Genomic DNA, 114,645 nt, shown 5'->3' with positions numbered 1-114,645 from the left:
AGCGGTCAAAAGCGGGGTGATCTCGATCAGTGCCGCCGCTGCGGTGGCGGCCCTGCCCGAAGCGGAGCAGCGCGCCGCGGCGGTGGCCGGCAAGGACGAACTCAAGCAGGCAGCCAAGCGCGTGCGCGAGGCCAAGCGCAAGCCGCGCAAGCCGGTGCAGGAGGTGCTGCACAGCGCCGACGGCGATGCCGAGGCGGACCCCGGCCGTACCGCCGAGATCGCCGAGGCGCTCGCGTCACTGGGCGAGGGCCCGGCCGAACTGCGCCAGCGGGTGATCGCGCTGACCCTGGAAAACGACGCCCTGCGCCAGCAACTGGCCGCGTTGCGCAAGCAGGTGCAAGAGAGCGAGCTGGCCGACGCCTGATCCACCTGGCCCGGTACCACTTTCCGGAACCGACAGCCCCCTGAGTCAGGGGGCGCGCCGCCAGGCGCGGGGTGTGGGTAATGGTGAGATGGGGCCCGGGTGTCGCGGAGCGAAACCTGGGAGCGTCAGCGCGAATGCGGTGGCGTGTTCCCGGCCAGCGGCCGGCACTACCGCTGCTGCCGCCAGCACACCGCGTGCTCATGCGGCGATGGGTAGACTGCCGGCATGACACCGATATCGCCTCCCGACCCGCGCCGCGCCCAGCTGCGCCGCCTCAAGCTGATCGCGCTGGCCATGCTGCTGGCCATGCTGGCCGGCTTCGTGATCAGCCACCTGCAGGGCGAACGCGGCATCTGGGCCTGGGTCTCGGCGTTCTGCGAAGCCGCCGCGGTAGGCGCGCTGGCCGACTGGTTCGCGGTGGTGGCGCTGTTCCGCCGCCCGCTGGGCCTGCCGATCCCGCATACCGCGATCATCCCGCACAGCAAGGAACGCATCGCCGACAGCCTGGCGTTGTTCGTGCGCGACCAGTTCCTGGAACCGCAGGCATTGCTGGCACGGCTGCAGGTGTTCGACCCGGCCAGCCGCCTGGGCAGCTGGCTGGCCGATCCGGCCCGCTCCCGGCTGCTGGCCGACATGGCCCGCGGCTGGGCCCTGCAGGCGCTGGACTTCCTCGACGAAGCCGCGGTCCGGCGCAGCATCCAGGGGTTTGTGATCCAGCAGCTGCGGCAGTGGAACGCAGCGGCCACCGCCGGTGAACTGCTGGGCCTGCTCACCGCCGACAACCGCCACCAGCGCGTGCTCGACGAGGGCCTGACCCGGGTCGGCCAGTGGCTGGACAACCCTTCGGTCAAACAACGCGCCTCCGAACTGATCGTGCGCTACCTCCAGCGCGAGTGGCCCAAGCTGGCCAGCACGGTGAACTGGGTCAAGCCGATCGACGAGATCGGCGACAGCCTGGCCGAACGCATGGCGCACGCAGTGCTGGCCGAACTGCAGCAGATCCTGGCCGAGCCTGCGCACCCGCTGCGCCGCGACTACGAAACCTGGTTGGCCAACTACATCCAGCGCCTGCGCGGCGACCCGGCGCTGGCCGAAAAAATCGACCAGATCAAGCAGCAGGTGATCGACCACCCGGCCGTGCAGGAGTACGTGCAGGGCCTGTGGGAACGCATCCACGCCAGCCTGCGCGCGGACCTGTCCAGCGCCGATTCGGCACTGGCCGGCCACCTGCGCCGCAGCCTGGCCGCGGTGGGCCAGGCGCTGCAGGACGACCCCTCGCTGCGGCAAGCGCTCAACCAGCACCTGATGGACGGCGCCGAACGGCTGACCAGCCGCCTGCGCGAGGGCGTCACCACGCATATCGCGCAGACCGTCAAGGGTTGGGACGAGCGCCACCTGGTCGAACAGCTGGAACTGAGCGTGGGCCGCGACCTGCAGTTCATCCGTTTCAACGGCACCCTGGTCGGTGGTCTGATCGGCCTGCTGCTGCATGCCCTGACGGTGTGGATGCACTGGTAGCGGCCGCCGCTGCGGGGCTGCCCCGGCGCGGTGCCGCTTGACGGTTTGACCGGGTGTGTTTGCCCGGCCGCTGGCGTATTCTGCCGCCCATCCCGGGCCAAGGGGCCCACAGGGGGGATCGATGCGCAGGACCATTCTCACGCTGGCGCTCTGCGCGCTGGCCAGCCACGCCCATGCCGGGCGCGTCTACAAATGCGCCGCCGGCGGGCAGACCATCTACCAGACCGTGCCCTGCCCGCCCGGGCAGGACACCGGCATCACCCGGCCGATCACCCGGGACCCGAAGCTGAGCTGGGAGGAACGCAGCCGCACCCAGCGCGACCTGCAGGCCGCGCGCCAACGCATGCAGGCCGACGCCGGCCGTGGCCAACCGATGGTGCGCGGCACAGTGATCGACGGCTCGGTCGACCCCGAACAATGCGAGAACCTGCGGGTCCGCCGCGAACTGAGCGAAGCGTTCGGCCGTACCGCGCCGCCACATGTCGAAGCGGCGATCAAGAAGGCCTGCGCCAGGCGCTGAACCACCGGGATCGCCGCGCCCTAGCCCGCCACCGCCCGCACCGCCTGGACCAGCGCCTGCATCTGCGCGGGGGTGCTGAAAATGCCCGGCGTGGCGCGCAGGCAGGCGCCGGAGGCCAGCCCTTCGCGTGGCACCACGAACACGCCCGCGCGTTTGACCATGGCCGTGGCCGTGGCCGTATTGGCCGCCAGCGTGGTCTGCCCGCGCAGGCGGAAGCCGGCGATCGCGCTGGACAGGCGCGGGTCGGCCGAGGCCAGCAGTTGGACCCGGTCGTCGCCGCGCAGCACATCCAGCCACAGGTTGCGCAGGTACAGCAGCCGCGCGCGCTTGTTGGCCACCCCGATCCGCTGGTGCAGCTGCAACGCCAGCGGCAGCGCCATGTAGGCGGCGAAATTGACCGTGCCGGTGTGGATGCGGGTACGGATATCGTCGTGGTCGGCCTCACCCATGTACGGGTCCAGGTCGCGCACGCGGCCACGGCGCACATAGATCGCGCCGACCCCGACCGGTGCACCGATCCACTTGTGCAGGTTGATGCCGATGAAATCCACGCCCAGCGCGCGTACCGGCGTGTCGACCTGGCCGATGCCGTGGGCGGCATCGAGGATCACCTCCGCCCCGGCCGCCCGGGCCAGCGCGGCGATCTGTGCCACCGGCAACAGCATGCCGTTGCGGTGGTTGACCTGGGTGAGCAGCAGCAGGCGCGTGCGCGGATGCCGCGCCAGCGCCTGCCGGTAGGCGTCGACGATGCTGTCGTGGTCGAACGGCTCGGGCAGCACCAGGCGCTGCACGTCCACGCCGCGGCGGGCGCGCAGCCACTGCATCGCAGCGATCATGCTGTCGTAGTCGGTGTCGGCGTACAGCACGGTATCGCCCGGGCCGAGCTTGTTGTAGCCACCGATCAGGACCTGCATCGCCTCGGTCGCGCCGCGGGTCAGCGCGATTTCGTCGGTGTCCACGCCCAGCGCCTGGGCCAGTTGCACCCGCGCCTGTTCGAACAGCGGCGGGAAGGCCAGCCGCCCGAACCAGGCATTGCCGGCGTTCACCGTGGCGGTGGCCTGCTGGTAGGCCTGCAGCACCGGGCGCGCCATCGCGCCCCAGTAGCCGTTGTCGAGCATCACCACCTCATCGGTGAGGTCGTACAGTGCCCGCACCTGGCCCCACCACGCCTCATCGCCGGCCAGCTGCGCCGGCGTGCGTGCGTCGACCGGCGGCAACGCGGGCAGTTCGGCGGGCAGTTCGGCGGGCAGCTCAGCGGACATGGCCGTGCCCAGTGCCGCGCCGGCACCGGCCACGGGCAGCGCCAGCGCGCCGCGCAGCAGGTGGCGTCGTTGCCGGTCCATCAGTAACGGATCCGGTATTCGGCGTAGACGTTGCGGCCGTCGGTGTCATACGGCGCGTTGCGCGAGTAGATCAGGCCGCGGCTGGCCTGGAACGTGGCCTGGTCCGGATAGCGGTCGAACAGATTGTCCGCGCCGATGCGCAGGGTCTGCTGGTCGGTCACGCGCAAAGCGACCGCCAGGTCGAAGAACGCCATCGCACCGAAGCGCTGGAAAATATCGCCGGAGGCATTGCCGGAGGAATCGGTCCATGCCCCGTAGTATCGCAGTTTGCCGAGCAGGCTCCAGCGGCCCAGCTCGTAGCTGCTGCTCAAGGTGGCCTTGTGCTCGGGCAGGCGCTCTTCGAAGATGCGTCGCTGGCTGTCGTTGGTGGCCACGCCGGTGCGCCCGCCATCGACCCGGGTCTGGTTGTAGTTGTAGCCCAGCGTGGTGTTCAGGCGCCCTGCCCCAAGCGCGGCGGCATGGCTGGCGACCACGTCGATACCGCGCGTGGTGGTGTCGAAATCATTGGTGTAGAAGCTCACCGAGGTATAGCCCAGCGGGTTGGGCACCCCGGCCGGCACCGCGAACGAGGCCGACTGGCTGAAGCGGTCGGTGACCTTGATGTCGTAGACATCCACCGAACCGGAGAAGCCCAGCGCGGTCTTCCAGGTCAGGCCGAGCGAGGCGGTACGCGACTGTTCCGGCTTCAGCGGCTGCGCGCCAAGCTGGATCGCCAGCGGGTCGCCCGGCGACAGCCGGCCGGTGGTGAATACCTGCAGGGTCACCGTATCCAGGCCCTGCTGGGTGCTCTGGGTGAACAGCTGGCCCGGCGTGGGCGCGCGGAAGCCGGTGGATACCGAGCCGCGCACGGCCAGGCCGGGGGTGAATTCGAAGCGCGTGGACAGCTTGCCATCCACGCTTTCACCGAACGCGGAGAAATGCTCGTAGCGGGTGGCCGCGCCCACGGTCCAGCGCGCGGTCAAGGGCGCCTCCACGTCGATGTAGGCCGCGCGGCTGCGCTGGCTCCAACGCCCGGCATTGGCCGCGCTGAAGCCCGGCGCGCCATTGGCGCCACCGGCCAGGCCGGTCACCGCGCCCGGACCGATCGCATAGGAGGCCGGATCGCCGGCGTCCACGCCGTAGGTTTCCTCGCGGGTCTCGGCGCCAAAGGCGATGTTGATCGGCGCGGCCAGCGCGCTGACCGGCAGCGCGTAGACGATATCGGCGTTGAGGTTCTTCTCCTGCTGCGACAGGCGGCCCAGGTAGAACGCGGTCGGGCTGTCCGGGCCCAGCGAGGCATTGATCGAGTTGCCCAGGGTGTAGTCGATGCGGTTGCGGCCGTAGGATCCGCTCACATCCCAGCGCCAACGCTCGCCCCAAGTACCGCGCAGGCCGAGCACACCCTGCAGGTCGTCCTGCTCGTTGCCGTACTTCGGGCTGAAGCCGGTCGGGTACACGCTGCGCACGTTCCAGCCGGGGAACACCCGGCTGGGGTTGTAGACCGAGGCGGTGCCGTCGGGATTGCGCCAGTTGAAATCGCTGACCCCTTCGCTGTGGCCGTACAGGCCGAAGCTGTACAGATCGATGCGCGCGTTCAACGGCAGGTTGAGATTGAAGCCGAAATGGCGGTTTTCCAGGTCCGGCTGGCCCCAACGCTGGACCGGATCGGGCACCGCCAGGTCCGGGTGCGCCTTCTGGAAGGCGATCGCGTCGGCACGCTGGCGGCTGCGCGAGGTGGCATCGGACTTGTCCCAATCGGCAAACAGCGACAGGCTGCCGGTGTCGCCCAGGGCGAATCCGTGGCGGGCGCCGACCTTGCGGCCGCGGCCATCGCCGGCACTGTATTCGGACAGGCCCAGCGAGACCTCGCCGCCCACGCTGTCATCCAGGATGATGTTGATCACCCCGGCGATGGCATCGGAACCATACTGCGCCGAGGCACCGTCGCGCAGCACTTCGATGCGCTGGATCGCATGCAGCGGAATCTGCGCCAGGTCCGGGCCCTGTGCGCCGCGTGCGCCCAGCAATGCCGAACGGTGGAAGCGGCGGCCGTTGACCAGCACCAGGGTCTGGTCCGGCGACAAGCCGCGCAACGTGGCCGGGCGCACGAACACCAGGCCATCGTTCATCGGCATGCGCTGCACCACGAACGAGGGCACCAGCTGGGCCAGCACATCGTTGAGGTCGGACGACTCGATGGCCTGGATTTCCTCCCTGGAAAACACGTCCACCGGCGCCAGCGTGTCGAACTGCGTGCGGTTGCTGCCGCGCGTGCCGGTGACGATCATCGTGTCCAGGGTGGCGGGGGCCGCGGCAGTCCCTGCCGGGGCGGTTTCGGCGCGCCCTTGGGCGACCGCAACCAGGGAGACAACGGACACAACGGCTACCGCCAACGCACTGCGCTTCACATGCAACTCCAGGGACTGCTCGAAGGGATCGCCGCAGGCGCCATTGGCCGGCAGCGCGTGCGCATTCTGTGGGGGCGACATGTACAACCGGTGACATCCTCACGCAGTCTTCATGACCGCCGCGCCATGTGGGCGTGGCGCAGTTGCCTCTTGAGTGCAGCCGCGGCGGGCGCGACGCTGTAGCCCTGCTCCGGAGCATGCCCATGCCGATCGATCCGCCGCCGCTGAACCTTCTGCAGGACCTTCCCCCTTCCAGCACGGACGAAGTCTTCCAGACGCTCCTGGAACAGGGGCCGCTGCGCATCGAACGCATCCTCTCGCGCGGCCACGCCAGCCCCCCGGGCTTCTGGTACGACCAGGACGAGGCAGAATGGGTGCTGCTGCTGCAGGGCGAAGCGCAGCTGCGTTTCGAAGACGAGGCACAGCCGCGCGCACTGGTGGCCGGGGACGCGCTGTACATCGGCGCACACCGCCGGCACCGCGTCGAGGCCACCGCCGCCGGCATGACGAGCATCTGGCTGGCAATCTTCCTGCCTGCGGCGGGCTGACATCGCTTGTATCAATCAATGCGAATGACTATCATTAACTGATTCACCGTACGCCCAGCCAGTCGGCAAGGCCGCGCAATGCGCGGACCGGTCCCAGCCCCGTGTACTTCCCCTGATATCCGCTTGCGCACCTGCATGCCGCCAATGGCGGTGCGGTCATGCGCGAAGCCAATCCGACGGGAGACGCAGGCCTGCCTGCTTCACCACGGTTGCATTGGTGGCGCCGCCCTCCGCGCGGCCCGCAATGGATTGCATGTCGCCGCCCTACCACCCTGGAACCTTTGCCATGTCCGCTGTCCTGCTCAACCCGCTGTCGCGACCTTCCCTGCTCTCCGCCGCGCTGCTGCTGGCCCTCGCCGGCCACGCACCGCAGGCCCGGGCCGCTGCGGATCCGGGCGATGCGACCACGCTGGACACGGTCAAGGTCACCGCAGAAGGCGACATCCCCAACAGCTACACGGTCAAGCAGGCGCGTACCGCGACCCGGCTGGACCTGTCGCTGCGGCATACCCCGCAATCGGTCACCGTGATCACCCGCCAGCGGCTGGACGACATGGGCCTGTATGCGCTGTCGGACGTGATGGGCCAGGTCACCGGCGTGCATGTGGCCGTCACCGACAGCGAGCGCATCAACTATGTATCGCGCGGCTACAACATCACCAACTTCCAGGTCGATGGGATGCTCAATACCTTCGGTGGCTACGTCAAGACCAACACCGACAGCGTGATCTACGATCGCATCGAAGTGGTGCGCGGCGCCACCGGCCTGACCACCGGCGCCGGCGATCCGTCGGGCACCATCAACTTCGTGCGCAAGCGCCCGACCGCGGACGTGGCGATGAGCGCCAACCTGATGCTCGGCCGCTGGGGCAACCAGCGCCTGGAAGTGGACCTGGGCGGCCCGATCGCGCTGGACGGCCGCGTACGCGCCCGCGTGGTCGCCGCCAAGCAGCAGAGCGATTCCTTCCGCGATGTATACCGGCTGGACAAGGACGTGTTCTACGCCATCGTGCAGGCCGACCTGACCGACAGCACCCTGCTCGAAGCCGGCTATGAATACCAGTCGCCACGCACCACCGGGGTCACCTGGGGCGTGCTGCCGTACTGGGGCGCGGACGGCCAGCCGGCCAACCTGCCGCGCTCGACCAATCTGTCGGCTAGCTGGAGCAGCTGGCCGATCGTGGAAAAAACCGCCTTCGCCCGCCTGGAACAGCAGCTGGGCAACGGCTGGGCGATCAAGGGCAGCTACACCCGCTCCAAGCGCGATACCGAAGGCAGCGTCTGGTACGGCGCCTCCGGTTACCCGCGCGCGGACGGCAGCGGGGTGGAAGCCTTCCTCGGTGCCTTTGCCGAGCGCGGCGACATGCAGGTATTCGATGTCAACGCCGGCGGACCGTTCCGCCTGTTCGGGCGCGAACACGAACTGGTGGTCGGGCTTGGCCAATCGGTACGCAAGGGCGAAGTACCCGCTCTGTCCGACATCGTCTATGGCCCCGGTTACGACCAAGTGCCCGACTGGCACCACTGGAGCGGCGATGTCGCCCCGCTGGGCGTCACCCGCTACGGCTGGCTGCAATCGCGCGACGAGCTCAAGCAGCGCGCCGCCTACGTGGCCGCGCGCCTGCAACTGGCCGATCCGCTGCTGGCGGTGGTCGGTGCGCGCTACGGCAGCTGGGAAACCCGCAGCTGGAGCTACGACCACGACGCCAACGGCACCCTGCTGCGCACCACCCGCGGCGGCTACAAGCCCGACGACGCGCTCACCCCCTATGTCGGCCTGGTCTACGACTTCGGCGGCCACTTCAGCGCCTATGCCAGCTACACCGACATCTTCCAGCCGCAGAACTACCGCGACCGCAGCAACAATTACCTCGAACCGGTGGTCGGCGACATGTGGGAAGCCGGGGTCAAGGGCGAGTTCTTCGGCGGCCGCCTGAACACCTCCGCGGCGGTGTTCAAAGGCCTGAAGGACAACGTGGCCGAAGTCGACGATTCGGTCCCGGAAGGCTCGCTGCCCGACGGCAGCACCGCCTACCGCTCCACCGGCAAGGGCAACAAGGTCAAGGGCTGGGAACTGGAAGCCCAGGGCAGCATCACCGAGCACTGGAACCTGTCGGCCGGCTACGCCCACACCACCATCCGCAACCAGCTCGGCGTGCGCCAGAACACCACCACCCCGGTGGACACCTTCCGGCTCAACACCGGCTGGCGTCCCGGTGGTGCCTGGAACCGGCTGTCGCTGGGCGGCGGGGTGACCTGGCAGAGCGGCATCTGGCGGATGAGCAACCGCCCGGCGGCCGACTTCGCCAGCAGCGGCAAGACCTACAAGTCGCCGATCACCCAAGACGCGTTGTTGCTGGTCAACGCCTTCGCCGGCTACCAGTTCAGCGACAACTTCTCGGCCCAGCTCAACATCAACAACCTGCTCGACAAGAAGTACTACAGCAACGTCGGTTTCTATGACGGCGTGTACTGGGGTGAACCGCGCAATGTGCGGCTGAACCTGCGCTGGAAGCTGTAACCGCCCTTCAAGGGAACCGCAGCCCCACGCTGCGACACGGCCAGGGACGGCCACCTTTCCCTGCAGCACCGGCCGTGGCCGGGGCTGCCCATTGTTGGACATGACATTGCAGGTTTCCGTGGACAGCACGCCCTCCGCCAGCTGGTACAACCGCATCGCCCCCTGGTTCGCCCGCCCCTGGCTGGGCGTGTTGTCGCGCACGCTGGCCGCCATCTTCGGCGGCTACGCGCTGGCCGCGGCCTGCTCGATGTTCTTCGCCGTCGCCCTGCCGATCGCGCGCGGCCAGGCGGTACTGACCGGCATGCTGGTGGCCATCGTGCTGTGCGCGTGCGCAGCGCTGTGGGCCTTTGCCACCCGCACCGCGCTGCGCGCGTGGGTCGGCATCCTGATTCCCACCGCGCTGTTCTGGGTGGGTACCGAAATGCTGAGGGCTGGCGCATGAAGAACGGATTCCGCCAGTCGATGGCCTGGCTGCACACCTGGACCGGCCTGCTGGTCGGCTGGCTGCTGCTGTTGATCTTCATGGCCGGCACCGCCAGCTACTACCGCGAGGAAATCAGCCGCTGGATGCGCCCGGAACTGCCGCGCAACACGGTCAGCAGCGACGTCGCCGCCGAGCGCGCGCTGAGCTTCCTGCAGCACAAGGCGCCGCAGGCCGAAAGCTGGAATGTCAGCCTGCCCGACCCGCGCACCCCGGCGCTGCGGATGTTCTGGCGCAACCCCGAATCGATGGTCAAGCCACCGGCCGAGGGCGAGAAGCGCCGGCGTCGCGGCGGCGGCCGCTTCGGCGACGCCACCGTGGACCCGGGCACGGGCCAGGAAGTGGCCGCGCGCGAAACCCGCGGCGGCGATTTCTTCTACCGGTTGCACTTCGACCTGCACTACCTCCCGGTGCTCTGGGCGCGTTACCTGGTCGGCTTCTGCGCGATGTTCATGCTGGTGGCGATCATCACCGGGGTGATCACCCACAAGAAGATCTTCAAGGACTTCTTCACCTTCCGCCGCGACAAGGGCCTGCGCTCGTGGCTGGATTTCCACAACGTCAGCGCGGTGATGGCCCTGCCCTACCACGCGATGATCACCTATACCGGCATCGTCACGCTGATGTTCATGTACCTGCCCTGGGGCGTGGGCGTGGCCTACCCCAAGGATGAGGACGCGTTCTTCAGCGAGGCGTTCGCGCGCCTGGCCGAAATCCAGACGCCCGCCGAAGGCCGCGCGGTGGCGCTGCCGATCCAGCAGTTGCTCGATGGCGCGCGCCGCCAGTGGAAGGGCGCCGACGTCGCCGGCTTCACCGTGTACCACCCCGGCGCGGCCAATGCGGTGATCGACATCCAGCAGCGCGACGGCAAGCGGCTGTCGGTGGACACCCCGTCGCTGCGCTACAACGCGGTGACCGGCGCGCTGATCCAGGCCAGCCCGGCCTCCGGCGGCGCCACCCAGACCCGCGGGGTGATGTACGGGCTGCACCTGGCCCGCTTCGCCGACTGGGGGCTGCGTGCGCTGTTCTTCCTGTCCGGGCTGGTCGGCTGCCTGATGGTGGCCAGCGGCGTGGTGCTGTGGGCGGTCAAGGAGCGCCCCAAGCACGCCAAGTCCGGCCGGATCGGCTTCGGCCTGCGCCTGGTCGATGCACTCAACATCGGCGCGGTGGCCGGCCTGCCGATCGCGTTTGCCGCCTATTTCCTGGGTAACCGGCTGCTGCCGCTGCAGTTGGCCGAACGCGCCGATGCCGAGGTCAACCTGTTCTTCTATGCCTGGGGCGCGGCGCTGCTGGCCGCCTTCGCCTGGCCCAAGCGGCGGATGTGGGCCTGGCAGCTGTACCTGGGCGCGGCGCTGTTCGCGCTGATCCCGCTGGTCAATGTATTCACCACCCACGCACACCTGGGCGTGACCCTGCGCAACGGCGACTGGGTACTGGCCGGCTTCGACCTGGTGATGCTCGCCTTCGGCGCGATGCTGGCCTACTGCGGCCTGCGCATGCAGCGTTGGCAGCCGGCGCTGAGTGCGGCGGAAAAGAAGAAGCGGCAGGTCGCTGCGGCGGCGGCCAAGGCGCAGGAAGGCGCGAACGTGGAGGCCAACGCGTGATGCTGTTGGCCCTCGCCGTGAGCTTCTCTGCCTTTACCGCGCTGTCGCTGGCCATGGACAAGCACCAGCTGGAGCTGCACGGCAAGACCCCGGCCAGCCCGGCACGGATGCGGCGGTGGCGCTGGCTGGGCTGGGCGCTGCTGACCCTGTCGTTTGCGCTGTGCGTGTGGGACCACGGCTGGGCCGCCGGTCCGGTGCTGTGGCTGGGTGCGATGACGGTCAGCGGCATGCTGATCGCCTTCGGCCTGTACCCGTTCCGGCCCCGCTGGATCGCTCCCTTGGCCTGGGCCCTGCCGGTGATCGGGCTGGCGGTGGCGCTGTTCGGACGCTGAAGGAGCTTGCCGCGCGTGGAGGTCGCCAGGCAGGGACCGCGGTGGCCCAGCCACGCATGGCGTGGCTCTACCGGAGCAGCGGTCAGGGAACCAGGGAGAACAGGTGCGCCGGCACGGGACGGTCGTCGATGACCAGGCGGTTGCGGGCCACGCCCTCGCGCAGCGCGCCGGACTTCACCGCCACCCGTTCGCTGGCCAGGTTGCCCACCGCCACCACGATCTCCACCCGCTGCAGGCGCAGCGGCCCGAACGCCTGGGCCGCCAGGGCGTGCACGACCCGGGTGGCGATGCCCTGGCCCTGCCGCGACTGCCGCACCCAGTAGCCCAGGTTGCAGAACCGGTGATCGTGCCGGATCTCGTTCAGCCCGGCCCCGCCCACGAACACGCCCGTGTCCTGTTCGAACACGCCGTACTCGTACGCCGTATCGCCGGCCCGACCGGCGCGGCACGCCTGGAACCACTGCAGTGCCTGCTCGACGCCGTAGTCGTCCGAGCACCACGGCATCCAGCGCCGCATGCCCGCGGCCGACTCGCGCACGGCCGCAGCGAACGGGGCGGCATCGGCGTCCTCGAAGGGACGCAGCAGCAGCCCGTCGGCGTGGATGGGGCTATCGTCCATGTCGGCTCCCGGCGGTCACGCGCCGTAGCGGCGCAGTTCCCAGGCGCGATGAATGCGCGGGTTGCGTTCGAAGTCCTCGCCGATGGTCTCGGCGGAAATCTCCTTGCACTGCGCAAACTCCTTGATCGCCTCCTCGTCCAGCTTGAAGCGGCGGAAGTTGTTGGAGAAGTACAGCACGCCTTCCGGGCTCAAGCGCCCGACCGCCGCACGCAGCAGGCGCACGTGTTCGCGCTGCACGTCGAAGTCTTCGGCGCGCGCGGAATTGGAGAAGGTCGGTGGATCGCAGAAGATCACATCGAAGCGGTGCCGCTCGGCCTCCAGCCAGGCCAGCGCATCGGCCTGGATCAACTGGTGGGCGCTGCCGCCCTTGCCGTTCAGGGCCAGGTTGTCGGCGCACCACTGCAGGTAGGTACCGGACAGGTCCACGCTGGTGGTGGAGGCCGCACCGGCTACCGCCGCCTGCACCGTGGCCACGCCGGTATAGCAGAACAGGTTGAGGAAGCGCTTGCCGACCGCTTCCTGGGCCATGTGCCAGCGCAGCGGGCGATGGTCCAGGAACAGGCCGGTGTCGAGGTAGTCGAACAGGTTCACCCGCAGCAGCGCATCGTTCTCGCGCACCAGCACGAACTCGCCACGCTGCTCGAAGCGGCCGTACTTGCTGCCGCCCTTGCCACGCTCGCGCGACTTCAGCGCGACCTGCTCGGCCGGCACCTGGAACACCTCGCGTGCGGCCGACAGCAACTCGTTGCGGCGGCGGCGCACGTCCACGTCCGGGATGGTCGCCGGGGCGGCATACTCCTGCACGTGCAGGAAAGTGCGCCGGGCGCCGCCATCTTCCTCGTACACATCGATCGCCGCGGCGTACTCGGGCAGGTCGGCGTCGTAGACGCGGTAGCAGGTGATCGCTTCGCGCGCGCGCCAGTTCTTGAACTTCTTGATGTTCTTGCGCAGGCGGTTGGCCACCATCTGCGCGCCTTCGCTGAGCTCGCGCGGCTGGCCGGCATTGTCGCGCTGCGGCACCGCGATCGGGTCGCAGACGATCAACGCGCACTCGATCGCGCCATTGAACAGCTGGTATTTCTTGCCGGCACGCAGGCCGGTGGCGAAGGCCAGCTCGGCATTGCCGCACAACAGGCTGGCGCGCCACTGCGGCACCGCGCGCTTGAGTGCATCGCCGAGCCGGCGGTACAGCACCGCATCGGCGGCCAGGCGCTCGTCGTAGGGGGGATTGCACACCACGCAGCCGGTTTCCTGCGGCGGCACCTGCAGGTCGGCCACGTCGCGCACGCCGAACCAGATCGCCTGCGAGACGCCGGCGGTTTCCGCGTTTTCCTTGGCCGCGCGGATCGCATGCGGGTCGACGTCGCTGCCGTGGATGACCTGCTTGAGCGCGGCACGGCCGGCGGTTTCGCGGATGCGCGCCTGCTCCATCAGGCTGTTCCAGGCATCGCGGTCGAAGCCCAGCCAGCGGCTCGGCGGAATGCTGCCGTGGCGCTGCAGGCCCGGGGCGACATCGGCGGCCATCAGCGCGCCTTCGATCAGCAGCGTGCCGCTGCCGCACATCGGATCGAGCAGGCCACCGCCCTCGCGGTGGATCTTCGGCCAGTTGGCACGCAGCAGCACGGCCGCGGCCAGGTTTTCCTTCAGCGGCGCCTCGTTCTGCGCCATGCGCCAGCCGCGGCGATGCATCGGGCCACCGCCCAGGTCGATGGAGATGGTGGCCCGGCCCTTGCGCAGCGACAGGTTGATGCGCACATCCGGGAACTCGGTGTTCACCGACGGCCGCTCCAGGCCCTGCGAACGCAGGCTGTCGACCACGCCGTCCTTGACCCGCTGCGCGGCGAAGCGCGCGTGGGTGATTTCGGTACCGGACACATGCGCATCCACCGACAGGGTCAGCTCGGGGCTGATGTGCTTTTCCCACGCCATCGCCGCCACGCCCTGGTACAGCGAGCCTTCGTCGGGGCAGTCGAACTCGGTCAGCGGCCACAGCACCCGGCTGGCCAGGCGCGACCACAGCACCACCTGCAGTGCCTGCGGCAGTTCGCCCTCGGCATTCACCCCGGAAATGGTGGCGGTGGCCTTGTCCAGGCCAAGCGCCAACAGTTCGTCGGCAAGCAGGTACTCCAGGCCCTTGGCGCAGGAAACAAAGAATTTCACGGAATCGGTATCGCAGGTCAGCGGAGAAGGGGTGCCCTCGGGCACGGCAGGCAGCCCGGCGCAGGGCCGGGACGGCCATTGTACGTGACGTGGGTTGGGCCCATGGGCTGCGGCTGTACCGGCCAACCGCCGGTGCGACCTGCGCCTCGGCGGTAGGTACCGACCGTTGGTCGGTACGGCCGTGACCAGGGCCGTTGGTCGCCCTCCCTTACAGCGACAGCAGCAGTTCCTCGAACGCCTTGGCCGAAGCCTCCACGTGGTTGTTCAGCCGGTGCCCGTCATCAACCAGGACGCGCCATCGCATTCGCGCTGGCGCCCCACGGTTTGCCCTGCAAACCGCGGGCCCCGTCCATTTCTCCCACATCCCCGCGCCTGCCGGCGCGCCCCCTTGAACGCCAAGGGGGCTGTTGCCCCAGACCTCAAGCGAGCGACAGCAGCAGCTCCTCGAACGCCTTGGCCGAAGCCTCCACGTGGTTGTTCAGCCGGTGCCCGTCATCGACCAACAGTAGTCTGGCCGAGCGGGCCTGGGCCCAGGCGATGACCTGGGCGGCCGGGATCAGTTCGTCGTGCCAGGCGTGGACCACGCTGATCGGCACCTTGGCCGCATCCAGTGCCGGCATCGGGCCCATCGTGGTCGGCGGCACCATCAGGAACAGGCCGCCGGTGGGCACCTGCAACGAGGCGATCGCCGAGATGTAGGCGCCCAGGCTGGACCCGGCCAGCACCACCGGGCCCTGCGCCGCGGCCGCGCTGGCACGGCCGAGCAGTCGCTGCAGGCGGGCGCGCACGTCGCCCACGCTGCTCACCTGGCGCATCGCGTCCAGGTCGGTGTAGTCGGGGCGTTCATGGGTCCAGCCCAGGCGCTGGGCGACCTCAGCCAGCGCGGTCACCTTGGTGGCGTCCGGGCCGCTTTCAAAACCATGGGAAAGAATGCAGTGGCCGCGGCTCATGCACGCACCACGCCGGAATCAATATGAGCGTTCATGCCGGAATGCTAGCATCGCCCCATGCCCGGCCGCGCCCCGCCCCCGATCGATCTGCAGCCCCTGCCCTATGCCGGGCAGTTGGAGCAGCGCGCCGCCGCGGCCATCGACCTGGCCGTGATCCACTGCACCGAACTGCCGGACCTGGCGATGGCCCGCCAGTACGGCGAACGCGTGCTCTACCCCAGCGGCAGCGGCAACAGCGGGCATTACTACATCGACCGCGACGGCCGCATCGTCCAGTACGTCGATGTGGAGCGCATCGCCCACCATGTCAGCGGCTACAACCCGCGCTCGGTCGGCATCGAACTGGTCAACACCGGCCGCTACCCGCACTGGCTGGACTCGCGCCACCAGGCCATGGACGAGCCCTACCCGGATGCGCAGATCGCCGCGCTGATCGACCTGCTGCAGAACCTGTGCGAACGCCTGCCGGGGCTGGTGCATATTGCCGGCCACGAATGGCTGGACACCCGCCAGGAGGTGGCCAGCGACGATCCGGAACGGCGCGTGCCGCGCAAGCGCGACCCCGGCCCGCTGTTCCCCTGGCCGCGGGTACTGGCGGCGGTGCCGCTGCGCGAATGGCGCGGTTGATCCGGCCGTACCGGCCGCCGGTTGGTATCTATCCAGAGCTGCACCGACCAACGGTCGGTACCTACCCGGCACCGTGCGGCACCTACTGCGGTTATGGGCCGGTGGCGACCGGACGCGAGGAATCGCTGACCCAGCCGCTCCACGAATCGGCATAGATCCGCGCGCCGGACAGGCCGGCCACTTCCAGTGCCAACAGCAGGTGGCAGGCGGTCACGCCCGAACCGCACATCAGCACCACCTGCTCGGGGGCATGGCTGCCGAGCAGCGGCTGCAGCGCCGCGCGCAGGTCCGCGGCCGGGCGCAGCCGCCCGTCATGCACGTTCAATGCGAACGGCCGGTTGACCGCCCCGGGCACGTGCCCGGCAACCGGATCCAGCGGCTCCACCTCACCACGGAAACGTTCGCCGGCGCGGGCGTCGAGCAACCAGCCCGGCGCGTGCTTGAGGCGGGCGGCGACCTCCTCGGCCGAGGCGATCTGGCGCGCATCGAAGCGGCCCGGGTAAGGCGGCAGCGCCGTCACCTGCGGCAGCGCGGTGGTCAGCGGCAGGCCGGCAGCCTGCCATGCCGCCAGCCCGCCATCGAGCACCGCCACGCGGGCATGCCCGATCAGGCGCAGCAGCCACCACAGGCGCGCCGCGGCCATGCTGCCATCGGCGGCGTCGTAGACCACCACCTGCGTGTCCGGGCCTATCCCCCATTGCCCCAACCGGGCAGCGAACACATCGCTGTCCGGCAGCGGGTGGCGGCCATGGCCGGGCTTGCCCATGTCGGCCAGATCGCCGTTGAGATCGGCATGCAGCGCGCCTTCGATATGGCCCTGTGCGTAGGCCCGCGCCCCGGTATCGGGGTCGGCCAGCGCAAAACGCGCATCGACCACCCGCAGCGCGGTGCTGGCCACGGCCCGCGCATCCAGCACGCGCGCATCGCCCTGCCCCAGGGCAGCGGCCAGGGCCGGCACATCGATCACGGTGGTCCAGGCGGAGGGGGCGGTGGTCATTGAATCTGCTCCAGGCGGCGTCGCAGGTTGTAGAGGATGGCAGCGGTGGCGCCCCAGATGCGTTGTCCGGGCCAGCCGTATTCCAGCACATGGCGGATGCGGCCGCGGTGTTCGATTTCGATCTGGTGCAGGTTGCCCGGGTCCATCAGATAGGCCAGCGGCACTTCGAAGACTTCGGCCACCTCCTCCGGCTGCGGCACCGGCACAAAACGCGGGTCGATCACCGCCACCACCGGCATCACCCGATAGCCGGTGATGGTCACGAACGGATCCAGGTAGCCCAGCACCTGCACCTGGCTGGCCGGCAGCGCGATTTCTTCCTCGCTTTCGCGCAATGCCGCGGCCACCGCATCGCGGTCGTCCGGCTCGGTGCGCCCGCCGGGAAAACCGACCTGGCCGCCATGCTGGCGCAGGGTTTCGGTGCGCCGGGTCAGGATCACCTGGGCGCCGTCGGCACGCGGCACGATCCCGGCCAGTACCGCCGCCTCCACCGGTGGGCCCGGCGGCAGCAGGTCGATCAGTTCACTGCGGTTCCAGCCATCGCCGGTTGGCGGCGCGTCCAGCGGGTGCAGCGCGCGCAGCAGGCGCTCATGTTCGGCCAGTGACCCACGCAGCGACTGCCGCAGCTGCTCGCGCAGCGGCAGGGTCTGTTGCATGAAGTGGTGCTGCTGGTGTCGGCTCATGCTCGGCCAGCGGGCGATTTCATCCACGCTGCGCAGGCAGCCCCCGCAGTACCCGGCGCGGTCCAGCGCGCAGATGCCGATGCAGGGAGTGGGTATGGCATGGGGGGGATGTTCCGTGGATTTCACCGCACAACAGTAGCGCGATTGGGCCGCGGTTTGTGCAGGATCCTGTCCGGCGACGCGATACCCGGGCATGGCTTGGGGCCGCCGGTTTCGTTTTGTCCGAGCGTGGCCCGGACCTACCGCTTTCGTTTGTCCAGGCGTGGCCCGGATTACCGGTTGCGCCAAACAAAAACGCGCCGGTAGAAACTACCGGCGCGTCGTTGCAATCTGATTTATTACTTGACGCTGATCAGCTTGATTTCAAACTGGACCGCAACGTTCGGCGGGAACGGCGTGCGCGGGTCGGCGCCATAAGCCTGTTCCGGCGGCAGCGTCACTTCCCACTTCGAACCGGCCGGCATCTGCAGCAGCACTTCGCGCATGGCCTTCATTTCGACTTCGCTGACCTTGATCGACGGGATCTGCTGCGCCGGGCGGGCTTCGGCCGGACGGGTGCCGTACGGGTACGGGCCGGCCACTTCCAGCTGCACGGTGCTGGCCTGGGTCGGCTTGGCGCCCTTGCCCGCTTCGACCACGCGGTACTGCACGCCGCTCGGCAGCGCCTGCACGCCGGCCTTGGCCTTGTTGGTGGCCAGGAACTGGGTGCTCTTGGTCTTGTTCTCGGCAGCGGCCTTGTCGTATTCGGCCTTGGCGGCCTGCGCACGACCCTGCTCGCGCTTCTGGAAGGCTTCGACGGCCGGCTTCAACTGGTCAGCCGTGATCGCCGGCTGCTTCTTGGCGTAGGCATCCTGCAGGCCCTTGACCACCGAGTTGATGTCCAGCTGCTCGCCGCGTGCGGTGAGTTCAGCCAGGTTGTTGCCGTAGTCGTAACCGAAGTAATAGCTCAGCTTGCCCTTTTCGGACGAGGTGTCCTGGGCGAAGGCATTGCCCGTCAGGGCCAGGGCCGCGACGGCGACCGCGATAGAACGCAACTTCATCAAACATTTCTCCAGGGGTGGTAACTCAGGACGCGTTGGGCCGCCCTGAGGCGACGGGTTAGGATAGCCGCCGCAACGTGGATCCGCCACTAACGACGCAGGCTATGACCTGACTTCGTTTCAAGAGTTCAACATCACTTTTTTTTAACCTTATTCAGGAGCCCCGCCGTGGCCGACGCCCCCCTCGCCCCCGCCCCGATCCTGGTCGGGGATGACGCTGCCATCCGCACCATCACCGTAAACCGCCCCGACAAGCTCAACGCGCTCGACCGGGCCACCCTGGAAGCGCTGGATGCGGCCTTTGCCGAGGCTGCGGCCGACCCGCAGGTGCGCGTGGTGGTGCTGACCGGGGCCGGCCCGAAGGCCTTCGTGGCCGGCGCCGATATCGCCGAAATGAACGGATTGAGCGCGGTTCAGGGACGTGATTTCTCGTTGCTCGGCCAAACCTTGATGCGCCGCATCGAGCGCATGCCCAAGCCGGTGGTCGCCCGGATCAATGGATTTGCGCTGGGCGGTGGGCTGGAGCTGGCCATGGCCTGCCACCTGCGCATCGCCGCCGACAGCGCCAGGGTCGGCCAGCCGGAGGTCAATCTGGGCCTGATCCCCGGTTTCGGCGGCAGCCAGCGGCTGCTGCGCCTGTGCGGCCGCGCCGCCGCGCTGGAACTGTGCCTGCTGGGCGCCCCGATCAGCGCCCAGCGCGCCCTGCAGCTGGGTATCGTCAATGAGGTGGTCGGCGCCGACGCGCTGGATGCGCGCGTGGCCGACCTGGCCGCGCAACTGGCCCGCGCCGCGCCGCTGGCCCTGCGCGGCATTCTCGATGCGATCCATGTCGGCGGGGAATGCGCGCTGGGCGAGGGCCTGGAATATGAAAGTGCCCAGTTCGGCCTGATGTTCGCCACCGAGGACATGCGCGAAGGCACCGCCGCCTTCCTGGCACGGCGTCCGCCGGTCTTCCAGAACCGCTGAACCATGCCCGATACCCACACCGCCCTGCCGGCACGGCTGTTGCTGCTGGTCCTGGACGACGACCTGGACGCCGCCCTGGCGGCCGGGCTGATGGACTACGTGCCCGGCCCCGGCGACGCCGCCCTGCTGCCGGGCCACCCGGAACTGCCGGCCCGGCTGTTGCAGGCCCAGCAGCAGTTGCAGCGCGCCTGGGCGGCGCGCGCGCGCCACCAGCAGCGCGCGCAGCGGCTTGCCCGCCGCGCCGCCGAGCGTGACGCGCGCCGTGCCCCGCCCGCCCCCACCCCCGAACTGAAACCGACCTTGCCACCCGCGGCCGCGGCGATCCTCGCCCGCGCCCGGGCCAAGGCTGCAGGAAAACCGCCCCGATGAGCACCGCTGCAAAGAACGCCACCCCCAGGCCCGCCCCGCGCAGCGCGCGCATGCCCAAGGCCGACGTGGTCGAGATGTTCACCCGCCTGCGCGAACTCAACCCGCACCCGAAGACCGAACTGGAGTACAGCTCGCCGTTCGAACTGCTGGTGGCGGTCACCCTGTCCGCGCAGGCCACCGACGTCGGCGTCAACAAGGCCACGCGCAAGCTGTTCCCGGTGGCCAACACCCCGCAGGCGATCCTGGCCCTGGGCGAGGAAGGCCTGAAGAAATACATCGCCACCATCGGCCTGTACAACGCCAAGGCCAAGAACGTGATCGCCGCCTGCGCCATGCTGGTGCAGCTCCACGGCGGCCAGGTCCCGCGCGATCGTGCCGCCCTCGAAGCCCTGCCCGGGGTCGGCCGCAAGACCGCCAACGTAGTGCTCAACACCGCCTTCGGCGAGCCGGTGATGGCGGTGGACACCCACATCTTCCGCGTCGCCAACCGCACCGGGCTGGCACCGGGCAAGGACGTACGGGCGGTGGAGGACCTGCTGGTCAAGGTCATCCCCGCGCAGTTCCTGCTCGATGCCCACCACTGGCTGATCCTGCACGGCCGTTATGTGTGCAAGGCGCGCAAGCCGGACTGCCCGCAATGCGTGATCCGCGACCTGTGCCGGTACAAGCAGAAGACCGCCGCCTGAATCGCGGCGGCGACTGCCATCTGCACGCAACCGGGCGGTCATCTGCGACAGGCATCAATGGCACCCCCTGACGGCCCTAGGGGTGGCCGGGGCGACGGTTTGTCCGAAACTGTCATATTTACGCAATCTTCACTACTTAGCCTGCGCAGCAACTTCCCACCTGCCTGCAAGGCTGACTCTCCATGAAACTGCATCGCCAACTTCTCACTGCGGCCGTGGCGGCTGCGCTGTTCGTTCCGGCCGCTCACGCAGAAGTGGCCATCGATGTGATCGGCGGTTCGGAGATCACCTTCGAAGGCCTGGTCCAGGCCGACGGCAACTGGTTCGACAACGATCTGACCGACCTCAACGGTGGCGATGCCGCCAACGGCAAGAACAGCGAATTCGAACTGCGCCGCGCCGAGCTGGTGCTCAAGGGCAAGGGCCCGGGCAACATCGAGTGGGTGGTCGGCTACGACGCCAAGGCCGACAAGTTCCTGGACACCAACCTGAAGTACAAGCTGGCCGGCAACGCCAACCACTTCGTGCAGTTCGGCCAGTTCAAGCAGCCCAACAGCCTGGAAGAACTGTCCAGCACCAAGAACAACGACTTCATCTCCAAGGCCACGGTCACCAATACCTATGCCGTGGCCCGCCGCCTCGGCGCGGCCTACAGCGTCGGCGATGCGAACTGGTCGGTCACCGCCAGCGCCTTCGGCCGCGAGCTGACCCGCAACCTGGCCCACGGCAGCGGCTACGGCGCGCGCGGCACCTGGGCGCCGATCAACGACAAGGGCCAGGTGCTGCATTTCGGCCTGAGCTATGTCGACTACGACACCGATGCGGACACCCTGCGCGTGCGCGCCCGTCCCAACGCCGACCTGGCCACCGCGCGCCTGGTCGACAGCGGCAACCTGGTCGACACCGACCGGGTCAGCACGATCGGTGCCGAAGCGATGTACATCGGCGGCCCGTTCAAGGCCCAGGCCGAGTACTACACCAGCAAGGCCAAGCGTTACACCCGCGACAACTACACCAGCGACGGCTACTACGTCAGCGGCCTGTGGAACATCACCGGCGAAACCTGGGGCTACAAGGGCGGCACCCCGACCACCGGCCTGCCGGACGAGCCGGGCCGCGGCATGTGGCAGCTGGGCGCGCGTTACGACCACATGGACCTCAACGACGGCAACGTCAACGCCAACCCGGTTGCCGGTCGCCCGCCGATCGTCGATGGCGTGCTCGGCGGCAAGATGGACATCTGGACGGTGGGCGTGAACTACTACTGGCGCTCCAACACCAAGTTCGCCCTGAACTACGTGATGGTGGACAGCAAGAAGTACAGCTCCAGCGCGCGCACCTTCGTCAACGACGACCCGAACATCCTCGAAGCGCGCCTGCAGTTCTTCTGGTAAGCGGCGGTTCCAGGCACGTATTGCCTGGGGCGCACAGCAAAGGCACGGCTTCGGCCGTGCCTTTTCGTTTTGCGCCCAGCACCTGGATGCAGCGCAGCACGGACTGACCGGAACGCTGGATATGGTGCTATTTATCGATTGCCAACGGTGGATTCATGGCCGCGATCAACGCGCAGGCCGACCATATGCACCGGTTATTCTGTACGGCCCCGATCCCGGAACGATGCCATGCGCGCTGCGCTGTTGAACCTGCTGCTGCCGGCCTTGTGCGCGCTGGCCCCGCTGGCGCACGCGCAGGACTGCGCCGGGCCCATCGCCGCGCTGGCCGAACGCGCCTATGCGCAGCGGCCCGGCACTGCCCTGCCCGACCGCGCCGGCTGGGTGCGTGAGCCGCTGGAAGGCGCCTGCCGGGCCTGGCCGGCGCGCCCGGAGCTGACCCTGCTGGCCGTTCCGGTGTGGCGCCAGGGCGCCGAGCCGGACCTGCGCGACGGCGACCTGGAGGTGATGGTGCTGGATACCGCCAGCGCGCGCCCGCAGGCCTGGCTGCGGGTGCCCCATGCGCTGGACAGCGATGCAATCCGGGTCACCGGCCTGCAGCTGGATACGGCCGCCTATCAGCTCGATGCCGCCACCCGCGCCTTCGGCGTGCGGGTGGATCGCAGTGGTTCATCCATGCCCAACCCCTTCGGCGAAACCAGTCTGCGCCTGTTCGTGTACCAGCCCGGTGCGCTGCGCGCGGTATCCGCGCCGCTGGTGGTGGAGCGGATGAACGGGGAATGGGATACGCGCTGCGCCGGGGACTTCGTCCAGATCGAACGCAGCGTGGCGATCGGGCCGGCACGGGCCGGCGGCTATGCCGATCTGGTGGTGCGGCAGCGCGGCACCCAGCGCAGCAGTCGCGACGTGGACGGCCAATGCGAGGAGACCACCACGCCCACGGCCACGGTCCGCTACGTGCTGCGCCATGACGGCCGCCGCTATCCGGTGCCGGCGGCACTGGCGCCGTTGTAACGTCGGGCAGCGCAATCCAGGCGCGGCGGGTCACCGGGGCGTGGCGAGGCGCCCTTCCAATGCGGGTTTGATTGTTACCAAAGCGCGGCCAGTCCACCCTGTCACGCATGCGTCACATGACAGACGTCGCACTGTCATCGAACCGTTATGGAATGAGCGCCGGGCGGGAAACCCCGCACCGTCATCCATCCCAGGAGCCACCCCGTGATCCACGCCTTCAAGTCGCGCGCCGCCGTTGCCGTCCTCGCCGCGTCGTCCGTGTTCGCCGCCAACGCCGCCGATGTGACCGGCGCGGGCGCCTCGTTCATCTACCCGGTCATGTCCAAGTGGTCGGCCGACTACAGCACCGCCACCGGCAAGAAGGTCAACTACCAGTCGATCGGCTCCGGCGGCGGCATCGCCCAGATCAAGGCGGCCACCGTCGACTTCGGCTCCTCCGATGCGCCGCTCAAGCCCGAAGAACTGGCGGCCGCCGGCCTGGCCCAGTTCCCGTCGGTGATTGGCGGCGTGGTCCCGGTGATCAACGTGGCCGGCATCGCGCCGGGTGCGCTGAAGCTGGATGGCCCGACCCTGGCCAACGTCTTCCTGGGCAAGATCAAGACCTGGAACGACCCGGCGATCGCCGCGCTGAACCCGGGCGTCAAGCTGCCCGACGGCAAGATCACCGTCGTGCACCGCTCCGATGGTTCGGGCACCACCTTCAACTTCGTCAACTACCTGTCCAAGGTCAACCCGGAGTGGAAGAGCAAGGTCGGCGAAGGCACCTCGGTGCAGTGGCCGGTCGGCATCGGTGGCAAGGGCAATGAAGGCGTTGCCGCCTACGTGAAGCAGATCAAGGGCGGCATCGGCTATGTCGAACTGTCCTACGCGCTGCAGAACAAGATGTCCTACGCCGCGATGAAGAACGCCGCGGGCAAGATCGTGCTGCCCAGCGACACCTCCTTCGCCGCCGCGGCGGCCAGCGCCGACTGGGCCAGCGCCAAGGACTTCTACCTGGTCATGACCAACGCCCCGGGCGCCGAAGCCTGGCCGATCACCGCCACCAACTTCATCCTGGTCCGCAAGCAGCCCAAGAACGTGGCCAACGCCAAGGCCACCCAGGAGTTCTTCCGCTGGGTCTACAAGAGCGGCGATGCCCAGGCCAAGCAGCTGGACTACGTGCCGCTGCCGGACACCCTGGTCAAGCAGATCGAAACCTACTGGACCCAGAACCTGAAATATTGATCGGCCGTCACCACCAACGGTGGTGGCCCACCGGCAACGGCGTCACGACCATCGTAGTGACCCAGCGGTAGGTACCGACCGTTGGTCGGTACCGGCAACAGGCAATGGCGGCGGCAGGACCTCTCTCCCCTGCCGCCGCCGGGGCGCGGATCGCAAGATCCGCGCCTTCTGTTTTGGCCACCGCGCCACCCCCGAGCCCCGCCCTGCGGGGCTTTTGCGTGCTGCCGGTCACGCCGTCATACGGCTGTAACAAAAACATCATTTCATAGTCGCGTCGCCGGAAAGACCGGCCCCTACCCCGCTACGGAGTGACGCATGAAACTGCACACGGCTGGCTTGACCGCCCTTTCCCTGGCCATCGCGCTGGGTCTTTCCGCCTGCAAGCCGGGCGCCGAAGGCCAGGCCACCGCGCCGGCCGCCGATGCCCCCGCTGCCGCCCCGGCCGCTGGCGACCGCCTGACCGCCGAGATCTCCGGCGCCGGCGCTTCCTTCATCTTCCCGCTGGTCTCCAAGTGGTCGGCCGACTACAACACCGCCACCGGCGCGAAGATCAACTACCAGTCGATCGGTTCCGGTGGCGGCATCGCCCAGATCAAGGCCGGCACCGTCGATTTCGGTTCCTCGGACAAGCCGCTGAGCAGCGAAGAGCTGGCCCAGGCCGGCCTGGGCCAGTTCCCGTCGGCGATCGGCGGCGTGGTCCCGGTGGTCAACATCGAGGGCCTGGAAGCGGGCAAGCTGCGCCTGAGCGGCGCGCTGCTGGCCGATATCTTCCTGGGCAAGGTCAAGACCTGGAACGACCCGGCGATCGTGGCCGCCAACCCCGGCGTCAAGCTGCCCGACGGCAAGATCACCCTGGTCCACCGTTCGGACGGCTCGGGCACCACCTTCAACTTCTCCAACTACCTGTCCAAGGTCAGCCCGGACTGGAAGGCCAAGGTCGGCGAAGGCACCTCGGTGCAGTGGCCCGACGGCGTCGGTGGCAAGGGCAACGAAGGCGTGGCCTCGTACGTGAAGCAGATCAAGGGCTCCATCGGCTACGTCGAACTGGCCTACGCGCTGCAGAACGGCATGCCGTATGCGGCCATGCAGAACGCCGCCGGCAACTGGGTGCAGCCCACCGCCGAGACCTTCGCCGCCGCCGCGGCCAGCGCCGACTGGACCAGCGCCAAGGACTTCAACCTGGTCATCACCAATGCCCCGGGCGACCAGGCATGGCCGATCACCGCCACCAATTTCATGCTGATGCACAAGCAGCCCAAGGATGCCCAGCGCAGCAAGGACACCCTGGCCTTCTTCAAGTGGGCCTTCGAAAAGGGCCAGCCGCAGGCCAACGAACTGCACTACGTGCCGCTGCCGGCGCCGCTGGTGACCCAGATCGAAGCCTACTGGGCCGCCGAGTTCAAGTGATTCATAGCGGACCCGCGCACTGCGCGGGTCCGCTGCTTCGCCCCGTGACACCGTTCTGCCAGGCATGGCCTGGCACTACCTCACCTAATCTTGGGCCCCTGCCTTTCCCATGAATGCCATCGCCCAGCCTGTACCCGCACCGTCCACGCGCGACCTGCGTGACGCCCGCAACGACCGACTGTTCCGCTGGGTGCTGATCGCCACCGTGTTCCTGGTGCTGATCGCCCTGGCCTGCGCCGCGCTCTCGATGCTGTGGGGCGGCCGCCATGCCCTGCAGGAGCAGGGTCTGAGCTTCTTCTACTCCTCCGAATGGAATCCGGTGGAAAACAAGTTCGGTGCGCTGGCGCCGATCTACGGCACCCTGGTCACCGCGCTGATCGCGATGGTCATCGCCGTGCCGGTCAGCTTCGGCATCGCCTTCTTCCTGACCGAAGTGGCACCGCGCTGGCTGCGTGGCCCGGTCGGTACCGCGATCGAACTGCTGGCCGGCATTCCCTCGATCATCTACGGCATGTGGGGCCTGTTCGTGCTGGTGCCGGTGATGACCGAATACATCACCCCGTTCCTCAACGACCACCTGGGCACCCTGCCGGTCATCGGCGTGTTGTTCCAGGGCCCGCCGCTGGGCATCGGCGTGCTTACCGCCGGCTTCGTGCTGGCGATCATGGTGATCCCGTTCATTTCCTCGGTGATGCGCGAAGTGTTCCTGACCGTGCCGACCCGCCTGAAGGAATCGGCCTACGCGCTGGGCTCGACCAAGTGGGAAGTAAGCTGGGACATCGTGCTGCCCTATACCCGCTCGGCGGTGATCGGCGGCATCTTCCTCGGCCTGGGCCGCGCCCTGGGCGAAACCATGGCGGTGGCCTTCGTGATCGGCAACAGCGTGCGCCTGTCGCCGTCGCTGCTGGAACCGGGCACCACCATCGCCGCGCTGATCGCCAACGACTTCGGCGAGGCTACCGAAACCTACCGCTCGGCGCTGCTGCTGCTCGGCTTCGTGCTGTTCATCGTGACCTTCGTGGTGCTGGCGATCGCCCGCCTGATGCTGATGCGCCTGGCCCGCAAGGAGGGCAACTGATGTCCACCGCCAACGCCCAACCACTGTACCTGCGCCGCCGCATCGTCAACGTGGTGGCCCTGGGGCTGTCCTGTCTGACCGCGCTGTTCGGCCTGTTCTTCCTGGGCTGGATCCTGCTCACGCTGGCCTCCAAGGGGCTGGCCGGCATCAACCTGGACCTGTTCACCCAGATGACCCCGCCACCGATGCAGGACGGCGGCCTGGCCAACGCCTTCTTCGGCAGCGCGGTGATGTGCGGCCTGGCCATCGCCATCGGTACACCGCTGGGGGTGCTGGCCGGCACCTGGCTGGCCGAGTACGGCAATTTCCGCAAGGCCGGCACGGTGGTCCGCTTCGTCAACGACATCCTGCTCTCGGCACCGTCGATCGTGCTGGGCCTGTTCGTCTACACCCTGTATGTGATGCAGACCGGCGGGCAGTTCTCGGCGTTCGCCGGCGCCCTGTCGCTGGCCTTCATCGTGCTGCCGGTGGTGGTGCGCACCACCGACGAGATGCTGCGCCTGGTGCCTTCGCAGATGCGTGAAGCGGCGCTGTCGCTGGGCATCCCACAGTGGAAGGTGACCGTACAGGTGCTGTACCGCAGCGCGGCTGCCGGCATCGTCACCGGCATCCTGCTGGCGCTGGCGCGCATCTCCGGCGAAACCGCCCCGCTGCTGTTCACCGCCTTCGGCAACCAGTACTGGAACAGCAATGTATTCCAGCCGATGGCCTCGGTGCCGGTGGTGATGAACCAGTTCGCCGGCAGCCCGTACGAATCCTGGCAGACGCTGGCCTGGGCCGGCGCGCTGGTGCTGACCGTGTTCGTGCTGCTGGTCAGCCTCTCCGCGCGCGGCATCCTGCTGCGCAACCGTATCTCCCATGACTGACCTTTCCGCGGACATCGCCATGAACGATCTTTCCAATGCCGTGCCGATGCAGCGCATCGTGGTCCCGGCCTCGCATGAGAGCCTGCACACCCCCGCGCCGATCAAGCTGGCCGCGCGCGGGCTGGACTTCTACTACGACAAATTCCACGCACTGAAGAACATCGCGCTGGAAATCCCCGAAAAGCGCGTCACCGCGCTGATCGGGCCGTCCGGCTGCGGCAAGTCCACCCTGCTGCGCATCTTCAACCGCATCTACGCGCTGTACCCCAAGCTGGAAGCGCGCGGTGAAGTACTGCTGGACGGCGAGAACATCCTCTCGCCGAAGTACCCGATGAACCGCCTGCGCAGCAAGGTGGGCATGGTGTTCCAGAAGCCGGTGCCGTTCCCGATGACCATCTTCGAGAACGTCGCCTACGGCATCCGCCACCACGAAAAGCTGTCCAAGGCCGAGATGACCGACCGGGTCGAGCAGGCGCTGCGCCAGGGCGCGTTGTGGGACGAGGTCAAGGACAAGCTCAACCAGAGCGCGCTGGGCCTGTCCGGCGGCCAGCAGCAGCGTCTGTGCATCGCCCGCGCCGTTGCCCTGCGCCCGGACGTGCTGCTGCTGGACGAACCGACCTCGGCACTGGACCCGATTTCCACCAGCCGCATCGAGCAGCTGGTCGAAGAGCTCAAGCACGACTACACCATCGTGATCGTCACCCACAACATGCAGCAGGCCGCGCGCGTGTCCGACTACACCGCCTTCATGTACCTGGGCGACCTGATCGAACACGACCGCACCGAAGTGATCTTCTCCCAGCCCAACAAGCAGCAGACCGAAGACTACATCACCGGCCGGTTCGGCTGATCCAGGCCGGCCTGCGCGGCGCAACAGCCGGGCGGTGATGGCCGGGCTGGACCACCCGCAGCGAGGCCGATGGCATCGCAGGCGCTCGAACCTCCGCGTTGTTCCCACCGCAGTTCAAACGATTCAGCGAGAACACCATGAATATTCCCAACGACCACATCGTCAAAAGCTACGACGAAGAACAGCAGCGGCTGGTGGCCGAAATCGTGCGGATGGGCGAGATGGCCGTCGCCCAGCTCGAAGCATCGATGGACGTCATCGAGAAGCGCGACGAGAACGCCGCCCAGCGCATCATCGCCAACGATGAAGCCATCGACAGCCTGGAACAGCAGATCAGCCACGATGTCATGCGCCTGGCGCTGCGTGGCCCGATGGCGCGCGACCTGCGCGAAATCCTGGCCGGGCTGCGCATTCCGGCCGACATCGAACGCATCGGCGACTACGCGGCCAACGTGGCCAAACGGTCAATCGCGCTGAACAAGGTTCCGCCGCTGCCGCAGATCCAGGGCCTGCGTTCGCTGGGCCGGCTGGCCGCCCAGCAGGTGCGCCGTGCCATCGACGCCTACCGCGACAACGATGCCGCCGCCGCGCTGGCACTGCGCGACGACGATGCCCGGCTGGATGCGCAGTACACCGCGCTGTTCCGCGAGCTGCTCACCTACATGATGGAAGACCCGCGCAACATCACCCCGTGCACCCATCTGCTGTTCATGGCCAAGAACCTGGAGCGGGTCGGCGACCACGCCACCAACATCGCCGAGAACGTCTGGTTCCTGGTGCATGGCGAACAGGCGCTGCCGCCGCGCGAGAAGCGCGACGAAACCAGCAGCGAACAGCTGTAAGCCACCCGCCGGGCACTGCTGGATGCTCAAGGCCGATACCGAGGTATCGGCCTTTCTTTGGTTCTTCGCCTATGTGCGGGACTACAGCCGGCCATTGTCCGGATGCATTGGCATTGGCATTGGCATTGCTGTTTCCGCTTCGCGGACAACCTCAAAAGCGTTTCGTGCCCCTGCGGGGCGCGAGTCACTTTCTGATGGCGCACATCCCTGTGCGCCCCCCTACGGGCCAGCTACGCTGTTCCACGCCGCTCCTGCTCGTGCAAGAAAGTAACCAAAGAACACGCCCCCGTCCGCTCGCCGTCGGGCTACGCCCGCCGGTGCCCTGCGCTTCTCGCGTCGGCAAGGGACGGTGCGGAACTCGCTGCGCTCGCGCCCCCAGACCAGCGGGCGCCGGTCGCTCCAACGCGTCGCCACGCGCCCATGTGTTGCCGCACATCCCTCAGCACGCTTCATGCTTGGCCCGCGCCTCTTCGCCCCCGCTGCCGCTGCGATGCTCGGCTCGCTCCAAGGGGGAGGTAGATCAAGATCAAAATCACGGGCAACAGCAACAGCTGCCCGACCACGGTCTGAGGTTGCTCCAGCTCCTGGCAACCCCATCACAGGTAGGTCCGACCCATGGTCGGACACGCATCGTCTCGGCATCACGCTGTTCGAGCGTGACTCGGACCTACGCTTTTCCATGCGTGCCAGCCATGTGTGAAGGGTTGGCGTGGGTGGGTTGGCGGGACTGTCGAAAACATGGATGTTTTCGCCAAGCCCCCAAGGATGGGTTCACGGCGTGTCCCGCCAACCCACCCGCGCCAGCCCAATCAGCGCATACGTCGGTCATTGCCTTTGATCTGAGGCTTTAGCGCGCAACTTACTCCCCCGCAAATCGGTGAAGAACCTTTTTTGGGCCTTCGCCGATTTGCAAGGGAGGCCAGCTACGGTGAAGCGCCATGGTCCGGATATGCGCTGATTGGGTGGGGCGTGGGGGCTCCCGAGACCCTCAGCGCCATGGATGGCGCTGCGGAGCCTAAGGGGGTGAAGGCGCGACGCAAACGGCCCGCCGGACGCAATCGGCCCGGTGGCACTGAATCGCAGCTGTCTCTGTCCGTCACCCCGCGCATCCTCCGCGCCCCCTGCCCGCTCTTATCCTGTGACCACGCCCGACAGGATCCCGGAGCACCCGATGCAGACCCTCTGCCAGCACGAACTTGACGCCGCCCACCGCGGCGACCGCGACGCGCTGGAACGCGTGCTGCGGCATTCGCGCCAGCACCTGCGCCGCTATGCCGAATACCACTGCGTGATCAACGATGTCGAAGACGCGGTGCAGGAAAGCCTGATCACCGTGTCGCGACGGCTGGCCGACCTGCGCCTGCTGGAATGCTTCACCTCCTGGGCGTTCCGCATCGTCAAGCGCGAGTGCAACCGGCTCAAGCGCGCCCGCTGCCACTGGCGGCACGAGGAGCTGCGTGAAGAGATCCTGCCGGCGGCCCAGCGCGAGGACCTGGACCTGCGCCGCGACTGCGCGGCCGCGCTGGAGTCGCTGCCGGCCCACTACCGCGAGGTGATCCTGCTGCGCGACCTGGAAGGCCAGTCGATCGCCGAAATGGCGCAGCAGCTGTCCACCACCCCCGAAACCATCAAGGCCAGGCTGCACCGCGCCCGTGTCATGGCACGCGAATACCTCGCCTGATGTTCCCCGCATGCCCGGCATTCGGGCATGCTCCGCTGGCACGATCCCTGGCCCACGGGCCTTTCCAAGGAGTTTCTGCATGAACAAGACCAACAAGCGCGTTTCCCTGCTGACCTGTGCCGCCCTGGCCGGCGGCCTGGGCATGGCCGGCACCGCCTCGGCGCTGTCGATGACCGATCTGGTGCAGGGCTATGCCCTGGCCGCGCAGGCCGCCCCCAAGACCGAGGCCAAGGCCGCCGAAGGCAAGTGCGGTGAAGGCAAGTGCGGCGCCGAAAAGGCCAAGGCCGGCGACACGAAGGGCGCCGAAGGCAAGTGCGGCGAAGGCAAGTGCGGTGCCGACAAGGACAAGGCCAAGACCAAGGCCGGCGACAAGAAGGGCGCCGAGGGCAAGTGCGGCGAAGGCAAGTGCGGTGCCAAGCACTGACCCGGGCGGCCGCGTGAGCGCCCCACCGCCGCTGCCTGCGGCGGCGGTGGGGCTTGGCCTGCGCCGTGCCCTGCTCGACGATCTGGAGGCCGCGCCGGCCGGCGATTTCGACTTCCTCGAATGCGCGCCGGAAAACTGGATCGGGCTGGGCGGGGCATGGGGCGAGCGGCTGCATGCATTGTCCGCACGGTATCCGCTCAGCTGCCACGGGCTGTCGCTGTCGCTGGGCGGCAGCGCCCCGCTGGACCTGGCCTTCATCGACCAGGTCGGCCGCTTCCTGCAGCAGCACCAGGTGCGGCTGTACAGCGAACACCTGAGCTACTGCAGCGACGACGGGCATCTGTACGACCTGCTGCCGCTGCCGTTCACCGACGAAGCGGTGCACCACACCGCCACCCGCATCGCCCAGGTGCAGGACCGGCTGGGGCGGCGCATCGCGGTGGAGAACGTGTCCACCTACCTGACCCCGCACCAGGCCATGAGCGAGCTGGACTTCACCTGCGCGGTGCTGGCCGAGGCCGACTGCGACCTGCTGCTGGACGTCAACAATGTCTACGTCAATGCCATCAACCACGGCTACGATCCGCAGGCTTTCATCGACGGCCTGCCGGCCGGCCGGGTCGTGTGCATGCACGTGGCCGGCCATTACGATGAGGCCGACGACCTGAAGATCGACACCCATGGCAGCCCGGTGATCGACCCGGTATGGGCGCTGCTGCGCCGCGCCTGCGCCCGCTTCGGCCCGCGCCCGACCCTGCTCGAACGCGACTTCAATTTCCCGCCCTATGCCGAACTGTGCCAGGAACTGCAGCAGGCCCGGCGCATTGTCGATGCCGCTGCGCGCGGCCAGGCGGCGGCATGAGCACGGCCCTGCAGCAGCAACAATGGGCGCTGACCCGGCATCTGCGCGATCCGCAGCACCAGCCGGCACCGCCCGGGTTGGAGCAGCGCCGCCTGCAGGTCTACCGCGAGCTGCTGTTCAACAACCTGCAGGCCCTGCTGGCCGCCACCTTCCCGGTGCTGCTGCAGGTGCTGGACCAGGACGAGTGGGACGCGCTGTGCCGGCGCTATTTCGTCCAATACCGCTGCGCCAGCCCACTGTTCACCGAGGTGGCCGGCGAATTCGTGCAGTGGCTGCAGGACCTGGACGGACTGCCGCGGCCGTTCCTGGCCGAGCTGGCGCACTACGAATGGGTGGAACAGGCCCTGCAGGGCCTGGATGCCCCCGCATTGGCCGCCCCCGCGCCCGGCGGCGATCCGTGGCGCGATACGCTGCAGCGCTCGCCGTTGGCCTGGCCGCTGGCCTACCGCTGGCCGGTGCAGCAACTGGGCCGCCAGTACCAGCCCGACAGCGCTCCGGCACAGCCGACCTTCCTGCTGGCACGGCGCGAACCGGGAGGCCACGTGGTGTTTTCCCAACTCAGCGCATTGGCCTGGCAACTGCTGGAACAGTTCGAGGAAATGCCGCCGTGCAGCGGCCACGGGCACCTGCAGCGGCTGGCCGAGCAGAACCAGCTGGACCCGCCCGCGCTGGAAGCCCCCGGCCGGGCATTGCTGGCGCAGCTGCTGGACGCTGGCGTGATTGGACCGGTTTCACCGACTGCGGCCTGAACCGGCAACCGCACCGGCGCATCCATCGGCGCCCGCGCCGGCTCTTGTCAGCACACTCCATCCGACGGTGACTCCGATGACCTTGCTGCATACCGCTGTTCCCGCCGTGCGCACCCGCCTGGACGGGCTCGGCCAGTGGCTGGCGCCACTGGGCCTGCGCCTGCTGCTGGCCTGGGAGTTCTTTGAATCGGGCCTGGAAAAATGGCGCGGCGAGAACTGGTTCGGCAGCATCCAGGACACCTTCCCGCTGCCGCTGCGTTGGTTGTCGGCCGAGGTCAACTGGCAGGCGGCCACCTGGCTGGAACTGGTGGGCGCGGTCTGCCTGCTGCTGGGCGTGGCCACCCGGGCCAGCGCGGCGATGCTGATCGGCGTGACCGTGGTGGCCACCGCCGCCGTGCATTGGCCGGCGGACTGGGCGTCGCTGGCCGGCCTGGCCGAAGGCTATGCGATCACCGACAGCGGCCAGGGCAACTTCAAGCTGCCGCTGCTGTTCATCGCGATGCTGCTGCCGTTGCTGTTCCACGGCGCCGGCCGCTGCAGCGTGGACGCGCTGTTGGCCGGACGCCGGCAGGCGCACGGCGAGCGCAGCGATCCGCTCGGCTGGGGCCTGCTGGGCCTGTTGGCGGCCGGGCCGGTGAGCTGGCTCCTGCCCGGCGCCGGGCTGGCCCTGCTGCTGCTCGGTGCGGCCCTGCTGGCCTGGGCCTGGCGCAGCGCACGCCACGCCGTGTAACCGGGCCGGGCGGGCCGCTCTGCTAAACTGCAGCGATGACTGAACCCCTCCCCCTGTCCGCCGGCATCCCGGCGGACGCCGCAGACGTGCCCTCTGCCGCCCAACGCCTGATGGCGACCCGCTTCCGCGGCTTCCTGCCGGTCGTTGTCGACGTGGAGACCGGTGGCTTCGACTGCAACCGCAACGCGCTGCTGGAAATCGCCGCGGTGCCGATCGAAATGGACGACAACGGCCTGCTCTACCCGGGCAAGACCACCAGTGCCCATGTGATCCCGGCCGAAGGCCTGGAGATCGACCCGAAGTCGCTGGAGATCACCGGCATCATCCTGGACCATCCGTTCCGTCTGGCCAAGGCCGAGAAGGACGCGCTGGACCACATCTTCGCGCCGGTGCGCGCGGCGGTGAAGAAGTACGGTTGCCAGCGCGCGATCCTGGTCGGCCACAACGCGCACTTCGACCTGGGATTCGTCAACGCCGCGGTCAACCGCGTCGGCCACAAACGCAACCCGTTCCATCCGTTCAGCGTGTTCGACACGGTCACCATGGCCGGCATCGCCTATGGCCAGACCGTGCTGGCACGCGCAGCGGCGGCCGCCGGCCTGGGCTGGGACGCGGACGAGGCGCACAGCGCGGTGTATGACACCGAGCAGACCGCCAAGCTGTTCTGCACCATCGCAAACGCATGGCCGCGGTAGGCACTTCGCCCCTACCGCCCCACATTTTGCTGCGCAAAACGCGGGCCCCGGCGCCTTACTTCCACATCCCCTGCGCCTGTCGGCGCGCCCCCCCTTGACTCAAGGGGGGCTCCTGCTCGGCTAGATCCCTCGCGCCGCATGCCACATCGTCGGCCACGGTGAACGCTCTTCGGTCCCCTGGCAGCCCTGCGCAGCCAGATTGATTGAACCCGTCGGGTTCAACCAATGCTGGTCCTGTCGCGGCCGTCGCTCTTGGCCCGGTACAGCGCCCGGTCGGCACGCTGGTAGAGCAGCATCGGGGTGCGGTCGTCGGCATCCAGTTCGACCAGGCCGGCGCTGAAGGTGACCTTCAGGCCCGGCACGCCGGCCCAGTCGGGGTGGTCGTGGAACAGGCCGCGCAGCCGCGCACAGACCTGCGCGGCCTCGTCCAGGCGGGTGTCGTTGAGCAGCAGGGTGAACTCTTCGCCGCCGGTGCGCGCCGGCATGTCCGAATCGCGGCACGCCGAGGCGATCACCCGTGCCACTTCGATCAGCACCACATCGCCGACGCTGTGGCTGTGGCAGTCGTTGACTTCTTTGAAGTGGTCGATGTCCAGCACCACCAGGCACAGCGGGTGGCCGCTGCGCTGGGAGCGGGCGAAATCGCGCGCCAGCGTTTCATCGAACGCGCGCCGGTTGGGTAACCCGGTCAAGGCATCCTCGCGCGCCTGCCGTTCGAACTGTTCGGCCTGCACCGCCAGGCGATCGGCCAGTTCGGTCTTTTCCTGGTTCAACGCCTGCAGGTTCACCGTCTGCGCCTGCAGGTCGCGGGTGGCCGCATCCACCAGCCGCGCCAGGCGGATGTTGCTGGCCTTGTAGCGATTGATCAGATAGCGGTACAGCGCGATCAGCCCGGCCAGCAACAACAGTGCCGCCACCGCCTGTACGCTGCGGCGCTGCCACAGGAACGGTTCGACGGTGAAGGACCACACCGCTTCGCTGCCGCTCCAGGTACCGCCGGGGTGCGCGGCCGAGACATGCAGGGTGTAGTCGCCCGGCGGCAGCCCGATGAACTCCACGCTGCGCTGCTGGCCGCGCTCGATCCAGCCCCGGTCCAGCCCGGCCAGCCGGGTGCGGTAGCGGATCCGCTCGGACATCAGATAGCTCAGGCCCACGTAGCTGACACTGAGCCGGCGCCCGCCGGGGATGGTGTTGTGGTTGCTGCCCTGCCAGTGCAGCGGCTTGCCGTCCACCTGCACGCTCTCGATCACCGCCGGCGGCGCCAGGCGCTCACGGAAGCGTTGCAGGCGCAGCGGGTCGACCGTGCTCAGGCCACCGGCGGTGACCACCCAGAAGGTACCGTCGTGGCGCAGGATCGCCGACGGCCCGGAACTGCCGTTGGCCTGCGAATTGGCCATGCCGTCGATTTCGTTGTAATGCTCCACTTCCACCCGCGCCCGGCGGCCATCGGCCACCTGGTCGAGCATGGCCATGTCGGTGCGCAGCACGCCGCGGTTGCTGCTGATCCAGACATTGCCGACCCGGTCGGGCACCAGCTGGAACACCGTATCCACCGGCATGCCCTGCTCCAGCCCGACCCGCGCCAGCCGGCCTTCCTCCCAGCGGTACAGGCCGCGGTCGCTGCTGACCCACATCGCATCGCCGATCTGCTGGAAGCCGAAGACACTGCGCCCGCCGCCGAGCGGGGCCAGGTCGATGGCCTGCACCCGGTCGCCGCGCAGCACCCGGATGCCTTCGATGGTGCCGATCCACAGCGCGCCCTCGGCGTCATGCGCCAGCGCGGTGATCAGCCCCCCGGGCATGCCGGCAATGGCCGGCACTTCCACCCCGTGGGCATCGATGCGGACCACGCCCTTCTGGGTGCCGGCCCAGACCGCGCCCTGGCGGTCCACGCTCATCGCGCGGATGTTGCCCCCGGGCAGGCCGTCGGACGTATCGTAGCGGCGCAGGGTGCGCCCATCCGGGGCCAGGCGGAAGATGCCGTCGCCAAAGGTGCCCACCCACATGTCGTCCTGGTGGTCCTGGGCCAGGCTCAGCACCGAGGGCGCCTTGCCGCCGCTGTTGCGCAGGACAACCGGGGTGAAGCGGCCGTCGGCGCCGCGCCGGTCCAGTCCGCTGGCACTGCCGATCCACAGCTGCCGCTGCTGGTCCTCGAACACGGTGCGGATGTAATCGCCGCTGAGGCCGTCGCGCTCGGTGTAGCTGCTGAACAGCGTTTCGCGCAGCCGGTACAGGCCGCCGTTGGCGCCGGCCCAGATGCTGCCCTCGGCATCCTCGCGCAGGCTGACCACGCGCCCGCCGGGCAGCGACAGCCCGGCCGGCAGCCGTTCCAGCCCGTGCCGCGACAGGCGCAGCAGGCCCTGGTTCTCGGTACCCAGCCACAGGTCGCCATGCCGGTCCTGCAGCATCGCGGTGATGTGCATCACCCCGGGCAGGCGGTGCTGCAGTTGCGGCACGCCATCGACCATGCGGTAGATGCGCTCGCCGGCGACGATCCACACCACCCCATCCGGGGCACGATACGGCCACACCAGGCCGCGGCCCAGGCCAAAGCTTTCCGGGGCGCGGCGCAGCACGCCATCGTTGTCGCGCAGCACCAAGCCATCCAGGGTGCCGACCCAGACCCGGTCCTGCGCATCGACCACCAGCTTGGTGAAACTCATCGCCATCGGTACGTCGGCCGGCGGCGGCAGGTAGGTGAAACGACCGTCCACGTCCAGGCTGCCGATGCCCTTGCCTTCATACAACAGCCACAGCCGGCCGTGGCTGTCCATCTGCATGGCCTGGATCAGCACCTGCGGATTGTCCGGCTGGTGCCCGAACACCTTCCACACCCCATCCGGCCCGCGCCGGGTCACATTGCCGCGCGAATCGCTGATCCACAACGCGCCGTCGCGGTCCACCAGCAGCGCGCCCACGCCGTTGTCGCGCAGGCCCGGCCGGGTACCGCGGTCGTAGACGGTGAAATCCAGCCCGTTGTAGCGCACCAGCCCTTCCCAGGTGGCAAACCACAGGTGGCCTTCCGGGGTCTGGGCGATGTCGCGCAGCGAGTTGTGCGGCAGGCCATTGCGCGAGGTCCACACGTCGATGGCGTAGTCGCGCAGCGGCGGCGGGCCGTCGTGGGCCCAGACCGGCCACGGCAGCGCGCACAGCAGGCACGCCCACAGCCACAGCGCGCCAAGGCGCTGGATGCTGTACCGCGCTGCCGGCCGCCACCGGATGCCGCGCCCCCCAGGACTCATCCGTCCGGACCTGCCGCAGAAGGCACGCGGCAGCGCGCGATGGGCGGCGCGGCAGCAGGGGGGCGGGCGACGAACAGGGGCGAGCTCATGCAGAAAAAAGCTGGCGAAGTTGCCCATAGTAGGCAAATCCGCATGCGCTGTGTCGTGAAAACTCAGCCCGGGCGGCTGCCCGGCGCGCGCAACGTGGCCGGCCAGCGCACCACCGCTTCCAGCCCGCCCAGCGGATGGTTGCGCAGCTGCAGCCGCGCCCCATCCTTCTCGGCCAGGGCGCGGGCGATGGTCAGCCCCAGTCCGGCGCCGCCGGTATCGCGCGAACGCGAACCCTCCAGCCGCACGAACGGATCGAACACCGCCTCCAGCTCGTCCTCGGCCAGCCCCGGCCCCTTGTCGCGGATGCGCACCACCACCTCCTCGGCGGTCTGGTCCACGCTGACCCGCGCCGCGCGGCCATAGCTGACCGCATTGTCGACCAGATTGGAGAACAGGCGGTGCATGGCCAGCGGGCGCAGCATCAGCACCGCCCCGCTGGGCTGGTCGAAGCGTACGTCGGCGCCGGCTTCGGCGGCATCTTCGACGATGCTCTCCAACAACGAATCCAGGTCCAGCGCGGCGCGCTGTTCGGCGCTCTCGGCGCTGCGAGCCAGTTCCAGGCCCTCGCGGATCAGCGCCTGCATCGCGCCCAGGTCGCCGACCAGGCGCTCGCGCAGGGCTTCGTCGGCGACGTTTTCCAGGCGCAGGCGCAGCCGGGTCACCGGGGTCTGCAGGTCGTGGGTGATCGCCGCCAGCATCTGGGTGCGTTCGCCCAGGTGCCGCTGCAGGCGCTTCTGCATGGCATTGAACGCTTCGGCGGCGCGCTGCACTTCCAGCGGGCCGGTCACCGGCATCGGCGCGCCCTGCAGGTCATCGCCCAGCGCGGCGGCGGCCGCGGCCAGCCGCTGCAGCGGCGCGCTGGCCATGCGCGCCACCACATAGGCCAGCACCGCGATGGCCAGCACCAGCAGGGTCAGGAACAGCGGGTCCACCGCCAGCACGCCGTTGTGCGCCACCGCCGGCGAATCCAGCGCCAGCTGCAGCGCGGTGCCGTCGCTGAGCTGCACGCTGACCATGCGGCACTTGGGCGGGATGAAGGCCGGGTCGCGCTCGCGCGGCGGGCCGTTGCGCGGTTTGTCGCGGTGCGGGAACTCGGGCAACCGCGGCAGGCAGGAACGGAACGAGGTGAAAGCCACCCTGCTGCGCGCCACCGGGCCGGGACGGTCGTCCAGGACTTCCATCAAGGCCAGGTCGGCGCGGCCCACGCGGGCGCCTTCGGGCAGCCGGCGCACGCTGGGGCCGCCGCTGTCGAGCAGGCGCTCGCGCAGTTCCGGGTTGCCGTCGAGCATGTTGACGAACCCTTGCAGGCGGTCGGCGATGCGGTTGAGGTTCTGCCGTTCGAACTCCTGCTGGCGCTTGGCGCTGGCCAGCATGGTCGCGCCGATCGCCGCCACGCTCATGCCCAGCAGCAGGATCACGAACAGCCGCCCCACCATCGAGGCGAAGAACCGCTGCAGCCGCTTCATTCCAGGGTCACCGCGGTGGCCAGCACATAGCCTTCGTTGCGCACGGTCTTGATCAGGCCGTCGCTGCCGCCGTCGTCGGCCAGCTTGTTGCGCAGCCGGCTGACCTGCAGGTCGATGGCGCGGTCCTGCGATTCATAGCTGCGGCCGCTGCTCAGCGCCACCAGCTGTTCGCGCGAGAGCACCTTGTTGGCGTGCCCGACGAACACCCGCAGCAGCCGGAACTCGGCGCCGGACAACACCACCACGCGGCCATCGGGATCGAGCAGGTGGCGGTGTTCCAGGTCGAAGATCCAGTGCGAGAAGCGCGCCCGGCGGATCGCCAGCGGTTCCAGGTTGGCCGGCAGCGCCTCGGTCCGGCGCAGCACGTTGCGGATCCGCGCCAGCAGTTCGCGTGGCTCGAACGGCTTGCCCAGGTAATCGTCGGCGCCCATTTCCAGGCCCAGCACGCGGTCGATCGGCTCGCTGCGCGCGGTCAGCATGATCACCGGCGTGCTTGAGCGCGCGCGCAGGTCGCGGCACAGGGTCAGGCCATCTTCGCGCGGCAGGTTGAGGTCGAGCACGATCAGGTCCACATGTTCGCGCTCCAGCAGCTGGCGCATGCCGGTGCCGTCGCTGGCGGTGCTGACCTGGTAACCGGCGCGGCCGAGTTGTTCGGCCAGCAGCTGGCGGATGTCATGGTCGTCGTCGACGATCAGCAATCGATGCATCGGGGTGTTGGTCTCCATGCGGTGATGATCCCTTGTCCGGACCTGAACCGCATCCTCTGGTTTGCGTACGCATGTTTCAGAATCAGCGCCGGATACGTGGTGAAACGTGGTGCAGTGCACAGGGTTACAACTTGATACAGAGCAAGCGTTGAGTGACTAGCCGGCGGTCTTCACAATGCTGACAACGCCGTACCCGCGGCCCGCCGAGTAGACGATCATCGTGAAGCCCCGCCTGCCTACCACCCGCCGCGGCCGTGTGCTGCTGTTGATCGCCGTGTTCGTGGTGCTGGCCGCGATTGTCGCATGGTCCCTGCGCAAGCCGGCCGCCCCGGCCCTGGCCACCAGCCCGGTCAGCCGCGGCGACATCGCCCAGACCGTGGAGGCCACCGGGGTGATCGACGCCTACAAACTGGTCAGCGTGGGCGCGCAGGCCTCCGGCCAGGTCAAGTCGCTGAAGGTGCAGCTGGGCGATACCGTCAAGGAAGGCGACCTGATCGCCGAGATCGATGCCACCACCCAGCGCAACCAGGTGCTCAACGCCGAGGCCGCGCTGGACAACATCCGCGCCCAGCGCGCGGTGCAGCAGGCCAGTCTGCGCGAGGCCGAACTGGAATTCGCCCGCCAGCAGCAGATGCTGGCCGCCGAGGCCACCTCACGCGCGGAGTACGACGCCGCCGATGCCAGGTTGAAGACCGCCCGCGCCCAGATCCAGTCCTATGAAGCGCAGATCAAGGGCCGCCAGACCGAACTGGACACCGCCCGCGCCAACCTGGCCTATACCCGCATCACCGCGCCGATGGACGGCACCGTGGTGGCGGTGGTGACCGAGGAAGGCCGCACCGTCAACGCCAACCAGACCGCCCCGACCATCGTGATGCTGGCGCGGCTGGACCTGGTCACGGTCAACGCCGAAGTCTCCGAAGCGGACGTCAGCAAGATCAGGGCCGGCATGCCGGTGTACTTCACCACCCTGGGCGACCCGGACCGCAAATATCACGCCACCCTGCGCCAGATCAATCCGGCGCCGGCGTCGATCACCAAGAAGGACTCCAGCTCCGACGATTCCAGCAGCACCACCGCGATCTACTACAACGCGCTGTTCGATGTGGAAAACCCCGACGGCAGCCTGCGCATCGACATGACCGCCCAGGTCTCGGTGCTGCTCAGGCAGGCCAAGGGCGTGCTGACCATCCCGGCGGTGGCGCTGGGGCCCAGGACCGGAGATGGCCGGTACATGGTGCGGGTGGCCGACAAGGACGGCATGCCGGTGCCGCGCAAGGTGAAGGTGGGGATCAACAACGGCGCCAGCGCCGAGGTGCTCGACGGCTTGCAGGAGGGCGACAAGGTGGTGGTCGGCGAGGGCGGCGCGGCAACCACGACCGGTGGCGGCCGCGGCGGTACGCAGATCCGCATGGGCGGCGCGGGCATGGCGACGCGTCGATGAACCCGACCTCGCCCTCCGCAGGCGCGCCGCTGCTGCGATTGCGCGACCTGCGCCGCGAATTCCCGGCCGGCGAGGACACCATCGCGGTGCTGCGCGATATCAACCTGGACATCGCCGCCGGCGAGATCGTGGCCATCGTCGGCCAGTCCGGGTCGGGCAAGTCGACCCTGATGAACATCCTCGGCTGCCTGGACCGGCCCACCCGCGGCAGTTACCAGGTCGCCGGCCGCGAGACCGGCAGCATGCTGCCCGACCAGCTGGCCGAGCTGCGCCGCGAGCATTTCGGCTTCATCTTCCAGCGTTACCACCTGCTTGGCGACCTGGACGCGCGCGGCAACGTGGAAGTGCCGGCGGTCTACGCCGGCAGCCCCGGGCCGGTGCGCAGCGCGCGCGCGACGCAGCTGCTGCAGCGGCTGGGCCTGGGCGACCGCCTGCAGCACAAGCCCGGCCAGCTCTCCGGTGGCCAGCAGCAGCGCGTGTCGATCGCCCGTGCACTGATGAACGGTGGCGAAGTGATCCTGGCCGACGAGCCCACCGGCGCGCTGGATACCAAGTCCGGCGAAGAGGTGATGGGCATCCTCGGCGAGCTGCATGCCGAAGGCCACACCATCATCATCGTCACCCACGACATGTCCGTGGCCAGCCACGCCCAGCGCATCATCGAAATCCGCGACGGGGAGATCATCGCCGACCGCGCCAACCCCGATGCACCGCACTACCGCGCCCAGCGCCAGCCCAGCGTGGCCGCCGGCAAGGGCCACAGTTGGCGGGCCGCGCGCGACCGCTTCACCGAAGCGTTCCGGATGGCGCTGCTGGCGATGAACGCACACCGCCTGCGCACCTTCCTGACCATGCTCGGCATCATCATCGGCATCGCCTCGGTGGTGTCGGTGGTGGCGATGGGCAACGGATCCCAGCAGCAGATCCTGCAGAACATCAGCGCGCTGGGCACCAACACCATCGATGTGTATCCCGGCCGGGGCTTCGGCGACATGCGCTCGGCCCGCGTGCAGACGCTCAAGGCCAGCGACGCCGATGCGTTGGGCCGGCAGAGCTATGTGGACAGCGCCACCCCCAGCGTGTCCTCCTCGGTGACCGCCCGCTACCGCAACCAGTCGGCCACCGCCCAGGTCAGCGGCGTGGGCGAGCAGTTCTTCCGGGTCAAGGGCGTTACCCTCAGCGCCGGCAGCTTCTTCGACCGCGACGCGGTCAAGGGCCTGGCCCAGGTGGCGGTGATCGATGAGAACACCCGCAGCCAGTTCTTCCCCAACGGCGACAACCCGATCGGCCAGGTGATCCTGCTCGGCAACGTGCCGCTGCGGGTGATCGGCGTCGCGCAGCGGCAGAGCTTTGGTTTCGGTGGCAGCACCAACCTGAGCGTGTGGGTGCCCTACACCACGGTGATGTCGCGCATGCTCGGCCAGAGCCACGTGTCCAGCATCACCGTGCGGGTGGACGACCACACGCCGATGGACGCCGCCCAGGCGGCGATTTCCAGGCTGCTGGTCATGCGCCACGGCAGCGAGGACTTCTTCCTCAGCAACAGTGCCGAGATCCGCCAGACCATCGAGCAGACCACGCGCACCATGACCCTGCTGATCAGTGCGATCGCCGCGATCGCCCTGCTGGTCGGCGGCATCGGGGTGATGAACATCATGCTGGTGTCGGTGACCGAACGTACCCGCGAGATCGGCGTGCGCATGGCCGTCGGCGCGCGCCAGAGCGACATCCGCCAGCAGTTCCTGATCGAAGCGGTGCTGGTCTGCCTGCTCGGTGGTTTGCTCGGCGTGGGCCTGTCGCTGGTGGTGGGCTGGCTGTTCGGCAAGTTCGCGCCCGACTTCACCCTGCTGTTCTCCACCGCCTCGATCGTGGCGGCCTTCGCCTGCTCCAGCCTGATCGGCGTGGCGTTCGGCTTTCTTCCGGCACGCAACGCCGCCCAACTTGATCCCGTGGAGGCGCTGGCGCGCGAATGATGAACCGTATGTCCCCGATCACCCGTTTGCTCCTGCAGGCCCGTCCCCTGGCCCTGGCCTGCACCACCGCCCTGGCCCTGTCGGCCTGCGTCAGCGCCGGCGGTTACGCGGTGGATGCACCGGCCGTGCCGGCCAGCTACGGCCGTGGCGATGCGGCGCGCAATGTCCCCACCGACGCCGTGGACACCCTGCCGCATGCCGGCGCCGCCGACGTGCGCGACGACCGCTGGTGGACCCGGTTCGGCGACCCCGGCCTGGACCGGGTCATCGACCGTGCACTGGCCGCCAACACCGACTTGGCCTCGGCAGGCCTGGCCGTGCAGCGCGCGCGCCTGCAGGCCGGGCTGGCCGGCAACGCGCTGTGGCCGCAGCCCTCCGGCAGCGTCGGCGGCGGTGCCAGCCGCCCGCTCGATCACGGCGCGGACTGGAACCGCAACAGTTCGGCCGGCGTATCGCTGCAGTGGGAAATCGACCTGTGGGGCCGGCTGCGCACCCAGCGCGACATCGCCGGCTGGGAAGCCCTGGCACGCACCGAAGACCTGCAGAACACCGCATTGCTGGTGATCGGCGATGTCGCCACGCAGTACTGGACGCTGGCCTTCCTCAACCAGTCCATCGCCGCCGGGCAAGCCAACCTGGACCGCCTGCAGCGCACCCGGCAGCTGGTGCAGGCGCGCTTCGATGCCGGCGCGGTATCGCGGCTGGACGTGCGCCAGGCCACGCAGAGCCTGGAGGCGCAGCGGGCAGCGCAGAGTGCGCTGGAACAGCAGCGCGTGGCCAGCCGCAACGCGCTGACCGTATTGCTGGACGGGGTGCCGCTGGCGCTGGCCGACGAACCCCAACAGTTGCGCGGCAATGCCCCGCCGGCGATCGCCGAAGGCCTGCCGGCCGACCTGCTCGGGCGTCGCCCGGACCTGCGCGCGGCCGAACTGCGGTTGCGCAACAGCCTCAAGAGCATCCAGGTCACCGCGCGCCAGTATTACCCGGCACTGAGCCTGACCGGAGGCGTCGGCACCGGCGCCACATCGCTGTCGGAGGTGCTGAAGAACCCGGTCGCCACGCTGGGGGCCGGGTTGTCGCTGCCGTTCCTCAACATCGCCCAGGCCCGGTTGAACACCCGCCTGGCCGGCACCGATTACCAGATCGCCGCCAACGACTTCCGCCGCACGTTGTACACCGCGCTGTCGGAAGTGGACAACGCGCTGTCGGCGCGCACCCAGTTCATCGCCCAGGTGGCGGCCTCGCAGGCGTCCTATGAGCAGGCGGTGGAGATCGAACGGATGTACGAAGTGCGCTACCGGGTCGGCGCCACCGACCTGCGCACCTGGCTGGAAGCGCAGCAGACCCGCCGCGACGCCGAACTGGCGCTGGCGTCGGTGAAACAGAGGCAGCTGATCAACGATGTGACGTTGTTCAAGGCGTTGGGGGGGAACGCGGGCTGATCTCGCTCCCGACGCAGGTAGAGCCACGCCATGCGTGGCTGCTTCTGGATCTCCGGCGCCGCTCAGCCACGCGTGGCGTGGCTCTACCCCGGGCCTGTGCGCGGCTTACAGCCCGCGCTGACGCACCGCTTCAAACAAGCTCACGCCGGTGGCGACCGAGACGTTCAGGCTCTCGATATCGCCCGGCATCGGAATCTTGACCAGGCCGTCGCAGTTTTCGCGGGTCAGCCGGCGCAGGCCGTCGGCTTCGCCACCCAGCACCAGCGCCACGTTGCCCTTCAGGTCGATCGCATACAGCGATTCGGTCGCTTCGCCGGCCAGGCCGTAGATCCACACGCCCAGCTTCTGCAGGTCCTTCAGGCAGCGCGACAGGTTGGTCACCGCCACCACCGGAATCCGGTCGGCCGCACCGGCCGAGGTCTTGCGCACGGTGGCGTTCACCGTGGCCGACTTGTCCTTGGGAATGATCACCGCCGTGGCCCCGGCCGCGGCCGCGCTGCGCAGGCAGGCACCGAGGTTGTGCGGATCCTGCACTTCGTCCAGGACCAGCAGCAGGGCCTTGCCTTCGGCGGCCTCGACCAGGCCTTCCAGTTCATTCTCGCTGTAGGTGCGCGCGGCCTGGTAGCGCGCAGCCACGCCTTGGTGCCGCACCGAACCGCCCACGCCGTCCAGCGCCTGGGTGTTCACCTTGCGCACGTCGATGCCCTTGCGCCGCGCCTGCTCCTCGATCTCGGTCAGACGCGGATTCTTGGCGCCGGCCTCGATCAGGACCTCGCGGACGTTCTCGGCATCGTTCTCGATCGAAGAGGCGACGGCGTTGACGCCGACGATCCACTGGCTTTGCTTGCTCATTGCGGGGGCACGACCGGTACAGGGGGTGGTAATGGTAGAGCATCAAGGCCCGCCCCGCCCCGCCGGGCGTTCACGCCCTGCCCTGCAGCACTGCCAGCGGCAGGATCGGGCCTGGTCCACGGCCATTGCCACGCCCGGCAACCCATTGCCCCGGCAGCGGCCGATACCGGTAGGGTCGGATCCCAATCGACTGCTGTTGCCGCTGCCGCGCCCGGTAACGCATTGTCCCGGCCGAAGACGGCCTTGCATTGCAGCGGCTGCAGCAACCCGCAGCGTCGACCAGGGCCATGCCCCATCGCACCGATCACCGTCCACGGCAGTCGACCGGGGGCGACCCTAGCGGGGCGGCCAGTGTTCGGTGTCGTGGTCGGGGTGCTGGTACGACACCAGGCCCTGCAGCAAGGCCATCTCCGGGTCGTCGGCGTCGTCGATTACCTGCAATGCGCCCAAGGCGTCGACGAACGGCAGTTTGGTCCGGGTGCCGTACTGCACGGTGGGCGGCAGGCGCACCGGTTGATCGAAGGCACCGGCCGCCACCGCCATCCCGTCGGGCGCCTCATAGGTCAACGGGGTGCCGCAGTCGGCGCAGAAACCGCGTTGGACCAAGTTGGAGGAGGCGAACCGACGCGGCTGGCCGCGGGTCCAGGTGAATTCAACCTGGCGCACCGAGACCAGGGGCGCGTAATAGGCGCCGAAGGCCTTCTGGCACATCCGGCAATGGCAGATCGAGCAGTCGGTGAGTTCGCCGCGGACGTGGAAACGCACCGCGCCGCATTGGCAACCGCCGCTGTATTCGGGGATGAGGCTCATGTGTCGGTCCTCACGTGGAGTACCGACCAACGGTCGGTACCTACCGAAGGAAGGCGGCCTGCGGCCGCCCGCGATCAATATTTCTGCTTCTGGCGCTTGGCCGGCTGGCCGCGCGGCGGCAGTTCGACCTCACCGTCGTCCTTTTCTTCGACCAGGCGGAAGTCGATCTTGCGCTCTTCCATGCTGGCCTTGAGCACCAGGATGCGCACCCGGTCGCCCAGCCGGTAGGCCTTGCCACGGCGTTCGCCGCTGAGCGTCTTGCGGGTCGCATCGAACTGGTAATAGTCGTGCGGCAGCTGGGTCACATGGACCAGGCCGTTGACCTTGGACTCGTCCAGCTCGACGAACAGGCCGAAGCTGGTCACCCCGCTGATCACGCCATCGAACTGGCCGCCGACGTGCTTTTCCATCCATGCCGCGCGGTACCGCTCGTCGACCTCGCGCTCGGCCTCGTCGGCACGGCGCTCGCGCTCGGAGCACTGCAGCGCCAGCGCGGCCATCTCACGCGGTGAATAGGTGAACTTGTCCACGGCCGCGCCACTGAGCGCATGCTTGATCGCACGGTGCACCAGCAGGTCCGGGTAGCGGCGGATCGGCGAGGTGAAATGCGCATACGCATCCAGCGACAGGCCGAAGTGACCCTGGTTGTCCGGCGAATACACCGCCAGGCTCTGGCTGCGCAGCAGCACCGATTCCAGCAGCGCCGCGTCGGGGCGCTCGCGCACCTTCTTGAGCAGCTTGGTGTAATCGCCCGGCTGCACCTTGGACCACGGCGGCAGGCTCAGCTTGAATTCCTTGAGGAACTCCAGCAGGTCGTCGTACTTGGCTTCCGGCGGCTTGGCGTGGTCGCGGAACGGCGCCGGCACCTGCTTGTGCAGCAGGTACCGGGCAGCCTGCACGTTGGCGGCGATCATGCATTCCTCGATCAGCTTGTGCGCATCGTTGCGCACCAGCATGCCGGCCTGGGTGACCTCGCCGGTGTTGTCCAGCACGAAGCGCACTTCGGAGGATTCAAATTCGATCGCACCGCGCCGGGTGCGCGCCTTGGCCAGTACCTTGTACAGCTGGTGCAGGCGCTCGACCTGGGGCAGCACCGCGGCGATCTGGTTGCGCACGGCCACGTCGTTCTCGCCCACCGCCTGCCAGACCTGGGTATAGGTCAGGCGCGCGTGCGAGTTCATCACCGCTTCGTAGAAGCGCGAGTGGATCACCTCGCCATCGCGGTTGACCTGCATGTCGCAGACAAAGCACATGCGGTCGACCTTGGGCATCAGCGAGCAGATGCCGTTGGACAGGGTCTCCGGCAGCATCGGCACCACAAAGCCCGGGAAGTACACCGAGGTGGCGCGCTTCTGCGCTTCATCGTCCAGCGGGGTGCCCGGACGCACGTAGTTGGACACGTCGGCGATGGCCACCACCAGGCGGAAGCCTTCGGCGTTGGGTTCGCAGTAGACCGCGTCGTCGAAGTCCTTGGCATCCTCGCCATCGATGGTGACCAGCGGCGTGCTGCGCAGGTCGACGCGGCCGCCGATCATGTCCGGCTCGACCACCAGCGGCACCGCCGAGGCTTCGTTGAGCACCTCCTGCGGGAACTCGAACGGCAGCTCATGGCCATGGATGGCGGTTTCCACGATCAGCGAGGCGGTCAGCTTGTCGCCGAGCACCGCGATGATGCGGCCGATCGGCGGACGCCGGGTATCGGGGGCCTGGGTCAGCTCGCAGACCACCAGCTGGCCGTCGCGGGCATCGCCGGTCTGGTCCGGCGGGATCTGCACGTTGCGCTGCACGCGCTTGTCGTCGGGCACCACGTAGTTGATGCCGAACTCGACGCTGAAACGGCCGATCAGGCGGGTCATGCCGCGTTCGAGCACGCGCGCGATGCTGCCTTCGCGGCGGCCGCGGCGGTCGATGCCGGTGACGTTGGCCAGCACCCGGTCGCCGTGCATCACCTTGCGCATTTCATACGGCGGCAGGAACAGGTCGTCGCCGCCTTCCACCGGGCGCAGGAAGCCGAAGCCTTCCGGGTTGGCGATGACCACGCCGGTGATCAGGTTGGTCGCCTGCACCGGGGCGAAGCCGCCGCGGCGGTTCTGCACCAGCTGGCCGTCGCGCACCATCGCGCCCAGGCGCTTGCCCAGCGCATCGGCGCGGTCGGGTTCGGTCAGGCCCAGGTGGACGCCGATTTCCTCGGCGGTCTGCGGGCCGTCGCAACGCTCCAGCAACTGCAGGATGGCCTCGCGGCTGGCGATCGGCTGCGCGTAACGTTCAGCTTCGCGGGCGGCATGCGGATCGATCAGTTCGCCATCGGCCAGCGTCGGATGCGGGCGGCGGCGGGTCGGGACGGGGGCAGCGGCGTCCGGCCTGGGGCCGGATCGCTTGCCGCCACGCGGTGCGACGGGTTGGGTCATGGATTCGGGCATCCAGGGCGGCAGCTTGCCAGGCTTGGCAGCAGCGCGGGGCTTGCCCGACGGACCGGCTGCCTGGGGCGCCGGGGACTTGGGGGCTTTCGCGCCCCGGGTCGGTTTCTTTGTTTTCATCGACCCCCATGGTAACCGCTGAAGGTGTGCAGAGTGGGTCAGCGCGCGTGCACATGCAGGTTTGTGAAAATTTTTCGGAAAAGCGTTGACAAGTGCCCGGCACATGCCCAGAATCCCCCTCCTGAGTCGCCCAGGTGGCGGAATTGGTAGACGCACTAGCTTCAGGTGCTAGCGGGGGCAACTTCGTGGAGGTTCGAGTCCTCTCCTGGGCACCACGACTCGGTAAATGATCAAACCCGCGCAAGCGGGTTTTTTCGTTTCCGGCGCGGCCGCACGGCTAGGCATCCGGATCGTAGTAGCAACGCGCCAGCCCCGCCCGGCCCGGGAAGTACTTGAACCAGGGCCGCGCCGCCTCGACCACCGCCACCACCGCGTCGTGCGCCATCAGGCGCTGCAGGTACGCCGCCAGCGCCGCATGCGCGTCGGGCAGCGCCACATAGGTCACCGCGTAGAACAACGCCGGCGCGGCGGCGCAATCGGCCAGGCTGAACCCATCACCGGCCAACCAGCGCCGCCCCTCCAGCCGCTGGTCCAGCAGCGCATAGCTTTTCAGCAATGTCGCGCGCGCGGCGTCGGCCGCTTCGGGCGGCGCGTCGGGCTGCAGCAGCGCTGCGGTCAGCGCCTGCATTGGCGTCATCACGTACAGGTCCGAAAACCGGTCCCAGAACCGCACCTCCAGCGCCTGCGCCGGATCTTGGGGAATCAACCGCGCCTCCCCGTGGGCGTGGTGCAGCTGCAGGTACTCGATGATGATGCTGGTCTCGGCGACCGGCCGGCCCTGATCCACCAGCAGCGGCATCTTACCGACCGGCCACAGCGCCAGGAAGGCCGCGCGTTGCGCAGGATCGCCCAGGTCCAGGAGCTGCTCGTCCAGCGCCACGCCCAGCACGCGGGCGGCGATCAACACCTTGTGGCAACACGAAGACAGCGGGTGGAAGTGCAGGATCGGAAGGGCCATGCGAACGCCTTGCTGCGAGGTCCAGGGAGTATTCTCAGCCGGCGCCGGCCCGGTCAAGGGCCACCGCCTGCGGTCGATGCCGCTGCCCGGCAGCCGATTGTTTCACCCTGCGTTGACAGCCCTCGCATGCTTCCGCATAATTCTCCTCCTGAGTCGCCCAGGTGGCGGAATTGGTAGACGCACTAGCTTCAGGTGCTAGCGGGGGCAACTTCGTGGAGGTTCGAGTCCTCTCCTGGGCACCACGACTCGGTAAATGATCAAACCCGCGCAAGCGGGTTTTTTCGTTTCTGCGGTTCCCTGCCATGCACCTGGCAGGGCGCACGATTCACGCGACAGGGAGAGCGATGCCGCGGCAGCGCGCGAACATCGAAATTTCCCGCGACATCGTGTTGACACATTCCTGGTTCTCCCGCAGAATTCGTCTCCTGAGTCGCCCAGGTGGCGGAATTGGTAGACGCACTAGCTTCAGGTGCTAGCGGGGGCAACTTCGTGGAGGTTCGAGTCCTCTCCTGGGCACCACGACTCAGCAAATGATCAAACCCGCGCAAGCGGGTTTTTTCATGTCTGGGGTTTGGGATTTTTCTTTTTAGAAGCCAGAACCAGAGCGTTGCTTCTGCGCCTGCGACGGGCTGGTCGGGGGTGTGTGGGTTCGCGGGACACGCCGTGAATCCATCCCTGGAGGCTCGTGAGCGCCATCCATGGCGCCCAACGGTCCCGCGAACCCACACCCCCCCGCCCCAGACAGTGGGCCGGTGACCATGGAACAGCAACGCAACCCGGTGCCGCCAGGGGCTGGGCCGGGCCGCGGAGCGGGACTTGCGGCGTGTCCTGCATGGAGCTGCCCGTCCTCCTCCCACAGGGAAAGGCAAGACGCTGCTCTTCACCATGGAGGTATGAGGAGCCGGCCAGCGGCCGGCACTACCGTGCGTGGCGCCAACGAAAAACCCGCCTTTCGGCGGGTTTTTCGCTTCAGCTCAACACCGCCTCAATGCCCACCGGCCGAAGCCGCACCCGCCCCCGCACCGAACGGCGGCTTGGCCAGCCACAGGAAGGTGATGATGGCCAGGAAGATCCAGCCCAACAGGAAGAAGATGTCGTTGAAACCCATCTGCGAGGCCTGGTGGTTGATCATGTTGTTCAGCGCCGCCGCCCCATGCTGCAGGTCGCCCTGCCCCATCGCGGCCACCTGGTCCTGCATCCCCGGGGTGTAGCCGGAAATGTGTTCGGTTAGGTGCGCGTGGTGTTCCTGGCTGCGCCGTGCCCACAGCCAGGTGGTCAGCGACGCCGCGAAGCTGCCGCCCAGGGTGCGCAGGAACGTGGCCAGGCCCGAACCGGCCGCGATCTCGCGCCCGTCCAGGTCCGACAGCAGGATCTGCAGCACCGGCATGAAGAACAATGCCACGCCGATGCCCATGATCAGCTGGATGCCGGCCACGTGGCCGAAGTTCACCTGCAGGTTGAAACCCGAGCGCAGGAAGCTGGTGAAGGACAGGAACACGAAGGCGATGGTGGCCAGCATGCGCATGTCGAAGCGCGAGGCATACTTGCCCACGAACGGGGTCATGATCACCGGCAATACGCCGATCGGCGCGGTGGCCAGGCCGGCCCAGATCGCGGTATAGCCCATGTCGCGCTGCAGCCACTGCGGAATCAGCAGGGCCACGGCGAAGAACGCTGCATAGGCCACCACCATCGCCAGCGTACCGGCGCGGAAATTGCGGTGGCGGAACAGCCGCAGGTCCACGATCGGATCCTTGTCGGTCAGCTCCCAGATCAGGAACACCGCCAGCGCCACCACCGACACGCAGGCCAGCACCACGATCTTGGCCGAACTGAACCAGTCTTCGTCGTTGCCCAGGTCCAGCACCAGCTGCAGCGCGCCCACGCCGATCACCAGGGTGATCAGGCCGACGTAGTCCATCTTCGGCTTTTCGATATGCTCCGGGCGGCCCTTGAGCTGGTTGCCCACCACCAGCGCGGCGAAGATGCCCAGCGGCACGTTGATCAGGAAGATCCATTCCCAACTGTAGTTGTCGGTGATCCACCCGCCCAGGATCGGGCCGGCGATCGGCGCCACCACGGTGATCATCGCCAGCAGCGCCAGCGCCTGCCCGCGTTTCTCGCGCGGGTACAGCGACACCAGCAGGCTCTGGGTGATCGGGTACATCGGCCCGGCCACGAACCCCTGGATCGCGCGCGATACCACCAGCATGCCCATGCTCTGCGCCAGCCCGCACAGCAGCGAGGCCATGGTGAAGGCCAGCGTGGCCCACACGAACAGCTTGGTCTCGCCGAAGCGGCGGCTGAGGTAGCCGGTCAGCGGCAGCGCGATGGCCGTGCTGACCGCAAACGAGGTGATGACCCAGGTGGCCTGCTGCGAACTGGCGCCGAGGTTGCCGGCGATGGTGGGCAGCGACACGTTGGCGATGGTGGTGTCGAGCACCTGCATGAACGAGGCCATCGCAAGGCCGGCGGTGCACAGGGCGACATTGGCCGGCGTGAAGCCGACCGCCGAACCTGGCGCGCCCGGTGTGCCGGGCGCGGCGGGAGCTTGTGCGGACATGGTGGCCTCAGCTCGCCTTGGCCTGCTGCGGCAGGTTGCCCTGGATGATTTTGTGGATCACATCGTCGGCGCTGTGCAGCTGCTTGGCATAGACATCGGTGTCGAACACCTGGCCCTTGGCGGTTTCGGTCGGCAGCACGGTGCCCTTCTGGTCGCGCAGGCTGACTTCAGCCTTGATCGACAGGCCGATGCGCAGCGGATGTTCGGCCAGCTGCTTGGCATCGATGGCGATGCGCACCGGAACGCGCTGCACGATCTTGATCCAGTTGCCGCTGGCGTTCTGCGCCGGCAGCAGCGAGAACGCCGAGCCGGTGCCCAGCCCCAGGCTGTCGATGCGGCCCTTGTAGGTGACATCGCCACCGTACAGGTCCGAGCGCAGCTCCACTTCCTGGCCCAGGCGCATGTGGCGCAGCTGGGTTTCCTTGAAGTTGGCTTCCACCCACATCTGTTCGGTCGGCACCACCGCCATCAGCGCATTGCCCGGCTGCACGCGCTGGCCCACCTGCACCGAACGACGGGCCACATACCCGGCCACCGGCGCGACGATGCCCGCGCGGGCGTTGTTGAGGTAGGCCTGGCGCAGCTGCGCAGCGGCGGCCTGCACGTCCGGCTGGGTGGCGATCACGGTGTCATCGACCAGCGCGTTGTTGCGCTCGAAGGTTTCGCGCGACCCGGCCACGGCTGCTTCGGCGGCGGCCAGTTCGTCACGGGCGTGGGCCAGTTCTTCGTTGGAGATCGCGCCGGTGGCGGCCAGCCCCTTGCGCCGGTTGAAATCCTCACGCACGCGCTTGAGGGTGACCTGGCGCGCGTTCAATTCGGCCTGGGCACCTTCCACGCTGCGGTACAGGCCGCGGGTCTGGCGCACGGTCTTGGCCAGGTTGGCTTCGGCCTGCTGCAGGGCCACTTCGGTGTCGGCCGGGTCCAGCTGCACCAGCAGCTGGCCGCGCGCCACGCGCATGCCGTCATCGGCGTTGATCGACACCACGGTACCGCTCACCAGCGGGGTGATCTGTACCTGGTTGCCCTGCACATAGGCATCGTCGGTTTCTTCGAACCAGCGGCCGAACATGAAGTACCACAGGGCCAGCGCGGCCAGCAGCAGCACCACGATGACCAACAGGCCGCGCAGCAGCTTGCCGCGACGGGAGGGAGCTGCCGGGGCGGCAGCGGGAGCGGATGTCTGGCTCATGGAAGGCGTCTCAGGAATGCGTGGAATCAGGGGCGGTGGCGCGCGTGGCGGTATCGCCGGACGGGGTGAAACCACCGCCCAGCGACTGGCTCAGCCGCACCGAAACAAGGATCTGCCGGGACTGCAGGTCGGCCAGCCGCTGCTGCGACGCCAGCAGCTGCTCTTCGACCGCCAGGACCTCCAGGTAGCTGCCGATCCCGGCGCGGTACCGCTGCCCGGCCAGGTCGTGCGCGGCGCGGGCGGTGTCCAGCGCCTGTTGCTGGGCGGCGGCCTGGCTGGCCAGCGAACGCACGGCGTTGACCTGGTCGGCCACATCGCGCAGCGCGTTGAGCACCGACTGGTTGTAGTCGGCCACGGCCAGGTCGTACTGCGCGTCGGTCTTGTCCAGGTTGGCGCGCAGGCGGCCGCCGTCGAAGATCGGCAGGCTCAGTGCCGGGCCGAGGAAGGCGAAGGTGGAACCGCTCTTGAGCAGCTGGTCCACTTCACTGGACACCACCCCGCCCAGCGCGGTCAGGTTGAGGCTGGGGTAGAACTGCGCCTTGGCCGCGTGGATCTGGCGGTTGGCCGCCTCCACCCGCCAGCGCGCGGCCACGATGTCCGGACGGCGGCCGAGCAGTTCGCTGGGCAGCACGCCGGGCAACTGCAGGGCCAGCGGGTTGAGCGGTCGCGGGCGTTCGATCTGCAGGCCGCGGTCCGGGCCCTGCCCGACCAGCGCGGCCAGCGCCGTGCGGGCCTCGTCGATCTGCTGCTGGGCGGCCTGTTGCTGCTGCTGCGCGGCGGGAATGCGCGCTTCGGCCTGGCGGGTCTGCAGGTCGCTGTCGATCCCGGCACGGCGGCGCTGGGCGGTCAGCTCCAGGGTCTTCTGCGCGCGCGCCAGTTCTTCGCCGGCCACATCGTGCAGCGCCCAGGCATAGCCCAGTTGCGCGTAGGCCTCGGCGATGGCCGCCGACAGGTTCAGGCGCGCGGCCTGGGCGTCCACTTCGGCGGCATGGCCGCTGTCCACGGCCGCTTCCCAGGCGGCACGCTTGCCGCCCCACAGATCGATGCCGTAGCTGAAGCTCAGGTAGGCCTGGCCGCTGCCGGCATAGCTGCCGCCAAGCTCGTCGCCGACCATCGATTCGGGCAGGCGCACCCCCGTATAGCCACCGGAAGCGGACACGCTGGGCAGGCGCTCGGCATGGGCGGTGCCGATCTGCGCGCGGGCCTGGCGCAGGCGCGCATCGGCTGCGTCCAGGCTCGGGTTGCGCTGCAGGCCTTCGGCGATCAACGCGTCCAGCTGTGGGTCGCCCAGCGCGCGCCACCAGTCGGTGGCCGGCCAGCCGGGCTGGCTCAGGCCATCGGCGGCCAGGGTGCGCTGGGTCTGCAGGCGGTCGACATCGAGCAACCGGCCGCTGGGCTCGAGCCCGCCGCTGCTGGCACAGGCGGCCAGGGCCAACGCCAGCGCGGAGACCAGCAGCGGGCGTAACGAAGTAATGCGATCGGGGAAGGTGGTCATGGCGTAATCAGGGAGTCGCGTACACGGGTCATGAGGGAAAGCAGCTGCGCGCGCTCGTCGGTGGACAAATCGCGCATGGCGTCGTTCATCGTCTGGTCGCCGCGCTGCTTCAGCCGGGCCCACAACTGGCGGCCCTCGTCGGTCAGCACGATCTGCAGTGCCCGCCGGTCCTGGGCATGTGGCTCGCGCCGCACACAGCCCATCGCTTCGAGCTTGTCCAGCAGCCGGGTCACCGCGCTGGGCACCTGGTCCAGGGCCTGGGCCAACTCGTTGGCGGTGCACGGGGCCTTGGCCGAGAGCACCTTCAAACCGAGGTAGTGGGTGAAACCAATGCCGAGGTTTTCCTCGGCCATCGTCGTGTCGAGCTGACGGACCAGGCCGTCGCGCACCTGGCGCAACAGCAGACCGAAGCTGGGAGGCGTGGTTTCAGGACAGATCATCATGGGGCGGCACTTTACTTCCAAAAAATATATTTCTCAATGGAAATATTAAATCTGGAACAAAATGCTGTGTTGCAGCAAGCAGAACAATGCAGGGGCGCCCACCTTAATGGTCTGTTCCAGTGGCCCGGTATTACAATCTGGACAATGAATAACGTTTTCAGGCCAGAACAGGCCGTTGCCCTCCCGCCCGCCCAGGTGCGGCATGACGTGCTGGACTGGCTCGAACGCGACGATGGCCAGGCCGTGCTCGGTTTCCAGATCGAGAGCGCGCGCGGGCTGGACCGGGAAATCGACTGGCACCAACATCGCCGCGCCCAGCTGATCAGCGTCGAGGCCGGCCTGCTGAACATCCGTACCCGCCACGGCAACTGGTCGCTGCCGCCGGGCTGCGCCGGCTGGATGCCGCCCGGCGAGCCCCACACCGTGGGCATTTCCGGGCCGTTGCGGGGCTGGGGCCTGATCGTCACCGCAGCGGCCGCCCACGACCTGCCCGAGCAACCGTGCGTGGTGGCCATCTCCGACCTGCTGCAGGCCCTGGCGGCGCGGGTAACGCGCTGGGTGCCCGGCGCCGGCACCGACCTGCGCCAGCAGCACATGATCGAGGTGCTGCTCGACGAGATCCGCAACGCCCCCCGCCAGCGCATGCACCTGCCGATGCCGCAGGACCGGCGCCTGCTGCGGATCGCCTCGCAGCTGATCGCCGCGCCGGCCGACGGCCGCAGCCTGGAACAATGGGCGCACTGGGCCGGGCTGTCGCCGCGTACACTGACCCGGCACTTCCGCGACGAAACCACGCTCAGCTTCGCCCAGTGGCGCCAGCAGGCCCGTCTGGCCGAAGGCCTGCGCCGGTTGTCGGACGGCCGCAGCGTGTCCGACATCGCCCACGAACTGGGGTTCAGCAGCCCCAGCGCCTTCGTCACCGTGTTCCGCCGCCACTTCGGCTGCCCTCCGGGGCGCTACCTGGCACGCAGCGGACACCCCCTGAATCCATCACGCGGCTTGGCATCCCCGGCCGCATCCGGATAATCGACCGCTGCGAGGGCGACAGCCGTCGCCGTCCCTTGCCACAGGTAACAATCCCGCATGACCGATCTTGCCCGCCCCGCCTTCCACGGCTTTGAACAGCTGCCCCTGCGCGAGTACGCCGAACGGGCGTACCTGGACTATTCGATGTACGTGGTGCTCGATCGCGCACTGCCGTTCATCGGCGACGGCCTCAAGCCGGTGCAGCGCCGCATCATCTATGCGATGAGCGAGCTGGGCCTCAATGCCGCCTCCAAGCCGAAGAAGTCCGCGCGCACCGTGGGCGATGTGATCGGCAAGTACCACCCGCACGGCGACAGCGCGTGCTACGAGGCGCTGGTGCTGATGGCCCAGCCGTTCTCCTACCGCTATCCGCTGATCGAAGGCCAGGGCAACTTCGGTTCCACCGACGATCCCAAGTCGTTCGCGGCGATGCGTTACACCGAATCCAAGCTGACCCCGATCGCCGAAGTGCTGCTGGGCGAGATCAACCAGGGCACCACCGACTGGACCCCGAACTTCGACGGCACCCTGGAAGAACCGACCTGGATGCCGGCGCGCCTGCCGCACCTGCTGCTCAACGGCACCACCGGCATCGCGGTGGGCATGGCCACCGATGTGCCGCCGCACAACCTCAACGAGATCGTCAGCGCGCTGCTGCACCTGCTGGACGACCCCGACGCGAGCATCGCCGCGCTGTGCGAACACGTGAAGGGCCCCGACTACCCCAGCCACGCCGAGATCATCACCCCGATCGCCGACCTGCGCACCATGTACGAGACCGGCTACGGCAGCGTTCGCGCGCGTTCGACGTTCTTCAAGGAACACGCCAACATCGTGGTCAACGCGCTGCCGTTCCAGGTATCGCCGTCGAAGGTGATCGAGCAGATCGCCGCGCAGATGCGGGCCAAGAAGCTGCCGTGGCTGGAAGACATCCGCGATGAATCCGACCACGCCAACCCGGTGCGGGTGGTGCTGGTGCCGCGCTCCAACCGCGTCGATGCCGACCAGCTGATGGGCCACCTGTTCGCCACCACCGACCTGGAGCGCAGCTACCGGGTCAACCTCAACGTGATCGGGCTGGACGGGCGTCCGCAGGTGAAGAACCTGAAGATGCTGCTCAGCGAATGGCTGCAGTTCCGCGCCACCACCGTCACCCGCCGCCTCAACCACCGCCTGCAGAAGGTCGAGCGCCGCCTGCACATGTTGGACGGCCTGCTGGTGGCCTTCCTCAACCTGGATGAAGTGATCCGCATCATCCGCACCGAGGATGAAGCCAAGCCGGCGTTGATCGCGCGTTTCGCGCTGAGCGAGGACCAGGCCGAGTACATCCTGGAAACCAAGCTCAAGCAGCTGGCCCGCCTGGAGGAAATGAAGATCCGTGGCGAGCAGGACGAACTGGCCAGGGAGCGCGACAAGATCCTGGCGATCCTGGACAGCAAGGCCAAGCTGAAGAAGCTGATCCGCGACGAGCTCACCGCCGATGCCAAGAAGTTCGGCGACGCGCGCCGCTCGCCACTGGTGCAGCGCGGTGCGGCCCAGGCGATCGACGAAACCGAACTGGTACCCAGCGAGCCGATGACCGTGGTGCTGTCGGAAAAGGGCTGGATCCGTGCGGCCAAGGGCCACGACATGGACCCCTCCACCCTGTCCTACCGCGATGGCGATGCCCTGCTGGGTTCGGTGCGCGCACGCAGTACCCAGCAGGTGGCGTTCCTGGACAGCGAGGGCCGCGCCTATTCGACCCTGATCCACACCCTGCCCTCGGCGCGCGGCAACGGCGAACCGCTGACCGGCCGCTTCTCGCCGGCGCCGGGCAGCCAGTTCATCACCCTGGCCAGTGGCGAGAACACCACCCGCTTCGTGCTGGCCTCCACCCACGGCTATGGCTTTGTGACCCGCTTCGAGAACCTGACCGGGCGCAACAAGGCCGGCAAGGCGATGCTCAACCTGACCTCCGGGTCCAAGGTGCTGACCCCGGCGGTGGTCGTCAATCCGGATACCGACCGCATCGTGGCGGTGACCAGCTCGGGCAACCTGCTGGCGATCGCAGCCAGCGACCTGCCGGAACTGGACAAGGGCAAGGGCAACAAGATCATCGACATCCCCAAGGCCAAGCTCGCCACCGAGCGCGTGGTGGCGGTGGTCTCGGTGTCGCCGGGCAACACCCTGCTGGTCCGCAGCGGGGCGCGCACCATGAACCTGTCGTTCAAGGACCTGGACACCTACCTGGGCACGCGCGCCACCCGTGGCCATCTGCTGCCGCGCGGCTGGCAGAAGGTGGAAGGCTTGGCGGTGGAATAGCGGTCCAGCGTCGACGTGGATCGAAACGGCCGGGGAAACCTGGCCGTTTTTTGTTCTTCTCCCAACGAAGGGAGCGCCTCTGGTGCATGTTGGATCTGGCTATGCCTCCGCTCGGGCCTCCCGTGAGCGTGAGGGGCCCCGTAGCGACCGGCAGGCCCCCCCGGCAAATGTCCCCCGGCCGCCGCCTGACGGCGACGGCCTCCTCCTTGATTTTGCCCAGGAGCCTGCCGGCCGCTACGGGGCTCGGCTCGCGGTACGCAGGCCGAAAACCAGGCTCTCCTTGCTGCCGTTGATGGTTCTCACGTAGGCCGCTCCTGACCAGCTAGGAGCGCGCTTCATGCTTGCCACGCGGATGGGAGAAGAACCTTCTATTCCTGTCAATCCCAGCTAGCAGGCGAACCAAGCTGTCTTTACATGCTGGCAGGACGTTTCGCGTCCCCGACATAGCCAAATTTAGAAGTGCGAGGCCTCAACCTCGACAAGTCATCTGAAGATGAAGGGTTTAACCATTGAACTGTAAGCCGACCCACCCTCTAGACCACACTTAATCAAATGCTATGTCTGCTTTGTAATTCTCTGAACTTCCGAAAGGATCTTCAGGAGCTTCTCAGCCCCATCAAATTCACCTATTTTATCTCGCGCGACATCAGCCTTGCCCTGCGCCCTAAGCGGATTCGTATGAATCTCCGCCAGAACCGTCCTGATGTAGTGCGAATGATCGCTCTCAGAATCATTATCCCTAGACATCTGCCCAGAGAATCCGACAATGGATTTCGACAGCACACTTTTGTATGCGTACTCTTCTGAAATGTTCGCCAGCTTTACGTACTGATGGGCGCAGAACCAAGCACCCGCAATAAGAATAGGAATTAAAGAAACTCGACCCGCCACCACTGCAATTGTCACACTGGTATCCCATGTGATCCAGATGCCAAGCGCAACTGCCAAGACGACCAGCACCCCGGCCACGATTATCCAGATCTTTCGTTGCGAGTCACTCTTCGTTTCATTGTACCGCTCGCTAAAAGCAGCACTGAGGCCTTCGGCAGTCTTGTAAGACAGTGCTGTTCTAGCCGACTCAATAATTCCGCGAGCATCCTCCTCAATTGCGCTCATCGCAGCTCGATGCTTCGTTAGCTCTTCCGTAAAAGCATCGGTCTTCACCTGCTGGTCAAGAAGCTGTGACTCTCTAACCGATACTTTTTTCAAGAACTCGTCTATCAGCTCTTTGTTCGAATTCGCACTGGCCTGAGACTCTTCCGCTGCGCTAGACGCCAACGATGCTGCCTCCTTGAACTGAGTAATCTCAGCTTCGCTGGCCGAAGCAGAGGACAAAACATCACCCAAAGATGTGCTCGCCGCGTCAATGTCATTCAACCGCGCCCCACACTCGTCGAGCTTGACGGAGACGGCCGAGGACAATTCGAGCAATCTTGCCTGCTCATCGGCGATTTTCCTTCGCTCATCTTTGATGGCTGCAACCTGCAAGTGGAGAGCTTCCACTGCCACCTCAAGTTGCTCTCTGGTTTCTGGAGAGCCACGAAGGTGGAAAGGCCTTAGAGTTACCTTCAGTTCTTGGAGCACTACAGCAGCAGCCGACAGTTGCTGTTCATGCAATGAAGATCTCAGCACATTCAGATTAGCCGCAATCGACCGCCTTTCTGTCATTGTCAAAAGCTTCAAGAGTCGCCCAGGCTTTTCGATCTGCCCGCGAATGTCAGTGACCAGAGCCCTGGATCCAACAACCAGAGACTTCGCAGTGAACTCGTGCTCCTCTCCGAATTTCTGTCCTTTGAACTTGGAGAGATCAACTGACTCTAGGACCTCTTCGAAGCCTGCCAAAGTGCCTTTGATGTCCTCGATGGTTTGCGCCTGCATGCCCCCCCCTCCCTGTATTTGACCCAGCGAGACTCTCAAAAGCTCGCGAGTTGGTCAACGGAGCCGATTTCCATATCAATTGAGAATGCCCTATATGGCGTGAAACCAAAGAGCTGTCCTATCCAGAAAAACGAAAAAGCCGGGGATTTCCCGGCTTTTCCCTCGACCGCTGGCTGGCACAAGCTGGCGGGCGGACGGGGGTTCAGCAGCTGGCTGGCGAAGGCTGGCTGGCGCGCGGAACCCGATGCCGCACTCAATGCGCGGCCGTGCCCTTCGCATCCATCTTGCTGGTCTGGTACAGCGCCAGCCCGATCCGCTTGATCAGGCCCAGCTGCTGTTCCAGCCACCAGGCATGGTCTTCTTCGGTGTCCTTCAACTGCACCAGCAGCATGTCGCGGCTGACATAGTCCTGGTGCTGTTCGCACAGTTTCATGCCGGCGGCCAGGTTGTGGCGCACGCTGTATTCGGTATCCAGGTCCTTCTGCAGCATCTCTTCCACGGTCTTGCCGGGCTCGAAGGCATGCGGGCGCATGTCCGGGTCGCCACCCAGGAACAGGATGCGGCGCAGCAGCGCATCGGCGTGCTGGGTCTCTTCTTCCATTTCGTGGTTGAGGCGCTCATAGAGCGCGAACAGACCCTGGTCTTCGTAGCGGCGCGAATGGATGAAGTACTGGTCGCGCGCGGCCAACTCGCCGCGCAGCAGTTCCTTCAGGCAGGCGATGACGTCCGGGTTGCCTTTCATGGGGGTGCTCCTGATGAATCGATGGGCGCCATGGTGCCCCATCCGAAATTCCAATGATCTAATCGGAATCAGTTGCAGTTGCGCTTGGCTCGGTATCCACATGTCCTTCACATCCGCGCCGCTGGCCCGTGGGCACCGCACCTGTACCGGGCGGGATGCAGGGCTTCGGTGATGGCCCTGCGTTTCCCTGCCGATCAGCGTTATCGGCAGTCGTTCGGGAACCGACCCTACCGGCGGTGCCTGCAGGTCGCGTTGCCGATCATCCCGGTTGACAGTCGTTTGCGAGCCAGCCCTGCCGCGAGTTTCCGTTGCGCCCGGCCGCCCAACGCCGGGCGCAGGTCGGCTACCGGCGCTTCCACCGCTCCATTCCGTTCAACAGCGGCCCGGTCATCGCGGTGGTCACCAGCGCCATGATCACCAGCACCGCGAACAGGCGGTCGCCCAGGAAGCCCAGCTCGTAGCCCAGGTTGAGCACGATCAACTCCATCAACCCGCGCGTATTCATCAGCGCGCCCAGCTTCCATGCTTCCGCGCTGCCCATTCCGGCACTGCGCGCCGCGCTCCAGGTTCCCAGCAGCTTGCCCAGGGTGGCCACTGCAATCACCACCACGCACAACAGCGCATCGCTGGCCTGCAGCGCATCGGCGCGAAGGCGCAATCCGGTCATCGCGAAGAACAGCGGCAGCAGCAGGGTCACCGCGAACGGCTCGACCCTGCTGGCCACCGTATGCCGCAACGTCGCATTGCCCGACACCGCCACGCCGGCGGCAAACGCACCGAACAAGGCATGGATGCCCAGCATCTCGGTCACCAGCGCACAGCCCAGCGCCATCAGCAGCATGATCAGCAACCAGCGGCCTTCCTGCCCGGCCGCGATCACCCGCCGCGAAAACCACGGCCGTACCAGGCCCAGCATCAGCGCAACGAAGGCGACCACGCAGACCAGGTTGATCGTCGCCGGTACCCAGCCCTGCGCCTGCGCGGCAGCCACGATCAATGCCAGCAGGCACCAGGCCGTGGCATCGCCCAAGGCCGCACAGGCGATCGCGGTCTGGCCCAGCGGCGTGCCGGTCATACCGCGGTCGGCCAGGATGCGCAGCAGTACCGGGAAGGCGGTGATGCTCAATGAAATGCCCACGAACAGCGCAAAGCCGGTGAACCCCACCCCGCTGGGCGCATGCGCGCCGTACAGCCAGATCGCCAGCGCCACACCGAGCACGAACGGCACCGCGATGCCGGCATGGCTGACCACGAACGCGAAACGGCGACGCCCGCGCAAGCCGCCCAGGTCCAGTTCGGCACCGGCGACCAGCAGGAACATCAGCACCCCCAGCTGGCTGAGCAGGCCCAGCGACCCCAGCGAAGCGGCCGGAAACAGCGTGCCGTGCACCTGCGGCAACAGCGCGCCCAGCACCAGTGGGCCCATCATCAGGCCGGCGGCCATCTCACCGATCACACCCGGTTGGCCCAGACGCCGGAACAGCCAGCCGGCGGCCTTGGCCACCAGCAGCAGGACCAGCAACTGCATCAGGAACAGGCCCAGCGGCGCATGCAGGTGCGCGGCCCAGTCCGCCCCCAGCGACGATTCGGCGCGCGCCACCTGGGTGGCCGCGCTGGGGCCGGCGTAGCGCGCCAGGCCCAGGCCCACCAGCAACGGCACCGCCACCCAGCCCAGGTAGCGCCATGCCAGCCCGCTGCGGCGCATGCCGCCGGTGGTTCCTGCTTCCATTACCGATCCCCATCGATTGACGGAGCGATTCTACGGGCTGGCGGCATTCCCGCCAGTGGCGCGGTGCCGTTGCACCGCGCCACCGCCGCCAGGCTCAGGCCAGGGCCTGTTCGTGCACCCCCGCCACCGCACGGCCGGACGGGTCGGCCATCGCCGCGAAGCTGGCATCCCAGGCGATCGCCGCCGGCGAGGAGCAGGCGATCGACTTGCCGCCCGGCACCGTTTCGGCCGCCGCCTGGGTCGGGAAGTACTGCTCGAACACATGGCGGTAGTAATACGCTTCCTTGGTCTGCGGCGGGTTGTGCACGAAACGCTTGTCGGCCGCGGCCATCACCCGGTCGCTGATCTGTTGTTCGGCGTGCGCCTTGAGCCCGTCGATCCAGCCGTAGCCGACGCCATCGCTGAACTGCTCCTTCTGCCGCCACAGGATCGACTCGGGCAGATAGCCTTCAAAGGCTTCGCGCAGCACCGCCTTCTCGATCCGGCGTGCGCCGTCGCCGCCCTGCCCGACCATCTTGTGCCGGGCGTCGATGCGCATGGCCACGTCGAGGAACTCACGGTCCAGGAACGGCACGCGCGGCTCCACGCCCCAGGCCATCATCGACTTGTTGGCGCGCAGGCAGTCGTAGTTGTTGAGCGCATCGAGCTTGCGCACCAGTTCGTCGTGGAATTCGCGCGCGTTGGGCGCCTTGTGGAAGTACAGGTAGCCGCCGAAGATCTCGTCGCTGCCCTCGCCGGACAGCACCATCTTCACCCCCATCGCCTTGATCCGGCGTGCCAGCAGGAACATCGGGGTGGACGCGCGGATGGTGGTGACATCGTAGGTCTCCACGTGGCGGATCACTTCCGGCAACGCATCCAGGCCTTCCTCGAAGGTGTACTCGAAGCCGTGGTGGACCGTGCCCAGGGCCTGCGCGGCGATTTCCGCGGCGGCCAGGTCGGGCGAACCCTTCAACCCGATCGCGAAGGAATGCAGGCGCGGCCACCAGGCCTCGCTCTGGTCCCCGTCCTCGATGCGGTGGCGTGCATAGCGCGCAGCCACGGCGGCCACCAGCGAGGAATCCAGGCCGCCGGACAACAGCACCCCATACGGCACGTCGGTCATCAGCTGGCGGTGCACGGCGCGTTCGAATGCCTCGCGCAGCGCGGCACGGTCGGCTTCCACGCCTTCGACCGCGTCGTAGTCGCGCCACGGGCGCTGGTAGTAGCGGGTCAGGGTGCCGGTGGCGCTGTCGTACCAATGGCCCGGCGGGAACTGGGCGGCGTCGGCGCAGATGTCCACCAGCGACTTCAGTTCGGAGGCCACCACCAGCCGGCCGGCGCTGTCATGGCCCCAGTACAGCGGCACCACCCCGATCGGGTCGCGGGCGATCAGCACCCGCTGGGCGTCGCGGTCCCACAGCGCGAAGGCGAAGATGCCGTTGAGGCGGTTCAACCACGAGGCCGGCGCATCTTCACGGTGCAGCGCGTTGATCACCTCGCAGTCCGAACCGGTCTGGAACGCATAAGGCTGGGCCAGTTCGGCCTTCAGTTCGCGGTGGTTGTAGATCTCGCCGTTGACCGCCAGCGCCAGCTGGCCGTCCTCGGACAGCAACGGCTGCGAGCCGCCGGCCGGGTCGACGATGGCCAGCCGTTCGTGGACCAGGATGGCGCCGGCATCGGCATACACCCCGCTCCAGTCCGGGCCACGGTGGCGCTGGCGCTGCGACAGGTCCAGCGCGTGGCGGCGCAGGGCCGGGAGGTCATCGCCTGCCTGCAGGCCGAAAATACCGAAGATCGAACACATGGGAACAACTCCTGATGATGGGGGATACACGTAGTGCATGCGTTCGAGCGGCCACAAAAAAACCCGCATCGGCCGATGCGGGTTTTCTGGGGTCCGGGCGTGTCGCTTGTACTAGCCCTGGTCGCAGTCCCGCATCGGCCGCGCACGATTGTTCGCGCGCAGATTATTGCGGTTGGTATTGGTGACGGCGGTGGCCGGGAGCGAGGACATGCACCGACCGTACCCGGCTTTGGGACGCCGTGCAACTGTTGCGATGGCAACCGATTCAGTGGGCGCGCTGGCAGCGGCGCGGATAATGGCCGTCCCCACTGCAGGACGCCATGGATGCCCCCTTTCTCCCTCCGCCCCTTGCTGCCGGCGCTGATGCTGCTGGCCCTGGCCGGCTGCGCCAGCGCCCCGCGGCGGCCGGTCAGCGACAGCGAACGCCAGGCACTGGCCGCTGCCGCCGATGGCAGTTTCGATTCGGCCATGCGCGTGGCCAGGATGTACCAGGGCTGGAACGACGTACGTGCGCTGGACTGGTACGCCCGCGCGGCGGCCACCACGCCGCGTACGTTCCGCCACACCGGCGCCGAGGAACAGCTCGGCACCATCCTCGAACGCGGCCGGCTGGACAGCGCCGACACCCCGCAGAAACCCGAGGCGGTGGTGCTCAAGCCTTCTGCGCGCAAGGCCTTCCACTGGTACCAGCGCGCGGCCTACCACGGCTCGCCGTATGCGATGGACGACCTGGAAAAATGGTACGAGCGCCGCGGCGACCTGGACGGCGCGCTGCGCTGGCGGCTGCGTTCGGCGGTGTACATGCGCGAGCTGTACAAGCTGCAGCCCCTGCGCGTGGCCACCAGCGGTTCGGCCAAACATGGCAGCCCGATCCAGGCCGGGCCGGCACCGAACCCGCTGGTCGCACGCATCCAGCGCCGCGCGCAACGCGGCAATGCCGAAGCCCAGGTCGACCTGGGCACGCTGTACGAAGCCGGCATCGGCGTGGTGCAGGACAAGGCCGAAGCGCTGCGCTGGTATGAGCGCGCCGGCGCGCAGGGCAATGTATACGGCCAGTACCTTGCCGGGCTGGCCCTGGGCCGTGGCGGCGATGGACTGGACAAGGACGTGGACGCGGCCGCGGCCTGGTTCGCCAAGGCCCAGGCGCAGGACTTCTACATGGCCGAGGAGTCCTACTGGCGGCGGGCGATCGCCCCGCCGTTCTGGACATTCGAATGACAACGCGACACTGAAGCCGGTAGTGCCGGCCGTTGGCCGGCTGCTCCTGGCTCGGGGCAATCAGCGGAGCCGGCCAGCGGCCGGCACTACCCTGCTCTGGCTGCGCTGTACACACATCGCCCACGTCGACAAGCCTGCATCGGCGCCGGGATCTGGCCCAGAATGGCGGCATGAACAGCGCTACTTTCCGTGACCAGCCCATCCCCCGCGAGCGCATGCAGGCGATCATCGCCGCGCACCCGCGCGCGGCCGTATTCGAGGGCTGCAGCTTCGATGGTGGCGACTACTCGCGGCTGGACATGGACGGTTTCCAGTTCAACCAGTGCTCGGCGGCCGGGGCCAGCTGGCTGGCCGCCTCGCTGGAGGAAAGCCGGTGGGTCAAATGCCGCGGCGGCCAATGCGATTTCAGTTCCGCGCTGCTGGGCGATGCCCGTTTCTCGCATTGCGATCTGAACAACAGTCACTGGCGCCGCGCCACGCTGTCTTCGGTGCAGTTCCACGACTGCAAGCTCACCGGCGCCCATCTGCAGGAAGTCACCGGCTGGGCGCTGGAGTTCCGCGATTGCCTGCTGGTCAGCGCCGATCTGCGCGGGCTGTCGTTCCGCAAGGCGCAGCTGGAGGGCCTGGATTTTTCCGAGGCCGAACTGTCCGGCTGCGACTTCCGCGATGCGGTGTTCAACGGTGGCAGCCTGCGCAATGCGCAGACCCGGCTGACCCGTTTCGAAGGGGCCGACCTGCGCGGCACCGATATCAGCGGGCTCAACGTGATGGATGCCAAGCTGTTCAGGAAGGCGGTGATTTCGCAGCGACAGGCCGCCGCCGCATTGGCCGCGTTCGGGTTGATCGTGGCGTAACGGCAAACCGACCAACGGTCGGTTCCTACCTGACATGGCAGGTGCCGACCGTTGGTCGGCGCAGCACGCCCCTCCGGTAGTGCCGGCCGCTGGCCGGCTCCTCCTTCGGTCTGGCAATCACGAGAGCCGGCCAGCGGCCGGCACTACCGCAATCGAACGACGGTTAGCTCCATCCCTGGATTCAGGCCAAGAGCCGCTCGATCAAGCGCTGATACAGCGCCGGCAAGGCTTCCAGATCCGCCACCCGGACGTTCTCGTCGACCTGGTGGATGCTCGCATTGACCGGCCCCACTTCAATGCACTGCGCGCCCAACGGGGCGATGAAGCGGGCATCGGAGGTACCACCACCGGTGCTTTCCTCCGGCGGCGCGCCGGCAAACTCACCCAGCACCTCGCGCGCCACCTGGCGCAACCTGCCTTCCGGGGTATGGAACGGCTCGCCGCTGCGATGCCACCGCAGCGTGTAGTCCAGCGCGTGCCGGTCCAGCAGCGCGGCGATCTCCTGCTCCAGCGCCGGGGCATTCCAGTGTGGGTTGTAGCGCAGGTTGAACAGCACCTGCAGCTGGCCGGGGATCACATTGTTGGCACCGGTTCCGGCGTGGATGTTGGAAATCTGCAGGCTGGTCGGCGGGAAGCTCTCGAAGCCATCGTCCCACTGCCGCGCGGTCAGTTCGGCCAGCGCCGCAGCGGCCAGGTGGATGGGGTTGCGCGCCTTGTCCGGATAGGCGACGTGCCCCTGTACGCCGGTCACCGTCAAGGTCGCCGACAGGCTGCCGCGACGGCCGACGCGCAGCAGGTCGCCGAGCACGGCAGTGGAGGACGGTTCGCCGGTGATGCACCAGTCGATCGCCTGCCCGCGTTCGCGGAAGATATCGGCCACCCGGCGCACGCCGTCGATGGCGTCGCCTTCCTCGTCGCTGGTCAGCAGCACCGCCAGGGTGCCCCGATGCCCGGGATGGGCGGCGACGAACTGTTCGGCCGCCACCACGAACGCGGCCACGCTGCCCTTCATGTCCGCCGCGCCGCGCCCGTACAGCACGCCGTCACGGATCTGCGGATCGAACGGGGCGCTGGTCCAGGCCGAGATCGGCCCGGTCGGCACCACGTCGGTATGTCCGAGCAGCACCAGTACCGGCCCGCCCTGCCCGTGGGTCGCCCACAGGTTGTCGACCTCGCCCAGGCGAAGGTGTTCGCAGTGGAAGCCCGCGCGCTCGAGGCGGCCAGCCAGCAGTGCCTGGCAGCCGGCGTCCTCGGGGGTGACCGAGGCGCGCGCGATCAGCTCGCAGGTCAAGCCGACGACATCGCTCACGCGCCCACTCCGAACCGCTGCTTGAAGCCGTTGTCCGAGAAACCCTGGGTCATCGCGCCATCGGCGCTGACCACCACCGGGCGCTTGATCAGTTGCGGGTACTCGCGCAGCAGCAGCTTCCACTCCGCGTCCGAATCGGCCGCCTTGCGGTTGTCCGGCAGCTGCCGCCAGGTGGTGGAGGACTTGTTGATCAACGCGGCAAAGCCACCGGCCTGGGCGGCCCAGTCGACCAGGGTCTCCGGCGTGGGCTTGTGGTCGCGATAGTCGACGAAGGTATAGGCCACCTGGAAGCGGTCCAGCCACTTGACGGCCTTTTTGCAGGTATCGCAGTTCTTCAATCCGTAGACGGTCGTGGTCATCGCAGCACTCAGTCGGCCAGGCCGCGCAGCAGGTCGTTGACGCTGGTCTTGCTGCGGGTCTTGGCGTCGACCTGCTTGACGATTACCGCGCAGTAAAGCGAGTGCGAGCCGTCCTTGGACGGCAGCTGGCCGGACACCACCACGCTGTAGGGTGGCACCGAGCCGTAGCTGACCTCGCCGGTGGCGCGGTTGTACACGCGGGTGCTCTGGCCGAGGAACACACCCATGCCGATCACGCTGTGGTGGCCGACCACGAAGCCTTCCACCACCTCCGAACGGGCGCCGATGAAGCAATGGTCTTCGATGATGGTCGGGCTGGCCTGCAGCGGCTCGAGCACGCCGCCGATGCCGGCGCCGCCGGACAGGTGGCAATGCTTGCCGATCTGCGCGCACGAACCCACCGTGGCCCAGGTGTCGACCATGGTGCCTTCGCCGACGTAGGCGCCGATGTTGGTGAAGCTGGGCATCAGCACCACGTCCTTGCCGAAGTAGCTGCCGCGGCGCGCGATCGCACCGGGCACCACGCGCACGCCGGCGCGGCGGAACTTGGCTTCATCGAAGCCGGCAAAGCGCGATTCGACCTTGTCCCAGAACGGCGCCGGGCGCGCATCGACCACGGCCATGTCGTTGACCCGGAAGTACAGCAACACGGCCTTCTTCAACCATTCGTTGACCTTCCAGCCGCCGTGCCCATCCGGCTCGGCGACGCGGAATTCACCGGTTTCCAGGCCGTCGATGACGCGCCCGACCAGCGGCTTGGTCGAGCCTTCCAGTTCGTGCAGGGTCAGCATCGCCCGGCGCTCGAACGCGCTTTCGATGCCGAACTTCAGTTCCTCCACGCCCGGGCTGGCCGGCTTGCGCAGCGATTTGCGCGCGATGGTGGCATCGCGGCTGGCGCTGCGCCTGGCGGCAGCCTCGGCCGGCGTGGCGAGCGGCTTGGCAGCGGCCGTCTTCTTCGGCGCCGCCTTTTTCGCGGCGGCCTTCTTCACCGCAACCGGCCTGGTGGCGGGCGCGGCCTTGGCAGCGGCGGTCTTTTTGGCCGGCGCGGGCTTGGCGGCGGTCTTCTTGGCGGGCTTGGTAGCCATCAGTGGGGGTCTCCGGCGTTTCGATCAGGGTCCAGGCAGGCCAGCATTGCATCGTGCAGTTGCTGCCTGGCGGATTCGGCAAGGGGGTGGTCGTGCTCATCGCTGATCACGAACATGTCTTCGGCGCGTTCGCCGAACGTTGCGATGCGTGCGTCGTGCACGCGCAGGCGCTGGTTGCGCAGCACGAACGCCACGTCGGCCAGCAGGCCGGGGCGGTCGGGCGCGATCAGGCTGAAACGGGTGCCCTGGCTGCCGCCGTCGCTGGCCTCGCGGAACTCGATGCGCGGGGCGAAGCGGAAATGCCGCAGCTGGCGCGGGATCACCCGGCGCGACGGGCGCAGCCGGGTCAGGTCGCCGGCCAGCGCCTCGCGCAGCGCGGCCTGCAGGCGCAGCGCGTCGCCGTCGGCAAAGCTGTCGGCCGGGGTGACTTCGAAGGTATCGAAGATGGTGTCGGCCGGGCCGTCCAGAACCCGCGCGCGATGGATGCCGTAGCCCTTGCGATCCAGGGTCATCACGATCGCGGCGAACAGGCCGTCGCGGTCGGGGGAATGCACGAAGACTTCCAGCGCATCGTCGTCGGCGGTGATCCGGCGCACCTTGACCAGGGTCTGGCCCTGCCTGAGCGGCACCAGCGCGGCGGCCTGCCAGGCCAGTTGCTCCGGGCGCAGGCGGATGAAGCTCTCATCGGGCATCACCGCGAACTGGCGTTCGATGGTGGCATCGTCGTAGCCGCGCTCGCGCACCAGCGCGCGCACCGATTCGCGCGCCTCGGCCACGCGTTCGGCCGCGGGCATCTGGTTCTCCAGGCCCTCGCGCAGCGCGCGCCGCGCGGCGAAGTACAGGTCGGCCAGCAGCCGGTCCTTCCAGGCGTTCCACAGTTTCGGGCTGGTCCCGGCGATGTCGGCGCAGGTCAGCAGGTACAGGTAGTCCAGGCGGTCGCGGCTGGCCACCAGGGTGGCAAAACGGTGGATCACCTCCGGGTCGGAGATGTCCTGCTTCTGCGCGGTCACCGACATGCGCAGGTGCTGTTCGACCAGCCACGCCACCAGTTCGGTGTCCGAACCGCTCAGCGCATGCGCCTGGCAGAAGGCGCGCGCATCCACCGCGCCCAGTTCGGAATGGTCGCCGCCGCGGCCCTTGGCGATATCGTGGAACAGCCCGGCCAGCAGCAGCAGCTCGGGCTTGCGCAGGCGCGGCCATACTTCGTGGGCAATCGAGAAACGCTCGTCGGCGCGGCTGCTGGCGAACAGGCCGATGTTGCGCAACACCATCAGGGTGTGCTGGTCGACGGTGTAGACATGGAACAGGTCGAACTGCATGCGCCCGGACACCTGCGCGAACGCGGGGATCCACTGGCCAAGCACGCCCAGCCGCGCCATCCGGCCCAGCGTATCGACCGCCCGCGGGCTGCGCAGCAGCGTCATGAACTGCTCGCGCGCGGCCACGCTGGCCTCGGTATAGGGCGGCAGGCCGGCCAGGGCTTCGGCCAGCGCGCGCGCGGTCAGCGAATGCAGGCCGCGTACATCGGGGTTGTAGGCCCAGCTGGAGAACAGCGCGAACACCTGCTCGATGTCGCCCTGTGGCCACGCGGCATCATTGGCGGCCAGGTAGCCGCGGCGCAGCGAGAAACCGACGCTGACCGGCTGCGGCACCGCTTCGCCGTCGAACTGTTCCTCGAAGCGTTGCAGCAGGCGGTCGCTGATCCGCCGCACCACGGTGGCGCTGCGGTAGAAGCCCTGCATCATCTTTTCCACGCCCAGGCTTTCCGGGTCGTCGGCAAAGCCCAGCCGCGCGGCCAGGGTCTTCTGGTAATCAAAGCGCAGGCGTTCTTCGGGGCGGTTGGCGACCAGATGCAGGCCAAAGCGCAACCGCGCCAGCGCGCAGCGTTCGCGCTTGAGCGCGGCCGCTTCGTCCGGGCCCAGGTGGCCCAACCCGACCAGGGCTTCAAGGTCGCGCACGCCGAAGGCGCGCAACGCCATCCAGCCCAGGGTGTTGAGGTCGCGCAGGCCGCCGGGGCCGTCCTTGATGTCCGGCTCCAGGTTGTCGGCGGTGTCGCCGAACCGCTGGTGGCGGGCCAGCAGTTCCTCGCGCTTGGCCAGGAAGAACTCGCGCGGCGGCCACAGGCCGGCCACGTTCACTGCCGCCTTCAAGGCCTGGCGCGCAGCCTCGTCGGCCAGCACCGGGCGCGATTCGATCAGCGCGGTGAGCACGGTCTGGTCGGCGCTGGCCTGGCTGCACTCCTCGGCCGAACGCACCGCATGGCTGACCGGCAGCCCACAGTCCCAGAGCAGCGCGAACAGCCGCGCCAGCTGCGCTTCGTGCAGGCGCTGCTGCCCGGGCGGGCCCAGCACCAGCAGGTCGATGTCCGAGCGCGGGAACAGCTCGCCGCGCCCATAGCCGCCCACCGCAAACAGCGCCAGGCCGCTGGCGGCCGGCAGGCAACGCTGCCAGGCCAGCCGGATCAGATGGTCGGCCGCGCGTGCGCGCAATGCCAGCAGGCGTTCGATGTTGTCGCCCTGGTCGAAGCGGCGGTACAGGCGCGCATCGGTCTGTTGCAGCGATTGCCGCGCCAGCGCCGCCCAGTCGGGGTCGGCAACCGCATCGGCCGGCGCGTCCAGCATCGGGCTCGCCGGCAGCATGTTCAGACCTGCGATTCGCCGGGCGACAGGGTCAGCACGTCCACGCCGGTCTCGGTGACCGCGATCATGTGCTCCCATTGCGCCGACAGCTTGCGGTCCTTGGTCACCACGGTCCAGCCATCGGGCAGCACCTTGTTGTAGCGGGTGCCCTCGTTGATCATCGGCTCGATGGTGAAGGTCATGCCCGGCTGCAGCACCAGGCCCTGGCCTGGGCGGCCGTAATGCACCACCTGCGGTTCGTCGTGGTAGACCTTGCCGATGCCATGGCCGCAGTACTCGCGCACCACGCTGAAGCGTTCGCCCTCGGCGTAGCTCTGGATCGCATGGCCGATGTCGCCCAGCGTGGCGCCCGGCCTGACCGCGCGGATGCCGCGCCACATCGCCTCATAGGTCGCCTCGACCAGGCGCTTGGCCATCACCGAGGGCGTACCGACGTAGTACATGCGGCTGGTATCGCCGTGCCAGCCATCCTTGATCACGGTGACATCGATGTTGACGATGTCACCGTCCTTGAGGACCTTGGCTTCGCTGGGGATGCCATGGCAGATCACGTTGTTGACCGACGTGCATACCGTCTTGGGGAAGCCACGGTAGCCGACGTTGGCCGGCGTGGCCTTCTGCACGTTGATGATGTGGTCGTGGCAGATGCGGTCCAGCTCTTCGGTGGTCACGCCCGGTTTTACATGCGGGGTGACCACGTCGAGCACTTCGCTGGCCAGGCGGCCGGCGATGCGCATCAGTTCGATTTCCTCGGGGGTTTTAAGATTCACGCTCATGGCACCCATTATCGCCGATCCGGAGCCAGTCTGAACGGGCACGGGCGGAATGCTGACAGCGCAGGGGTCGGGGCGGGGGCGCCCGACGGCGGGCCTTGCGGGGTGGACCGGCGCGGCACCGCTGCGTAAACCGCCAGGAAACGGCCAGCCCCCTCACGCGCCCCCGACAGCGGCGGCCCTATAAGCAGAGGTAAGTGCGGCCCGGCGCCCGCCCCGCAGCACCGCGGTATCGACTTGTTCATCCAGGACTCAGTCCAAGGAGCATGCCCGTGCGATCCCTGCATCCCCTGCTGTTCAGCCTCGGCCTGCTGGCCACGGCCGCCCCGGCCCTGGCCGCCGACACCACCACCTTCAACGTCAGGATCATCATCACCAAGGCCTGCACGATCACCGCGGCCGCGGCCACCGACGTGGATTTCGGCTCGGCGCTGTCCACCGCCACCACGCCTACCACCGCCCAGGGCACGATCACCGCCCAGTGCTCGGCGCTGACCCCCTACACCATCGCGCTCAATGCCGGCGCCAACGCGGGCACCGCCAACGACGTGACCACGCGACGCATGCAGAACACCGACGTCGCGGTGACCACCAACAATTTCATCGGCTACCAGCTGTACCAGGATGTGGGGCACAACACCGTCTGGGGCGCCACTACCGGCACCGACACCGTGGCCGGGATCGGCACGGGCCTGGCCGTGCCCTACAACGTCTATGGACAGATCGCCAATCTCAGCGTGAACAACGCGGCTACCGGCAACTACCAGGACACCGTCACCGCCACCATCTCCTATTGAGGGGCCGCCATGCTCGTCTTCGCACGGGTGCGCCGCGCGCGCGCCAGGCGGCAGTGGCATGCGCCTGCCCTGGCCTGGTTGCTGGGCATGGCCGGCGGCACGCAGGCAGCCAGCCTGCAGGTAGCCCCGACCTCCCTGCAGCTGACACCCCGGCAGAACGCCGATGCGCTGTGGATCAGCAACAGCGGCACCGCGCCGGTCAGCGTGCAGGCCCGGGTCTACCGCTGGACCCAGCGCGACGGCCGCGACAGCCTGGAACCCACCACCGACCTGACGGTCAGCCCGCCGATGCAATCGCTGGCAGCCGGCCAGCAGCAGCTGCTCCGGGTGGTGCGCGCGCAGCCGGAGGCCCCGGCCATGCAGCTGTCCTACCGGGTAATCGTGGACGAAGTGCCTACCCTGGACCCGGAGCGGCGCGGCATGCAGTTCGTACTGCGCTACTCGCTGCCAGTATTCGTGCAGCCCGCCGGCGGGCAGCCGCTCCGCCATGACCTGCAGGCCGGCGTGACCGCGCAGGCCGACGGCAGCCTTGTACTGGAGGTACACAACCGCGGCAACAGCTATGCCCAGCTCGCCGACCTGGCGGTAGGCCCGTCGGAGCGCCCGCAGGTGTTCCAGCCCGGGCTGGTCGGCTACGTGCTCAGCGGGCAGAGCATGCGCTGGCCGCTGAAGATCGACCCGGCGCGGATGGCCGGCGCCACCCTTTGGGCAAAGATCAATGGCGAGTCGGAACCGACGCCGCTGTCCCCCACGCCACCGGCTCGCTGAGGCCTGCATGCAGATGGCGCTGGCCGCTGGCGGGCTTTCGGGGGGCATGCTGACGGCGGGGGTCGCCACGGCGGCGACGCCAGCGGCCGCGGGCGCGGCCGACCTGGGCGTGCTGGAGCCGTCCAGCGAGGCGATGCTGCCACCGCCGACGCCACTGACCGCGCCGCAGACCCTGTACCTGGAGGTCACCCTCAACCAGGCCCCGCGTGGACTGCTGCCTTTCACATTGTCCGGCGGTCGGCTGCTGGCATCGGCCGCCACCCTGCGCCAGCTGGGCTTCGCCGCGCGCGGCGAGGCGCCGGTCGCGCTGGACCAGCTCAGCGGGGTAGTGGTGCGCTACGACGCGGCGATGCAGACGCTGGCGCTGGAGGTGCCCCTTGGCCAGCTCAGCTTGCCGACCACGCAGATCGGCCGGCCCGTCGAGGCCGCCCCTGTCGCCAGCGCCTCGCCGGGCGCGCTGCTCAACTACGACCTGTACGCCAGCCACAACCAGTCCCTGGGCAACCTGGCCCTGACCACCGAATGGCGGCTGTTCGGGCTGGGCCGCGGGGTGCTGGAAAGCAGCCAGCTGCTGCGCAGCTACCAGGGAGGCGCCGAAGGCGACTGGCACGGCGAAAGCGTGCGGCTGGACAGCCGCTGGCAACTGGATCTCCCCGACAGCGCGGTGACCCTGACCGTTGGCGATTTCTTCAGCGGCTTCGTCGACTGGAGCCGGCCGGTGCGCATGGGCGGCATCCAGGTCGGCCGCAACTACGGCCTGCAGCCATACCGCGTGCTGACCCCCACCCCCAGCTTCCTGGGCGAAGCGGTGGTGCCGTCCAACGTCGAGCTGTATGTGGACGGCCTGCGCCAGTACAACGGCGAGGTGCCGGTGGGCCCGTTCCAGCTGGCCGCACAGCCGGGCATCAACGGCACCGGCAACGCGCAGGTGGTGATCACCGACGCCTACGGTCGCATGCGCACCCTGGATTTCGCCTTCTACGGCACCCGGCAGCTGTTGGCCAAGGGCTTGTCGGACTGGTCGCTGGGCGTGGGCCGGATGCGCCGCGGGTACGGCATCCGCTCGTTCGCCTACGAAACGCCGACGATCGCCAGCGGCACCTGGCGCTACGGGGCCAGCAACCGCTTCACCGCCGAACTGCACGCCGAAGCCGGCGGCGGGGTCGGCAACGTCGGCGCCGGCGGCTGGTGGCTGCTGGGCCAGGCCGGGGTGGTCAATGCGTCCTACGCGCGCAGCCGCCTGCACAACCTGGACGGGGGCCAATGGGCGCTGGGCTACAGCTGGAACAACCGTCGCGTCAACGTCAACGCCTCCACCCGGCGCACCCACGGCCACTACCGCGACCTGGGCGCCCTGCAGAACGCATTGGCTCCCGATGTCACCGACCAGCTGACCGTGGGGGTGGACCTGCAGCGGGCCGGGTCGTTCAGCGCCAGCTACCTGCGGCTGTCCTACCCCGATGGCGAAGACAACCGCTACGCCAGCCTGTTCTGGAACAAGCGCTTTTCCGACCGTGTCTCCTCGTACCTGTCATTCAACCAGAACCTGTCACGGCGCGAGGACCGCAGCATCTACCTGTCGGTGTCGATCAGCCTGGGCAGCACCCGCCAGGCCGGCGTATCGGCGCAGCGCAACGGCGACCGCAACCTGTATGCGGTGGACCTGTCCCAGCCGGTGCCCGGCGATGGCAGCCAGGGCGGTTACGGCTGGCGCCTGCAGGCACGCGACGGTGATGGCGGCGCCGGCGGGCTGGCCGAAGTGGGCTGGTTGAACCGGGTCGGCCGCTATTCGCTGGGGCTGGCACGCCAGGGCGATGCCAGCTTCGGTTATGCCAATGCCGGTGGCAGCCTGGTGTGGATGGACGGGCATTTGTTCGCCGCGCGCGAGGTTCCCGATGCCTTCGCCGTGGTATCCACCGACGGATTTGCCGGCATCCCGGTGCGGCTGGAAAACCGCCCGATCGGCGTCACCGACCGCAACGGCCTGCTGCTGGTCACCCCGCTGCAGTCCTGGCAGCGCAACCGGCTGTCGATCGACACCCTGGACCTGCCCGCGAACATGCGCGCCGAGCGCGTGGATGCCTGGGTGACGCCGCGCCAGAACGCCGGAACGGGGGTCAGCTTCGGGCTGCGCCGCACGCGCGCGCTGACCGTGGTACTGCACGATGCGGCCGACCGACCGCTGGCGCCGGGCAGCCAGGTGCGCCTGCCCGATGGCCGGGCCGCCACGGTGGGCTATGACGGTGAAACCTACCTGGAAGACGTACCGGCGCAGACCCGGCTGCAGGTGGACACCCCGCAAGGCCGCTGCAGCGTCGTCCTGAGCATGCGCCGCGCCGACGACACCCGGGCCGGCCCGTTGCGCTGCCGGCGCCGGACCGCGCCATGAGCATGCGCCGCCTGCTCCTGCTGTGCCTGGTGCTGGCCGGCCTGCCCGGCAGCCCGGCCGCGCGCGCGGAGACCACCTGCACCGCACTGGCGCCCACCGCCCTGCCGTTCGGCACGATCACCAACGGCGCGGCCGGCGCGACCGATGCGAACTTCAGCATCACCATCAATTGCAGTACCTTCGCACTGAGCCTGGTGGCCACCGCGTCGGTACGCATGTGCATCGGCCTGGGCCCGGGCAGCACCGGCGCCACCCTGCTGCCCAACCGCAGCATGGCGATCAATGCGACCCCACCGCTGGGCAGCGGCGACACCCTGGCCTACCAGCTGTACAGCGATGCGTCGCGCACCACGATCTGGGGCCAGGTTCCCGGCGGGTCGCCGGCCGCGGCCGCGCTCGACCTCACCTACGCAGTACCGCTGGTTGGCGGCAGCGGCACCACCAGCATCACCCTGTACGGGCGCGTCCCGGCCGGGCAGACGCTGTCGGCCGGCACCTTTTCCAGCGTCTTCTCGGCCGCCAACGTGACCCTGCAGTACGCCTACAACGAACGCCTGCTGCTGGCCGCGCCGATGCCGGCCGCCTGCAACACGCTCAGCGGCGTGACCGGCAACAAGACCGCCAGCAATGCCTTCACCTTCACTACCAGCGCCACCGTGCTGCCCCAGTGCAGCACCTATGTCACCACCGACATGGATTTCGGCAGCAACGCCGGCGCGGTGGCCAGCAACATCGACCAGACCTCGACGATCCGCCTGACCTGCATCAACCGCACCGCCTACACGATCGGGCTGGACAACGGCCAGAACGCGCTCGGCAACGTGCGGCGCATGCGCATGACACCGCCCGGCGGCGGGGCCAGCCATTACCTCCCCTATGAGCTGTACCGCGACACCGCGCGCAGCCTGCGCTGGGGCAACACGATCAACACCGACACCGTCGCAGGCACCGGCAGCGGCGCGGCGCAGACCCTGACGGTGTTCGGGCGCACCCCGCCCACCACCGGCGCGATCCCGGCACAGGGCAGCTACAGCGATGTGATCCAGGTGAACATCACCTACTAGGCGCCCACGGCCGGGCAGCGGCGCCACTCAAGCACCGCCGGGGCGCGCCGATAACGGCCTGTACCTCCTGCCGCCGAACCGGATGAACCGTTGCCTGACCCGCGCCCTGCTGGCCGCGACCCTGCTGCCGTGCCTGACCGCCACCGCGACGCCCGGCGCGCCGCTGCGGATCAACCTGCGCGTGGTCGAAGGCTGCCGACTCGACCGCGCCCCGCGCGCAGGCGTATGCGCGGTGGCGCACCAGCGCAGCGATGCCCAGGCACCACCCCCGCCCCAGGTGCAGGCACTGACGCCCCCACCGCTCCCCACGGGCGGCACGGTCGAGGAGCGGCGATGGCTCACCATCACGTTCTGACCGGCGGCCGCGCGCTGCTGCTGGCCCTGCTGGCCTGCGCACCGGCGGTGCGCGCGCTGGAAGTCTCGCCGCTGCAGCTGCGGATCACGGCCGACACGGCGCAGGGCGAACTGTGGCTGCACAACCCCGACGACCGCGCGTGGGCCGGCCAGGCCCGGCTGTACCGCTGGGAGCAGACCGAGGACAGCGAGGTACTGGTAGCGGCCGACGACCTGGCGGTCAGCCCGGCAGACCTGCACATCGCAGCGAGGGCCGGCCAGCGCCTGCGCGTGGTGCGCCTGGGCCCGGCCCCGGTCGACCACGAGCGCGGCTACCGACTGGTCCTGCAGGCCGGCGCGGACAGCCCGGCGCTGCGGATCTCGCTGCCGGTGTTCCTGGCCCCGGCCGTGGAGCCGCCCGCCGCACCGGCCCTGACCGCGCAGGTACAGGCCGACGCCGCAGGCCAGGCCACCCTGCTGCTGCATAATGCCGGCGCGCGGCACGCCCGCCTGGCCGACCTGGTGTTTGTCGATGCCACGGGCCGGCGCCACCCGCTGGCGCCAGGCCTGGCCGGCTACGTGCTGGCGCACCGATTCCGGCGCTGGTCCCTCCCGGGCCCGGCGCAGGCTTATGCCGGCGGGGAATTCCGCGCCCGCCGGGGCGATGCGGCCGAAGCCACCCTGGCCGCCCCAGGCCCCGGGATTGCACCGGCGCCGGGCACCGGGCTATAATCGACCGGATCTCATGCCTCATTCGATGCAGGAAACCGTCAACACCGGACGTCACCGGTGAATCCACACCTGCCGCCCATATCCGTGCCGGGGTGCTCCGCAAGGAGTTCGGTCACGGAAGCGACAGGGAAGCCAAACCCCGGAACCACCCGCCTTGCGGCGGACCGCCCATCTATTACCCGTGGCGGCCGGTTCCCTATCAGGAGTTACTGCAATGCCCCAGGTCACCATGCGTCAGATGCTGGAAGCCGGCGTCCATTTCGGCCACCAGACCCGTTACTGGAACCCCAAGATGGGCCAGTACATCTTCGGCGCCCGCGGCAAGATCCACATCATCAACCTGGAAAAGACCGTTCCGCTCTTCAATGACGCGATGAACTTCATTTCCAGCGTTGCGCAGAAGCGCGGCACCATCCTGTTCCTGGGCACCAAGCGCAGCGCCCGCGAATCGATCCGCGAAGAAGCCGAGCGTTGCGGCATGCCCTTCATGAACCAGCGTTGGCTGGGCGGCACCCTGACCAACTTCCGTACCGTCAAGCAGTCCGTTGCCCGCCTGAAGGAACTGGAAGCCGGCGAAAGCGACGGCACCTTCGAGAAGCTGGTCAAGCACGAAGTGCTGGGCCTGCGTCGCGAGCGCGACAAGCTGGAAGCCTCGCTGGGCGGCATCAAGGACATGAACCGCCTGCCGGACGCGATCTTCGTGATCGATATCGGCCATGAAGACATCGCCATCAAGGAAGCCAAGAAGCTCGGCATCCCGGTGATCGCCGTGGTCGATACCAACTACAACCCGGAACTGGTCGATTACGCGATCCCGGGCAACGACGACGCCATCCGCGCTGTGCAGCTGTACGCCCGCGCCGCTGCCGACGCCGTGCTGGAAGGCAAGGCCGCCGCACCGCACGCCGCCACCGTCCGTGAAGAAGAGTTCGCCGACGCGCCGGCCACCGAAGAAGCCAAGCCGGCCCGCCGCGCTCCGGCCAAGAAGGCCGCTGCTGCTCCGGCCGCTGCTGCTCCGGCCGCTGCTGCCCCGGCTGCTGCCGACGCCGCTCCGGCTGCCGACGCCGCTGGCGAAGCCCAGGCCTGATCCAGGCCCGCGGTGGGCGCCAGGCGCCCACCGCTCCTGCCCGCTGCCGATGGCGCGAGGACAGGACACTGTCACACGGGCCGGCCACCATGCCGGCCCAACCCCTTTCTTTCGTGAGGAAATCCCGTGGAAATCACTGCTTCCCTGGTCAAGGAACTGCGCGAGCGCACTGGCGCCGGCATGATGGAGTGCAAGAAGGCACTCGTCGAAAACGGCGGCAACATCGACGCCTCGGCCGAATGGCTGCGCAAGTCCGGCCTGGCCAAGGCCGACAAGAAGGCTGACCGCGTGGCTGCCGAAGGCATCATCGTGGCGGCCCAGGACGGCGGCAAGGCCGTGCTGGTCGAAGTCAATTCGGAAACCGACTTCGTCGCCAAGGACAGCAACTTCCTGGACTTCACCAAGGCCGTCGCCGCGGTGGCCCTGAGCTCGGGCGCTGCCGACATCGACGCGCTGAAGGCAGCCAAGCTGCCGTCCGGTGAGTCGGTCGAAGAATCCCGCGCTGCGGTGATCGCCAAGGTCGGCGAGAAGGTCGACGTGCGTCGCATCGTGCGCCTGGAATCGACCAACAACGTCGCGGCCTACGTGCACGGCGGCCGCATCGGCGTGCTGGTCGAGCTGGCCGGCGGCAACGAAGAGCTGGCCCGTGGCCTGGCCATGCACGTGGCTGCGATGAACCCGCCGCACAACAAGGCCGCCGACGTGCCGGCCGAGTTCGTTGCCAAGGAAAAGGAAATCGAGCTGGCCAAGATGTCCGACAAGGAAAAGGCCAAGCCGGCCGACATCCTTGAGAAGATCATCAGCGGCAAGATCGCCAAGATCGTCAACGAAGTGACCCTGTACGGCCAGCCGTACGTGCTGGACACCAACCAGTCGGTCGAGCAGGTGCTCAAGGCTGCCGGCGCCGAAGTGATCGGCTTCCAGCGCCTGGCCGTCGGCGAAGGCATCGAGAAGGTGGTGGAAGACTACGCCGCCGAAGTGATGAAGCAGGCCGGTCTGGCCTGATGCATCCAGCCAGTGCTTCGGCGCTGGCGCGATGACGAAAAAACCCGGCTTCGGCCGGGTTTTTTTGTGTGTGGTCTTTTAATGCCTTTTGCGAAGAGCGGCGCCTTGATCTTCCGCGCGTGAGGAGGACGCGACGTCCGAGCATGGCTCGGACCTACCGCTGTTTCTCTGCGCACCGGCAATGTGTGGAGGGTTGGCGTGGGTGGGTTGGCGGGACTGTCGAAAACATGGGTCCGGCGTATACGCCGGACGGGTTGGGCAGGACGCCCAACCCCGGCCTTGCCGCATGCGCAGGAAAGCGCATGCGAGCAAGTTTTCGCCAAGCCCCCACGGATGGGTTTACGGCGTGTCCCGCAAACCCACCCGCGCCAACCCAAGCCAGACTGCAGTGACTTACCGCCGTTGCCGTTGCCGTTGCCGTTGCTACCGCAACCGCACAACCGACCAACGGTCGGTTGCCACCCGCCTCAGCCCTTGGACTGGAAGCTCACTTCCTCGTACGGCTGCACCACCACCCAGCCTTCGCCGGCGAACTTCATCTGCAGGGTCTCGCCCGACCCACGGCCAACCAGCGTGCCCAGCGAAATGTCGGCCACGATCTCCGGCACCAGCGAACCGGACCAGGCCACCGTCGCGTTCGGGTCGGTGAACACCGGCCCGCCCTGGGCGGTCACCGGCAGCGTCATCGGCTCGTAGTGCGAGGTGATCGCCACGATCCCGCTGCCGCTGAGCTTGATGTTGAACAGCCCGCCGGACAGCATCCCGGCCACCTTCTTCATCATCGTGATCTTCGACTCGATACCCTGCTCGAAAGCCAGCACATCGTTGCCGTTGACGAAGATCGACTCGCCCGCCAGCCGCAGCAGCGTGACCTGCTTGCCGGCATCGGCCAGGTAGACCCGGCCCTGGCCCTCGGCCTTCATCAGCTGCAGCCCCTCGCCGCTGACCATCTTCTTCAGCAGCGTACCCAGCCCCTGCTCGAGCAGGCCCTGACGGGTGAACTTGACCCCACCCTTGCGCGCCACCATCGACCCGGCCTTGGCCCAGATCATCCCATCAACGCGCACCTCGAGCATATGCAGGCTTTCCAGCTCGAACGCATCGGCACTGACATCCTTTTCCTGGGTAGTGGACAGGAATTCCTGGAGCGACTTCACGGCCATGGGGTACAGCTTCCTTGTTGAGAGAGCGCGCATGGTAGCGCCCGGCGCCATTCCGCGCAGCCGTGGCCTGCCGCCATCGGCGCTCCGGGGCATACCCGACAGCGGCCCATTCCCCCCATCGCCCGGCGGATGTGCTACCAAAGACCCTGGCCGCGCCATCCCCGTCACCGCCCGGCCGTTTTGCCTTGCGTGGCGCAAGGCGCCCGACCGCCCACGCAACGACCGTGTCGAGCGCAAGCCCCCACACTCAAATCTGTGACGCACTCCATGTATTCTTGCCACAACACACCAATAGCCCCGCCATGCCTCCCGAGCTGACAGCCGCCCTGGCGCTCTGCCGCAACCTGCCCTCGCCGCCCGGTATTGCCCTGCGCATCATCGAACTGGCCCAGGATCCGGAAGCGGACATCACCACCGCCGCCGACATCATCGCCATCGACATGGCCTTGAGCGCGCGCATGCTGCGCATCGCCAATTCGCCGCTGTATGCCAGCCGCCGCCGGATCGAGAACCTCGGCCAGGCGCTGACCATGCTCGGCCTCAACGCCACCGTCAGCCTCGCGCTGGGCTTCACCGTCGCCCAGGACCTGACCGGCGCCGGTGCCGGCCAGGACCTGCGCGAACGCGCCTGGCGGCGCAGCATCCTCAGCGCCCTGGCCGCCAGCCTGCTCGGCCAGGCCCGCGGCCTGCGCAAGGCCGAAGAACTGATGCTGGCCGGCCTGCTGCAGGACATCGGCGTGCTGGTGCTGGCCCAGTCGCAGCCCGAGCAGTACCTGCCGCTGCTGCGCCAGGCCCGGGACAACGAGGCGCTGGTGGCGCTGGAACGCGAGCACCTGCAGTGCAGCCATGCCGAGGTCGGCGCGTGGATGGCCGAACAGTGGGACCTGCCGCGCTACCTGGTGGATGCCATCGCCCGCAGCGAAACGCCGGCCCAGGCCGAAGACACCTTCCAGACCTGCGTGGCCCTGTCCGGCGCGGTGGCCGACATCTGGCTGGCGGCCGATGCCGATGCCGCGCGCGAACACGCCCTGCAGCAGGTCAATGAAACCCTGCAGCTGGACAGCGCCCAGTTCGACCAGGTGCTGGCCCGCATCGGCGAAGCCCTGCCCGATATCAGCGCCCTGTTCGAGACCACCGTGCTCGCCCCGGCCCGCGTCCAGGAGCTGATCGACCACGCCCAGGAGCTGGCCACCCTGCGCAACCTGCGCGAACTGCAGGATGCCGCCCTGGCCCGCCAGCGCGCCGACGAGTTCGAAGCACGCGCCAACCGCCTGGCCGAACAGGCCCACCGCGACGCCCTCACCGGCGTGCTCAACCGGCGCCAGCTCGAAGCGGTGCTGGAACAGGAATTCGTGCGCGCCACCCGCCACGGCTGGCCGCTGTCGGTGGCCTTCATCGACCTGGACGATTTCAAGAAGATCAACGACGCCCACGGCCACCTGATGGGCGATGAGGTGCTGCGCATGTTCGCCAGCAAGCTGCAGGAGCAGCTGCGCACCAGCGACACGGTGGCCCGCTTCGGCGGCGAGGAGTTCATCGCCCTGCTGCCCAATACCACCGAACCGGTGGCGCTGGAAGTGGTACGCCGGGTGCTGGCCACCATCGTCGCCACCCCGATGGCCGAACTGGCCGAAGGCCCGCTGTTTGTGACCTTCTCGGCCGGCGTGGCCACCCAGGGCGGCTATGAACGTTTCGCCGATGTCCAGGACCTGCTCAAGGCCGCCGACGATGTGCTGTACCGCTCCAAGAACCTGGGTCGCAACCGGGTGATCGCCCGTTCGCCGGGAACCGCCCCGGCCTGAACGGCGGCCCCGGCCGGCGCGCGTCGCCATGCCGCATCGCAGCAAAATAAAGCTGCCGTGCGGCCCGGCTTCCAGTAGAATTTGCGCGTTTTCCACGCATCCAGAGGTCACCATGTCCAATCTCGCCTATCGCCGCATTCTTCTGAAGGTTTCCGGGGAGGCGTTGATGGGAGACGAGGACTACGGCATCGACCCCAAGGTCATCAACCGCCTGGCGCGTGAGGTGATCGAAGCCCAGCAGGCCGGCGCGGAAGTGGCGCTGGTGATCGGCGGCGGCAACATCTTCCGCGGCGCCGGCCTGGCCGCCGGCGGCATGGACCGGGTCACCGGCGACCAGATGGGCATGCTGGCCACCGTGATCAACGCCCTGGCCATGCAGGACGCGCTGGAAAAGCTCGGCGCCAAGGCACGGGTGATGAGCGCGATCAAGATCAACGACGTGTGCGAGGACTACATCCGCCGCCGCGCCATCCGGCACCTGGAAAAAGGCCGCCTGGTGATCTTCGCCGCCGGCGTCGGCAGCCCGTTCTTCACCACCGATTCGGGCGCGGCGCTGCGTGCGATCGAGATCGGCGCGGACCTGCTGCTGAAGGCCACCAAGGTCGATGGCGTGTACGACAAGGACCCCAACAAGTACAGCGACGCGGTCCGTTTCGACAGCCTGACCTATGACGAGGTGATCCGCCGCGGCCTGGAAGTGATGGACACCGCCGCCTTCGCCCTGGCCCGCGACAGCGACCTGCCGCTGCGCGTGTTCGACATGGGCCAGCCGGGCGAACTGCTGAAGATCCTGCACGGCGAGAACATCGGCACCCTGGTCCGCGGTCGCGACCAGGCTGCCTGAACCGAAGCTCATCCACGACCGCAGCAGCCACCACCGCTGATCGGGGGCACAGCCCCCTGAGTCAGGGGGCAACCGCGAAGCGGTGGGGGTTTGGGAGGGGGTAAAAGGGGCCCGCAGTTGCACCGCAACCGTGGGTGCGACAGCGCGAATGCGATGCCGCCGCCCCGTATTCGCCTATAATCGCCCGATTCCCAGTGACATCCAGGATTCGGGCGATGCTCAACGATATCAAGCAGGACGCGCAGACGCGCATGGCAAAGAGCATCGATGCTCTGAAGCACACCCTGACCTCCATCCGCACCGGCCGCGCCTCGCCGGCGCTGCTGGACCGGATCACGGTCAAGGCCTACGGCACCGACACGCCCCTGAACCAGGTCGCCTCGATCAGCGTGTCCGAAGGCCACTCGCTGGTCATCACCCTGTTCGACAAGGGCATGATCAAGGACGTCGAAAAGGCCATCTACGCCTCCGACCTCGGCCTGACCCCGAACGTGGCCGGTACCGTGATCCGCCTGAACCTGCCGCCGCCGACCGAAGAGCGCCGCAGGGAGCTGGGCAAGCAGGTGCAGAAGGAAGGCGAAGGCGCCAAGATCGCCATCCGCAACATCCGCCAGGACGCCAACAAGGCCATCGCCACCCTGCTCAAGGACAAGGCGATCAGCGAAGACGACAAGAAGCGCGGCGAAGACGACATCCAGAAGCTCACCGACAAGTCCATCAAGGACGTCGAGAGTGTGGTTGCCGAAAAGGAAAAGGAACTGATGGCGGTCTGAGCCCATGACCCAGGCCCCGACCACCGGTTCCACCGCGCCGATTCCGCGCCACGTCGCCATCATCATGGATGGCAACGGGCGTTGGGCGCAGAAGCGTCGTCGCCCGCGCGTGATCGGCCACCGTGCCGGCGCGCGCGCGGTCAACCGCACCATCGATTTCTGCCTGGAACGCGGCGTCGCCGCGTTGACCCTGTTCGCCTTCTCCAGTGAAAACTGGGGGCGGCCGAGCGAGGAAGTCGACGCGCTGATGAAGCTGTTCCTCAATGCGCTCGACCGCGAAGTGGACGAACTGCACCGCCGTGGCGTGCGCGTGCGCTTCATCGGCGAGCGCGAGCGTTTCGGCGCCGGGCTGGTCAGCCGCATGCAGCTGGCCGAACAGCGCACCGCCGACAACCGCGCCATGACCCTGAACATCGCCGCCAGCTACGGCGGCCGCCAGGACATCGCCCGCGCCGCGCGCGACCTGGCCATCGAGGTCGCCGCCGGTCGGCTGCTCCCCGAGCAGATCGACGAAGCGATGCTCGGCAGCCGGGTCGCACTGGCCGACCTGCCGCCACCGGATCTGTTCATCCGTACCGGTGGCGACACCCGCATCAGCAATTTCCTGCTGTGGCAGCTGGCCTATACCGAACTGTGGTTCACCGACGTGCTGTGGCCCGAGTTCGATGCCGACGTCCTGCAGCAGGCGCTGGACGCCTATGCCGCCCGTGAACGCCGTTTCGGCCTGACCAGTGCCCAGATCGCCGCCTTGGCCACCGAGACCTCTTCCCCATGACCAAGACCCGAGTCATCGCCGCGCTGATCATGGCGCCGGTTGCCATCCTGGCGATCCTGCTGCTGCCCACCCAGTGGCTGGCCGCCGCCGCCGCCGCCGTGTTCCTGATCGGCCTGTGGGAGTGGCTGAAGCTGGCCGACGTCGAGGACACCCTGGCCCGCACCGTCCTGCTGGTGCTGAACCTGGTGCTGATGGTGCTGATGGTGTGGGCCGACGCCGGCACCCTGGTGCTGTACCAGATCGCCGCCCTGGTCGGCATCGGCTGGTGGTTGCTGGCCCTGCTGTGGCTGCGCTTCTTCACCTTCGGCGCCAGCCCGAGCAGCCCGGCGCGCACGCTCAAGCTGCTCGCCGGCACCCTGGCGATCGTGCCGGCCTGGGCCTCGCTGGTGCTGATCCATGCCAGCGGCGACAACGGCCACCTGTGGCTGCTGACCGCCCTGGCGGTGGTCTGGGCCGCCGATTCTGGCGCCTATTTCGCTGGCCGCACCTTCGGGCGGACTAAGCTGGCCCCGCGCATCAGCCCCAACAAGACCTGGGAAGGCCTCGGCGGCGGCATGCTGGCCGGCCTGCTGGTGGCGCTGGGCTTTGGCTGGATGGCCGGGGTCGACACCGCGCAACTCCCCGGGCTGGTGATCACCGCGGTGGTCACCGTGTTCGCCTCGGTGCTAGGCGACCTGTACGAGAGCCTGATTAAGCGCCATGCCGGTGCCAAGGATTCGGGCCACATCATCCCCGGCCACGGCGGCGTGCTCGATCGCATCGACGGCGTGCTTGCCGCCCTGCCGGTGTTCGCGCTGGGCAAGGAAATCTTCGGGTTCTGAGCCATGCATAGCCTTTCTGCTCCCCGCCAGGTGGCCGTGTTCGGCGCCACCGGCTCGGTCGGCGCCTCGGCGCTGGACGTGATCGCCCGCCACCCGGACCGCTATCGGGTCAGCGTGCTGGCGGCCGGCCGCCAGGTGCAGGCCCTGGTGGCGCTGTGCCTGGCCCATCGCCCCGCCCATGCGGTGATCGCCGACCCGGCCCTGTATGGCGCGCTGCGCGATGGCCTGCGCGAGGCCGGGCTGGACACCCAGCCGCATGCCGGCGCGACGGCCCTGGACGAACTGGCCGCCAGTGCCGCCTGCGACACCCTGGTGGCGGCGATCGTCGGCGCCGCCGGGCTGTCCTCGACCCTGGCCGCGGCCGCCGCCGGCAAGCGCATCCTGCTGGCCAACAAGGAATCGCTGGTGCTGGCCGGGGAACTGTTGATGCGCCAGGCCACCCTGGGCGGCGCCGAGATCATCCCGATCGACAGCGAGCACAGCGCGATCTTCCAGTGCCTGCGCTCGCGCGATGCCAGCTTCGACGGTGCCGGCGTGCGCCGGATCCTGCTCACCGCCTCCGGCGGCCCGTTCCGCGGGCGCAGTCGCGCGCAGCTGGAACAGGTCACCCCGGCCCAGGCCGTGGCCCACCCCAAATGGTCGATGGGGCCGAAGATCTCGGTCGATTCGGCGACGTTGATGAACAAGGGGCTGGAAGTCATCGAAGCCCACCACCTGTTCGGCCTGCCCGGCGAACGCATCGAGGTGCTGGTCCACCCGCAGAGCCTGGTGCACTCGCTGGTCGAGTTCGTCGACGGCTCCACCCTGGCCCAGCTGGGCCTGCCGGACATGCGCACCACCCTGGCCGTTGGCCTGGGCTGGCCGCAGCGGATCGACGCCGGCGTGGCCGGGCTGGACCTGCTGGCCCAGGGCCGGCTGGATTTCGAGGCCCCCGACAGCGATGCGTTCCCGTGCCTGGGCCTGGCCTGGCAGGCGATGGCCGCCGGCGGCACCGCCCCGGCCATCCTCAACGCGGCCAATGAAGTGGCCGTTTCAGCCTTTCTTCAGGGACAGATCGCTTTCCTTGCCATTCCGGCGCTGGTGGCTAACGCTCTGTCAACACTGTCGGTGGACTCCGCCGATACACTGGAGGCCCTGCTGACTGCCGATCAGCGCGCCCGCCAGCTCACCCAAGACGCCATCGACCACGCCTGAATGCCCCACGCCCTTTCCTACCGCACCGCCCCCCATGGCTGATTTCTTCGGTTCCGTGTGGTGGATGATCGTCAGCCTCGGCCTGTTGGTGACCTTCCACGAGTTCGGTCATTACTGGGTGGCGCGCCGTTGTGGGATCAAGGTGCTGCGCTTCTCGGTCGGCTTCGGCCGCCCGCTGTGGATGCGCCGCAACCGCGACGGCACCGAATTTGCGATCGCCGCCATTCCGCTGGGCGGTTACGTGAAGATGCTCGACGAGCGCGAGGTCGACGTGCCGGCCGCCGAGCGCCACCAGGCGTTCAACCACAAGACCGTCTGGCAGCGCATCGCCGTGGTCGGCGCCGGCCCGGCCGCCAACCTGCTGCTGTGCATTGCGCTGCTGTGGGCGATGTTCGTGCTGGGCAAACAGGATTACTCGGCCACCATCGGCCGCACCACCGGCATGGCCCAGGCCGCCGGGCTGCAGGCCGGCGACCGCGTGCTGGCCGTGGACGGGCGCCGGGTGGCCACCGCCGCCCAGGCCAGCATGGCGCTGACCACCGCGGCGATGGACGGCCACGACGCCCGGCTGGAGGTGCTCGACAGCCTCGACCAGGCCCGCACCCGCTCCCTGCCGCTGTCGCAGCTGCCGGCCGGCTTCGATGAACGCCGGGTCACCCCGCTGGCCGGCCTGGCCTGGCAGTTCTGGCTGCAGCCGGCCGAAGTGGACACGATCCAGCCCGGTGCGGCCGCCCAGGGCGTGCTGCTGCCCGGCGACCTGATCGTGGCCGTGGACGGCCAGCGCATCGACGGCGCTGACCAGGTCGCCACACAGATCCAGGCCCTGGGCCAGCGCGGCGGGCCGGGCATGGTCGAGGTATTGCGCGCCGGCGAGCGCCTGGCGCTGGAAATCACCCCCCACCAGGGCCGCGATGGCCGCGGCCAGCCAACCTGGCAGATCGGGGTGGGCTTTCCCGAGCAGCATGCGCCGGCCTACGATACCCAGCTCAAGTTCGGCCCGCTGGCGGCGATTCCGGCCGCGCTGGGCGAAACGGCCCGGATGGCGGGCGATTCGCTGGGCATGATGCGCCGCATCGTGACCGGCAATGCCTCGCTGCAGAACATTTCCGGCCCGGTCACCATCGCCAGGGTGGCCAATATCTCGGCCAAGCGCGGCCTGGACTGGTTCCTGTATTTCCTGGCCCTGCTGTCGCTGAGCCTGTGCATCATCAACCTGTTGCCCATCCCCATCTTGGACGGCGGGCACCTGCTGTATTACCTTATCGAGTTGGTCAAGGGCAGCCCGCTGAGCGAGCGTGCCATGGCTGCCGGGCAGTACGTGGGCCTGGCGCTGCTGGCCGGGCTGATGGGATTGGCGTTCTACAACGACATCCTCGGCCTGGTCCCGCGATGAACTTTTTCCCTTTTGTCGTCGTCATACACGCCGGCATCCCGCTCAAATGCAATCGACTCCAACCGGACGTGACATGACGCGACTCCCCAATCGCCGCCTGCTGGCCCTCGCACTCGCCGCCGGTTTCGGCGCGCCCGCCCTGGCGCAGGCAGCCGAGCCCTTCACCGTCAGCGACATCCGCGTGGATGGTCTGCAGCGCATCACCTCCGGTACCGTGTTCACCTACCTGCCGGTGGAACGTGGCGATACCCTGACCGACAACAAGGTCGGCGAGAGCATCCGCGCCCTGTACAAGACCGGGTTTTTCGAGGACGTGCAGCTGGACCGCCAGGGCAACATCCTGGTGGTCACGGTCAAGGAGCGCCCGGCGATCAACAAGTTGACCGTCACCGGCAACAAGGACATCAAGAGCGACCAGCTGCTCAAGGGCCTGAGCGACATCGGCCTGACCGAGGGCGGTACCTTCGACCGCCTGAGCCTGGACCGGGTCACCCAGGAACTGCGCCGCCAGTACAACGACCGTGGCAAATACAACGTCGAGATCACCCCGACCGTGAGCCCGCTGGACCGCAACCGGGTGGACATCGCCATTGCGATCAAGGAAGGCAAGGCCGCCAAGATCCAGCACGTGAACCTGGTGGGCACCGAGAAGTTCGCCTCCGAGGACATCCTGGAAACCTGGGAATCCAAGGAGCACAACTGGGCCTCGTGGTACCGCCGCGATGACCAGTACTCCAAGGAAAAGCTGTCCGGCGACCTGGAAAAGCTCAACGCCTGGTACCTGGACCGCGGCTATGTCGACTTCAGCATCGATTCCACCCAGGTCTCGATCAGCCCGGACAAGCGCGACATGTTCCTCACCGCCGGCGTGACCGAGGGTGAGCAGTACAAGATTTCCGAGATCAAGGTCACCGGCGACACCATCCTGCCGCAGGCCGATGTCGAGCGCATGGTGATCCAGAAGTCCGGCGACACCTTCTCGCGTGCGCTGCTGGAATTCAGCTCGGACGCCATCACCAATTCGCTGTCCAACATCGGCTACGCCTTCGCCAAGGTCAACCCGATCCCGACCAGCAACCGCGCCGACCGCACCGTGGCGATCAACATGCAGGTCGTGCCGGGCCCGCGCGTGCAGGTGCGCCGCATCACCTTCCGCGGCAATACCCGCACCTCCGACGAAGTGTTGCGTCGTGAAATGCGCCAGTTCGAGAACAGCTGGTACTCGCAGGCAGCGATCGACCGTTCCAAGATCCGCCTGCAGCGCCTGGGCTATTTCGAATCGGTCGACGTGGAAACCCCGGCGGTCAGCGGCAGCAACGACCAAGTCGACGTGGTCTACAACGTCAAGGAAACCACCTCGGGCAGCTTCGTGTTCGGCCTGGGCTATTCGCAGTCCTACGGCATGACCACCTCGGTGCAGCTGTCGCAGAACAACTTCCTCGGCGGCGGCAACCGCGTGTCGGTCGAAGCCTCGCGCAGCAGCTACCTGCAGCGTTACGGCTTCTCCTACACCAACCCCTACTTCACCGATGACGGCGTCTCGCTGGGCTACAACCTGTCCTGGCGCGAACTGGACTACTCCGACTTCAACACCGCCCAGTACAACAGCACCAACGGTGCCGCGCAGGTGGTGTTCGGCGTGCCGATCACCGAGAACGACACCGTCTCGCTGATGGTGGGCATCGACAGCAACCAGATCACCACCTACGCAGGCTCCACCCCGCAGGCGATCATCGACTACATCAACGCGATCGGTCAGCGCACCTTCCACTCCTGGCGCACCGAGCTGGGCTGGGCGCGCGACACCCGCAACGACTACTTCATGCCCACCCGCGGCATGTACCAGCGCGTGGGCCTGGAAACCACCCTGCCCGGTTCGACGGTGGAGTACTACAAGCTCAACTACCAGGTCTCCAAGTACTGGCCGATCATCCCGCAGCTGGTCATCAACACCCGCGCCGAAATCGGCTACGGCGACAGCTACGGCAACGACACCTCGCGCGTGATCACCAACGCCGACGGCACCACCCGCACGGTGACCGCCTCGGGCCTGCCGTTCTTCGAGAACTTCTACGCCGGCGGCACCAACTCGGTGCGCGGCTTCGAGGACAACACCCTCGGCCCGCGTTCGGAAGCCACCGCCAGCTACTACCGCGGCCAGCCGCTGGGTGGTTCGCTGAAGACCGTCGGTTCGGTCGAAGCCTACTTCCCGCGCCTGTTCGACAGCCCGTCGGCCCGCGTCTCGGCGTTCTTCGACGTCGGCAACGTGTACACCGGCATCGACAACTTCAAGGCCAACGAACTGCGCGCCTCGGCCGGTGTCGCCCTGCTGTGGCGCGCCCCGGTCGGCCCGATCTCGATCAGCTATGCCTTCCCGTTGAAGAAGGAAGATGGCGATGAGATCGAGCGCCTGCAATTTACGTTTGGCGGCCAGTTCTGACCGCCAAACGTAACCCAAGGTTTGCGTAGCAAACCTTGGGCCCCGCCCTGCTTCCTATCCCCCGCGCCTGTCGGCGCAGCCCCCTTAACAAAGGGGGCTTCTCCACCAGACGCATTACGAGACGCCGGGCTTTGCCCGGCGTTTTCGTTTGAGATGCCCGGTAGTGCCGGCCGCTGGCCGGCTCCAGGCCACGCCTGGCATCCGTGCCGACCAACGGTCGGCACCTACCGCTGCGTGGGCTCGCGTTTCCTTGAGGAGCCGGCCAGCGGCCGGCACTACCTGTCCGCGCTCGCGACCAACCCTGCCGGGTCATGGCGGGCAGCCCCCCACCCCGCATGACCGAACCTGCGCCACACGGTAAACTTCCGCCGTGAATACTCCTACCTACACCGCCCAGCAACTCGCCGAGCAGTTTGGCCTGCAGGTCCATGGCGATGGCGGCACCGCCATCCATGGCGTGGCCACCCTTGCCCATGCCGGCCCCGGCCAGCTCACCTTCCTGGCCAACCCGCGCTACCGTGCCCAGCTCACCGACAGCCAGGCCGGCATCGTGGTGCTGCGCGCCGAGGACGCCGATGCCGCGCCCGGCACCGCGTTGATCGCCAAGGATCCCTACACCACCTTCGCCAAGATCGGCGCCCTGTTCGACATCGCCCCAGCCCGCCCGCCCGGCATCCACCCCAGTGCGGTCATCGATCCCAGCGCCCAGGTCGCCGCCAGCGCCCATATCGGCCCGTTCGTCAGCATCGGCGCCGGCAGCGTCGTCGGCGAAAGCTGCATCATCGGCGCCGGCAGCATCATCGGCGAGAACTGCCGCCTGGATGCCGGCTGCGAACTGATCGCCCGGGTCACCCTGGTCACCCGGGTCACGCTCGGCAAGCGCGTGCGCATCCACCCCGGCGCGGTGCTCGGCGCCGACGGCTTCGGCCTGGCCATGGATGCCGGCAAATGGATCAAGGTGCCCCAGCTGGGCGGCGTACGCATCGGCGACGACTGCGAAATCGGCGCCAATACCTGCGTCGACCGCGGCGCGCTGGAAGACACCATCCTCGCCGAGGACGTCCGCCTGGACAACCTGGTGCAGATCGCCCACAACGTCCAGATCGGCGCCCATTCGGCCATCGCCGGCTGCACCGGCATCGCCGGCAGCGCCAAGATCGGCCGCTATTGCCTGCTCGGCGGGCATGTCGGCGTGGTCGGCCACCTGGAAATCTGCGACAAGGTCGTGATCACCGGCAAATCGGTGGTGCGCAACTCCATCCACGAGCCGGGTGAATATTCCTCCGGCACCCCATTGACCGACAACCGCACGTGGCGCAAGAACGCCGCGCGCTTCAAGCAGCTGGACGCGCTCGCACGCCGCGTCCTGGCCGCTGGCAAGGAGAAAGAATGAACGACACGCTGCAGCTCCCGATCGATATCTGCCAGATCCAGGAGTTGATCCCCCACCGCTATCCGTTCCTGCTGGTCGACCGCGTCGTCGAACTGGACGTGGCCACCAAGCAGATCGTGTGCCAGAAGAACGTCAGCTACAACGAACCCTATTTCCAGGGCCATTTCCCCGGCCGCCCGATCATGCCCGGCGTGCTGATCATCGAAGCCCTGGCGCAGGCCGGCGGGGTGATGACCCAGCTCACCCTCGGCCGCGATGCGCAGTCCAAGCTGTTCTACATGGTCAAGGTGGAAAACGCCCGCTTCAACAAGCAGGTGGTTCCCGGCGACGTGCTGATGCTGCACGTGCAGATGAAGCGCCTGATCCGCAACATGGGCTGGTACTACGGCGAAGCCAAGGTCAACGGCGAAGTGGTGGCCAGCGCGGAAGTCATGTGCGCCGGTGCCAAGGGTTGAGCCACCACGGAGGCAGCAATGACTGACAACACACCCCGCATCCATCCCAGCGCCGTGGTCGACCCGGCTGCACGCCTGGCCGACGACGTCCAGGTCGGCGCCTTCACCCTGATCGGCGCCGACGTGGAGATCGGGGCCGGCACCGTGGTCGGTCCGCACTGCTCGATCCATGGCCCGACCCGGATCGGCCGCAACAACCGCATCATCGGCCACGCCGCGATCGGCGGCGAGCCGCAGGACAAGAAGTACCAGGGCGAGCGCACCGCGCTGGTGATCGGCGATGACAATGTGTTCCGCGAGTTCGTCACCATCAACCGCGGCACTGCCGGTGGCGGTGGCATCACCACGGTCGGCAACGGCAACTGGATGCTGGCCTACACCCATGTCGCGCACGACTGCCACGTCGGCGACCACTGCGTGTTCTCCAACAACACCACCCTGGCCGGCCACGTCAGCGTCGGCGACTACGTGATCATCAGCGGCTTCGCCGGTGCCCACCAGTTCTGCCGGATCGGCGCGCACGCCTTCCTCGGCATGGGCGCGTTGACCAATGGCGACGTCCCGCCGTTCACCATGGTCGGCAGCGATTCGCTGGGGCGCCCGCGCGGCATCAACAGCGAAGGCCTCAAGCGCCGCGGTTTCGACGCCGAACGCATCGCCAACATCAAGCGCGCCTACCGCACGCTGTACGTGGCCGGGCTGCCGCTGGCCGAAGCCAAGCTGCAGCTGGCCGAACAGGCCGCGCACAGTGCCGACGTCAAGGACCTGCTGGACTTCATCGAGCACGCCGAAAGGCCGTTGCTGCGATGACTTCCACAGGCGGGCAGCGCGCAACCGGCAGCAGCGCCGAGATCATCCAGCTCGCGGCGGTCGCCACCGCCGTCGGGCAGGTGACCCTGGCCCATGCCTCGGACCGGCCGGTGCGGATCGCCCTGGTCGCCGGTGAAGCTTCCGGCGACCTGCTCGGGGCCGGCCTGGTGCGCGAGCTGAAGGCACGCTTCCCGCATGCCGAGTTCGCCGGCATCGGTGGCGATGCGATGCGCAGCGCCGGCTGCCAGACCTGGTTCGACGCCAGCGAGCTGGCGGTGATGGGCCTGACCGAAATCCTGCGCCACCTGCCGCGGCTGCTGAAGCTGCGCGGCCAGTTCCGTACGCGGGCGCTGGAATGGCAGCCGGATGTGTTCATCGGCATCGACGCCCCCGATTTCAACCTGGGCGTGGAACGCTGGCTGAAACAGCGCGGCGTCACCACGGTGCACTATGTCAGCCCGTCGGTCTGGGCCTGGCGCGAGAAGCGCGCCGAGAAGATCGGCGCCAGCGCCGACCTGGTGCTGTGCCTGTTCCCGATGGAGCCGCCGATCTACGCCAAGCACGGCATCGATGCGCGCTTTGTCGGCCACCCGATGGCCGACGATATTCCGCTGCACAGCGACCGCGAGCAGGCGCGGGTGGCGCTGGGGCTGCCATCCAACGCCAAGGTGCTGGCGGTGCTGCCGGGCAGCCGGCTGGGCGAGATCGGCAAGCTGGGCGAGGCCTTCTTCGAGGCCGCCTGGCAGGTCTCCGAGCGCATTCCGGGCCTGCACGTGGTGGTTCCGGCCGCCAACCCGGCCTGCCGCCGGCTGATCGGCGAACAGCTGTCGCGTTCGGCGCTGCCGGTGGCCTATTCGCACCTGCTCGATGGCGATGCCCGCAACGCGATGATCGCCGCCGACGTAGTGGTGCTGGCCTCGGGCACGGCCACGCTGGAAACCATGCTGGTCAAGCGGCCGATGGTGGTGGGCTACCGGGTGGCCGAACTGACCTACCGCATCGTCAAGGCGCTGGGGCTGATCAAGGTGAACCGTTTCGCGCTGCCCAACATCCTGGCCGGCAAGGACTTGGCTCCGGAGCTGATCCAGCACGACTGCATTCCCGACAAGCTGGCCGCGGCGATCCTGCAATGGTTCGACCATCCCCAGCGCGTGGCCGACCTGCAGGGCACCTACCAGCAGCTGCACCTGCAGTTGCGCCAGGATGCGTCGGCACGGGCCGCCGATGCGGTGGCCGAACTGCTGGCGCGCCGTAGCTGCGGCGCCGAACCGGCATGAGCCGGCGCCACGCCGCGGCGGCCTCGCTGGCGCTGTTCGACGGCACGGCGCTGGCCACGGTGGCGCCACGCTACGTGGCCGGCGTGGATGAGGCCGGCCGCGGTCCGCTGGCCGGGCCGGTGGCGGTGGCGGCGGTGGTGTTCGACCCCGATCGCCCGCGCCTGAACGGGTTGGACGACTCCAAACAGCTGACCGCACTGCGCCGGGAGCAGTTGTTCGACCGCATCCTGGAGCGGGCGCTGGCCTTCCATGTGGTGATGGTGGAGGTGGGCGAGATCGATGCGCTCAACATCTACCAGGCCACGATGCTGGGCATGCGCCGTGCGGTGGAGGGCGTGGCGCACGTGGCGCAGTTCGCGCGCATCGACGGCAACGTGGTGCCCAAGGGCCTGCCCTGCCCAGCGCAGGCGCTGGTGGGCGGCGACGGGCTGGACCGGGCGATCATGGCCGCCTCGATCCTGGCCAAGGTCACCCGCGACCGTTTCATGCTGGCGCTGCACGCCCAGCACCCCGAGTACGGCTTCGACCAGCACAAGGGCTACGGCACCCCGGCGCACCTGGCCGCGCTGCGCACGCACGGCCCCTGCCCGCAGCACCGACGCAGTTTCGCCCCGGTTCGGGCGAGTGAGCTGGCTGTTTCTGGTTGAGTTTTTTTTGCGTTGGTTTTTTGTTTTTTAAAGCCTAAAGCCAAGGCCAATGCAGCGCATCTGCGCCCCCTCCCTGGATCGGGTAGCGGGTATGGGGTTGCAGGACACGCCGTAAATACGTCCTTGTAGGCTTGGCGAAACCTTGCTCGCATGCGCTGTCCTGCGCATCCGGCAAGACCGGGGCTGGGCGTCCTGCCCAACCCGTCCGGCGCATGCGCCGGACCCATGTTTTCGACAGTCCTGCAACCCCATACCCGCCACCCTCCGACAGTGTGCTGGTACGCAAAGGACGTCAAAATCAGGTTCCTGTTCTCGCTGGGCTGACATCCATTGAGATGTTGGATGTAGCTGCCGAGCATGCTCGGCACTCCTCCCCTCTCCCCCGCGGCGGCCACAACTCCTCCAACACCCGACAAACTTCGCCGGCCAGCCGTTGCCATTGCTTGCCCATGGGCGCCAGCCAACTGTGCGAGGGGTGGCGGGGACAGGGGGGCGGGACTGTCGAAAACATGGATGTTTTCGCCAAGCCTACACGGACGTATTTACGGCGTGTCCCGCCCCCCTGTCCCCGTCACCCCTATCCCGGCACCATCGGCCTACGCTCTTGCCAGCTGTAACTGTAGCCATCTACCCCCAAACCACCCCACCAACCTGAACCCCACCGCCCACACCGTCGCCCCCACCCGACCTGTCAAGCCTTGTTCGGTCAGGCCCGCGCCGCTACCCTGACCGGGCATCATATTGGCCCGGCATGTCCACTTCCCGTTTCGTACATCTCCACGTCCACACCGAGTTTTCGCTGGCGGATTCGACCATCCGTGTCCCGGCGAAGCCGGATCAGGCCGACCCGAAAAAGGCCAAGCAGGCCAACCTGCTCAGCCGCGCGGTTGAACTGAAGCTGCCCTCGCTGGCAGTGACCGACCTGAACAACCTGTTCGCCCTGGTCAAGTTCTACAAGGCCGCCGAAACCGTCGGCATCAAGCCCATCGCCGGCGCCGACATCATGATCGCCGAAGAGGGCATGACCCCTTGGCGCATGACCCTGCTGTGCCGCGACCGCGAGGGCTACCTCAGCCTGTCGCGCCTGCTTACCCGCGCCTGGATGGAAGGCCACCGCCCCGAAGGCGGCGTTGCCGTCCATCCGGACTGGCTCAAGGCCGGCTGCCACAACCTGTTTGCCCTGGCCGGACGCGACAGCCTGGCCGGGCGCCTGGCCGGTGAAGGCCGCCACGACCTGGCCGAACAGCAGCTTGCCGACTGGCAGCGCGTGTTTGGCGATGGCCTGCATCTGGAACTGACCCGCACCGGCCGCGACGGCGAAGAAGCCTTCAACCAGTTCGCCCTGCTCGCCGCCGGCCAACGTGGCCTGCCGGTGGTCGCCAGCAACGATGTGCGCTTCCTGCAGCCGGATGACTTCAACGCGCACGAAGCGCGCGTGTGCATTTCCTCCGGCCGCGTCCTGGACGACCCCAAGCGCCCGCGCGAGTACAGCGACCAGCAGTACCTCAAGTCCGCCGAAGACATGTGCGCGTTGTTTGCCGACATCCCCGACGCGATCGACAACACCATCGCGCTGGCCGAACGCTGCAACATCGAAATGCGCCTGGGCACCTACTTCCTGCCCAACTACCCGGTGCCCGCGGAGGAAACCCTCGACAGCTGGATCTGCAGCGAATCGCGCAAGGGCCTGGAAGCGCGCCTGGAAAAGAACCCGCTGGCCGAAGGCAAGACCCGCGAGGACTATTTCGAACGCCTCGAATTCGAACTGGCCACCATCATCAAGATGGGTTTCCCCGGCTACTTCCTGATCGTGGCCGACTTCATCCAGTGGGGGAAAAGCCAGGGCATCCCGATCGGCCCCGGCCGCGGTTCCGGCGCCGGCTCGCTGGTGGCCTGGGCGCTGCAGATCACCGACCTGGACCCGATCCCGTACAACCTGCTGTTCGAGCGGTTCCTCAACCCCGAACGCGTGTCGATGCCCGACTTCGACATCGACTTCTGCATGGACCGCCGCGACGAAGTCATCGACTACGTCGCGCGCAAGTACGGCCGCGACCGGGTCAGCCAGATCATCACCTACGGCACCATGGCCGCCAAGGCGGTGGTGCGCGACTCCGGGCGCGTGCTCGGCTTCCCGTACGGCCTGGTCGACGGCGTCTCCAAGCTGATCCCCAACATCCTGGGCATCTCGCTCAAGGACGCCATGGGCGAAGGCAAGGATGCGGAAATGGCCTCGCCGGAGCTGATCCAGCGTTACCAGAACGAAGACGACGTCCGCGACCTGATCGACCTGGCCCGCCAGCTCGAAGACCTCACCCGCAACGCCGGCAAGCATGCCGGCGGCGTGGTGATCGCGCCCGAACCGCTGGCCGAATTCTGCCCGCTGTTCGCCGAACATGACGAAGGCGGCCGCGGCCGCAACCCGGTCACCCAGTTCGACAAGAACGACGTCGAAGAAATCGGCCTGGTCAAGTTCGACTTCCTCGGCCTGCGCACGCTGACCATCATCGACTGGGCGGTAAAGGCGATCAACAAGCGCCACGCGCGCGCCGGCATCCCGCCGGTGGACATCACCGCGCTGCCGCTGGACGACGTGGTCACCTACAAGGACATCTTCGCCAACGGCAATACCGGCGCGGTGTTCCAGTTCGAATCCTCGGGCATGCGCCGCCTGCTCAAAGACGCGCGCCCTGACCGCTTCGAAGACCTGATCGCGCTGGTGTCGCTGTACCGACCCGGCCCGATGGACCTGATTCCGTCCTTCAACGCGCGAAAGCACGGCCAGGAAGAAATCATCTATCCCGATCCGCGCACCGAAGCGATCCTGAAAGACACCTACGGCATCATGGTGTACCAGGAGCAGGTGATGCAGATGGCGCAGATCGTCGGCGGCTACTCGCTGGGCGGCGCCGATCTGCTGCGCCGCGCGATGGGCAAGAAGGTGCCGGCCGAAATGGCCAAGCACCGCGAGATCTTCCGCGAAGGCGCGGCCAAGGACGGGGTCGGCGAGGCCAAGGCCGATGCGATCTTCGACCTGATGGAGAAGTTCGCCGGCTACGGCTTCAACAAGTCCCACGCCGCCGCCTACGCGCTGGTCAGCTACCAGACCGCCTGGCTCAAACGCCACTACCCGGCCGAGTTCATGGCCGCCACGCTGTCGTCTGACATGGACAACACCGACAAGGTGGTCGGCTTCCTGGCCGAGGTGCGCAACCTTGGCCTGACCGTGCAGCCGCCGCGGGTCAACGAATCGGCGTACATGTTCGAAGCCTCCAGCGCCGATACCATCGTGTATGGCCTGGGCGCGATCAAGGGCGTCGGCCAGGGCGCCTGCGAAGCGATCGTGGACGAACGCCTGCGCGGCGGCCGCTACGAATCGCTGCTGGATTTCTGCATGCGCGCCGAGTCGGGCAAGCTCAACCGGCGCACGCTCGAAGCGATGATCAACTGCGGGGCGATGGACGGGCTGGGCAAGAACCGCGCCTCGCTGATGCTGCAGCTGCCCGAAGTGCTCAAGGCCACCGACCAGATCACCCGCGAGAAGGCCGCCGGGCAGAACTCGCTGTTCGGCGCGCCCGACCCGGTCAGCACCGCGCTGCAGCTGGACCTGCCCGAAGCCAAGGAATGGGGCCTGGGCCAGCTGCTCGACGGCGAGCGCGAAACCCTGGGCTTCTACCTCAGCGGCCATCCGTTCGATCCCTACGCCGAGGACGTCAAGGAACTGGTCGGCACCGACCTGGGCATGCTGGAACGGTTGATTCCGCCGGCGCGCCCGGGCAAGGACGGCGAGAAGCGCGCCTGGCGCCAGGAAACCCCGGTGATCCTGGCCGGGCTGGTGGTCGGCGTGCGCCGCAAGGGCGAAAGCCAGGTGTTCATGCAGCTGGAAGACAGCAGGGGCCGGGTCGAATGCAGCGCCTTCACCGATGGCCTGGCCGAGTTCGGCCACCTGATGACCAAGGACCGCATCCTGATCGTCAAGGGCGGCCTGCGCGAAGACGAGTTCAACGGCGGCTATGCGCTGCGCATCCGCCAGTGCTGGGACTACAACGAAGTCTGCGCCAACTACGCCACCCGCCTGTCGCTGCGCCTGGACCTGCGCCAGGGGGGCAGTGAAGCCGTATGGTCGCGCATCAACGCGCTGCTGGACCGCCACCGTCCCGGCCGCACACCGCTGCGGCTGGACCTGTTGCTCGGCTCCGAACACGGGCCGGTGGCCGGCATGCTCGACGTGGCCGGCGACACCGCCGTGCGCGTGGACAGCCACCTGGTCGACGCCCTGCGCGCCGACCCTGCCGTACGCACGCTGAAGGTGCGCTACAGCCCGCCGTGGTCGAACTGACCGCCTTCCTCCGCTACACAGGTAATTGTTTTGATCAAGCGTTTGACCGTGCTGCTGTTGGCAGCCGTAGCCGTCACCGGCTGTTCCAGCCCCGCCCAGACCTTCGAGATCGACAACCCGACCGACGCACCGCTGATCGTGCGCGTGGACGGCAACGAACTGCCGATCGCCGCGCACGCCTCGCGCCCGGTCAAGCTGCAGCCCGGTGAACACCACCTGCGCACCCCGGCACTGGGCGATGTGCGTTTCATCGTCTACGCACGTGGCAAGGGCGGCCTGATCAACCCGACCCTGGGCGAGTACGTGATCGCCAGCACGATCTACGTCACCGACCCGGACCAGCTCCAGCACTTCGGCACGCCCAGGCACCGGATCGACCTCGGCGGGGTAAGCTTCGAGGGCCCCTACCGCAAGACCCACGCCCTGTTCATCGACCGGGCCTGGACATTCGGCGTGCGCGAGTCCTTCCCTGACCAGCAGACCGTGGCCCACGTCGATGACAGCGGCGGCCGGATCGACAGCAAGATCTTCACCGCCCCCGATTTCATCGATTACCTGGAAAGCAGCACCGGCCAGCGCGGCGCCTACCGCCGCCAGCAGCCGGCCGGCTACCGGGCCCCGGTCCACGCGCTGCAGGCGGCCCCGGCCGGCCTGCCGGCGCTGGATCCGGCCTTCGAGGCGCATGCCGGCCCGTTGCGCCAGCTGTATGCGCGCTATCTGCGCGCCACCACCGCCGATGCCCAGCTGCAGCTGCAGCAGGAAGATTTCCAGGCGCAGATGGCCTTCACCGCGGCCACCGCCGCGCTGGGCGCCACCCTGCCGGCGGCGGCCAACGAGGGCTACAACACCTTCGTGCGCACCCACAGCGAGCTGATGGGCAGCGCTGCCCTGGTCGTGCCCTGAGCCGACTGGCGCGCCTGGCCGCGCTGCGCTACCGTCGACTTCCAGACGACAGCGTACGGGGCTTTTCGGCGCATTCGGCTACACTTTCCCCCTTCTCTTCACGACGGTTTCCGATGAATCCGAACTACCTCGACTTCGAGCAACCCATCGCTGATCTGGAGGCCAAGATCCAGGAACTGCGCAGTGCCAGCGCCGGTCCGGCGGTCAATGTCGAGGCCGAGGTGCGTACCCTGCAGGACAAGCTGCGCGTGCGTACCGCGCAGATCTTCCGCAACCTGTCCTCCTGGCAGGTGCTGCAGCTGGCCCGCCACCCCTCGCGCCCGTACACCGCCGACTACATCCGCATCTTCTGCGATGAGTTCCAGGAACTGGCCGGCGACCGCGCCTTTGCCGACGACAAGGCGATCATCGGCGGCCTGGCCCGCATCGGCGGCCGCCCGGTCATGCTGATCGGGCACCAGAAGGGCCGCGATACCAAGGAAAAAATCAAGCGCAACTTCGGCATGCCCAAGCCGGAGGGCTACCGCAAGGCGCTGCGCCTGATGAAGATGGCCGAGCGCTTCGGCCTGCCGGTGTTGACCCTGATCGACACCGCCGGCGCCTGGCCGGGCATCGACGCCGAATCGCGCGGCCAGTCCGAGGCGATCGCGCGCAACCTGATGGAAATGGCCGAACTGAAGGTGCCGGTGATCTGCACGGTGATCGGTGAAGGCGGCTCCGGCGGCGCGCTGGCGCTGGGCGTGGGCGACCGTACCGTGATGCTGGAATACAGCGTGTATTCCACCATCAGCCCGGAAGGCTGCGCCTCGATCCTGTGGAAGGATGCCGGCAAGGCCAAGGACGCGGCCGAACAGCTGGGCCTGACCGCCCCGCGCCTGAAGGGCCTGGGCCTGGTCGACAAGGTGGTGCGCGAGCCCACCGGCGGCGCGCACCGCAACCCGGGGCAGATGGCCAAGCGCCTCAAGGCGGTACTGCTCAACGAGCTGGACGCACTGGAAAAGCTGTCCACCGACGAGCTGCTGCAGAAGCGTTACCAGCGCCTGCGCAGCTACGGCGCGTACGAAGCGGCCTGATCGATCGGGGCGCGATGGAAACGCGGTAGTGCCGGCCGCTGGCCGGCTCCCGATAATGCCGGATTCACCGCGTAATGCCGGCTGGCCGGCCGCGCCGCAATGGCAAGGGCATCAACAGCCGGGCAGAGCCCGGCGCTACGGTGATGCCGGGACGAAACGCGTCCGACCACGGGTCGGACCTACCCGCTCAGAACGGCTTGGCCAGCACCAGCCACACCACCCCGATGAACAGCACCAGCGGCAGTTCGTTGAACCAGCGCAGCGCGCGCGAGGACGGCAGCTGCCGGCCGCGTACGCTGCCCTTCAACAAGCGCCCGGTCCAGCTGTAATACACCAGCAGCAGCACCACCAGGCCCAGCTTGGCATGCAACCAGCCGGCCGCGCCGGACGCGACCATGGTCGGGAAATCGGGGATGACCTTGTAGCCCAGCCACAGCACCAGGCCCAGGATCAGCGCGAAGCCGAACATCATGTGGCCGAACTTGTACAGGCGCAGGCCCATCAGCTGCAGCCGCTCGGTCACCGGCAGCTGGCCGGCGGTCTCGCTGAGGTTGACCAGGATCCGCGGCAGGTAGAACACCGCCGCCATCCATGCCACCACGAACAGCAGGTGGAAGGTTTTTACCCAGTAGTAGGACTGCATGTGCTTGCTCCGGCGGCTGGCGTGGATGTCGTTCATTCTGGCCGATTCGCCCGCACAGCGCATGCGCGACGGTTTGACGCAGTACGATGGCGGCCGCTTTCCCTCCTACCCGGCGCCTCCATGACCAAGACCTACGACCAGGCCTACTTCCAGCGCTGGTACCAGCCCGACCAGACCGGCGGCGCGGCGCGCCTGGCGCGCAAAGTCGCGCTGGCCGTGGCCAGCGCCGAGTACTACCTGGAGCGGCCGATCCGCAGCGTGCTCGACATCGGCTGCGGCGAAGGCGCCTGGCGCGCGCCGCTGCTCAAGCTGCGCCCGCGCGTGCAGTACCTCGGCTTTGACAGCAGCGACTACGCCGTGCACCGCTATGGCCGCAGCCGCAACCTGCACCCGGCCCGGGTCGGCGACTTCGCCTGGCTGCGCCCGTGCGCGCCGGTGGACCTGCTGGTGTGTTCGGATGTGATGCACTACGTGCCCAGCCGCGAGCTGCGGCCGGCACTGGAGGGCTTTGCCGAACTCACCGCCGGGGTGGCCTTCCTGGAAGCCTTCGCGACCGAGGACGACTTCGATGGCGACCACGAGGGCTTCCAGCCGCGTCCGGCGCGCTGGTACCGCAACCAGCTCAAGGCGGTCGGCTTCACCGCGCTGGGCTCGCACTGCTGGCTGGCCCCGGCCCTGGCCGGCCAGGCGGCCGCGCTGGAACGCGCCGACCGCTGATTCTCACCCGAGATGAGACGCCACCCGGCTTAACGCGCCCCGCCCCGGGGTGCGCTATGCTGCGCGGCAACATAAGACCATACATATTCGGACGCCATGCTCTATCAGCTGCATGAGTTGACCCGCAACCTGCTCGCCCCGTGGGTGCACCAGGCCCAGGCCAATGCGAAGTTCTTCGCCAACCAGGGCCACTGGTGGTCGCAGATGCCGGGCGCGGACCGTCTGTCGGCGGTGAACGAGCTGTTCCACCGCATCGGCAAGGATTACGAGAAGCCCGAGTGGGGCATCAACGAAATCGACGTCGATGGCGAACGCGTGCCGATCGTGGTCCACGAAGAAATCAGCAAGCCGTTCTGCAAGCTGCTGCGCTTCAAGCGCCACAGCAACGAAGCCGAACAGCTGCACACCATGCTCAACCAGCCGTTCGTGCTGGTGGTGGCGCCGTTGTCGGGCCACCACGCCACCCTGCTGCGCGATACCGTGCGCACCCTGCTGCGCGACCATCGCGTGTACGTCACCGACTGGGTGGACGCGCGCATGGTGCCCGGCAGCGACGGCGAGTTCGGGCTGGACGATTACATCGCCTACGTGCAGGAGTTCATCGGCCACCTCGGTGCCGAAAAGCTGCACGTGGTGAGCGTGTGCCAGCCGACCGTGCCGGTGCTGGCCGCCGTCTCGCTGATGGCCAGCCGCGGTGAAACCACGCCACGCACGCTGGTGATGATGGGCGGCCCGATCGATGCGCGCTGCAGCCCCACCGCGGTCAACAACCTGGCCACGCAGAACCCGTTGTCGTGGTTCGAGAACAACCTCATCCACACCGTCCCGGCCACCTACCCCGGTGCCGGCCGGCGCGTCTACCCCGGCTTCCTGCAGCACGCCGGCTTCCTGTCGATGAACCCCAGCCGGCATTTCAGCTCGCACTGGGATTTCTATGCCGACCTGGTCAAGGGCGACATGGAAGACGCCGACGCGCACCGGCAGTTCTACGATGAATACAACGCGGTGCTGGACATGCCGGCCAAGTACTACCTGGACACCATCGAGGTGGTGTTCCAGCAGTTCCTGCTGCCGCGCGGGGAATGGTATGTGCACGGCGAGCGGGTCGACCCCGGCGCGATCACCGGCACCGCCCTGCTGAGCATCGAAGGCGAGCTGGACGATATCGCCGGGCTGGGCCAGACCGAAGCGGCGCAGCAGCTGTGCACCGGGATCCCGGCCGAACACCGCGAGCATTTCATCGTCGAGGGCGCCGGCCACTATGGCATCTTCAGCGGCCGCCGCTGGCGCGAAACGGTGTACCCGAAGGTGCGTGATTTCTTCGCCGCCCATGCGCAGAGCACCGCGGCCAAACCGAAGAAAGCGGCCAAGATCGCCAGCAACGTCACCCCGTTGCGCCGCAAGGCGGGGTAACGCCATCGCATGCGCGCTGTCGCTCCCACGATGCGCTGCGCGCATCGCGGGCCCCCGCCGCACCCTTCACCCAATCCCCCACCGCTGCGCGGCCGCCCCCTGACTCAGGAGGCACAGCTCGGCCCGGTTGTCGGTAGTGCCGGCCAGCGGCCGGCACTACCTGTTTTCGCATACCGACCAACGGTCGGTATCTACAGCCGCACCAGCAGGTGCTTTGCGATCATCCCGTGCAGGCGGCCGATGCCGCGGGCCAGGTGCAGGGTGGCGAACAGCAGCAGCACACCGGCCAGCGCCAGCAACGGCGTGGCCCACAGCGACAGCACCTGGTCGCCGTTGAGGTAGATGCCCGACACCTCGCCGGTGAACAGAACCGCCACCGGCGCCCAGATGAAGGCCAGCGACAGCGACAGCAGCGTGGTGGCGATGGTGAAGTACACGATGCCCAGCGGCAGCATCAGCACGAAGTACAGCAGGGTCAGCCAGGTGCGGCCATCGGTGAACATGTCCCCGATCCGCTGCAGCCAACTGCGGCTGCGGTCGGCATAGGTCGGCCGGCGCGGCATGCGCTCGCCCAGCAGGGCTTCCACCAGCCGGCCTTCCAGCAGCGCCAGGCCGCGCACCGAGCCGAAGAACAGCACGGCGACCGGGATACCGATGATCAGGATCATCAGGCCCAGCGACAACGACAGGCCGGTGACCACCCAGGTGAAGAAGAACGTGCCGGTGGCCAGCGACAGCAGCATGTAGAACAGCGCGCCATAGGTGCGCGCCTCCAGCGCCACGCCGAAGAAGCGGGCCAAGACCGGGCGCGGTCTGGGCGCGGCCTGGGCCTGTGCCGGCGCGGCGGCGGCAACACCGGGGGCAACGTGGCGCTGCGGCGCGGCACCGGGCGTGCGCAGCGCGCGGTTCACCGTGATCTCGGTTTCGCGGTAGATCTCGGCCACTTCGTCGGGCGCACCGTAGCTGCCGGCCACCCCGGCAATCACCTCGGCTTCGCTGCGACCGGGCTGGGCGGCCAGTTCCGCACGCAGGTATTCCTCGGCGTCGTACAGGGCGTCCTGCACCATCGCCGGATCGGCGTCGTGCAGGGCCGCGCGCAGCTGCGCCAGGTACTCGGGAATGGTGGTCGGCAAGGCCCGACCGGCCGCGGACGCGATGTTCATTCAATTACCCCTTGCAGAACGGAATCGACGGAATCACGGGTGGCGCGCCAGGCGGCAGTCCACTGCCTGAGCACCTCATGGCCCGTGTCATTGATGCGGTAGTAACGTCGCGGCGGACCGGCCATCGACGGTTCGACATGGCTCTCCAGCAACCCGGCCCCCTCCAGGTTGCGCAGCACCGGGTACAGCGCGCTCTGCTTGCCGCTCAGCACGCCCTCGCCAACCCGCTCCAGCTCCTTGGCGATCAGGTACCCGTACAGCGGCTCGCCGGCCCTGGCCAACACCGCCAGCAAGGCCAGCGACACAGTGCCGGAGCTGAGTTCTTTCTGGAACTTCTTCAGATGGGCTTCGAGGTCGCTCATCGCGTTCTCCAACTAGCGTGGAGTCAACACTAGTGTGAAGTAAGCTATAGCGAACGTGCCGTTAGTCACCCTGCCGCAGGGCATGGCCCGCTGGCGGTGGCTGGCACGATGCGGGCACAATCGGTCGATACCTTCCTGAACGGGTCTGCCATGTCGCCATCTCGTCCCGCCCTGCTCGCCCTCGCCCTGGCCTGCCTGCTGCCCTCCCTGGCCAACGCGGCCACGCCCTACCGCAGCCCGCAGCAGATCCTGGACGCCTCGCCGGCCAGCGACTGGCGCACGCCGGACCCGGCCAACCTGTTGTATCTGAACCTGGACGGTGGGCGGGTCACCATCGAGCTGGCGCCGGCGTTCGCGCCGCGCCACGTGGCCAACATCAAGACGCTGGCTGGCGAACATTTCTGGGACGGGGAGAGCATCTACCGGGCGCAGGACAACTTCGTGGTGCAGTTCGGCGATGCCGATGCCGACGATGCAGCCAAGGCCAAACCGCTGGGCAGTGCCCAGCGCAAGCTGCCGGCCGAGTTCGAGCGCGACAGCAAGGGGCTGAAGATCAGCCTGCTGCCCGACCGCGATGGCTGGGCCGACCAGACCGGGTTCGTCGACGGCTTCCCGGTCGGGCAGGACCGACAGGCCGGCAAGGCCTGGCTGGCGCATTGCTACGGCATGCTCGGCGCCGGCCGCAACAACGAGGAAGACAGCAGCATCGGCGCCGAGCTGTATGTGGTCACCGGGCAGTCGCCGCGCCAGCTGGACCGCAACATCACCGTGGTCGGCCGGGTGCTGCAGGGCATGGAACTGTTGAGTGCGCTGCCGCGCGGGCCGGCCCCGATGGGTTTCTACGCCGATGCCGCGCAGCGCACGCCGATCCGCTCGATCCAGCGTGCCAGCGATGTGCCAGCCAGCGAGCGGCCGCCGCTACAGGTGCTGCGCACCGATTCGAAGACCTTCGCCGATACGGTGGAAGCGCGCCGCAACCGCGTCGACGATTTCTACAAGCGCCCGGCCGGGCATATCGACCTGTGCAATATTCCGGTGCCGGTACGGTGAGAGGTTTGGCGCGGGTTGAGCGCCTCCATCCAACGATGGGATGAGGCTGCCCCCTTGGAGTACAAGGGGGCGCGCCGAGAGGCGCGGGGATGCGGGTGATGGTAAGCGGGGCCCGCGGTTTGCGAAGCAAATCGTGGGGCGTAGCCACGCATGCGGCTATCGCTGCGACGCCGCTACGCTGCCCAGGATCAAGGCGCCGGCCACAAGCATCGGCCCGGTCACCGGTTCGCCCAGGAACAGCCAGGCAAACAGCGCGCCGAACATCGGCACCAGATAGGTGACGGTGGAGGCGCGGGCCGGGCCGACGCGGGCGATCAGGCGGTAGAACATCAGGAACGCCAGCCCGGTGCAGATCACGCCCAGGGCGATCGCGCAGATCCACGACAGCGTCGGGATCGGTGCGCTCGGCCAGTGGGTGAGTGCCATCGGCAGCAGGACCAGGGCCGCGCAGCCCAGGGTGGCGCCGGCCGACGCCGCCGGCGGCAGCCCGGTCATATGGCGCTTGACCAGGTTCACCCCCAGTCCGTACAGCAAGGCCGCCATGGCACCGGCGATGACCGCCGTGCCGATGCTCAGGCCCGACACCTTGGCAGTGGCCAGCACCACCACGCCGGCAAAGCCGACCAGCAGGGCGATGGCGCGGCGCATGCCGATCTTCTCACCGAAGAACAGGAAGGCCATCAGCGCGGCAAACAGCACCGTCATCGCATTGCAGATCGCACCGATCGCCGCCGGTGCGCGCTGCGCCGCCCAGGCGAACAGCACGAACGGAATGGCCGAATTGATGATGCCGATCGGCGCCAGCCACAGCCAGCGCCGCGCCGGGAACTGCGCGCGGGCCTGCCACAGGAACGGCAGCAGCACCAACGCGCCCAGCAGCAGCCGTATTTCCACCAGCGCATACGGGCCGAACGCGGGCACGGCCACGCGCATGAACAGGAACGAGCAGCCCCAGATCGCGCCGAGCACGGTCAGCTCCAACGGGGTGCGCCAATCGCGCTCGACCAGCGCGCCGGCCAGTGGCGCCCCGCTCATGACTGCCCCCCGGACAAGCGGCAGATGCGTGGCTGGAGGGCATGGGCGGACGGCAACATGGGAAAGCTCCGGGGGACAGGGACACAGCATCCGCCTACCGATGCGGCCCCACAAGCGCGTAGTATCCGGGCAAGCCACAAATATGATTTTTGTCTTGCCTATGATTCTGCGCCCTGCCCTGCTGCCCGCGCTGGGGGTGTTCGCGGTCGCCGCGCGCCACCAGAATTTCGCCCACGCCGCCGAGGAGTTGCACCTAACCGCCAGTGCGGTCAGCCACCATGTGCGCAAGCTGGAGAACCTGCTGGGCACGATGCTGTTCCAGCGCCACGCGCGCGGGGTGCGGCTGACCGCCGAAGGCCGCCAGTTGGCCGATGCGGCCGCCGCAGCGCTGAGCGATCTCAACGCGGTGGCCGGCAACCTGCACCCGCAGGCCGATATCGTGCCCCTGCGGATCACCACCATCCGTTCGCTGTCGTATTGCTGGCTGGTGCCGCGGCTGGCGCGTTTCACCAGCGCGCACCCGCAGGTCCGCATCGAACTGCAGACCAGCACCGAGCTGGTGCGCTTCGACGAGAACGGGCCGGAGCTGGGCATCCGTTATGGCCTGGGGCAATGGCCGGGGCTGCGCGCCCATCCGCTGATGGACGACGAGCTGTGCCCGGTGGCGTCCCCGGCACTACCCGGCGTGGCCGCGCTGCGCGAACCGGCGCAGATCGCCACGCTGCCGCTGATCAGCGACATGTCACCGCAGGGCTGGCGCGACTGGTTCCGCGCCGCCGGGGTGCGCAGCCTGGAACTGCCGTCGCTGCATTCCTTCAGCGACAGCACCGATGCGATGCGCGCGGCCGTGTACGGGATCGGCGCGGTACTGGCGCGCAAGCACATCGCCCAGCCCTACCTGCAACGCTATGAGCTGGTGCGCCTGCCCGGGCCGGCGCTGAAGTCCCGCTACAGCTACTACGTGGTGCACGCCGAGCACCGTCCGCTCAGCCCGACCGCGCTGGCCTTCATGGACTGGCTCAAGCGCGAGGCGCTGGACGAGCGCACGCCGATCCCGGCACTGCCGGAGGAACTGCTGGGCCGGTGAACGGGATCCGTCGCGTGTTCGTCACCCGCCGTTGTCCGGGCACTGGCTAGGCTGAAGCTTCCTTCCCCACAGGGCGCATGCCATGGCCATGTTGCGACTCCGAATCACCGGCAGCGAAGACGATGCGCGTGCCATCACCGACCTGCTGCAAGGCATCGAGGGCATCGAGCACATCGAGGAAACCGATGACCTGATGCCGCACATGGACGACGACGACTCCAGTTCGGCCGGCCTGTCCGACGACATCGGCCCGGGCATCCACGAACTGGAAGTGGAAGTGGGCAACGCCCATACCGCCCAGCGCGTGCGCGATGCGGTGCAGGAACTGGCGCTGGAGCTGGATGTGTTCGTCGAGTACGAGCACGACGAAGGCTGACCGTTGCGCGGTGCCGGCAGACCCGGCACCGCGCAACGGGCTCAATCGCGCTGCGCGGCCCGCGCGCGCCGGCGGCGGCGCAGCTTCAGTGCGATCCAGACCACCGCGGCCAGCACCACCACCGCCGGCAGCAGCGCCGACACCGCGCGGATCAGGAAGGCCACGCTGGACGACAGGATCCCGCCGGAATCGCGCAGGGCCTCGCCAATTTCGCTGCGGCTGCGCTGCCCGCTGGAGGTCTCGAACTGCAGCGTCAGCAGCTGGGTATCGATGCGCCGGCGCTGCTGGGCAGCATCGCGGGTGGCCTGCTCGACCCCTGCTTCGATTTCCGACAACCGCTGGGTGATGGTCAGCAGGTCGGCCACGGCCAAGCCGCCGCGGTCCTGGTAGGCCAGCAACCGCTCGTGCTCCTTCTGCAGGCGCGCCTTGGTCAATGCGGTGTCGGCCACCTGCTGGGCCAGGTCTTCGGCCTGGGTATTGCGCGAAGCCAGTTCGCCGCCCTGCCCGGCCAGGCCGATCAGCGGCTCCACGCCCTTGGGTGCGATCCGCACCCGGATCGAGCCGCTGGGGTACTCGCCGCCCTCCTGGCTGACCTGCAGCACGGCGCAGTCGCCAAAGCGGCTGGACTGGCAGGCATCGGCCAACTGCTTGACGCGCCCGGCGATTTTTCCCGCGTCAACCCGAATCCGCACATCGTGCTCATAGGCCAGCGCCGCCCCTTCCGGCGACGCCACCGCGCCGGCGGCATCGGCCGCCGCTTCTCCGGCGCCCTCGTGCTTGCTGCAACCGGCCAGTACCAGGACCAGCGTCCCTGCCAGGGCGGCGCCCAGGCGCCATGTCGTCCTTGTCATTACCGGCTTGCTCCGTCGTAGTGGGTGATATTCAACCCGCCCAGGTCCAGCCCGGGCAGGCAACGTACATTGACCGCCACCATCGCCTGGCCGCTGCGCGGGTCCACGCCCTCGCTGAACGGGGCAGTGCCGCAGCTGCGGCAATAGTGGTGTTCCAGGTGGTGCTGGTTGAACTGGTAGGTGGCCAGGTCGGCCGGGTCGGTCTGCAGCTGCAGTGCCGCGCGCGGGGCGAACCACAGCAGGCCGCCGCGCCGGCGGCACAACGAACAGTTGCAGTCGATCACCTCGGCGATCGGGTCGGTGGCCTCGACCACGAACGCAATCTGCCCGCAATGGCAGCTTCCTTCGTACTGCATGGCGCACCCTCCGGCTGGAAAGCGCCATGGTAATCCAATGGCACGGGCGCCAGCGGCCCGGCCGGCCTATGCTCGGGGATTGACCACTGCACAGGATCGCCGATGCGCCAGCATCTCCTCGCCCTCGCCCTGATCGCCGCCCTGGGCGGTTGCCAGCCGGCCGACGCCCCGTCCGCCACCGGCACTCCGGCCGCGGCCACTGCCGGCGATGCCGCGGTGGACGCCGCCTTCGCCGACCTGTCCAAGCGCGCCCTGGACACCTGGATGCAGCTGTCGCCGATCAGCGCCACCCAGATCGGCGACCACCGCTACGACAGCGAGATCGACGACCTCAGCGCCGCCGGCCAGCAGAAGGTACTGGCCGCCTACAAGGGTCTGGTCGCCGACCTGGACCGCATCGATGTAAGCAAGCTCTCGCGCGAAAACCAGGTGGACGCGGCGATCCTGCGCAACCAGCTGCAGTCGGAGATCTGGAGCGCCGAGGTACTGCAGGCATCGCGCTGGGATCCGCAGATCTACAACGGCCTGGCCGGCAGTGCCCTGTATGGCCTGATGGCACGTGAGTTCGCGCCGCTGCCCGAGCGCCTGAAGGCAGCCACCGCGCGCATGGAGAAGCTGCCGCAGATCTTCGCCCAGGCCCGCGCCAACCTGGATCCGGCGCGCGTGCCGAAGATCCACGCCGAGACCGTGGCCAAGCAGAACCGCGGCATCCTCAGCATCGTCGATACCTTCATCACCCCGCACATCGGTGAACTGCCGGCCGAAGATGGCAAGCGCCTGCAGGCGGCAATCGACGGGCTGAAGAAGGCGGTCGACGAACAGCAGACCTGGCTGGACAAGACCCTGGTGCCCAACGCCAAGGGCGATTTCCGCATTGGTGCCGAGCTGTACGACCAGAAGCTGAAGTTCGCGCTGAACTCCTCGCTGTCGCGCGCCCAGATCGGCGAACGCGCACGGGCCGAGCTCAAGCGCGTGCGCCAGGACATGTACGGCATCGCCCAGACCGTGCTGAAGGACAAGCCCGGCGCCCCGGCGCTGCCGGCCAACCCCAGCGACGCCCAGCAGCAGGCGGCGATCGAAGCGGCGCTGGAACTGGCCTATGCCGACAAGCCCGCCCGCGACAAGGTGGTCGATGACGCCAAGGCGGCGCTGGCCCAGTCCACCGAGTTCGTGCGCAAGCACGACCTGATGACCCTGCCCGATTCGCCGGTGGACATCATCCTGATGCCCGAATTCCAGCGCGGCGTGGCCGTGGCCTACTGCGATTCGCCGGGCCCGCTGGACAAGAACCTGAAGACCTTCTACGCGGTCTCGCCGATTCCCGACGACTGGAGCGACAAGCAGGTCGATTCGTTCCTGCGCGAATACAACAGCCGCATGATCCACCTGCTGAGCATCCACGAAGGCACCCCGGGCCACTACCTGGAAGGCTGGCATTCGGGCAAGTTCCCCTCCACGCTGCGCGCGGTGCTGCGTTCGGGCCTGTTCGCCGAGGGTTGGGCGGTCTACACCGAGCGGATGATGCAGGAGCAGGGCTACCTGGACAACGATCCGCTGTTCCATCTGGTGCAGTTGAAGTTCTACCTGCGCACCATCTCCAACGCGATCCTGGACCAGGGCGTGCACGTGGACAACTGGACACGTGAGCAGGCCATGCAGCTGATGACCCACGATGCGTTCCAGCAGGAAAGCGAAGCCTCGGGCAAATGGGTGCGCGCGCAGCTGACCTCGGCGCAGCTGCCGACCTACTTCGTCGGCGCGCAGGAGCACTTCGACACGCGCAAGGCCGTGCAGGACAAGCAGGGCGCCAAGTTCAACCTGAAGGCCTACCACGACCAGATGCTGTCCTACGGCGCCCCGCCGGTGCGTTTCGCGCG

Annotated in this window: 98 protein-coding genes and 3 tRNA genes (2 of these 101 running past the window's edge); 66 read left to right on the top strand and 35 right to left on the bottom strand. The window is 68.0% G+C overall.

Translation table 11 applies throughout. The features are described 5' to 3' along the window. From AC3ITM_RS06840 to AC3ITM_RS06830, 3 genes are all read left to right on the top strand, one after another. Positions 1-364 carry the final stretch of a plasmid replication/partition related protein gene (locus tag AC3ITM_RS06840; protein ID WP_489269361.1) on the top strand. 527 nt of this gene lie to the left of the window's left edge, so only the last 364 of its 891 coding nucleotides appear in the window; the start codon falls outside the window, past its left edge; the stop codon is at positions 362-364. A 225-nt stretch (positions 365-589) separates the two neighbouring features. Beyond that, entirely contained in the window at positions 590-1,882 is a 1,293-nt protein-coding gene (locus AC3ITM_RS06835) for a DUF445 domain-containing protein (protein WP_489269359.1), read from the top strand. Between the two features lie 121 nt (positions 1,883-2,003). Next, positions 2,004-2,402 carry a DUF4124 domain-containing protein gene (locus tag AC3ITM_RS06830; RefSeq protein ID WP_489269357.1) on the top strand — a complete coding sequence of 133 codons (399 nt, stop codon included), beginning with the start codon at positions 2,004-2,006 and terminating at the stop codon, positions 2,400-2,402. A 20-nt stretch (positions 2,403-2,422) separates the two neighbouring features. Here AC3ITM_RS06830 and AC3ITM_RS06825 read toward each other — a convergent pair whose 3' ends face one another. After that, on the bottom strand, positions 2,423-3,745 hold the full coding sequence (locus tag AC3ITM_RS06825) for an aminotransferase class V-fold PLP-dependent enzyme (protein ID WP_489269355.1): 1,323 nt from the start codon (positions 3,743-3,745) through the stop codon (positions 2,423-2,425). Then, a complete protein-coding gene (locus AC3ITM_RS06820) occupies positions 3,745-6,132 on the bottom strand; it encodes a TonB-dependent receptor plug domain-containing protein (RefSeq protein WP_489270048.1) in 2,388 nt (795 codons plus the stop codon). Before AC3ITM_RS06820 ends, AC3ITM_RS06825 begins: the two co-directional genes overlap by 1 nt. A gap of 203 nt (positions 6,133-6,335) precedes the next feature. On the opposite strand from AC3ITM_RS06820, the gene AC3ITM_RS06815 reads away from it, so the two are divergent. The 5 genes from AC3ITM_RS06815 (at position 6,336) to AC3ITM_RS06795 (ending at position 11,618) form a co-directional block, all read left to right on the top strand. Next, positions 6,336-6,680 carry a cupin domain-containing protein gene (locus AC3ITM_RS06815; RefSeq protein WP_489269353.1) on the top strand — a complete coding sequence of 115 codons (345 nt, stop codon included), beginning with the start codon at positions 6,336-6,338 and terminating at the stop codon, positions 6,678-6,680. A 286-nt stretch (positions 6,681-6,966) separates the two neighbouring features. After that, a complete protein-coding gene (locus tag AC3ITM_RS06810) occupies positions 6,967-9,201 on the top strand; it encodes a TonB-dependent siderophore receptor (protein ID WP_489269350.1) in 2,235 nt (744 codons plus the stop codon). 100 nt (positions 9,202-9,301) lie between these two features. Continuing rightward, positions 9,302-9,643, top strand: coding sequence for a DUF3649 domain-containing protein (locus tag AC3ITM_RS06805; RefSeq protein ID WP_489269348.1), 342 nt, complete (start codon positions 9,302-9,304; stop codon positions 9,641-9,643). Continuing rightward, the gene (locus AC3ITM_RS06800) at positions 9,640-11,286 is read left to right on the top strand and encodes a PepSY-associated TM helix domain-containing protein (RefSeq protein ID WP_489269346.1); all 1,647 of its coding nucleotides are present in this window, start codon (positions 9,640-9,642) and stop codon (positions 11,284-11,286) included. Before AC3ITM_RS06805 ends, AC3ITM_RS06800 begins: the two co-directional genes overlap by 4 nt. Then, positions 11,283-11,618: a DUF3325 domain-containing protein gene (locus AC3ITM_RS06795; protein WP_489269344.1), complete on the top strand. Its 336-nt coding sequence runs from the start codon at positions 11,283-11,285 to the stop codon at positions 11,616-11,618. The genes AC3ITM_RS06800 and AC3ITM_RS06795 overlap by 4 nt, the downstream gene beginning before the upstream one ends. A gap of 82 nt (positions 11,619-11,700) precedes the next feature. Here the strand turns inward: AC3ITM_RS06795 and AC3ITM_RS06790 are convergent, their stop codons facing one another. From AC3ITM_RS06790 to AC3ITM_RS06780, 3 genes are all read right to left on the bottom strand, one after another. Then, positions 11,701-12,237, bottom strand: a complete 537-nt coding sequence (locus tag AC3ITM_RS06790) for a GNAT family N-acetyltransferase (protein WP_489269342.1) — start codon at positions 12,235-12,237, stop codon at positions 11,701-11,703. Between the two features lie 15 nt (positions 12,238-12,252). Further along, the gene (rlmKL, locus tag AC3ITM_RS06785) at positions 12,253-14,397 is read right to left on the bottom strand and encodes a bifunctional 23S rRNA (guanine(2069)-N(7))-methyltransferase RlmK/23S rRNA (guanine(2445)-N(2))-methyltransferase RlmL (RefSeq protein WP_228886575.1); all 2,145 of its coding nucleotides are present in this window, start codon (positions 14,395-14,397) and stop codon (positions 12,253-12,255) included. Positions 14,398-14,816: 419 nt separating this feature from the next. Further along, positions 14,817-15,347, bottom strand: coding sequence for an alpha/beta hydrolase (locus AC3ITM_RS06780; RefSeq protein ID WP_489269340.1), 531 nt, complete (start codon positions 15,345-15,347; stop codon positions 14,817-14,819). A 57-nt stretch (positions 15,348-15,404) separates the two neighbouring features. Here AC3ITM_RS06780 and AC3ITM_RS06775 point away from each other — a divergent pair, with 57 nt between their 5' ends. Beyond that, a complete protein-coding gene (locus tag AC3ITM_RS06775) occupies positions 15,405-15,974 on the top strand; it encodes an N-acetylmuramoyl-L-alanine amidase (protein WP_489269338.1) in 570 nt (189 codons plus the stop codon). 91 nt (positions 15,975-16,065) lie between these two features. Here AC3ITM_RS06775 and AC3ITM_RS06770 read toward each other — a convergent pair whose 3' ends face one another. From AC3ITM_RS06770 to AC3ITM_RS06760, 3 genes are all read right to left on the bottom strand, one after another. Then, positions 16,066-16,971: a sulfurtransferase gene (locus tag AC3ITM_RS06770; protein WP_489269336.1), complete on the bottom strand. Its 906-nt coding sequence runs from the start codon at positions 16,969-16,971 to the stop codon at positions 16,066-16,068. Further along, positions 16,968-17,780 (bottom strand): CoA pyrophosphatase, encoded by an 813-nt coding sequence (locus AC3ITM_RS06765; RefSeq protein WP_489269334.1) that lies wholly within the window; start codon positions 17,778-17,780, stop codon positions 16,968-16,970. Before AC3ITM_RS06765 ends, AC3ITM_RS06770 begins: the two co-directional genes overlap by 4 nt. Positions 17,781-17,992: 212 nt before the next feature. Beyond that, a complete protein-coding gene (locus tag AC3ITM_RS06760; RefSeq protein ID WP_489269332.1) occupies positions 17,993-18,694 on the bottom strand; it encodes an FKBP-type peptidyl-prolyl cis-trans isomerase in 702 nt (233 codons plus the stop codon). Between the two features lie 168 nt (positions 18,695-18,862). Between AC3ITM_RS06760 and AC3ITM_RS06755 the strand changes: the two genes are divergently transcribed. The 17 genes from AC3ITM_RS06755 (at position 18,863) to rnt (ending at position 34,528) form a co-directional block, all read left to right on the top strand. Further along, positions 18,863-19,660 (top strand): enoyl-CoA hydratase/isomerase family protein, encoded by a 798-nt coding sequence (locus AC3ITM_RS06755; RefSeq protein ID WP_489269330.1) that lies wholly within the window; start codon positions 18,863-18,865, stop codon positions 19,658-19,660. 3 nt (positions 19,661-19,663) lie between these two features. Beyond that, positions 19,664-20,029 (top strand): hypothetical protein, encoded by a 366-nt coding sequence (locus tag AC3ITM_RS06750; protein WP_228886569.1) that lies wholly within the window; start codon positions 19,664-19,666, stop codon positions 20,027-20,029. Beyond that, the gene (gene nth, locus AC3ITM_RS06745; RefSeq protein WP_228886568.1) at positions 20,026-20,715 is read left to right on the top strand and encodes an endonuclease III; all 690 of its coding nucleotides are present in this window, start codon (positions 20,026-20,028) and stop codon (positions 20,713-20,715) included. Before AC3ITM_RS06750 ends, nth begins: the two co-directional genes overlap by 4 nt. A gap of 182 nt (positions 20,716-20,897) precedes the next feature. Then, complete coding sequence (locus AC3ITM_RS06740) at positions 20,898-22,109, top strand: OprO/OprP family phosphate-selective porin (protein WP_489269327.1); 1,212 nt, start codon at positions 20,898-20,900, stop codon at positions 22,107-22,109. Positions 22,110-22,337: 228 nt separating this feature from the next. Continuing rightward, positions 22,338-23,120, top strand: coding sequence for a PA3715 family protein (locus tag AC3ITM_RS06735; protein ID WP_489269325.1), 783 nt, complete (start codon positions 22,338-22,340; stop codon positions 23,118-23,120). Positions 23,121-23,324: 204 nt separating this feature from the next. Beyond that, positions 23,325-24,344 carry a phosphate ABC transporter substrate-binding protein PstS gene (pstS, locus tag AC3ITM_RS06730; protein ID WP_489269323.1) on the top strand — a complete coding sequence of 340 codons (1,020 nt, stop codon included), beginning with the start codon at positions 23,325-23,327 and terminating at the stop codon, positions 24,342-24,344. Positions 24,345-24,659: 315 nt separating this feature from the next. Continuing rightward, entirely contained in the window at positions 24,660-25,751 is a 1,092-nt protein-coding gene (gene pstS / locus AC3ITM_RS06725) for a phosphate ABC transporter substrate-binding protein PstS (protein WP_489269321.1), read from the top strand. A 109-nt stretch (positions 25,752-25,860) separates the two neighbouring features. Next, the gene (gene pstC, locus AC3ITM_RS06720) at positions 25,861-26,829 is read left to right on the top strand and encodes a phosphate ABC transporter permease subunit PstC (RefSeq protein ID WP_489269319.1); all 969 of its coding nucleotides are present in this window, start codon (positions 25,861-25,863) and stop codon (positions 26,827-26,829) included. Further along, on the top strand, positions 26,829-27,695 hold the full coding sequence (gene pstA, locus AC3ITM_RS06715) for a phosphate ABC transporter permease PstA (RefSeq protein WP_228886558.1): 867 nt from the start codon (positions 26,829-26,831) through the stop codon (positions 27,693-27,695). Before pstC ends, pstA begins: the two co-directional genes overlap by 1 nt. A gap of 19 nt (positions 27,696-27,714) precedes the next feature. Beyond that, a complete protein-coding gene (pstB, locus tag AC3ITM_RS06710) occupies positions 27,715-28,545 on the top strand; it encodes a phosphate ABC transporter ATP-binding protein PstB (protein ID WP_489270047.1) in 831 nt (276 codons plus the stop codon). A 137-nt stretch (positions 28,546-28,682) separates the two neighbouring features. Next, a complete protein-coding gene (phoU, locus tag AC3ITM_RS06705; RefSeq protein ID WP_489269317.1) occupies positions 28,683-29,387 on the top strand; it encodes a phosphate signaling complex protein PhoU in 705 nt (234 codons plus the stop codon). 1,171 nt (positions 29,388-30,558) lie between these two features. Then, positions 30,559-31,068 carry an RNA polymerase sigma factor gene (locus AC3ITM_RS06700; protein WP_489269315.1) on the top strand — a complete coding sequence of 170 codons (510 nt, stop codon included), beginning with the start codon at positions 30,559-30,561 and terminating at the stop codon, positions 31,066-31,068. Positions 31,069-31,147: 79 nt separating this feature from the next. After that, positions 31,148-31,492: an HvfA family oxazolone/thioamide-modified RiPP metallophore gene (locus tag AC3ITM_RS06695; RefSeq protein WP_489269313.1), complete on the top strand. Its 345-nt coding sequence runs from the start codon at positions 31,148-31,150 to the stop codon at positions 31,490-31,492. After that, positions 31,479-32,354, top strand: a complete 876-nt coding sequence (locus AC3ITM_RS06690; protein WP_489269311.1) for an HvfB family MNIO-type RiPP peptide maturase — start codon at positions 31,479-31,481, stop codon at positions 32,352-32,354. Before AC3ITM_RS06695 ends, AC3ITM_RS06690 begins: the two co-directional genes overlap by 14 nt. Beyond that, on the top strand, positions 32,351-33,103 hold the full coding sequence (locus AC3ITM_RS06685) for an HvfC family RiPP maturation protein (protein WP_489269309.1): 753 nt from the start codon (positions 32,351-32,353) through the stop codon (positions 33,101-33,103). Before AC3ITM_RS06690 ends, AC3ITM_RS06685 begins: the two co-directional genes overlap by 4 nt. A gap of 76 nt (positions 33,104-33,179) precedes the next feature. Continuing rightward, positions 33,180-33,833, top strand: coding sequence for an HvfX family Cu-binding RiPP maturation protein (locus tag AC3ITM_RS06680; RefSeq protein WP_489269307.1), 654 nt, complete (start codon positions 33,180-33,182; stop codon positions 33,831-33,833). Positions 33,834-33,943: 110 nt separating this feature from the next. Then, entirely contained in the window at positions 33,944-34,528 is a 585-nt protein-coding gene (gene rnt / locus AC3ITM_RS06675) for a ribonuclease T (RefSeq protein ID WP_228886610.1), read from the top strand. Positions 34,529-34,746: 218 nt separating this feature from the next. Here the strand turns inward: rnt and AC3ITM_RS06670 are convergent, their stop codons facing one another. The 3 genes from AC3ITM_RS06670 to AC3ITM_RS06660 all read right to left on the bottom strand — a co-directional run bounded on the left by AC3ITM_RS06670 (position 34,747) and on the right by AC3ITM_RS06660 (position 40,051). Then, complete coding sequence (locus tag AC3ITM_RS06670; protein WP_489269305.1) at positions 34,747-37,770, bottom strand: two-component regulator propeller domain-containing protein; 3,024 nt, start codon at positions 37,768-37,770, stop codon at positions 34,747-34,749. 152 nt (positions 37,771-37,922) lie between these two features. After that, on the bottom strand, positions 37,923-39,326 hold the full coding sequence (locus tag AC3ITM_RS06665; protein ID WP_489269303.1) for an ATP-binding protein: 1,404 nt from the start codon (positions 39,324-39,326) through the stop codon (positions 37,923-37,925). Then, positions 39,323-40,051, bottom strand: a complete 729-nt coding sequence (locus AC3ITM_RS06660; RefSeq protein ID WP_489269301.1) for a response regulator — start codon at positions 40,049-40,051, stop codon at positions 39,323-39,325. The genes AC3ITM_RS06665 and AC3ITM_RS06660 overlap by 4 nt, the downstream gene beginning before the upstream one ends. Before the next feature lie 202 nt (positions 40,052-40,253). Here AC3ITM_RS06660 and AC3ITM_RS06655 point away from each other — a divergent pair, with 202 nt between their 5' ends. From AC3ITM_RS06655 to AC3ITM_RS06645, 3 genes are read left to right on the top strand one after another with little or no spacing between them, the layout of a single operon-like run. Further along, positions 40,254-41,477, top strand: a complete 1,224-nt coding sequence (locus AC3ITM_RS06655) for an efflux RND transporter periplasmic adaptor subunit (protein WP_489269299.1) — start codon at positions 40,254-40,256, stop codon at positions 41,475-41,477. Further along, entirely contained in the window at positions 41,474-43,450 is a 1,977-nt protein-coding gene (locus AC3ITM_RS06650; protein ID WP_489269297.1) for a MacB family efflux pump subunit, read from the top strand. Before AC3ITM_RS06655 ends, AC3ITM_RS06650 begins: the two co-directional genes overlap by 4 nt. A gap of 8 nt (positions 43,451-43,458) precedes the next feature. Beyond that, the gene (locus tag AC3ITM_RS06645) at positions 43,459-44,892 is read left to right on the top strand and encodes an efflux transporter outer membrane subunit (protein WP_489269295.1); all 1,434 of its coding nucleotides are present in this window, start codon (positions 43,459-43,461) and stop codon (positions 44,890-44,892) included. Between the two features lie 105 nt (positions 44,893-44,997). Here the strand turns inward: AC3ITM_RS06645 and rlmB are convergent, their stop codons facing one another. The 3 genes from rlmB to rnr form a co-directional block, all read right to left on the bottom strand. Beyond that, entirely contained in the window at positions 44,998-45,744 is a 747-nt protein-coding gene (gene rlmB / locus AC3ITM_RS06640) for a 23S rRNA (guanosine(2251)-2'-O)-methyltransferase RlmB (protein ID WP_228886542.1), read from the bottom strand. Between the two features lie 336 nt (positions 45,745-46,080). Beyond that, positions 46,081-46,554, bottom strand: coding sequence for a GFA family protein (locus AC3ITM_RS06635; RefSeq protein ID WP_489269293.1), 474 nt, complete (start codon positions 46,552-46,554; stop codon positions 46,081-46,083). A gap of 74 nt (positions 46,555-46,628) precedes the next feature. Continuing rightward, positions 46,629-49,091, bottom strand: coding sequence for a ribonuclease R (rnr, locus tag AC3ITM_RS06630; RefSeq protein ID WP_489269291.1), 2,463 nt, complete (start codon positions 49,089-49,091; stop codon positions 46,629-46,631). Between the two features lie 128 nt (positions 49,092-49,219). On the opposite strand from rnr, the gene AC3ITM_RS06625 reads away from it, so the two are divergent. Continuing rightward, positions 49,220-49,306: transfer RNA gene (locus AC3ITM_RS06625), tRNA-Leu, on the top strand. 62 nt (positions 49,307-49,368) lie between these two features. Here AC3ITM_RS06625 and AC3ITM_RS06620 read toward each other — a convergent pair. After that, complete coding sequence (locus AC3ITM_RS06620) at positions 49,369-50,049, bottom strand: glutathione S-transferase family protein (protein WP_489269289.1); 681 nt, start codon at positions 50,047-50,049, stop codon at positions 49,369-49,371. Positions 50,050-50,204: 155 nt separating this feature from the next. On the opposite strand from AC3ITM_RS06620, the gene AC3ITM_RS06615 reads away from it, so the two are divergent. Together AC3ITM_RS06615 and AC3ITM_RS06610 are read left to right on the top strand one after the other, a co-directional pair. Beyond that, a tRNA-Leu gene (locus AC3ITM_RS06615) sits at positions 50,205-50,291 on the top strand. Between the two features lie 190 nt (positions 50,292-50,481). Then, positions 50,482-50,568, top strand: a tRNA-Leu gene (locus AC3ITM_RS06610). A gap of 466 nt (positions 50,569-51,034) precedes the next feature. Here the strand turns inward: AC3ITM_RS06610 and AC3ITM_RS06605 are convergent. The 4 genes from AC3ITM_RS06605 to AC3ITM_RS06590 are packed head-to-tail and all read right to left on the bottom strand — an operon-like array spanning position 51,035 to position 55,736. Then, positions 51,035-52,612 carry a DHA2 family efflux MFS transporter permease subunit gene (locus AC3ITM_RS06605; protein WP_489269287.1) on the bottom strand — a complete coding sequence of 526 codons (1,578 nt, stop codon included), beginning with the start codon at positions 52,610-52,612 and terminating at the stop codon, positions 51,035-51,037. Between the two features lie 7 nt (positions 52,613-52,619). Further along, the gene (gene emrA, locus AC3ITM_RS06600; protein ID WP_489269285.1) at positions 52,620-53,801 is read right to left on the bottom strand and encodes a multidrug efflux MFS transporter periplasmic adaptor subunit EmrA; all 1,182 of its coding nucleotides are present in this window, start codon (positions 53,799-53,801) and stop codon (positions 52,620-52,622) included. 10 nt (positions 53,802-53,811) lie between these two features. Beyond that, positions 53,812-55,296 carry an efflux transporter outer membrane subunit gene (locus tag AC3ITM_RS06595; protein WP_489269283.1) on the bottom strand — a complete coding sequence of 495 codons (1,485 nt, stop codon included), beginning with the start codon at positions 55,294-55,296 and terminating at the stop codon, positions 53,812-53,814. Then, positions 55,293-55,736 carry a MarR family winged helix-turn-helix transcriptional regulator gene (locus tag AC3ITM_RS06590; RefSeq protein WP_228886609.1) on the bottom strand — a complete coding sequence of 148 codons (444 nt, stop codon included), beginning with the start codon at positions 55,734-55,736 and terminating at the stop codon, positions 55,293-55,295. The genes AC3ITM_RS06595 and AC3ITM_RS06590 overlap by 4 nt, the downstream gene beginning before the upstream one ends. Before the next feature lie 147 nt (positions 55,737-55,883). Between AC3ITM_RS06590 and AC3ITM_RS06585 the strand changes: the two genes are divergently transcribed. Together AC3ITM_RS06585 and parC are read left to right on the top strand one after the other, a co-directional pair. Further along, positions 55,884-56,765: an AraC family transcriptional regulator gene (locus AC3ITM_RS06585; RefSeq protein WP_489269281.1), complete on the top strand. Its 882-nt coding sequence runs from the start codon at positions 55,884-55,886 to the stop codon at positions 56,763-56,765. A 57-nt stretch (positions 56,766-56,822) separates the two neighbouring features. Next, positions 56,823-59,066 carry a DNA topoisomerase IV subunit A gene (gene parC / locus AC3ITM_RS06580; protein WP_489269279.1) on the top strand — a complete coding sequence of 748 codons (2,244 nt, stop codon included), beginning with the start codon at positions 56,823-56,825 and terminating at the stop codon, positions 59,064-59,066. 555 nt (positions 59,067-59,621) lie between these two features. On the opposite strand, the gene AC3ITM_RS06575 is transcribed toward parC, so the two are convergent. The 4 genes from AC3ITM_RS06575 to asnB all read right to left on the bottom strand — a co-directional run bounded on the left by AC3ITM_RS06575 (position 59,622) and on the right by asnB (position 65,201). Further along, complete coding sequence (locus AC3ITM_RS06575) at positions 59,622-60,944, bottom strand: hypothetical protein (RefSeq protein ID WP_489269277.1); 1,323 nt, start codon at positions 60,942-60,944, stop codon at positions 59,622-59,624. A gap of 253 nt (positions 60,945-61,197) precedes the next feature. Further along, the gene (bfr, locus tag AC3ITM_RS06570) at positions 61,198-61,686 is read right to left on the bottom strand and encodes a bacterioferritin (protein ID WP_489269275.1); all 489 of its coding nucleotides are present in this window, start codon (positions 61,684-61,686) and stop codon (positions 61,198-61,200) included. A 343-nt stretch (positions 61,687-62,029) separates the two neighbouring features. Then, complete coding sequence (locus AC3ITM_RS06565; RefSeq protein WP_489269273.1) at positions 62,030-63,415, bottom strand: cation:proton antiporter; 1,386 nt, start codon at positions 63,413-63,415, stop codon at positions 62,030-62,032. Between the two features lie 94 nt (positions 63,416-63,509). Beyond that, positions 63,510-65,201, bottom strand: coding sequence for an asparagine synthase B (asnB, locus tag AC3ITM_RS06560; RefSeq protein WP_489269271.1), 1,692 nt, complete (start codon positions 65,199-65,201; stop codon positions 63,510-63,512). Between the two features lie 324 nt (positions 65,202-65,525). On the opposite strand from asnB, the gene AC3ITM_RS06555 reads away from it, so the two are divergent. Continuing rightward, positions 65,526-66,419, top strand: coding sequence for a tetratricopeptide repeat protein (locus AC3ITM_RS06555; protein ID WP_489269269.1), 894 nt, complete (start codon positions 65,526-65,528; stop codon positions 66,417-66,419). A 170-nt stretch (positions 66,420-66,589) separates the two neighbouring features. Then, positions 66,590-67,273 (top strand): pentapeptide repeat-containing protein, encoded by a 684-nt coding sequence (locus AC3ITM_RS06550; RefSeq protein ID WP_489269267.1) that lies wholly within the window; start codon positions 66,590-66,592, stop codon positions 67,271-67,273. Positions 67,274-67,454: 181 nt separating this feature from the next. Here AC3ITM_RS06550 and dapE read toward each other — a convergent pair whose 3' ends face one another. The 5 genes from dapE to map are packed head-to-tail and all read right to left on the bottom strand — an operon-like array spanning position 67,455 to position 73,441. Beyond that, the gene (gene dapE, locus AC3ITM_RS06545) at positions 67,455-68,582 is read right to left on the bottom strand and encodes a succinyl-diaminopimelate desuccinylase (RefSeq protein WP_489269265.1); all 1,128 of its coding nucleotides are present in this window, start codon (positions 68,580-68,582) and stop codon (positions 67,455-67,457) included. Then, positions 68,579-68,941, bottom strand: a complete 363-nt coding sequence (locus AC3ITM_RS06540; protein WP_489269263.1) for an arsenate reductase — start codon at positions 68,939-68,941, stop codon at positions 68,579-68,581. Before AC3ITM_RS06540 ends, dapE begins: the two co-directional genes overlap by 4 nt. 8 nt (positions 68,942-68,949) lie before the next feature. Next, positions 68,950-70,026: a 2,3,4,5-tetrahydropyridine-2,6-dicarboxylate N-succinyltransferase gene (dapD, locus tag AC3ITM_RS06535; RefSeq protein WP_489269261.1), complete on the bottom strand. Its 1,077-nt coding sequence runs from the start codon at positions 70,024-70,026 to the stop codon at positions 68,950-68,952. After that, the gene (locus AC3ITM_RS06530) at positions 70,026-72,647 is read right to left on the bottom strand and encodes a [protein-PII] uridylyltransferase (RefSeq protein WP_489270046.1); all 2,622 of its coding nucleotides are present in this window, start codon (positions 72,645-72,647) and stop codon (positions 70,026-70,028) included. Before AC3ITM_RS06530 ends, dapD begins: the two co-directional genes overlap by 1 nt. 20 nt (positions 72,648-72,667) lie before the next feature. After that, entirely contained in the window at positions 72,668-73,441 is a 774-nt protein-coding gene (map, locus tag AC3ITM_RS06525; protein ID WP_489269259.1) for a type I methionyl aminopeptidase, read from the bottom strand. Positions 73,442-73,704: 263 nt separating this feature from the next. Here map and AC3ITM_RS06520 point away from each other — a divergent pair, with 263 nt between their 5' ends. From AC3ITM_RS06520 to tsf, 8 genes are all read left to right on the top strand, one after another. Continuing rightward, positions 73,705-74,235 (top strand): Csu type fimbrial protein, encoded by a 531-nt coding sequence (locus AC3ITM_RS06520; protein ID WP_489269257.1) that lies wholly within the window; start codon positions 73,705-73,707, stop codon positions 74,233-74,235. Between the two features lie 9 nt (positions 74,236-74,244). Continuing rightward, on the top strand, positions 74,245-75,003 hold the full coding sequence (locus AC3ITM_RS06515) for a fimbrial biogenesis chaperone (RefSeq protein ID WP_489269255.1): 759 nt from the start codon (positions 74,245-74,247) through the stop codon (positions 75,001-75,003). 7 nt (positions 75,004-75,010) lie between these two features. Continuing rightward, the gene (locus AC3ITM_RS06510) at positions 75,011-77,392 is read left to right on the top strand and encodes a fimbria/pilus outer membrane usher protein (RefSeq protein WP_489269253.1); all 2,382 of its coding nucleotides are present in this window, start codon (positions 75,011-75,013) and stop codon (positions 77,390-77,392) included. A 2-nt stretch (positions 77,393-77,394) separates the two neighbouring features. Next, positions 77,395-78,456, top strand: coding sequence for a Csu type fimbrial protein (locus tag AC3ITM_RS06505; RefSeq protein ID WP_489270045.1), 1,062 nt, complete (start codon positions 77,395-77,397; stop codon positions 78,454-78,456). 82 nt (positions 78,457-78,538) lie between these two features. Further along, entirely contained in the window at positions 78,539-78,811 is a 273-nt protein-coding gene (locus AC3ITM_RS06500) for a hypothetical protein (protein ID WP_489269251.1), read from the top strand. Beyond that, complete coding sequence (locus AC3ITM_RS06495; protein WP_489269249.1) at positions 78,790-79,521, top strand: fimbrial biogenesis chaperone; 732 nt, start codon at positions 78,790-78,792, stop codon at positions 79,519-79,521. The genes AC3ITM_RS06500 and AC3ITM_RS06495 overlap by 22 nt, the downstream gene beginning before the upstream one ends. A gap of 214 nt (positions 79,522-79,735) precedes the next feature. Next, positions 79,736-80,608, top strand: a complete 873-nt coding sequence (gene rpsB, locus AC3ITM_RS06490) for a 30S ribosomal protein S2 (protein WP_489269247.1) — start codon at positions 79,736-79,738, stop codon at positions 80,606-80,608. 126 nt (positions 80,609-80,734) lie between these two features. Next, positions 80,735-81,613, top strand: coding sequence for a translation elongation factor Ts (gene tsf, locus AC3ITM_RS06485; RefSeq protein WP_228886523.1), 879 nt, complete (start codon positions 80,735-80,737; stop codon positions 81,611-81,613). Between the two features lie 467 nt (positions 81,614-82,080). Here the strand turns inward: tsf and AC3ITM_RS06480 are convergent, their stop codons facing one another. Next, the gene (locus AC3ITM_RS06480; protein ID WP_228887653.1) at positions 82,081-82,776 is read right to left on the bottom strand and encodes an AIM24 family protein; all 696 of its coding nucleotides are present in this window, start codon (positions 82,774-82,776) and stop codon (positions 82,081-82,083) included. A 302-nt stretch (positions 82,777-83,078) separates the two neighbouring features. Between AC3ITM_RS06480 and AC3ITM_RS06475 the strand changes: the two genes are divergently transcribed. The 16 genes from AC3ITM_RS06475 to AC3ITM_RS06400 all read left to right on the top strand — a co-directional run bounded on the left by AC3ITM_RS06475 (position 83,079) and on the right by AC3ITM_RS06400 (position 103,715). Next, a complete protein-coding gene (locus AC3ITM_RS06475) occupies positions 83,079-84,578 on the top strand; it encodes a GGDEF domain-containing protein (RefSeq protein ID WP_489269244.1) in 1,500 nt (499 codons plus the stop codon). Positions 84,579-84,690: 112 nt separating this feature from the next. After that, positions 84,691-85,422 (top strand): UMP kinase, encoded by a 732-nt coding sequence (pyrH, locus tag AC3ITM_RS06470; RefSeq protein WP_228887651.1) that lies wholly within the window; start codon positions 84,691-84,693, stop codon positions 85,420-85,422. Positions 85,423-85,637: 215 nt separating this feature from the next. Further along, positions 85,638-86,195, top strand: a complete 558-nt coding sequence (gene frr / locus AC3ITM_RS06465; RefSeq protein ID WP_228887650.1) for a ribosome recycling factor — start codon at positions 85,638-85,640, stop codon at positions 86,193-86,195. Between the two features lie 4 nt (positions 86,196-86,199). Then, entirely contained in the window at positions 86,200-86,970 is a 771-nt protein-coding gene (gene uppS, locus AC3ITM_RS06460) for a polyprenyl diphosphate synthase (RefSeq protein ID WP_228887649.1), read from the top strand. Further along, positions 86,967-87,791 (top strand): phosphatidate cytidylyltransferase, encoded by an 825-nt coding sequence (locus AC3ITM_RS06455; protein ID WP_489269241.1) that lies wholly within the window; start codon positions 86,967-86,969, stop codon positions 87,789-87,791. Before uppS ends, AC3ITM_RS06455 begins: the two co-directional genes overlap by 4 nt. Before the next feature lie 3 nt (positions 87,792-87,794). Then, positions 87,795-88,985 (top strand): 1-deoxy-D-xylulose-5-phosphate reductoisomerase, encoded by a 1,191-nt coding sequence (gene dxr / locus AC3ITM_RS06450; RefSeq protein ID WP_489269239.1) that lies wholly within the window; start codon positions 87,795-87,797, stop codon positions 88,983-88,985. Positions 88,986-89,019: 34 nt separating this feature from the next. Further along, complete coding sequence (rseP, locus tag AC3ITM_RS06445; protein ID WP_489269237.1) at positions 89,020-90,378, top strand: RIP metalloprotease RseP; 1,359 nt, start codon at positions 89,020-89,022, stop codon at positions 90,376-90,378. Positions 90,379-90,451: 73 nt separating this feature from the next. Further along, complete coding sequence (gene bamA, locus AC3ITM_RS06440; RefSeq protein ID WP_489269235.1) at positions 90,452-92,818, top strand: outer membrane protein assembly factor BamA; 2,367 nt, start codon at positions 90,452-90,454, stop codon at positions 92,816-92,818. 370 nt (positions 92,819-93,188) lie between these two features. After that, positions 93,189-94,211, top strand: coding sequence for a UDP-3-O-(3-hydroxymyristoyl)glucosamine N-acyltransferase (lpxD, locus tag AC3ITM_RS06435; RefSeq protein WP_489269233.1), 1,023 nt, complete (start codon positions 93,189-93,191; stop codon positions 94,209-94,211). Beyond that, positions 94,208-94,666: a 3-hydroxyacyl-ACP dehydratase FabZ gene (gene fabZ / locus AC3ITM_RS06430; protein ID WP_228887643.1), complete on the top strand. Its 459-nt coding sequence runs from the start codon at positions 94,208-94,210 to the stop codon at positions 94,664-94,666. The genes lpxD and fabZ overlap by 4 nt, the downstream gene beginning before the upstream one ends. An 18-nt stretch (positions 94,667-94,684) precedes the next feature. After that, entirely contained in the window at positions 94,685-95,476 is a 792-nt protein-coding gene (gene lpxA, locus AC3ITM_RS06425; RefSeq protein WP_228887642.1) for an acyl-ACP--UDP-N-acetylglucosamine O-acyltransferase, read from the top strand. Beyond that, a complete protein-coding gene (gene lpxB, locus AC3ITM_RS06420; RefSeq protein WP_489269230.1) occupies positions 95,473-96,753 on the top strand; it encodes a lipid-A-disaccharide synthase in 1,281 nt (426 codons plus the stop codon). Before lpxA ends, lpxB begins: the two co-directional genes overlap by 4 nt. Then, positions 96,750-97,400 (top strand): ribonuclease HII, encoded by a 651-nt coding sequence (rnhB, locus tag AC3ITM_RS06415; RefSeq protein ID WP_489269228.1) that lies wholly within the window; start codon positions 96,750-96,752, stop codon positions 97,398-97,400. Before lpxB ends, rnhB begins: the two co-directional genes overlap by 4 nt. Before the next feature lie 751 nt (positions 97,401-98,151). Beyond that, entirely contained in the window at positions 98,152-101,739 is a 3,588-nt protein-coding gene (gene dnaE / locus AC3ITM_RS06410; protein ID WP_489269226.1) for a DNA polymerase III subunit alpha, read from the top strand. A gap of 33 nt (positions 101,740-101,772) precedes the next feature. Then, positions 101,773-102,642: a hypothetical protein gene (locus tag AC3ITM_RS06405; RefSeq protein ID WP_489270044.1), complete on the top strand. Its 870-nt coding sequence runs from the start codon at positions 101,773-101,775 to the stop codon at positions 102,640-102,642. Positions 102,643-102,755: 113 nt separating this feature from the next. After that, on the top strand, positions 102,756-103,715 hold the full coding sequence (locus AC3ITM_RS06400; protein ID WP_489269224.1) for an acetyl-CoA carboxylase carboxyltransferase subunit alpha: 960 nt from the start codon (positions 102,756-102,758) through the stop codon (positions 103,713-103,715). A 187-nt stretch (positions 103,716-103,902) separates the two neighbouring features. Here AC3ITM_RS06400 and AC3ITM_RS06395 read toward each other — a convergent pair whose 3' ends face one another. Next, positions 103,903-104,358 (bottom strand): CopD family protein, encoded by a 456-nt coding sequence (locus AC3ITM_RS06395; protein ID WP_489270043.1) that lies wholly within the window; start codon positions 104,356-104,358, stop codon positions 103,903-103,905. Between the two features lie 120 nt (positions 104,359-104,478). Here AC3ITM_RS06395 and AC3ITM_RS06390 point away from each other — a divergent pair, with 120 nt between their 5' ends. Together AC3ITM_RS06390 and AC3ITM_RS06385 are read left to right on the top strand one after the other, a co-directional pair. Then, complete coding sequence (locus AC3ITM_RS06390; RefSeq protein ID WP_489269222.1) at positions 104,479-105,075, top strand: class I SAM-dependent DNA methyltransferase; 597 nt, start codon at positions 104,479-104,481, stop codon at positions 105,073-105,075. A 96-nt stretch (positions 105,076-105,171) separates the two neighbouring features. Then, entirely contained in the window at positions 105,172-106,488 is a 1,317-nt protein-coding gene (locus AC3ITM_RS06385) for a polyhydroxyalkanoate depolymerase (protein ID WP_489269220.1), read from the top strand. Positions 106,489-106,679: 191 nt separating this feature from the next. Here the strand turns inward: AC3ITM_RS06385 and AC3ITM_RS06380 are convergent, their stop codons facing one another. Together AC3ITM_RS06380 and AC3ITM_RS06375 are read right to left on the bottom strand one after the other, a co-directional pair. Further along, a complete protein-coding gene (locus AC3ITM_RS06380; RefSeq protein ID WP_489269218.1) occupies positions 106,680-107,651 on the bottom strand; it encodes a sensor domain-containing protein in 972 nt (323 codons plus the stop codon). After that, positions 107,648-108,013 carry a PadR family transcriptional regulator gene (locus AC3ITM_RS06375; RefSeq protein ID WP_489269216.1) on the bottom strand — a complete coding sequence of 122 codons (366 nt, stop codon included), beginning with the start codon at positions 108,011-108,013 and terminating at the stop codon, positions 107,648-107,650. Before AC3ITM_RS06375 ends, AC3ITM_RS06380 begins: the two co-directional genes overlap by 4 nt. A 150-nt stretch (positions 108,014-108,163) precedes the next feature. Here AC3ITM_RS06375 and AC3ITM_RS06370 point away from each other — a divergent pair, with 150 nt between their 5' ends. Next, positions 108,164-109,063, top strand: a complete 900-nt coding sequence (locus tag AC3ITM_RS06370) for a peptidylprolyl isomerase (protein ID WP_489269214.1) — start codon at positions 108,164-108,166, stop codon at positions 109,061-109,063. A gap of 156 nt (positions 109,064-109,219) precedes the next feature. Here AC3ITM_RS06370 and AC3ITM_RS06365 read toward each other — a convergent pair whose 3' ends face one another. Next, a complete protein-coding gene (locus tag AC3ITM_RS06365; RefSeq protein WP_489269212.1) occupies positions 109,220-110,098 on the bottom strand; it encodes a DMT family transporter in 879 nt (292 codons plus the stop codon). A gap of 160 nt (positions 110,099-110,258) precedes the next feature. Here AC3ITM_RS06365 and AC3ITM_RS06360 point away from each other — a divergent pair, with 160 nt between their 5' ends. Together AC3ITM_RS06360 and AC3ITM_RS06355 are read left to right on the top strand one after the other, a co-directional pair. After that, positions 110,259-111,185: a LysR substrate-binding domain-containing protein gene (locus AC3ITM_RS06360; RefSeq protein ID WP_489270042.1), complete on the top strand. Its 927-nt coding sequence runs from the start codon at positions 110,259-110,261 to the stop codon at positions 111,183-111,185. 82 nt (positions 111,186-111,267) lie between these two features. After that, a complete protein-coding gene (locus AC3ITM_RS06355; protein WP_228886684.1) occupies positions 111,268-111,561 on the top strand; it encodes a hypothetical protein in 294 nt (97 codons plus the stop codon). A gap of 41 nt (positions 111,562-111,602) precedes the next feature. Here the strand turns inward: AC3ITM_RS06355 and AC3ITM_RS06350 are convergent, their stop codons facing one another. Both AC3ITM_RS06350 and AC3ITM_RS06345 read right to left on the bottom strand, forming a co-directional pair. Continuing rightward, positions 111,603-112,412 carry a DUF4349 domain-containing protein gene (locus AC3ITM_RS06350; protein WP_489269210.1) on the bottom strand — a complete coding sequence of 270 codons (810 nt, stop codon included), beginning with the start codon at positions 112,410-112,412 and terminating at the stop codon, positions 111,603-111,605. After that, entirely contained in the window at positions 112,412-112,768 is a 357-nt protein-coding gene (locus tag AC3ITM_RS06345; protein WP_489269208.1) for a GFA family protein, read from the bottom strand. Before AC3ITM_RS06345 ends, AC3ITM_RS06350 begins: the two co-directional genes overlap by 1 nt. A 102-nt stretch (positions 112,769-112,870) precedes the next feature. Here AC3ITM_RS06345 and AC3ITM_RS06340 point away from each other — a divergent pair, with 102 nt between their 5' ends. Beyond that, a protein-coding gene (locus AC3ITM_RS06340; RefSeq protein ID WP_489269206.1) for a DUF885 domain-containing protein crosses the window boundary here: on the top strand, positions 112,871-114,645 show its 5' portion. Its footprint extends 31 nt past the window's final position; only the first 1,775 of its 1,806 coding nucleotides appear in the window; its start codon is at positions 112,871-112,873; its stop codon lies beyond the right edge, outside the window.

Source organism: Stenotrophomonas sp. KH_029, from assembly GCF_057839765.1.
This window is presented reverse-complemented; position numbering and strand designations above follow the sequence as displayed.

Excerpts from the sequence above, each read along its gene's own strand:
- AC3ITM_RS06530 (WP_489270046.1), bottom strand. The coding sequence starts at position 72,647 with ATGCTGGACGCGCCGGCCGATGCGGTTGCCGACCCCGACTGGGCGGCG.
- AC3ITM_RS06455 (WP_489269241.1), top strand. The coding sequence starts at position 86,967 with ATGACCAAGACCCGAGTCATCGCCGCGCTGATCATGGCGCCGGTTGCC.
- dapD (WP_489269261.1), bottom strand. The coding sequence starts at position 70,026 with ATGGCTACCAAGCCCGCCAAGAAGACCGCCGCCAAGCCCGCGCCGGCC.
- parC (WP_489269279.1), top strand. The coding sequence starts at position 56,823 with ATGACCGATCTTGCCCGCCCCGCCTTCCACGGCTTTGAACAGCTGCCC.
- lpxB (WP_489269230.1), top strand. The coding sequence starts at position 95,473 with ATGACTTCCACAGGCGGGCAGCGCGCAACCGGCAGCAGCGCCGAGATC.
- AC3ITM_RS06355 (WP_228886684.1), top strand. The coding sequence starts at position 111,268 with ATGGCCATGTTGCGACTCCGAATCACCGGCAGCGAAGACGATGCGCGT.
- AC3ITM_RS06505 (WP_489270045.1), top strand. The coding sequence starts at position 77,395 with ATGCGCCGCCTGCTCCTGCTGTGCCTGGTGCTGGCCGGCCTGCCCGGC.
- AC3ITM_RS06345 (WP_489269208.1), bottom strand. The coding sequence starts at position 112,768 with ATGCAGTACGAAGGAAGCTGCCATTGCGGGCAGATTGCGTTCGTGGTC.
- AC3ITM_RS06565 (WP_489269273.1), bottom strand. The coding sequence starts at position 63,415 with ATGGAAGCAGGAACCACCGGCGGCATGCGCCGCAGCGGGCTGGCATGG.
- asnB (WP_489269271.1), bottom strand. The coding sequence starts at position 65,201 with ATGTGTTCGATCTTCGGTATTTTCGGCCTGCAGGCAGGCGATGACCTC.
- frr (WP_228887650.1), top strand. The coding sequence starts at position 85,638 with ATGCTCAACGATATCAAGCAGGACGCGCAGACGCGCATGGCAAAGAGC.
- AC3ITM_RS06510 (WP_489269253.1), top strand. The coding sequence starts at position 75,011 with ATGCAGATGGCGCTGGCCGCTGGCGGGCTTTCGGGGGGCATGCTGACG.
- AC3ITM_RS06700 (WP_489269315.1), top strand. The coding sequence starts at position 30,559 with ATGCAGACCCTCTGCCAGCACGAACTTGACGCCGCCCACCGCGGCGAC.
- pstB (WP_489270047.1), top strand. The coding sequence starts at position 27,715 with ATGAACGATCTTTCCAATGCCGTGCCGATGCAGCGCATCGTGGTCCCG.
- AC3ITM_RS06590 (WP_228886609.1), bottom strand. The coding sequence starts at position 55,736 with ATGATCTGTCCTGAAACCACGCCTCCCAGCTTCGGTCTGCTGTTGCGC.
- AC3ITM_RS06480 (WP_228887653.1), bottom strand. The coding sequence starts at position 82,776 with ATGGCCGTGAAGTCGCTCCAGGAATTCCTGTCCACTACCCAGGAAAAG.
- AC3ITM_RS06805 (WP_489269348.1), top strand. The coding sequence starts at position 9,302 with ATGACATTGCAGGTTTCCGTGGACAGCACGCCCTCCGCCAGCTGGTAC.
- AC3ITM_RS06815 (WP_489269353.1), top strand. The coding sequence starts at position 6,336 with ATGCCGATCGATCCGCCGCCGCTGAACCTTCTGCAGGACCTTCCCCCT.
- AC3ITM_RS06495 (WP_489269249.1), top strand. The coding sequence starts at position 78,790 with ATGGCTCACCATCACGTTCTGACCGGCGGCCGCGCGCTGCTGCTGGCC.
- rseP (WP_489269237.1), top strand. The coding sequence starts at position 89,020 with ATGGCTGATTTCTTCGGTTCCGTGTGGTGGATGATCGTCAGCCTCGGC.
- AC3ITM_RS06670 (WP_489269305.1), bottom strand. The coding sequence starts at position 37,770 with ATGAGTCCTGGGGGGCGCGGCATCCGGTGGCGGCCGGCAGCGCGGTAC.
- AC3ITM_RS06400 (WP_489269224.1), top strand. The coding sequence starts at position 102,756 with ATGAATCCGAACTACCTCGACTTCGAGCAACCCATCGCTGATCTGGAG.
- bfr (WP_489269275.1), bottom strand. The coding sequence starts at position 61,686 with ATGAAAGGCAACCCGGACGTCATCGCCTGCCTGAAGGAACTGCTGCGC.
- AC3ITM_RS06825 (WP_489269355.1), bottom strand. The coding sequence starts at position 3,745 with ATGGACCGGCAACGACGCCACCTGCTGCGCGGCGCGCTGGCGCTGCCC.
- AC3ITM_RS06380 (WP_489269218.1), bottom strand. The coding sequence starts at position 107,651 with ATGAACATCGCGTCCGCGGCCGGTCGGGCCTTGCCGACCACCATTCCC.
- rpsB (WP_489269247.1), top strand. The coding sequence starts at position 79,736 with ATGCCCCAGGTCACCATGCGTCAGATGCTGGAAGCCGGCGTCCATTTC.
- AC3ITM_RS06780 (WP_489269340.1), bottom strand. The coding sequence starts at position 15,347 with ATGAGCCGCGGCCACTGCATTCTTTCCCATGGTTTTGAAAGCGGCCCG.
- AC3ITM_RS06735 (WP_489269325.1), top strand. The coding sequence starts at position 22,338 with ATGCGCGCTGCGCTGTTGAACCTGCTGCTGCCGGCCTTGTGCGCGCTG.
- AC3ITM_RS06830 (WP_489269357.1), top strand. The coding sequence starts at position 2,004 with ATGCGCAGGACCATTCTCACGCTGGCGCTCTGCGCGCTGGCCAGCCAC.
- nth (WP_228886568.1), top strand. The coding sequence starts at position 20,026 with ATGAGCACCGCTGCAAAGAACGCCACCCCCAGGCCCGCCCCGCGCAGC.
- pstS (WP_489269321.1), top strand. The coding sequence starts at position 24,660 with ATGAAACTGCACACGGCTGGCTTGACCGCCCTTTCCCTGGCCATCGCG.
- AC3ITM_RS06605 (WP_489269287.1), bottom strand. The coding sequence starts at position 52,612 with ATGTCCGCACAAGCTCCCGCCGCGCCCGGCACACCGGGCGCGCCAGGT.
- AC3ITM_RS06370 (WP_489269214.1), top strand. The coding sequence starts at position 108,164 with ATGTCGCCATCTCGTCCCGCCCTGCTCGCCCTCGCCCTGGCCTGCCTG.
- bamA (WP_489269235.1), top strand. The coding sequence starts at position 90,452 with ATGACGCGACTCCCCAATCGCCGCCTGCTGGCCCTCGCACTCGCCGCC.
- AC3ITM_RS06350 (WP_489269210.1), bottom strand. The coding sequence starts at position 112,412 with ATGACAAGGACGACATGGCGCCTGGGCGCCGCCCTGGCAGGGACGCTG.
- map (WP_489269259.1), bottom strand. The coding sequence starts at position 73,441 with ATGAGCGTGAATCTTAAAACCCCCGAGGAAATCGAACTGATGCGCATC.
- pstC (WP_489269319.1), top strand. The coding sequence starts at position 25,861 with ATGAATGCCATCGCCCAGCCTGTACCCGCACCGTCCACGCGCGACCTG.
- rlmB (WP_228886542.1), bottom strand. The coding sequence starts at position 45,744 with ATGAGCAAGCAAAGCCAGTGGATCGTCGGCGTCAACGCCGTCGCCTCT.
- emrA (WP_489269285.1), bottom strand. The coding sequence starts at position 53,801 with ATGAGCCAGACATCCGCTCCCGCTGCCGCCCCGGCAGCTCCCTCCCGT.
- rnhB (WP_489269228.1), top strand. The coding sequence starts at position 96,750 with ATGAGCCGGCGCCACGCCGCGGCGGCCTCGCTGGCGCTGTTCGACGGC.
- AC3ITM_RS06835 (WP_489269359.1), top strand. The coding sequence starts at position 590 with ATGACACCGATATCGCCTCCCGACCCGCGCCGCGCCCAGCTGCGCCGC.
- rnt (WP_228886610.1), top strand. The coding sequence starts at position 33,944 with ATGGCGACCCGCTTCCGCGGCTTCCTGCCGGTCGTTGTCGACGTGGAG.
- AC3ITM_RS06810 (WP_489269350.1), top strand. The coding sequence starts at position 6,967 with ATGTCCGCTGTCCTGCTCAACCCGCTGTCGCGACCTTCCCTGCTCTCC.
- AC3ITM_RS06550 (WP_489269267.1), top strand. The coding sequence starts at position 66,590 with ATGAACAGCGCTACTTTCCGTGACCAGCCCATCCCCCGCGAGCGCATG.
- AC3ITM_RS06790 (WP_489269342.1), bottom strand. The coding sequence starts at position 12,237 with ATGGACGATAGCCCCATCCACGCCGACGGGCTGCTGCTGCGTCCCTTC.
- uppS (WP_228887649.1), top strand. The coding sequence starts at position 86,200 with ATGACCCAGGCCCCGACCACCGGTTCCACCGCGCCGATTCCGCGCCAC.
- AC3ITM_RS06500 (WP_489269251.1), top strand. The coding sequence starts at position 78,539 with ATGAACCGTTGCCTGACCCGCGCCCTGCTGGCCGCGACCCTGCTGCCG.
- pstA (WP_228886558.1), top strand. The coding sequence starts at position 26,829 with ATGTCCACCGCCAACGCCCAACCACTGTACCTGCGCCGCCGCATCGTC.
- AC3ITM_RS06395 (WP_489270043.1), bottom strand. The coding sequence starts at position 104,358 with ATGCAGTCCTACTACTGGGTAAAAACCTTCCACCTGCTGTTCGTGGTG.
- AC3ITM_RS06515 (WP_489269255.1), top strand. The coding sequence starts at position 74,245 with ATGCTCGTCTTCGCACGGGTGCGCCGCGCGCGCGCCAGGCGGCAGTGG.
- AC3ITM_RS06740 (WP_489269327.1), top strand. The coding sequence starts at position 20,898 with ATGAAACTGCATCGCCAACTTCTCACTGCGGCCGTGGCGGCTGCGCTG.
- pyrH (WP_228887651.1), top strand. The coding sequence starts at position 84,691 with ATGTCCAATCTCGCCTATCGCCGCATTCTTCTGAAGGTTTCCGGGGAG.
- AC3ITM_RS06520 (WP_489269257.1), top strand. The coding sequence starts at position 73,705 with ATGCCCGTGCGATCCCTGCATCCCCTGCTGTTCAGCCTCGGCCTGCTG.
- AC3ITM_RS06665 (WP_489269303.1), bottom strand. The coding sequence starts at position 39,326 with ATGAAGCGGCTGCAGCGGTTCTTCGCCTCGATGGTGGGGCGGCTGTTC.
- AC3ITM_RS06365 (WP_489269212.1), bottom strand. The coding sequence starts at position 110,098 with ATGAGCGGGGCGCCACTGGCCGGCGCGCTGGTCGAGCGCGATTGGCGC.
- AC3ITM_RS06680 (WP_489269307.1), top strand. The coding sequence starts at position 33,180 with ATGACCTTGCTGCATACCGCTGTTCCCGCCGTGCGCACCCGCCTGGAC.
- AC3ITM_RS06685 (WP_489269309.1), top strand. The coding sequence starts at position 32,351 with ATGAGCACGGCCCTGCAGCAGCAACAATGGGCGCTGACCCGGCATCTG.
- fabZ (WP_228887643.1), top strand. The coding sequence starts at position 94,208 with ATGAACGACACGCTGCAGCTCCCGATCGATATCTGCCAGATCCAGGAG.
- AC3ITM_RS06585 (WP_489269281.1), top strand. The coding sequence starts at position 55,884 with ATGAATAACGTTTTCAGGCCAGAACAGGCCGTTGCCCTCCCGCCCGCC.
- AC3ITM_RS06695 (WP_489269313.1), top strand. The coding sequence starts at position 31,148 with ATGAACAAGACCAACAAGCGCGTTTCCCTGCTGACCTGTGCCGCCCTG.
- AC3ITM_RS06475 (WP_489269244.1), top strand. The coding sequence starts at position 83,079 with ATGCCTCCCGAGCTGACAGCCGCCCTGGCGCTCTGCCGCAACCTGCCC.
- AC3ITM_RS06800 (WP_489269346.1), top strand. The coding sequence starts at position 9,640 with ATGAAGAACGGATTCCGCCAGTCGATGGCCTGGCTGCACACCTGGACC.
- AC3ITM_RS06760 (WP_489269332.1), bottom strand. The coding sequence starts at position 18,694 with ATGAAGTTGCGTTCTATCGCGGTCGCCGTCGCGGCCCTGGCCCTGACG.
- lpxA (WP_228887642.1), top strand. The coding sequence starts at position 94,685 with ATGACTGACAACACACCCCGCATCCATCCCAGCGCCGTGGTCGACCCG.
- AC3ITM_RS06645 (WP_489269295.1), top strand. The coding sequence starts at position 43,459 with ATGTCCCCGATCACCCGTTTGCTCCTGCAGGCCCGTCCCCTGGCCCTG.
- AC3ITM_RS06390 (WP_489269222.1), top strand. The coding sequence starts at position 104,479 with ATGACCAAGACCTACGACCAGGCCTACTTCCAGCGCTGGTACCAGCCC.
- AC3ITM_RS06375 (WP_489269216.1), bottom strand. The coding sequence starts at position 108,013 with ATGAGCGACCTCGAAGCCCATCTGAAGAAGTTCCAGAAAGAACTCAGC.
- AC3ITM_RS06540 (WP_489269263.1), bottom strand. The coding sequence starts at position 68,941 with ATGACCACGACCGTCTACGGATTGAAGAACTGCGATACCTGCAAAAAG.
- AC3ITM_RS06775 (WP_489269338.1), top strand. The coding sequence starts at position 15,405 with ATGCCCGGCCGCGCCCCGCCCCCGATCGATCTGCAGCCCCTGCCCTAT.
- AC3ITM_RS06770 (WP_489269336.1), bottom strand. The coding sequence starts at position 16,971 with ATGACCACCGCCCCCTCCGCCTGGACCACCGTGATCGATGTGCCGGCC.
- AC3ITM_RS06750 (WP_228886569.1), top strand. The coding sequence starts at position 19,664 with ATGCCCGATACCCACACCGCCCTGCCGGCACGGCTGTTGCTGCTGGTC.
- dnaE (WP_489269226.1), top strand. The coding sequence starts at position 98,152 with ATGTCCACTTCCCGTTTCGTACATCTCCACGTCCACACCGAGTTTTCG.
- phoU (WP_489269317.1), top strand. The coding sequence starts at position 28,683 with ATGAATATTCCCAACGACCACATCGTCAAAAGCTACGACGAAGAACAG.
- AC3ITM_RS06635 (WP_489269293.1), bottom strand. The coding sequence starts at position 46,554 with ATGAGCCTCATCCCCGAATACAGCGGCGGTTGCCAATGCGGCGCGGTG.
- AC3ITM_RS06620 (WP_489269289.1), bottom strand. The coding sequence starts at position 50,049 with ATGGCCCTTCCGATCCTGCACTTCCACCCGCTGTCTTCGTGTTGCCAC.
- AC3ITM_RS06595 (WP_489269283.1), bottom strand. The coding sequence starts at position 55,296 with ATGACCACCTTCCCCGATCGCATTACTTCGTTACGCCCGCTGCTGGTC.
- AC3ITM_RS06385 (WP_489269220.1), top strand. The coding sequence starts at position 105,172 with ATGCTCTATCAGCTGCATGAGTTGACCCGCAACCTGCTCGCCCCGTGG.
- rnr (WP_489269291.1), bottom strand. The coding sequence starts at position 49,091 with ATGAAAACAAAGAAACCGACCCGGGGCGCGAAAGCCCCCAAGTCCCCG.
- AC3ITM_RS06660 (WP_489269301.1), bottom strand. The coding sequence starts at position 40,051 with ATGGAGACCAACACCCCGATGCATCGATTGCTGATCGTCGACGACGAC.
- AC3ITM_RS06360 (WP_489270042.1), top strand. The coding sequence starts at position 110,259 with ATGATTCTGCGCCCTGCCCTGCTGCCCGCGCTGGGGGTGTTCGCGGTC.
- dxr (WP_489269239.1), top strand. The coding sequence starts at position 87,795 with ATGCATAGCCTTTCTGCTCCCCGCCAGGTGGCCGTGTTCGGCGCCACC.
- AC3ITM_RS06650 (WP_489269297.1), top strand. The coding sequence starts at position 41,474 with ATGAACCCGACCTCGCCCTCCGCAGGCGCGCCGCTGCTGCGATTGCGC.
- AC3ITM_RS06575 (WP_489269277.1), bottom strand. The coding sequence starts at position 60,944 with ATGCAGGCGCAAACCATCGAGGACATCAAAGGCACTTTGGCAGGCTTC.
- AC3ITM_RS06555 (WP_489269269.1), top strand. The coding sequence starts at position 65,526 with ATGCCCCCTTTCTCCCTCCGCCCCTTGCTGCCGGCGCTGATGCTGCTG.